This is a genomic window from Gilvimarinus gilvus (assembly GCF_030518155.1).
In the GTDB taxonomy this organism is placed as follows: Bacteria; Pseudomonadota; Gammaproteobacteria; order Pseudomonadales; family Cellvibrionaceae; genus Gilvimarinus; species Gilvimarinus gilvus.
In genome coordinates, this window is record NZ_JAULRU010000797.1 from 1 (window position 1) to 115,343 (window position 115,343).

Annotated in this window: 106 protein-coding genes and 1 pseudogene (1 of these 107 running past the window's edge); 29 read left to right on the forward strand and 78 right to left on the reverse strand. The window is 51.5% G+C overall.

Annotated features, from left to right (window positions below):
• A pseudogene (locus tag QWI17_RS20145) lies at nucleotides 1–188 on the forward strand (hypothetical protein); the annotation flags it as partial.
• Between the two features lie 350 nt (nucleotides 189–538).
• Here QWI17_RS20145 and QWI17_RS20150 read toward each other — a convergent pair.
• The 18 genes from QWI17_RS20150 to QWI17_RS20235 form a co-directional block, all read right to left on the reverse strand.
• Complete coding sequence (locus QWI17_RS20150; RefSeq protein WP_302724323.1) at nucleotides 539–3,220, reverse strand: nitrate reductase; 2,682 nt, start codon at nucleotides 3,218–3,220, stop codon at nucleotides 539–541.
• A complete protein-coding gene (locus QWI17_RS20155) occupies nucleotides 3,217–4,473 on the reverse strand; it encodes an NAD(P)/FAD-dependent oxidoreductase (protein WP_302724587.1) in 1,257 nt (418 codons plus the stop codon). Before QWI17_RS20155 ends, QWI17_RS20150 begins: the two co-directional genes overlap by 4 nt.
• Before the next feature lie 229 nt (nucleotides 4,474–4,702).
• Entirely contained in the window at nucleotides 4,703–8,764 is a 4,062-nt protein-coding gene (locus QWI17_RS20160) for a PA14 domain-containing protein (protein WP_302724324.1), read from the reverse strand.
• Nucleotides 8,754–9,239 (reverse strand): pilus assembly PilX N-terminal domain-containing protein, encoded by a 486-nt coding sequence (locus QWI17_RS20165; RefSeq protein WP_302724325.1) that lies wholly within the window; start codon nucleotides 9,237–9,239, stop codon nucleotides 8,754–8,756. The genes QWI17_RS20160 and QWI17_RS20165 overlap by 11 nt, the downstream gene beginning before the upstream one ends.
• Nucleotides 9,229–9,981, reverse strand: coding sequence for a prepilin-type N-terminal cleavage/methylation domain-containing protein (locus tag QWI17_RS20170; RefSeq protein ID WP_302724326.1), 753 nt, complete (start codon nucleotides 9,979–9,981; stop codon nucleotides 9,229–9,231). The genes QWI17_RS20165 and QWI17_RS20170 overlap by 11 nt, the downstream gene beginning before the upstream one ends.
• Nucleotides 9,981–10,448: a type IV pilus modification PilV family protein gene (locus QWI17_RS20175; protein ID WP_302724327.1), complete on the reverse strand. Its 468-nt coding sequence runs from the start codon at nucleotides 10,446–10,448 to the stop codon at nucleotides 9,981–9,983. The genes QWI17_RS20170 and QWI17_RS20175 overlap by 1 nt, the downstream gene beginning before the upstream one ends.
• Nucleotides 10,438–10,842, reverse strand: a complete 405-nt coding sequence (locus tag QWI17_RS20180; protein ID WP_302724328.1) for a pilus assembly FimT family protein — start codon at nucleotides 10,840–10,842, stop codon at nucleotides 10,438–10,440. Before QWI17_RS20180 ends, QWI17_RS20175 begins: the two co-directional genes overlap by 11 nt.
• Before the next feature lie 35 nt (nucleotides 10,843–10,877).
• On the reverse strand, nucleotides 10,878–11,267 hold the full coding sequence (locus tag QWI17_RS20185) for a type II secretion system protein (protein WP_302724329.1): 390 nt from the start codon (nucleotides 11,265–11,267) through the stop codon (nucleotides 10,878–10,880).
• Nucleotides 11,268–11,431: 164 nt separating this feature from the next.
• Nucleotides 11,432–12,022 (reverse strand): hypothetical protein, encoded by a 591-nt coding sequence (locus QWI17_RS20190; RefSeq protein WP_302724330.1) that lies wholly within the window; start codon nucleotides 12,020–12,022, stop codon nucleotides 11,432–11,434.
• Nucleotides 12,023–12,025: 3 nt separating this feature from the next.
• Entirely contained in the window at nucleotides 12,026–13,246 is a 1,221-nt protein-coding gene (locus QWI17_RS20195; RefSeq protein ID WP_302724331.1) for a type II secretion system F family protein, read from the reverse strand.
• 8 nt (nucleotides 13,247–13,254) lie between these two features.
• Nucleotides 13,255–14,988, reverse strand: coding sequence for a GspE/PulE family protein (locus QWI17_RS20200; protein WP_302724332.1), 1,734 nt, complete (start codon nucleotides 14,986–14,988; stop codon nucleotides 13,255–13,257).
• 2 nt (nucleotides 14,989–14,990) lie between these two features.
• On the reverse strand, nucleotides 14,991–16,235 hold the full coding sequence (locus QWI17_RS20205; RefSeq protein WP_302724333.1) for a tetratricopeptide repeat protein: 1,245 nt from the start codon (nucleotides 16,233–16,235) through the stop codon (nucleotides 14,991–14,993).
• On the reverse strand, nucleotides 16,232–17,146 hold the full coding sequence (locus tag QWI17_RS20210) for an ExeA family protein (protein WP_302724334.1): 915 nt from the start codon (nucleotides 17,144–17,146) through the stop codon (nucleotides 16,232–16,234). The genes QWI17_RS20205 and QWI17_RS20210 overlap by 4 nt, the downstream gene beginning before the upstream one ends.
• 2 nt (nucleotides 17,147–17,148) lie before the next feature.
• Nucleotides 17,149–18,897, reverse strand: a complete 1,749-nt coding sequence (gene mshL, locus QWI17_RS20215; RefSeq protein ID WP_302724335.1) for a pilus (MSHA type) biogenesis protein MshL — start codon at nucleotides 18,895–18,897, stop codon at nucleotides 17,149–17,151.
• A 25-nt stretch (nucleotides 18,898–18,922) separates the two neighbouring features.
• Nucleotides 18,923–19,249, reverse strand: a complete 327-nt coding sequence (locus QWI17_RS20220) for a hypothetical protein (protein ID WP_302724336.1) — start codon at nucleotides 19,247–19,249, stop codon at nucleotides 18,923–18,925.
• Nucleotides 19,242–19,895 carry a hypothetical protein gene (locus QWI17_RS20225; protein ID WP_302724337.1) on the reverse strand — a complete coding sequence of 218 codons (654 nt, stop codon included), beginning with the start codon at nucleotides 19,893–19,895 and terminating at the stop codon, nucleotides 19,242–19,244. Before QWI17_RS20225 ends, QWI17_RS20220 begins: the two co-directional genes overlap by 8 nt.
• Nucleotides 19,892–20,497 carry a hypothetical protein gene (locus QWI17_RS20230; RefSeq protein ID WP_302724338.1) on the reverse strand — a complete coding sequence of 202 codons (606 nt, stop codon included), beginning with the start codon at nucleotides 20,495–20,497 and terminating at the stop codon, nucleotides 19,892–19,894. Before QWI17_RS20230 ends, QWI17_RS20225 begins: the two co-directional genes overlap by 4 nt.
• Entirely contained in the window at nucleotides 20,497–21,417 is a 921-nt protein-coding gene (locus tag QWI17_RS20235) for a type IV pilus biogenesis protein PilM (protein ID WP_302724339.1), read from the reverse strand. Before QWI17_RS20235 ends, QWI17_RS20230 begins: the two co-directional genes overlap by 1 nt.
• A gap of 205 nt (nucleotides 21,418–21,622) precedes the next feature.
• Here QWI17_RS20235 and trmL point away from each other — a divergent pair, with 205 nt between their 5' ends.
• From trmL to QWI17_RS20260, 5 genes are all read left to right on the forward strand, one after another.
• On the forward strand, nucleotides 21,623–22,102 hold the full coding sequence (gene trmL, locus QWI17_RS20240) for a tRNA (uridine(34)/cytosine(34)/5-carboxymethylaminomethyluridine(34)-2'-O)-methyltransferase TrmL (protein ID WP_302724588.1): 480 nt from the start codon (nucleotides 21,623–21,625) through the stop codon (nucleotides 22,100–22,102).
• A 54-nt stretch (nucleotides 22,103–22,156) separates the two neighbouring features.
• Complete coding sequence (locus tag QWI17_RS20245; protein ID WP_302724340.1) at nucleotides 22,157–22,603, forward strand: flavodoxin domain-containing protein; 447 nt, start codon at nucleotides 22,157–22,159, stop codon at nucleotides 22,601–22,603.
• Nucleotides 22,600–23,121, forward strand: a complete 522-nt coding sequence (gene fldB, locus QWI17_RS20250; RefSeq protein WP_302724341.1) for a flavodoxin FldB — start codon at nucleotides 22,600–22,602, stop codon at nucleotides 23,119–23,121. The genes QWI17_RS20245 and fldB overlap by 4 nt, the downstream gene beginning before the upstream one ends.
• Complete coding sequence (gene mnmC / locus QWI17_RS20255) at nucleotides 23,118–25,151, forward strand: bifunctional tRNA (5-methylaminomethyl-2-thiouridine)(34)-methyltransferase MnmC2/FAD-dependent 5-carboxymethylaminomethyl-2-thiouridine(34) oxidoreductase MnmC1 (protein ID WP_302724342.1); 2,034 nt, start codon at nucleotides 23,118–23,120, stop codon at nucleotides 25,149–25,151. Before fldB ends, mnmC begins: the two co-directional genes overlap by 4 nt.
• Before the next feature lie 140 nt (nucleotides 25,152–25,291).
• Nucleotides 25,292–25,687: a late competence development ComFB family protein gene (locus QWI17_RS20260; protein WP_302724343.1), complete on the forward strand. Its 396-nt coding sequence runs from the start codon at nucleotides 25,292–25,294 to the stop codon at nucleotides 25,685–25,687.
• An 11-nt stretch (nucleotides 25,688–25,698) separates the two neighbouring features.
• Here QWI17_RS20260 and QWI17_RS20265 read toward each other — a convergent pair whose 3' ends face one another.
• A complete protein-coding gene (locus tag QWI17_RS20265; RefSeq protein WP_302724344.1) occupies nucleotides 25,699–26,343 on the reverse strand; it encodes a DUF502 domain-containing protein in 645 nt (214 codons plus the stop codon).
• Between the two features lie 138 nt (nucleotides 26,344–26,481).
• Here QWI17_RS20265 and QWI17_RS20270 point away from each other — a divergent pair, with 138 nt between their 5' ends.
• The 4 genes from QWI17_RS20270 to QWI17_RS20285 all read left to right on the forward strand — a co-directional run bounded on the left by QWI17_RS20270 (nucleotide 26,482) and on the right by QWI17_RS20285 (nucleotide 29,563).
• A complete protein-coding gene (locus tag QWI17_RS20270; protein WP_302724345.1) occupies nucleotides 26,482–27,273 on the forward strand; it encodes a glutaminyl-peptide cyclotransferase in 792 nt (263 codons plus the stop codon).
• Nucleotides 27,274–27,460: 187 nt separating this feature from the next.
• Nucleotides 27,461–28,219, forward strand: a complete 759-nt coding sequence (gene fnr / locus QWI17_RS20275) for a fumarate/nitrate reduction transcriptional regulator Fnr (protein ID WP_302724346.1) — start codon at nucleotides 27,461–27,463, stop codon at nucleotides 28,217–28,219.
• Nucleotides 28,210–28,791 (forward strand): DUF4202 domain-containing protein, encoded by a 582-nt coding sequence (locus tag QWI17_RS20280; RefSeq protein ID WP_302724347.1) that lies wholly within the window; start codon nucleotides 28,210–28,212, stop codon nucleotides 28,789–28,791. The genes fnr and QWI17_RS20280 overlap by 10 nt, the downstream gene beginning before the upstream one ends.
• Nucleotides 28,792–29,029: 238 nt before the next feature.
• A complete protein-coding gene (locus QWI17_RS20285) occupies nucleotides 29,030–29,563 on the forward strand; it encodes a hypothetical protein (RefSeq protein ID WP_302724348.1) in 534 nt (177 codons plus the stop codon).
• Here the strand turns inward: QWI17_RS20285 and QWI17_RS20290 are convergent.
• From QWI17_RS20290 to QWI17_RS20325, 8 genes are all read right to left on the reverse strand, one after another.
• A complete protein-coding gene (locus tag QWI17_RS20290; RefSeq protein WP_302724349.1) occupies nucleotides 29,553–29,921 on the reverse strand; it encodes a hypothetical protein in 369 nt (122 codons plus the stop codon). The genes QWI17_RS20285 and QWI17_RS20290 overlap by 11 nt on opposite strands.
• Before the next feature lie 111 nt (nucleotides 29,922–30,032).
• A complete protein-coding gene (trhO, locus tag QWI17_RS20295) occupies nucleotides 30,033–30,980 on the reverse strand; it encodes an oxygen-dependent tRNA uridine(34) hydroxylase TrhO (RefSeq protein WP_302724350.1) in 948 nt (315 codons plus the stop codon).
• 141 nt (nucleotides 30,981–31,121) lie between these two features.
• Nucleotides 31,122–31,433 carry a BolA family protein gene (locus QWI17_RS20300; RefSeq protein WP_302724351.1) on the reverse strand — a complete coding sequence of 104 codons (312 nt, stop codon included), beginning with the start codon at nucleotides 31,431–31,433 and terminating at the stop codon, nucleotides 31,122–31,124.
• Between the two features lie 54 nt (nucleotides 31,434–31,487).
• Nucleotides 31,488–34,616: an efflux RND transporter permease subunit gene (locus tag QWI17_RS20305; RefSeq protein WP_302724352.1), complete on the reverse strand. Its 3,129-nt coding sequence runs from the start codon at nucleotides 34,614–34,616 to the stop codon at nucleotides 31,488–31,490.
• Nucleotides 34,609–35,715, reverse strand: a complete 1,107-nt coding sequence (locus QWI17_RS20310) for an efflux RND transporter periplasmic adaptor subunit (RefSeq protein WP_302724353.1) — start codon at nucleotides 35,713–35,715, stop codon at nucleotides 34,609–34,611. The genes QWI17_RS20305 and QWI17_RS20310 overlap by 8 nt, the downstream gene beginning before the upstream one ends.
• Before the next feature lie 168 nt (nucleotides 35,716–35,883).
• The gene (locus QWI17_RS20315; protein ID WP_302724354.1) at nucleotides 35,884–39,015 is read right to left on the reverse strand and encodes an efflux RND transporter permease subunit; all 3,132 of its coding nucleotides are present in this window, start codon (nucleotides 39,013–39,015) and stop codon (nucleotides 35,884–35,886) included.
• Between the two features lie 12 nt (nucleotides 39,016–39,027).
• Nucleotides 39,028–40,152, reverse strand: coding sequence for an efflux RND transporter periplasmic adaptor subunit (locus QWI17_RS20320; protein WP_302724355.1), 1,125 nt, complete (start codon nucleotides 40,150–40,152; stop codon nucleotides 39,028–39,030).
• 143 nt (nucleotides 40,153–40,295) lie between these two features.
• Entirely contained in the window at nucleotides 40,296–40,667 is a 372-nt protein-coding gene (locus QWI17_RS20325; protein WP_302724356.1) for a diacylglycerol kinase, read from the reverse strand.
• Nucleotides 40,668–40,766: 99 nt separating this feature from the next.
• Here QWI17_RS20325 and QWI17_RS20330 point away from each other — a divergent pair, with 99 nt between their 5' ends.
• The gene (locus tag QWI17_RS20330; protein ID WP_302724357.1) at nucleotides 40,767–41,300 is read left to right on the forward strand and encodes a phosphatase PAP2 family protein; all 534 of its coding nucleotides are present in this window, start codon (nucleotides 40,767–40,769) and stop codon (nucleotides 41,298–41,300) included.
• On the forward strand, nucleotides 41,300–42,370 hold the full coding sequence (locus tag QWI17_RS20335) for an MJ1255/VC2487 family glycosyltransferase (protein ID WP_302724358.1): 1,071 nt from the start codon (nucleotides 41,300–41,302) through the stop codon (nucleotides 42,368–42,370). The genes QWI17_RS20330 and QWI17_RS20335 overlap by 1 nt, the downstream gene beginning before the upstream one ends.
• 37 nt (nucleotides 42,371–42,407) lie before the next feature.
• On the opposite strand, the gene QWI17_RS20340 is transcribed toward QWI17_RS20335, so the two are convergent.
• The 4 genes from QWI17_RS20340 to rpoE form a co-directional block, all read right to left on the reverse strand.
• Nucleotides 42,408–42,863: a SoxR reducing system RseC family protein gene (locus QWI17_RS20340; protein WP_302724359.1), complete on the reverse strand. Its 456-nt coding sequence runs from the start codon at nucleotides 42,861–42,863 to the stop codon at nucleotides 42,408–42,410.
• Between the two features lie 2 nt (nucleotides 42,864–42,865).
• Entirely contained in the window at nucleotides 42,866–43,873 is a 1,008-nt protein-coding gene (locus QWI17_RS20345; RefSeq protein WP_302724360.1) for a MucB/RseB C-terminal domain-containing protein, read from the reverse strand.
• A 2-nt stretch (nucleotides 43,874–43,875) separates the two neighbouring features.
• The gene (locus tag QWI17_RS20350) at nucleotides 43,876–44,532 is read right to left on the reverse strand and encodes a sigma-E factor negative regulatory protein (RefSeq protein ID WP_302724361.1); all 657 of its coding nucleotides are present in this window, start codon (nucleotides 44,530–44,532) and stop codon (nucleotides 43,876–43,878) included.
• A 185-nt stretch (nucleotides 44,533–44,717) separates the two neighbouring features.
• Nucleotides 44,718–45,311, reverse strand: a complete 594-nt coding sequence (gene rpoE, locus QWI17_RS20355) for an RNA polymerase sigma factor RpoE (RefSeq protein ID WP_302724362.1) — start codon at nucleotides 45,309–45,311, stop codon at nucleotides 44,718–44,720.
• Nucleotides 45,312–45,608: 297 nt separating this feature from the next.
• Here rpoE and nadB point away from each other — a divergent pair, with 297 nt between their 5' ends.
• Nucleotides 45,609–47,237, forward strand: a complete 1,629-nt coding sequence (gene nadB, locus QWI17_RS20360) for an L-aspartate oxidase (RefSeq protein WP_302724363.1) — start codon at nucleotides 45,609–45,611, stop codon at nucleotides 47,235–47,237.
• Here the strand turns inward: nadB and QWI17_RS20365 are convergent.
• From QWI17_RS20365 to QWI17_RS20380, 4 genes are all read right to left on the reverse strand, one after another.
• The gene (locus QWI17_RS20365) at nucleotides 47,218–47,715 is read right to left on the reverse strand and encodes a protein YgfX (protein WP_302724364.1); all 498 of its coding nucleotides are present in this window, start codon (nucleotides 47,713–47,715) and stop codon (nucleotides 47,218–47,220) included. The two genes, nadB and QWI17_RS20365, sit on opposite strands and share 20 nt — an antisense overlap.
• Nucleotides 47,678–47,929 carry an FAD assembly factor SdhE gene (locus tag QWI17_RS20370; protein WP_441294599.1) on the reverse strand — a complete coding sequence of 84 codons (252 nt, stop codon included), beginning with the start codon at nucleotides 47,927–47,929 and terminating at the stop codon, nucleotides 47,678–47,680. The genes QWI17_RS20365 and QWI17_RS20370 overlap by 38 nt, the downstream gene beginning before the upstream one ends.
• Before the next feature lie 105 nt (nucleotides 47,930–48,034).
• On the reverse strand, nucleotides 48,035–49,423 hold the full coding sequence (locus tag QWI17_RS20375) for a Do family serine endopeptidase (protein WP_302724365.1): 1,389 nt from the start codon (nucleotides 49,421–49,423) through the stop codon (nucleotides 48,035–48,037).
• Between the two features lie 222 nt (nucleotides 49,424–49,645).
• On the reverse strand, nucleotides 49,646–50,542 hold the full coding sequence (locus tag QWI17_RS20380) for a MotY family protein (protein WP_302724366.1): 897 nt from the start codon (nucleotides 50,540–50,542) through the stop codon (nucleotides 49,646–49,648).
• Between the two features lie 134 nt (nucleotides 50,543–50,676).
• Between QWI17_RS20380 and pyrC the strand changes: the two genes are divergently transcribed.
• Together pyrC and rnt are read left to right on the forward strand one after the other, a co-directional pair.
• Nucleotides 50,677–51,717, forward strand: coding sequence for a dihydroorotase (pyrC, locus tag QWI17_RS20385; protein ID WP_302724367.1), 1,041 nt, complete (start codon nucleotides 50,677–50,679; stop codon nucleotides 51,715–51,717).
• 54 nt (nucleotides 51,718–51,771) lie between these two features.
• On the forward strand, nucleotides 51,772–52,380 hold the full coding sequence (rnt, locus tag QWI17_RS20390) for a ribonuclease T (RefSeq protein WP_302724590.1): 609 nt from the start codon (nucleotides 51,772–51,774) through the stop codon (nucleotides 52,378–52,380).
• 15 nt (nucleotides 52,381–52,395) lie between these two features.
• Here the strand turns inward: rnt and QWI17_RS20395 are convergent, their stop codons facing one another.
• Both QWI17_RS20395 and QWI17_RS20400 read right to left on the reverse strand, forming a co-directional pair.
• Nucleotides 52,396–52,869: a MaoC family dehydratase gene (locus QWI17_RS20395; RefSeq protein WP_302724368.1), complete on the reverse strand. Its 474-nt coding sequence runs from the start codon at nucleotides 52,867–52,869 to the stop codon at nucleotides 52,396–52,398.
• 9 nt (nucleotides 52,870–52,878) lie between these two features.
• A complete protein-coding gene (locus tag QWI17_RS20400) occupies nucleotides 52,879–53,124 on the reverse strand; it encodes a hypothetical protein (protein WP_302724369.1) in 246 nt (81 codons plus the stop codon).
• A gap of 23 nt (nucleotides 53,125–53,147) precedes the next feature.
• On the opposite strand from QWI17_RS20400, the gene QWI17_RS20405 reads away from it, so the two are divergent.
• The gene (locus tag QWI17_RS20405) at nucleotides 53,148–53,966 is read left to right on the forward strand and encodes a universal stress protein (RefSeq protein ID WP_302724370.1); all 819 of its coding nucleotides are present in this window, start codon (nucleotides 53,148–53,150) and stop codon (nucleotides 53,964–53,966) included.
• Between the two features lie 78 nt (nucleotides 53,967–54,044).
• On the opposite strand, the gene QWI17_RS20410 is transcribed toward QWI17_RS20405, so the two are convergent.
• Nucleotides 54,045–54,677 carry an RpiB/LacA/LacB family sugar-phosphate isomerase gene (locus QWI17_RS20410; RefSeq protein WP_302724371.1) on the reverse strand — a complete coding sequence of 211 codons (633 nt, stop codon included), beginning with the start codon at nucleotides 54,675–54,677 and terminating at the stop codon, nucleotides 54,045–54,047.
• A 285-nt stretch (nucleotides 54,678–54,962) separates the two neighbouring features.
• Between QWI17_RS20410 and nagA the strand changes: the two genes are divergently transcribed.
• From nagA to QWI17_RS20430, 4 genes are all read left to right on the forward strand, one after another.
• Nucleotides 54,963–56,114 (forward strand): N-acetylglucosamine-6-phosphate deacetylase, encoded by a 1,152-nt coding sequence (gene nagA / locus QWI17_RS20415; RefSeq protein WP_302724372.1) that lies wholly within the window; start codon nucleotides 54,963–54,965, stop codon nucleotides 56,112–56,114.
• Nucleotides 56,115–56,129: 15 nt separating this feature from the next.
• Nucleotides 56,130–56,921, forward strand: a complete 792-nt coding sequence (gene nagB / locus QWI17_RS20420; RefSeq protein ID WP_302724373.1) for a glucosamine-6-phosphate deaminase — start codon at nucleotides 56,130–56,132, stop codon at nucleotides 56,919–56,921.
• 63 nt (nucleotides 56,922–56,984) lie between these two features.
• Complete coding sequence (locus QWI17_RS20425) at nucleotides 56,985–58,190, forward strand: DUF5009 domain-containing protein (protein ID WP_302724374.1); 1,206 nt, start codon at nucleotides 56,985–56,987, stop codon at nucleotides 58,188–58,190.
• Between the two features lie 35 nt (nucleotides 58,191–58,225).
• Nucleotides 58,226–59,149, forward strand: a complete 924-nt coding sequence (locus QWI17_RS20430; protein ID WP_302724375.1) for a histone deacetylase family protein — start codon at nucleotides 58,226–58,228, stop codon at nucleotides 59,147–59,149.
• 69 nt (nucleotides 59,150–59,218) lie between these two features.
• Here the strand turns inward: QWI17_RS20430 and QWI17_RS20435 are convergent, their stop codons facing one another.
• The 8 genes from QWI17_RS20435 to QWI17_RS20470 all read right to left on the reverse strand — a co-directional run bounded on the left by QWI17_RS20435 (nucleotide 59,219) and on the right by QWI17_RS20470 (nucleotide 68,263).
• A complete protein-coding gene (locus QWI17_RS20435; RefSeq protein ID WP_302724376.1) occupies nucleotides 59,219–60,235 on the reverse strand; it encodes a DUF4405 domain-containing protein in 1,017 nt (338 codons plus the stop codon).
• A gap of 78 nt (nucleotides 60,236–60,313) precedes the next feature.
• The gene (locus tag QWI17_RS20440; RefSeq protein WP_302724377.1) at nucleotides 60,314–60,676 is read right to left on the reverse strand and encodes a hypothetical protein; all 363 of its coding nucleotides are present in this window, start codon (nucleotides 60,674–60,676) and stop codon (nucleotides 60,314–60,316) included.
• A 609-nt stretch (nucleotides 60,677–61,285) separates the two neighbouring features.
• Nucleotides 61,286–61,972 (reverse strand): response regulator, encoded by a 687-nt coding sequence (locus tag QWI17_RS20445; RefSeq protein ID WP_302724378.1) that lies wholly within the window; start codon nucleotides 61,970–61,972, stop codon nucleotides 61,286–61,288.
• A gap of 7 nt (nucleotides 61,973–61,979) precedes the next feature.
• On the reverse strand, nucleotides 61,980–63,392 hold the full coding sequence (locus tag QWI17_RS20450) for an ATP-binding protein (protein WP_302724379.1): 1,413 nt from the start codon (nucleotides 63,390–63,392) through the stop codon (nucleotides 61,980–61,982).
• A gap of 385 nt (nucleotides 63,393–63,777) precedes the next feature.
• A complete protein-coding gene (locus QWI17_RS20455) occupies nucleotides 63,778–64,464 on the reverse strand; it encodes an alpha/beta fold hydrolase (protein WP_302724380.1) in 687 nt (228 codons plus the stop codon).
• 34 nt (nucleotides 64,465–64,498) lie between these two features.
• Nucleotides 64,499–64,930: a VOC family protein gene (locus tag QWI17_RS20460; protein WP_302724381.1), complete on the reverse strand. Its 432-nt coding sequence runs from the start codon at nucleotides 64,928–64,930 to the stop codon at nucleotides 64,499–64,501.
• A gap of 57 nt (nucleotides 64,931–64,987) precedes the next feature.
• Nucleotides 64,988–65,485, reverse strand: coding sequence for a GNAT family N-acetyltransferase (locus QWI17_RS20465; protein ID WP_302724382.1), 498 nt, complete (start codon nucleotides 65,483–65,485; stop codon nucleotides 64,988–64,990).
• 93 nt (nucleotides 65,486–65,578) lie between these two features.
• Entirely contained in the window at nucleotides 65,579–68,263 is a 2,685-nt protein-coding gene (locus QWI17_RS20470) for a bifunctional acetate--CoA ligase family protein/GNAT family N-acetyltransferase (RefSeq protein ID WP_302724383.1), read from the reverse strand.
• A 133-nt stretch (nucleotides 68,264–68,396) separates the two neighbouring features.
• Between QWI17_RS20470 and QWI17_RS20475 the strand changes: the two genes are divergently transcribed.
• Nucleotides 68,397–69,626 (forward strand): glucuronyl esterase domain-containing protein, encoded by a 1,230-nt coding sequence (locus QWI17_RS20475; RefSeq protein ID WP_302724384.1) that lies wholly within the window; start codon nucleotides 68,397–68,399, stop codon nucleotides 69,624–69,626.
• Between the two features lie 20 nt (nucleotides 69,627–69,646).
• Here QWI17_RS20475 and QWI17_RS20480 read toward each other — a convergent pair whose 3' ends face one another.
• From QWI17_RS20480 to QWI17_RS20550, 15 genes are all read right to left on the reverse strand, one after another.
• Nucleotides 69,647–70,483: a hypothetical protein gene (locus tag QWI17_RS20480; protein ID WP_302724385.1), complete on the reverse strand. Its 837-nt coding sequence runs from the start codon at nucleotides 70,481–70,483 to the stop codon at nucleotides 69,647–69,649.
• 156 nt (nucleotides 70,484–70,639) lie between these two features.
• Nucleotides 70,640–71,293: a hypothetical protein gene (locus QWI17_RS20485; RefSeq protein ID WP_302724386.1), complete on the reverse strand. Its 654-nt coding sequence runs from the start codon at nucleotides 71,291–71,293 to the stop codon at nucleotides 70,640–70,642.
• A gap of 59 nt (nucleotides 71,294–71,352) precedes the next feature.
• Nucleotides 71,353–72,603: an acyltransferase family protein gene (locus tag QWI17_RS20490; protein WP_302724387.1), complete on the reverse strand. Its 1,251-nt coding sequence runs from the start codon at nucleotides 72,601–72,603 to the stop codon at nucleotides 71,353–71,355.
• Nucleotides 72,604–72,626: 23 nt separating this feature from the next.
• Nucleotides 72,627–73,313: a hypothetical protein gene (locus tag QWI17_RS20495; RefSeq protein ID WP_302724388.1), complete on the reverse strand. Its 687-nt coding sequence runs from the start codon at nucleotides 73,311–73,313 to the stop codon at nucleotides 72,627–72,629.
• Nucleotides 73,310–74,218 (reverse strand): ABC transporter ATP-binding protein, encoded by a 909-nt coding sequence (locus QWI17_RS20500; RefSeq protein WP_302724389.1) that lies wholly within the window; start codon nucleotides 74,216–74,218, stop codon nucleotides 73,310–73,312. The genes QWI17_RS20495 and QWI17_RS20500 overlap by 4 nt, the downstream gene beginning before the upstream one ends.
• 4 nt (nucleotides 74,219–74,222) lie before the next feature.
• The gene (locus tag QWI17_RS20505; RefSeq protein WP_302724390.1) at nucleotides 74,223–74,618 is read right to left on the reverse strand and encodes a GntR family transcriptional regulator; all 396 of its coding nucleotides are present in this window, start codon (nucleotides 74,616–74,618) and stop codon (nucleotides 74,223–74,225) included.
• A gap of 625 nt (nucleotides 74,619–75,243) precedes the next feature.
• Nucleotides 75,244–75,435: a DUF3185 family protein gene (locus QWI17_RS20510; protein ID WP_302724391.1), complete on the reverse strand. Its 192-nt coding sequence runs from the start codon at nucleotides 75,433–75,435 to the stop codon at nucleotides 75,244–75,246.
• A 169-nt stretch (nucleotides 75,436–75,604) separates the two neighbouring features.
• Complete coding sequence (locus QWI17_RS20515; protein WP_302724392.1) at nucleotides 75,605–75,961, reverse strand: DCC1-like thiol-disulfide oxidoreductase family protein; 357 nt, start codon at nucleotides 75,959–75,961, stop codon at nucleotides 75,605–75,607.
• 118 nt (nucleotides 75,962–76,079) lie between these two features.
• Nucleotides 76,080–76,382, reverse strand: a complete 303-nt coding sequence (locus QWI17_RS20520; protein ID WP_302724393.1) for a hypothetical protein — start codon at nucleotides 76,380–76,382, stop codon at nucleotides 76,080–76,082.
• A gap of 222 nt (nucleotides 76,383–76,604) precedes the next feature.
• Nucleotides 76,605–78,575 carry an alpha/beta hydrolase family protein gene (locus QWI17_RS20525; RefSeq protein ID WP_302724394.1) on the reverse strand — a complete coding sequence of 657 codons (1,971 nt, stop codon included), beginning with the start codon at nucleotides 78,573–78,575 and terminating at the stop codon, nucleotides 76,605–76,607.
• Nucleotides 78,576–79,090: 515 nt separating this feature from the next.
• A complete protein-coding gene (locus tag QWI17_RS20530) occupies nucleotides 79,091–79,441 on the reverse strand; it encodes a GNAT family N-acetyltransferase (protein ID WP_302724395.1) in 351 nt (116 codons plus the stop codon).
• Between the two features lie 127 nt (nucleotides 79,442–79,568).
• Nucleotides 79,569–79,778, reverse strand: a complete 210-nt coding sequence (locus tag QWI17_RS20535; RefSeq protein WP_302724396.1) for a hypothetical protein — start codon at nucleotides 79,776–79,778, stop codon at nucleotides 79,569–79,571.
• Between the two features lie 100 nt (nucleotides 79,779–79,878).
• Entirely contained in the window at nucleotides 79,879–80,565 is a 687-nt protein-coding gene (locus tag QWI17_RS20540; RefSeq protein ID WP_302724397.1) for a GOLPH3/VPS74 family protein, read from the reverse strand.
• Nucleotides 80,566–80,629: 64 nt separating this feature from the next.
• Nucleotides 80,630–81,349, reverse strand: coding sequence for a hypothetical protein (locus tag QWI17_RS20545; protein WP_302724398.1), 720 nt, complete (start codon nucleotides 81,347–81,349; stop codon nucleotides 80,630–80,632).
• Nucleotides 81,350–81,478: 129 nt separating this feature from the next.
• Nucleotides 81,479–82,150 (reverse strand): TMEM175 family protein, encoded by a 672-nt coding sequence (locus QWI17_RS20550; protein WP_302724399.1) that lies wholly within the window; start codon nucleotides 82,148–82,150, stop codon nucleotides 81,479–81,481.
• Nucleotides 82,151–82,499: 349 nt separating this feature from the next.
• Between QWI17_RS20550 and QWI17_RS20555 the strand changes: the two genes are divergently transcribed.
• Nucleotides 82,500–83,897, forward strand: a complete 1,398-nt coding sequence (locus QWI17_RS20555; protein WP_302724400.1) for a methyl-accepting chemotaxis protein — start codon at nucleotides 82,500–82,502, stop codon at nucleotides 83,895–83,897.
• A gap of 614 nt (nucleotides 83,898–84,511) precedes the next feature.
• Here the strand turns inward: QWI17_RS20555 and QWI17_RS20560 are convergent.
• The 3 genes from QWI17_RS20560 to QWI17_RS20570 all read right to left on the reverse strand — a co-directional run bounded on the left by QWI17_RS20560 (nucleotide 84,512) and on the right by QWI17_RS20570 (nucleotide 86,374).
• Entirely contained in the window at nucleotides 84,512–85,003 is a 492-nt protein-coding gene (locus QWI17_RS20560; protein WP_302724401.1) for a hypothetical protein, read from the reverse strand.
• Between the two features lie 100 nt (nucleotides 85,004–85,103).
• Complete coding sequence (locus QWI17_RS20565) at nucleotides 85,104–85,586, reverse strand: GyrI-like domain-containing protein (RefSeq protein ID WP_302724402.1); 483 nt, start codon at nucleotides 85,584–85,586, stop codon at nucleotides 85,104–85,106.
• Nucleotides 85,587–85,750: 164 nt separating this feature from the next.
• Nucleotides 85,751–86,374, reverse strand: a complete 624-nt coding sequence (locus QWI17_RS20570; RefSeq protein ID WP_302724403.1) for a hypothetical protein — start codon at nucleotides 86,372–86,374, stop codon at nucleotides 85,751–85,753.
• Between the two features lie 736 nt (nucleotides 86,375–87,110).
• Here QWI17_RS20570 and QWI17_RS20575 point away from each other — a divergent pair.
• The 3 genes from QWI17_RS20575 to QWI17_RS20585 are packed head-to-tail and all read left to right on the forward strand — an operon-like array spanning nucleotide 87,111 to nucleotide 90,469.
• On the forward strand, nucleotides 87,111–87,989 hold the full coding sequence (locus QWI17_RS20575) for an ion transporter (protein WP_302724404.1): 879 nt from the start codon (nucleotides 87,111–87,113) through the stop codon (nucleotides 87,987–87,989).
• A complete protein-coding gene (locus tag QWI17_RS20580; RefSeq protein ID WP_302724405.1) occupies nucleotides 87,986–89,506 on the forward strand; it encodes a S41 family peptidase in 1,521 nt (506 codons plus the stop codon). Before QWI17_RS20575 ends, QWI17_RS20580 begins: the two co-directional genes overlap by 4 nt.
• Before the next feature lie 27 nt (nucleotides 89,507–89,533).
• The gene (locus QWI17_RS20585; protein ID WP_302724406.1) at nucleotides 89,534–90,469 is read left to right on the forward strand and encodes a glucosaminidase domain-containing protein; all 936 of its coding nucleotides are present in this window, start codon (nucleotides 89,534–89,536) and stop codon (nucleotides 90,467–90,469) included.
• A 93-nt stretch (nucleotides 90,470–90,562) separates the two neighbouring features.
• On the opposite strand, the gene katG is transcribed toward QWI17_RS20585, so the two are convergent.
• The 4 genes from katG to purL form a co-directional block, all read right to left on the reverse strand.
• On the reverse strand, nucleotides 90,563–92,776 hold the full coding sequence (gene katG, locus QWI17_RS20590; protein ID WP_302724407.1) for a catalase/peroxidase HPI: 2,214 nt from the start codon (nucleotides 92,774–92,776) through the stop codon (nucleotides 90,563–90,565).
• 348 nt (nucleotides 92,777–93,124) lie between these two features.
• Nucleotides 93,125–93,991 (reverse strand): transporter substrate-binding domain-containing protein, encoded by an 867-nt coding sequence (locus QWI17_RS20595; RefSeq protein WP_302724408.1) that lies wholly within the window; start codon nucleotides 93,989–93,991, stop codon nucleotides 93,125–93,127.
• Between the two features lie 104 nt (nucleotides 93,992–94,095).
• Nucleotides 94,096–94,353: a hypothetical protein gene (locus QWI17_RS20600; protein WP_302724409.1), complete on the reverse strand. Its 258-nt coding sequence runs from the start codon at nucleotides 94,351–94,353 to the stop codon at nucleotides 94,096–94,098.
• Between the two features lie 183 nt (nucleotides 94,354–94,536).
• Nucleotides 94,537–98,409, reverse strand: coding sequence for a phosphoribosylformylglycinamidine synthase (purL, locus tag QWI17_RS20605; protein ID WP_302724410.1), 3,873 nt, complete (start codon nucleotides 98,407–98,409; stop codon nucleotides 94,537–94,539).
• A 446-nt stretch (nucleotides 98,410–98,855) separates the two neighbouring features.
• Between purL and mltF the strand changes: the two genes are divergently transcribed.
• Nucleotides 98,856–100,355, forward strand: a complete 1,500-nt coding sequence (mltF, locus tag QWI17_RS20610) for a membrane-bound lytic murein transglycosylase MltF (RefSeq protein WP_302724411.1) — start codon at nucleotides 98,856–98,858, stop codon at nucleotides 100,353–100,355.
• A 92-nt stretch (nucleotides 100,356–100,447) separates the two neighbouring features.
• A complete protein-coding gene (locus QWI17_RS20615; protein ID WP_302724412.1) occupies nucleotides 100,448–100,882 on the forward strand; it encodes a hypothetical protein in 435 nt (144 codons plus the stop codon).
• A 12-nt stretch (nucleotides 100,883–100,894) separates the two neighbouring features.
• On the opposite strand, the gene tadA is transcribed toward QWI17_RS20615, so the two are convergent.
• The 10 genes from tadA to pdxH form a co-directional block, all read right to left on the reverse strand.
• Nucleotides 100,895–101,629 carry a tRNA adenosine(34) deaminase TadA gene (tadA, locus tag QWI17_RS20620; protein ID WP_370659575.1) on the reverse strand — a complete coding sequence of 245 codons (735 nt, stop codon included), beginning with the start codon at nucleotides 101,627–101,629 and terminating at the stop codon, nucleotides 100,895–100,897.
• Nucleotides 101,630–101,749: 120 nt separating this feature from the next.
• The gene (locus QWI17_RS20630; protein WP_302724413.1) at nucleotides 101,750–103,255 is read right to left on the reverse strand and encodes a tryptophan halogenase family protein; all 1,506 of its coding nucleotides are present in this window, start codon (nucleotides 103,253–103,255) and stop codon (nucleotides 101,750–101,752) included.
• Between the two features lie 8 nt (nucleotides 103,256–103,263).
• Nucleotides 103,264–104,811: a tryptophan halogenase family protein gene (locus QWI17_RS20635; RefSeq protein ID WP_302724414.1), complete on the reverse strand. Its 1,548-nt coding sequence runs from the start codon at nucleotides 104,809–104,811 to the stop codon at nucleotides 103,264–103,266.
• Between the two features lie 9 nt (nucleotides 104,812–104,820).
• Complete coding sequence (locus QWI17_RS20640) at nucleotides 104,821–105,837, reverse strand: cupin-like domain-containing protein (RefSeq protein WP_302724415.1); 1,017 nt, start codon at nucleotides 105,835–105,837, stop codon at nucleotides 104,821–104,823.
• A gap of 160 nt (nucleotides 105,838–105,997) precedes the next feature.
• Nucleotides 105,998–109,261, reverse strand: a complete 3,264-nt coding sequence (locus QWI17_RS20645) for a TonB-dependent receptor (RefSeq protein WP_302724416.1) — start codon at nucleotides 109,259–109,261, stop codon at nucleotides 105,998–106,000.
• Between the two features lie 505 nt (nucleotides 109,262–109,766).
• A complete protein-coding gene (locus tag QWI17_RS20650) occupies nucleotides 109,767–110,969 on the reverse strand; it encodes a CaiB/BaiF CoA transferase family protein (RefSeq protein ID WP_302724417.1) in 1,203 nt (400 codons plus the stop codon).
• Nucleotides 110,959–111,930, reverse strand: coding sequence for an NAD(P)H-quinone oxidoreductase (locus QWI17_RS20655; protein ID WP_302724418.1), 972 nt, complete (start codon nucleotides 111,928–111,930; stop codon nucleotides 110,959–110,961). Before QWI17_RS20655 ends, QWI17_RS20650 begins: the two co-directional genes overlap by 11 nt.
• A complete protein-coding gene (locus QWI17_RS20660) occupies nucleotides 111,930–112,772 on the reverse strand; it encodes a sterol desaturase family protein (protein WP_302724419.1) in 843 nt (280 codons plus the stop codon). The genes QWI17_RS20655 and QWI17_RS20660 overlap by 1 nt, the downstream gene beginning before the upstream one ends.
• 166 nt (nucleotides 112,773–112,938) lie before the next feature.
• On the reverse strand, nucleotides 112,939–113,121 hold the full coding sequence (locus QWI17_RS20665; RefSeq protein WP_302724420.1) for a hypothetical protein: 183 nt from the start codon (nucleotides 113,119–113,121) through the stop codon (nucleotides 112,939–112,941).
• A gap of 299 nt (nucleotides 113,122–113,420) precedes the next feature.
• A complete protein-coding gene (pdxH, locus tag QWI17_RS20670) occupies nucleotides 113,421–114,062 on the reverse strand; it encodes a pyridoxamine 5'-phosphate oxidase (RefSeq protein ID WP_302724421.1) in 642 nt (213 codons plus the stop codon).
• Nucleotides 114,063–114,418: 356 nt separating this feature from the next.
• On the opposite strand from pdxH, the gene mobA reads away from it, so the two are divergent.
• Together mobA and QWI17_RS20680 are read left to right on the forward strand one after the other, a co-directional pair.
• On the forward strand, nucleotides 114,419–115,045 hold the full coding sequence (mobA, locus tag QWI17_RS20675) for a molybdenum cofactor guanylyltransferase MobA (RefSeq protein ID WP_302724422.1): 627 nt from the start codon (nucleotides 114,419–114,421) through the stop codon (nucleotides 115,043–115,045).
• A gap of 134 nt (nucleotides 115,046–115,179) precedes the next feature.
• On the forward strand, nucleotides 115,180–115,343 hold the beginning of the coding sequence (locus QWI17_RS20680) for a SulP family inorganic anion transporter (RefSeq protein ID WP_302724423.1). It continues 1,321 nt past the right edge of the window; only the first 164 of its 1,485 coding nucleotides appear in the window; it begins with the start codon at nucleotides 115,180–115,182; the stop codon falls past the right edge of the window.

Here is a 115,343-nt window from a genome sequence, read left to right on the forward strand (position 1 = left end):
ACTCACTGCCCTCAATTTTAGAGAGACTCAACATTCCCTCAACCGACTGGCTGGAAAGCTGCTGCCATATTGAAAGCCAATTCAGTCAAGCGATTGGCTCTGTAACCAAAATCACGGAGCTTTGTGAATCTCTAAACCAAAGATGGATGCGCGGCATTCAAAGCTGCCGACGACTATTTCCCGCTTAAAACTAAACGTGCACCGAAAACCAAAGATTATACCGAAAGGTAGGGATTTTTATGTCTAGAAATCACCGAATTGATTGAAATTCTCTTTACATACATTGCACTTTAACCTTTCCCCAATTTAACGACCCTTTGAAAACAACGCATGGAGATAATCAAAGATTTCCTTTAGTTTGTGGCTGTCCTAGTATTATTTTTAGTTTGTGGCTGTCCTAGTATTATAGCTTCAGCCGAATTCGAGCTAATTTTGTGGGTCAATTGCGGATGGAGGTGCAATTAAGGAAAAGCGCTGGGACAAGGTGAATTCCTCACAGAGGCAGAGAGAGCAGCCCGGGCGAAACACAGGCAACAACCTATTTAAAAAGCGCTTTAAGCTCAGGAATACAAGACCCACAATTGGTCCCGCACTTAAGCTTCTCACCCAAACTTTCAGCGTCGGTGCAGCCACCGGCAATAGCTTTCTTAATGGTATTCTCACCCACCTGAAAACATGAGCAAATAATATTGCCGACATCTTCAACGCCGGCGCCGGGTACACCGGCCAAAATCGCAAAGCGGGTATTGGCATCAATTTTGGTGTTTAACTGACTGTCCAGCCAGCGCATTTCGCGGGCGGAAGTTTTATCTGTGGCTGCGCTAAACACAACTTTTAACACGCCGTCGATAAAACCTGCGGCGCGGAAGAACTGGTCGTTGGAGTCCTGCACCCGCACCCAATCGCTTACGTCTGGGAATTGCCCACTCACCCACGCCAACCAATCGTCGGGCTTGGTGCCATCGGCCAGGCGAAACTTGTAACCTTGGTCCAGCGTGATTTTGGCCCAGTATTCCGCTTTCGGTTGTATGTCTTCGGTGCTCAGTAAAAAGCCATTCCACGCTTGGCGAAACGGCTTTAAGCGCACGGGGGTGTGTTTAAATTCCGGCTGGCCACTAAGTGGGTCCACTTCCGGGTTAACGAGATCATCCGCACAACTGGAAACCGCGTACTTATTGTTCCAGTGCATGGGGACAAACACTTCACCGCGGCGCTGGCTTTCTGTCGCCTGCACTCGCCCAAAGTATTTTGCGCTGCCGTTAGCGAGTACGGCGAGATCGCCGGGTATTAAATGAAACTGCTCAATATCCTTGGGGTGAATATCGATATAGGGCTCATCCACATGAGCCAATAACTTAGACGCGGTGCCGGTGCGCGACATGGTATGCCATTGGTCGCGGACGCGGCCGGTATTAAGTACTACCTGATCAAGGCTCGCGGCGTGCACCGGCAGGCGCGCATCGATGGCGACAAAGTTCGCGCGCTGATCCGGCGTATAAAAGCGACCATCGCTAAACAAACGGTCTGTGCCCTCACCTGCAGTTGCGGTTACCGGCCAGCGAATCGGTTTTAGATTTTCGTAATCGTTGTTGGTAATATCTTGCATGGCGGAGATATTAAACGCCCGCGCATGATCGTTATCCAGCGCAGAGAGTGCGGCGTGTTCGCGGAAAATATCGGCCTGATGGGTGTAATCAAAGTCTTTGCCAAACCCTAACTTGGCAGCGAACTGACAAATAATCTGCCAGTCGTGACGCGCCTCACCCGGTGCCGGCAAGAAACCTTTTTGCAGGGAAATACAGCGCTCGGAGTTCGTCACGGTGCCGTGCTTTTCACTCCAGGTAGTGGCCGGTAACACCGCATGGGCCAGTTTGGCCGTGTCGGTATTGCCAATGCAATCACTCACCATAACCCAATCACACTGCTCAAGTGCGCGCCTTACGCGCCCGGCTTCGGGCAGGGTGACCGCAGGGTTGGTTGCCATAATCCAAACAGCTTTAATTTTTCCCTCTTCGATTGCGCGAAACATATCTACGGCCTTCAGGCCATTGCTCTGCGCCATATTGGGGGCATCCCAAAACGTTTTAACGCGTTCAATATCCTCGGGCTTATCAAACCCCATGTGCGCGGCCAATTGGTTGGCCAAGCCCCCTACTTCACGCCCACCCATGGCATTAGGCTGGCCGGTAATCGAAAACGGGGCCGAGCCTGGCTTGCCGATCTTACCGGTTGCCAAATGACAGTTGATTATGGCGTTGCCTTTGTCCACCCCAGAAGAAGACTGGTTAATCCCCTGTGAAAAAAAGGTAATCACCTTCTCTTGCTGGGCGAACAGTTTATAGGCTGACTCGACATCCGCCTCGGGAATGTCACAGGCCTTGGCGACGTCGGCAGTATCTGGGCACTGCTCACTTGCTTGCGCCAGCGCCGTATCAAATCCGTTGGTGTGTGCATCGATAAACGACTGGTCGAGTTTGTTATTGCGGGCGAGATACGCCAATAAGCCGTTAAAAAAGAACGCGTCACTGCCGGGGCGCAGGGGTAGGTGTATATCGGCAATATCACAGGTAGCCGTGCGCCGCGGGTCAATAACCACCACTTGCATCTCTGGCCGTTCTTCCCGCGCCTTGGCGATGCGCTGGAACAATACCGGGTGGGCGTAGGCCGCGTTGGAGCCGACGATAAACAGTAGGTCGGTTTGCTCTAAATCTTCGTAGCACGCCGGCACAGCATCGGAGCCAAAGGCCCGCTTATGGGCAACCACGGCCGATGCCATACAAAGACGCGAGTTGGTGTCGATATTTGACGTGCCAATAAAGCCTTTCATCAGCTTATTGGCGACATAGTAGTCTTCGGTAAGCAACTGGCCCGACAGATAAAACGCGACGGCATCGGGGCCATGCTCGGCAATAATTTGGCGGAACTTATCGGCGCTGGTATCCAGCGCGGTATCCCAATCGACGGGATTGCCATACAGCATTGGTTGCAATAGGCGGTCGGGAGAGCTTTGGGTTTCGTGCAACGAGGAACCTTTTACACACAGCCGCCCTAAGTTGGCAGGATGCGACTGGCTCCCCGCCACGGCAACCACCTTAGAGGGTTCGTTTGCCACTTGTTCTACTTCGGCATCCACCCCACAACCCACGCCGCAATAACAGCAGGTGGTGGCTACTTTTTCTCGCGCGATGATATTGTCGGCGGCCATTACTGGGTTACTCATGCGGCCTCACTTTCTTTGTTGTCGCTGGCGTAAAAGGCGCGCCCCATTAACAGTAGTGGGACAATGTCGGCTACGTTTTGTCGCTCACTTAACAGGGTGAAATAATCCTGCCCATCGCGAGTATCACCAAACAACACCACACCGACAATAACGTCGTCTTGCAGCAGTATTTTGCGATAGATACCCGCATCCAAATCGGCATACACCAGCTCACGGTGATGATCTTGAGTCATGAATTCGCCTGCGGAGAATAGGTTAACGCCGGACACTTTGAGCTTGGTGGGTGTTGGCGTGTTCACATACGGGCGGTTCTGGTTTTGGCACAGACGTGAAGCCAGCGTGACGCAGTGCTGCCAAATAGGGTCTACCAGACCAAAGGTTGCCCCTTCGAACTCGGTGCACTCACCTACGGCGCTGATGTGTGGGTCGGAGGTGGCCATTAGGGCATCCACCTCAACCCCGCGCTTGCCTGCCAAGTCTGCCTCAAGGCCCAGTTCGGCGTTTGGCGTAATGCCTGTGGCAATAACCACCAGTTTGCAGGTTATGGCATTGGAGTTTTTAAATTGGGCACCGGTGACTGTATCGTCACCGTCAAAGCGAGTCACTTCATCGCCTAAACGAAATTCAATATTGTGACTGGCCAACACTTTTTGCAGTAACTGCCCCGCCTGCTCGTCCAACTGGCGGTTTAACAACCAATGGGAGCGGTGCACAACCGTCACCCGCAGGCCTTTTACCGCTAAGCCATAGGCCGCCTCTAGCCCAAGCAAACCGGCTCCGATCACCAGAGCGTCAGTATCCGTCGCCTGTGCATTACTGAGCGCTGCGGCCGAAGACGCCAATATACGGTCGACATCGGCCAGGGTGCGAAAGCTAAAAACGGACGCTAATTCTTGGTTTTCGGCGGGTATACGAGCGGGCCGCGACCCCACCGCCAAAATGAGATGGTCGTACGGGATGTTTTGATGTTGATCGGTCAGAACGGTTTTTTCGCCGCGTTCAATTCGGGTCACCCTGACGCCGGGCAAAAAGTGAATATTATTGGCCCCGTACCAGTGGGCCGGCTTGCCGATAATATCATCAACCGCTGTTTGCCCCGCTAACACCGGCGACAGCATAATTCGGTTATAGCTGCCCTCTGGCTCGTCGCCAATCACGGTAACATCAAAGGCGGAAATATCGCGTTTGATCATTTCATCTAGCAGGCGCCCTGCCGCCATACCATTGCCGACAATCACCAGCTTTTGTTTCACTTCTGCCAAAACGCCACCTTTTGGTGCTCTGCGGAAGATTGAGGGTCACCATTGCGCACCAAAACAAGGAGCAAGAAAGCTTCACTCATCTCAATACCTGTGCACTTTTTCGCGACAATGCGCCAGATAGGTGCAATAAAGCCCAATCTTCCCGTTAATACGGGTTTTGCACAGAGAGGAGCAAAAGGTAGGCCAATCAAAGCGGCCGTGAAAAATTTAGCGTGAGGCGCTATTGAAGCACTTCACGCCAATACAAGATCCGGTCATGCCCGCGATACGAGCCAAACTGATAGCTCCCGGTGACTTCATCATTAGGTCCGGTGTCCCAGTTGAACTGCAACCAAGGAGTCGCGGTTAGATCAATGGTGACATCAAAGACTCCCGTGTTGCCATCGCCCGGAGCGCTAAAAAAGTGATCGACTTCCCCCATCAGCATGTCAACACTGTCGGCATCGATAAAACCCGGGTATTGGCCCGTACTGGAACCAGAGCCTACAGTAATTTGCCGGTTGGCATCGGTGTCTATGGTACCTGCGGGGTAGTTGATGGCGCTGCGGGCTATTTCTGTACAACTATCACTAAGATTAACCTGCCAACGCACACCATTATAGAACTCGGTGGTAAATGGCACGGGTAAATTCAGGCTTTCGGGGCCATAAGCGCTGGCCAAATTTAAACGTCCGTACCGCAACTCCAGTGTATTCCCCAGGGCTTTAGCCGAGCAGTTTCCGGCCCCTACGCAGTCGCCACTGGTCGCTGGGTTCATATCAAGAGCATCTAAAACTCGACTGTCAAGGTTGTCAGTGAGTCGAAGCCCCAACTGCAGGTCCGTCATTGGTGCCTCAATAGAAGCGTCGCGACTGAAGACAACATCCGCGAGTGACACATTCATCACGCCGCCAATCCAGTCGCCGCTGTCTGCGGTAACCCGAGCGCTCAGTTCGGTACCATCGTTGTTATCTTCAGCAACATAACTGACTGAAGCCGTATCGGCATAACCGATGGCCGAATCATAATTGCTGACAACACCAATGCCCTGTCCCTGAGCCTGAAGAGTGTAATCGAGCGCAATCGCAGGCTCATCCATGTAGCTGTAAACCGTGCAGCTGTTTTGAGCTTGAGATGTGGTCAACACAAACTGATTGGGGAAAAATCGGCCAATGGTGCCACTTTCAGTATAAGTAACTAAGTCGCCTGCCCCCAGATAATCATTACCCACCAGCCGAGGCTCCATGGTAACGCTGCCTACCTGATTCCAGGAAATACTGCTATGTACAAATTGTCCACTGTTGGCACCGACAAAACTTGTGGCTCCTGTATTACTCAATGCCCCGGGGTCGCCAGGTGCGGGATAAACCAAATTTGCCAGTGCTATATCAGATTCCTGGCGAGGCGATTCATTGCCAAAATTAGGGGTTGGATTGCCGCGAGCGTTGCGTGCCTCCACGACGACACGAAACGGTGACCCGGTAGGGACAAATCCACTGCCCGCGGACGTCGTAGCAGGGTTTGCACTCAAGTCCGGCCGCTGTACTTGATCCACTACTAACGTGTAAGGTTTAACCGTAAACAAATTACTGCTGCCTGTAGCAGTCACAGATGGATCGTTGCCGGATGCTGGCACCACTATAGATGCATGCAAATACAACTGACCAACGTCAGAGTATTCCAACGGAATCTCTGCAAACCCGCTCAAATCAAAGTATAAATTTGCCGTATTGTAAGCAATCACAGCGCCTGAATTATTAGGCTGGGCCGAATTTCCATTTAAAGTTAGAGTTTGCCCAGCAACACAAAGGCCGGGGTTTTCACACTCGTAGCCGATACCTACCTGTAAATTACTGTCGCTAACGCTCGCTACGCAAGCGCCTGTATCAGTATCTTTTTCTACCACCCTGAGGACCGTGTCTGGATCGGCTTCCCCCGCCACCTGACCGGGTATCGCTTCAAGTGTTGAGGCGTCCGAGTAAAAGCGAATACCCACGTCCTGAAAGGTAATATCCGGATCGGCACTACCGATTTCAGCGGCTGTCCCGTCATTGAGATTTATGTTGAGCGTATTCTCGGTTGTCTGTTGCAAATAAAGCACAATTTGTGATTCCACCCCACTGAAAACGTAGGGGCTGCCTCCCACCCAAACTCCAGTAGCAGGCACGGTAAATAAATCCAGTTGTGTACCGGCGGCTGGCGCTATCGGGGTATCGGTTGCATCGAAAGCCGTAATGGTTATGGGTTCAGCCTCACACGTTACCCCTGTACCACCGTGTGCAATGGTATAATAAGCAACCGCTTGGGACTGACAGTAATACAAACCTTGATCCAGCGTTGGCACTGTGCCCTGTGGTATCGGCACAAAGCCTCCACCACCGGGCGTCTCCCAACGTAAACGAATTTCTGCCAAGCCGCCATTCTCGTAAAATTGCAAACGCACCGGATAAATTTGACCAGCGGTTAAGTTAATACTGGCACTGGTATCTGTTGTTACGCTGTGATCATTCCAACGTTCAATCAATAAATTATTATCGACATACAATCTCACTCCATCGTCAGAAGCTGTCTGAAAACGATAGCTCCCCGACTGTGTTGCACGAATAAAGCCGTTCCATTCAACTGAAAACTGGTTCGCATTCACACCAGTAACGCCAGGAGCACCGCCAGCCCAATTAAAATCCACCTGACCATCGACACGTGTACCTACAACACCACCTGCGAAATTTGTACTGTTGAAATATTCACCTAACAAACCACCAACAGTGGTTTCTTCCTCGCCACCGCACAATGCCTGTAAGCATTCGTGGCGATCGCTGGCCAACGCACTGACTTGCGCTTGAGTAAGTGAGCCTTGGTGTACACGCACCTCATCGATTTCGCCTGAGAAAAAATATTGACTGGTTCCCACACGTTTACTGATGAGAAGTGGGTCATTGGTTTGTACTAATTGGGTATTACTGAAACTATCTACTGCAACCTGACTACCATTCACATACAAAACAAGACGGTTTCCTTCAAACACAGCGGCGATATGTACCCATGAATCAGTGGGGGGCAAACTCGCAACAACCTCGTATTGCCCCGCCAAGGTTTCCACCCGAGCTTTGAGCGAATTAGCCTCAGAGAATATGCCCATTTGTGCTCGACCGGCTCCACCACCATGCACCGACTTTGCCATAATCTGACGTGTACCGCTCCAGGTACTGGCATTCACCCAAGCGCTATAACTGAGCCCATCGCCACCATTCAATACGTTGTCGTGCCCGATGGTTACGTAATGGGAAGTGCCATTAAAGTTTCCATAGCCACAGGTACCCGGATTACCTGTTAGCGCAGGGTCTGTAGCATCCGTGGTCGCACCCGTGGCCGTTCCATGTAAACCATTACCCGATAAGTCCAACACTTCACCCGCCGTGCCCGACCATGTGTCTTCATCCATTTGCCAGTAACCCACCAGTACTGCAGGTGGTGGTCCACCACTGCAAAAAGGTGCAAAATCGGCTGTGGATAGTACGGACTGTACATAATCGACTTCAACTTCATTGGCCAGTGTGACATTAGCCCCTGACACGGCGCCGTCTATCTCTGCACGATAATTTGCTTGCACATTCCCTGCGGCATAAAGAAACCCGGTGTAATCGACTTCGTTAGCAAGCGTAATATTACCTGTGGCGTAAATTAATAATTGCTCTGGGCTAAAACCTGACGTCTCGGCCTGGAAACCAAAGCTGACATTGCCGTTCACAAAAATACGAACCGTTCCACTGCCAAGCAGCTCCATTACGGTTTCTTGCCCGATAGTAAGATTGCCATCAATCCAGTAATTACCCGCGCTAAAACGAATCCCCGACTGATAGTTCGTACTCAAGCTTTCCATCAAATAAAGGCCGTTTGCCGTGGTGAAACTCAGTTGACGTCGTTGTACTACGCTAACACTTCGATAATCACCCGCCGAAACATTGGTATTATTGCCAACCGAGCCAGCAGCATTAACATTGCCATCGGAACCATTACCCACTACAAACGTCGGCGTACTTGTAGCCGCTGGGCTACCACTGGCCTGACATGTGCCGCCACCGCAGGTGACCTCGTTTTCCGTTGATAGGTTTACCGTATCTATAGTCGTACCACCACCCGATACGACGCTTCGAAATTGCAGTGTCACATTGCCTGTGCCCGAATGACTTTGCACCGCATTGGTGAAAATATCTTCACACGCTTGAGCCCACCCCAGTGGCGCCCATAAAAACCAAACCGCCAATATCGATACGTTAACGACTAACCGAAACTTAATTAGCATAAGCTTCCACCTCTATGGTGCGATTAGCTGCTACATTGGCAATGGTACATTGCCCCGTACTTAGCAATTGATAAAAGCTACTGGCTACCGGGCCATCCGCTTCGTAGTTTGCCGCAGAAGTGGCATCACAATTGGCCGCCGTATCGTAACGACAGCTGCACACCACCGTTGCAGAGCACTGATTGAGCCCTGTGGTCGCAAAATTCAGGGTAATATTCATCGCCGCGCAGCGACCATCAATTGCCTGCCGGCTACTATCATCTGGGAAAAACAGTTGCGACATAGCCCGCTGCGCGCCACTTTCTGCCGCGTAAAAACTCTGCACACTAATAACCTCCTGCGCAACAGCCAAATTACTGCTTGCCGTCATACGCGATAAAGCCAACGCCATAACGCTCATTGCCACCAGTAAAAATATGGCAAGGGGCAATAGAAAGCCGCTCTGATGCTGAATACGACCAAGACTATGGAACATTGCGAAGCGATACCTCCTGAAAGAAATCAACTTGCTCAGCACCTTCAATAAAGGCCAAATTAATCGAAACCCGGAAATTATTTTCAGCCGTATTACCGCTAATTTCAAACGTGCTCGCAGCACTCGATGCGGCATTTCTGGCCATTAAGCTGTAGGAGGCCGCTAAATTAACCGAGCCCGCGGTTGGGTCGATATCGTCATAAAAACGCAGCTCGCCGGCATTCAAGCAAAACGCCTGGGCATTGCCCACCAGATAAAACCGTTGCGATTGGGAGTTGCGCTGCCACTGGTGGCTTGAAAAATTAACCTGAGTCGCAGAGGTACTGGTAACAGCGGCAAGAGAAACAGGGCCGGCGCCGTAAACTTCGAGCGGACTGAGCGCGCCAATCGAAATATAATCGGCCGAATCAAAATCAATCGTAAATGGGCTGGTGGCGACGGTAGCGATTACTGAGTCGTCCGGTACCGGATTCAGATAAAAACCGCCCGCGGCCAAAGGCATAAACTGTAAACAAGCGCCAGAGTTAACCACGCGAAGGCTGTAGGGCATTGCCCCTCTGATTTGGCGACTCATGCGCTCAATGGCTTGTCGGCCCGTAGCCGCCAAGCGAGCCCGCGACTGCGAAATTTGATAGGACTCCGCTGCATTAACGATAAATTGCGAACCCATCACGCCAATAACCGACAAAATGATGATAACGGTTACCAGCTCGATCAATGTAAATCCAGCGGCGCGCTTCATCAGAAATTCACCCGGTAGGAGGTTAGGGTGAGAGATTCACCATCCGTTGAGCTGACGACAACATTGATCTCTTTGGCTTGTGCGCCATCAAGTGTTGTGTTGGTGACGGTGACCTGACGCGAGTAACCCACCGCGGGTGTGTCGCTAAACCCATTGTAGTCGTCGACATCGTCAAGATCTGGCTCCGTTGTGTTATTACACACGGGGCCGGACACGCTGTTGCAGGCAGGAATGCCGCCGCTGGGCGTTGCTTCGTCATAACGCAAGGCAATTACCCGGTCCATCTGTGCCTGGGCCAACTCAAGCATGCGTATGCGTTTTATCGGGTCAACACTGTTAATAATCGATTGCTGGTATACCGCAAGCACCGCAACTAACGCGATGGATATCACGACGATAAACACAACTAACTCGATTAGGGTAACGCCGAGCTGCAAAGGTCGCGCAGCGCTGTGCTTAATACGCATAACCGCTACCACTGACATTGACAGTTGCTGACGTACCATCGGAAGTCAGGGTAATAGCAGTGGGGTTGGTTCGCCCGAGCTTGTCGTAATTGAAAGCGGCTGCCGAGGCAGTCACACCACTGGCAAAATTGAGGGGATAGCCACTGTCCGATAGGGCCGTTCCATTTTCGGTGACATTGACCGATGTGGCGGCCACAGTGACTTGAATATTATCTCGCGCCATGGCGAGTTGCTGCGCAAAAAACAAAGCCGCGACTAAATCGTCGCGGCTTGCTTGCACCGAGGCAATTTCACCATCGGTAAAACGAGAGGATGCCGTGGTTCCAATAACACCCAGAATCACAATAATGGCAATTAGCTCAATAAGCGTAAAGCCAGACTCTCGCCACTTCATAAAGCATATTTCTCAGGTTCCGAAAACTTGCGGTACTACTGAGTTACGGCATAACCGGTAAAGGTGGCAGTCTGCGCCCCCGGTCCGGTTACAGTGCACTGGGCACTTGCCCCCTCTGGGGTTATCGCCGCAGCCGTAATCGTATAGTCAGCGTCCAAACCGCCATCTAGCAAAGAGGCAACATCTGTACAGTTGCCAACGGTGGTCACTGTAGTTGTTGTCGTTAATCCCGCATCATCAGCAATATTATTGGCATGATTGAGCGCTGAGGCACTACCCAGCGCACCAGCAATACCTTGCACAGCCGCTTCTTCAGCCGCAGTAGACAAATCCACAAAACGTGGCACTGCCGTCGCCGCTAAAATACCCAAAATGACAATCACAGCAATCAGTTCAATCAGAGTAAAACCACTTTGTTGTTTCATATATTTCTCCCAACATTCAAAACAAAAACTGCAAAATAACAATCCTAACCAACTTCATGTTACCAAGAAGCCGTTATAACCTTCGCCCTGTCGCTAAACACTAAGGTTTAACGCACAAATTCGTCGTATTCTCACCCCTGTCAACCTTATTGCCCAGTCGCGGCTTAAAACTTTTTTGGCGCATTTATATCTCCACTATTAGCATCATAGTCGAAATAATGGCGCAAATCGTCGACAAACATCAAATAATAGCGGCATTTATTGCCGTTAAGCGCCACGGCTCGCACTTGCAGGGTACTTTTCTGCTCCACTTTCGGCCCATTACTCGTCAGACTGTCAGATTTTGGCGCATTTATCAACGCGTCATACAATCTCTGACAATGCTTTGCGTTAAAGGTTCGGGGCACTGCCCGCACTGTAGCACCGCCCATTTCAACATTCCGCTCTTTGTTATCGGCTGCGTCTGGGTTTTTGCCAGGCTGTAACTGCACATCGAGCAAGTGCCCAGCGGGGCTCATGTGGTAACCGACACCTCGATGATAAAACCAGCCGTCGGGCTGCCCCTGCATTTGCCAGTAGAGCCTGGCCGCCGCCACTGCCCGTTTAAAATAGTCGGCTTGCAATTGCGCTGCGGCCTGTTGCGAGCGAGCAATTAAACCCAGGTAATACTGTGCGGCCACGGCCAGAAAAATACTGAGGACTAGGGCCACCAGAGCGTACTCCAACAATCGACTTTGCCTGCGAAATACGCTCATAAGCTATTTTTGGATGTTGTACATCTCCCACATAGGCAAAAAGATACCAAGCGCTAACACCAGAACAAAACCCGCCATTACCACAATTAATATAGGTTCAATTTTGTCGGATAATTTTTTCACGTCGTAGTCAACTTCACGCTCGTAAAACTCGCCGACTTCTGCGAGTAAAACGTCCACCTGACCACTCTCTTCACCGACATTAATCATTTGCAATACCAAGGGTGTAAACATACCACTCATCACATGAGTTTGGTAAAGTCCCTCACCGCGCTCAATACCGCTGCGGATTGTGCGCACCTTATCGGCCAGGTAAGGATTGTCAATCGCCCGGGCACATAAATCCAGCGACGTGTGCAGCGGCATACCGGCATTAATCATTAAACTAAACGAGCGCGCGTAACGCGCCATAGTGGCCCGCTCAATAACGTCGCCCAGCACGGGCAACCGCAATTTAAGTTTACCCCAATGGCGCGCACCTTTGTCGGTTTTCACGTAGTGCCATAATCCCACCAAAGCCGCTACCACGGCCACCAACAGAAAAGGCCAGTAGTTGACAAAAAAATTCGATATGCCAATTAATATTTTGGTCGGCAGAGGCAAGTCGGCCCCAAAGCGGCTGAACATTCCACCAAAAGCGGGAATCACCCATATATTGATGACCACCAATGCAACCGAAAGAGCCACCAGCACAAACGTCGGGTAGCGCACCGCCTGTTTTATACTGCGAGCGGTTTGTAAATCGCGCTCTAAATAGTCGGCCAATTGTTCAAAGGTTAAATCTAACCGGCCACTGTTCTCACCCACCGACACAAGTGAAACAAACAGGTGATTGAATATTGTCGGATGCGCACGCAAGGCGACAGACAATTCCAGACCTGTTTCCAGTCTGTCCGCCACATCATTGAGCGTGCGCTGCAGCGTATAGTGCTTTAGCGATGCCGCCAGCGAACGAATACCCTTAATCAGTGGGATGCCCGCCTTAGTAATAGTGTACATTTGCCGGCAAAACATAATGAGATCGGGCGAGGTAACTTTTTGCTCTTGAGAAAGTATCGATAGGCTCAAGGCGCCACTTTTGCGCGCCTTATACTCGGTAATATTAATGGGCGTAATGCCCCGCCCCGCCAGAGTGCCTGCCGCAGAATCCGCACTTGAGGCCTCCAGTTGTCCCTTAACCTCATTGCTGCGGCTATCGCGCCCGGTGTATTCGAAAATAGCCATAGTTAATGCTATACCTCGGCGCCTACAGCCACTTCATCTTCTACCTGAGCACTCACTCGCATCACCTCATCAAGTGACGTCACGCCTTCTAAGGCGTAATCGAACGCGCAAAAACTTAGTGGGCGAAACTGTTGTGTATTTGCCGCGGCCTTGGTGAAACGGCCAATGTCGTGGTTGCGTAAAGCTTCTGCCATGGCCTCGTTGATCTCCAACATTTCGAACACACCGATGCGACCGCGGTAGCCGGTGTTGTGACAGTGTGGGCAACCTGAACCGTGTTTAAAGGTAGCCGATGAACAGTCGCGCCCCTCGCTCATTACCTTAATCAACTGGCGCTCGTTCGCATCGGGGGTATGCTCTTGCACACAACTGGCGCAAATTTTTCTTACCAAACGCTGTGCGACAATTGCCTTAAGCGCAGTTGCCACCAAGTAGCCGTCGGCGCCAATATCAATGAGTCGCATGGCTGAGGTTATGGCATCGTTGGTGTGCAATGTCGACAGCACCATATGACCTGTCATGGCCGCGCGCAACGCAATTTCTGCCGACTCGGCATCGCGAATCTCGCCTACTAGCAAAATATCAGGGTCTTGCCGCAATGAGGCGCGAAGCACACTGGCAAACGTTAACCCAATACGCTCGTGCAATTGCACCTGACTAATCCGTGGCAGGCGGTACTCCACCGGATCCTCCACCGTAATGATTTTGTTTTCTGGCTGATTCAACTCAGACAGCGCACCGTACAAGGTGGTGGTTTTACCGGAGCCAGTTGGCCCGGTAACCAACACCAAACCATGTGGACGTTGAATTACCCGGCGGAATCTGTCCACCATGGCTTGGGGCATACCGACTTGCGCCAGCGGCAATACGCCATCGGTATGGTCCAAAATCCGCATCACGACAGATTCGCCAAATTGCACCGGCATGGTCGACAAACGAACATCAATGTTGTGACCTGACACTTTGAGATTAAAACGCCCGTCCTGTGGAATGCGTTTTTCCGAAATATCGAGGCCAGACATTAACTTTAAGCGCACCACCAACGCTGACGCAATACGCTTTTCATTCATCACGTGTTCTAGCAATACGCCGTCAATGCGATTGCGTATGCGCAGTACGGTTTCATCGGGTTCGATATGAATGTCCGAGGCGCGGGCATTGATCGCCTCTTCAAATATTTTTTGCAATAACTTTACGACTGGTGCTTCGGTGTCGCCGGCATCATCGGCCACTTCAGCCAAATCCACAGCTTGCTCTTGCAGTTCTTCGTCGAGTTCACCGGCCAGCGATGTAATTTCACTGGCGCGGGTATAGGCGATATCGAGAATATCCAAAAGATCGGACTCGCGCACTACCGCGGGTTTGAGTGGTTTTTGCAGCTGAGCCTGAATATCGTCTAGGCAGAAAATGTCGGTAGGGTCTGACATGCCAAGCAAGTAGCCATCGGCGTCCTCACTTAACACCATCACCCGATAGCGTCGCGCGGTCGTTTCCGGCAGCAAGTGCACCAGCTCTGCACTAAAACGGAATTGGGTAAGATCAACAAACGGGATTTCAAGTTGATCCGAAACCAAATTGAGCAGTGCCATTTCATCGACAAACCCCAGTTCAACCAAGGTTTGCCCGAGCTTACGACCGCTTAGTTTCTGTTCTTGCAGTGCGTGTTGTAATTGCGCGTCGGTAATCATGGCCTTACTGACCAGCAAGTCACCGAGGCGAATTTTTTTTGATGTAAAAGCCATAGTTAGTACATCCCGTTTAACTGTTGCAAGCGCGTTTCAATAAACTGCTGCAACGCTGCGGTTATATCTCGCGATTGTAAAGCCTGGCGGTACGCCGTTGCTGCGGAACCAAATTCACCTTGACGATCTAATGCTACGGCCAATCCCAACCAGTAGCGAGTTCTGCTGCCAAAAGCTTCCAGCAACCGGCGGTAGTGCGCCTCCGCTTCGGCCGAGCGCGACAGCCGCTGATACAGCCCCGCCATTAACGCCCGGTAGGTCTCATCTTGCTCTAGCGCACTGGAATAGTTAACTTCCAGGATCTGTAAAGCCGTATCGTATTCGCCCCGCTCCTGCGCCAGCTGCGCGCCCAGGTAAGCCGCCTGCTGAGCAGGCAAAGCCGCCGGCATCAAACTTTCTACGCGGGCAAGCTCATCTGCCTCTATGTATATTTGGGCCAGTAACCGACGGCTTTGCGGCGGCCATTGATCCCGAGCCGCCTGCTCTGTTAAAAACTCCAACAAGAGTCGTCGCGCCAGCGACCTGTCACCATCTTGTAAAGCCGCTCGCGCAGATTGAGCCGCGCGTTGATCGAGCGATTCCAGTGTCGGTGTCACCGCAAGCTGTGACTCGCTCAAAGGCACATCGTTGTTGAGTTCCGCTGCAGTGCTTGTCGGCTCACCGCGCTCTGACTGTAACGCGAGCGTTGAGGCTTCTGGACTATTCTTCGTGTTTGCTAGCTCAGGGGGTTGGGCCGTTACGGAGGCTTCAACGGACGCTGGCTGATCGATCACAGCGCTATCGCCAACAACGCTCAATTCGGGCCGCGACGCCGTATCCGCAGAAGTTCCGCCCTCTGCTGCTGCGCCTGCAGCGGCAATTGCAACTTGCCGGGTATCTTCGGTAACGACCTCTGGCGTCGCCGCTTTGGGCGCAGCAACCGCAGGAGTAGTTTCCTGCAGCGCAGAGTGTTCACTGCCATGAGAATTAGTCGGTTCTTGCTGTACTGCAGCTTGCACGACTGCACTTTCGTGCACCGAGGCTTGTATTGCGTTCGCGTCCTGCTCCGGCTGCTCAGCCGACAGCATATTTTTATAAACAAACAATGCCAATAAGCCCAGCGGTAACACCGCCATAAATCCGATCATTGGGACCCGCCAAGGAGGGGTAGGACGGGTTCTTAGCCCGGAGGGTAACGGCGTCGTTTGGTGCTCAGTAACGGCATTGCGCCCATCAAGATCACGCAACATATCGTTAACCAAACTCACAGGCTGCCACCTAAAATAGCGTAACCACTAACCCCGATGAGCGCGGCGGCAACGCCCAGCGCTAACCACCACCAGTAGCCTTGTGCAGCGCGCTTGCCCGCCGGTCGTGACTCGGAAGTATCGAGTACAGCGCGGGCCATATGCTGGCGCTGTATTTGACGATCACCTTCACCGTAAGCTGCCATCATCGCTTTGTGGCAAAGTACGTTAATCAAACGCGGCGTACCGCCGGATGCTTTACGCAACAGTCGTATTGCGCCTCGGGTAAACAGTGGTGCACCTGTATAACCGGCCGCGCGCAGGCGCGAGTCCACATAGGCTTGAATATTATTTGGCGCTATGCCGTGCAAATACTCACTGAATACAATGCGCTGTTTTAATTGTCTCAAATCTGAGCGCTCAAGCATATCGTCAAGCTCGGGCTGTCCCATTAACACCACCTGCAGCAATTTGCGTTTGCGAGTTTCCAGGTTGGTCAACAGCCGCAAAGCTTCGAGGGTTTCACGCGGCATGGCTTGCGCTTCATCCACCACCAAGACGACCTGACGTTTTTCACCAGCCAGCTCAACCAGCTTCTGGTTAATATCATTGAGCAATTTATGGGCGGGCTTATTCTCAGTGGCGACACCAATTTCCTCGGCGAGAAACCACTTGAGTTCATCGGGCGTTAGATAGGGATTTGGAATATAGGCGGTCAGACATTTGCGATCGAGTTGATCCAGCAATTTACGCCCCAGCAAGGTTTTGCCGGTACCCACTTCACCCACCACTTTCACAAAGCCTTCACTGTGACGCAGGGCGAGCATAATAGTGCCCAGAGCTTCGCGGTGGCTCTGGTTATCGTAAAAAAATTGGGTGTCTGGTGTCAGGGAAAAAGGCTGTTCACCAAGACCAAAATGCTGTCCGTACAAGCTTAACGCTCCTCGAGCATTTGCCGATACTCATCGCCAGTGTTATTGATACGTTTTAGCGCCGAATCCACCTGATTTTCCCAGGCGGCATCATCGGCAACAATGGGGCGCAGCAAAATAACCAGTTCTGTTTTACGGCTGCTGCGTTTGGTGGTGCGAAACAGCGAACCCAAAAAAGGTACATCGCCTAAGCCTGGGTTTTTGCCGTCGGCGTTATTGCTAATTTCCTGCATTAAACCACCGAGCACAATCACTTGCCCCGAACGTGCCCGCACAATGCTGTCGGATTCGCGAACGCCACGCAACGCCAAAGGCAAGGTGAAATCTTCACTGCCGATGGTAAAATTCTTCAACTGGTCGGTCACATCACTAACCACCGGGTGAATATGCAATATCACGTTGTCTTCATCAGATATTTGCGGGGTTACGTCGAGCGAGATACCACTGAAAAAAGGCGACAGCTCAATATTGGGCGTACTGGTCACCGAAGAGGCATTGGCAGTGGTGTTACTGGAAATACCGGTGATGAAATATTCATCGGAACCGACCCGAATGACCGCTTTTTGATTATTGACCGTGGAAATGCGCGGGCTCGACAGGACCTGAACATTACCTTGAGTTTGCAGTAAAGACACCAGCTCGCTGATGTCAGGCACCTGCAGAACAGAAGTGAACAGGCCGGACGAGTTGGTTACCACACCATCGACCAATTCTTGAATACCTGACGCGGAGCCGTTGTCGTTGCGGGTTATACTGACCTGATCCGAATAAATTGAGTCGCGCTGACGGTTGTAACCGTAGGCCAATGCGCCACTTATTTCGCCCCAATCAATACCTGTGTCGTAGTTTTCATTCAGCTGCACTTCGAGAATTTTCGCTTCAAGGATAACCTGCCGCGCCACGGATAACTCAGAGCGTTCCAGGTAGTCGCGCACAGCATTGAGTTCGTGCGGCATGGCTTTGACGACCAGCATTCCTGCCTGCGGCGAGACCATAACCATACGGTCTTCACTTTCGCCGCCGATAATAGCCGCCACCGATGCTCGCACCGATGCCCAAAAATCGGTGCGGTTTAAAGTTTGAATACGCGATCCCGGCGTTAACGCTTTCGCGTTTGCGCCAGACTCGCCCTCAAGCATAGCCAGCAAATTTTGCGTGTCGCCGCTGCTTACCGATTGATTACCGGCTGAACCACCAACACCGCCAGAATTTGACTCTCCGCGGCCGATTAAAACACTGGTGTCCGACACCCCCACCCGCTGTACATCGAGATAGTCCAGATGGAACACCTCAGTGCGCAGGTGATTGGGGTACACCGTATAAATACCGGCACGCTTTTTAAAATCATAACCGTAAATATCGCGCGCAACTTCGAGTACTTCATCGACGCTGACATCGTTTAAATTAAGAGAGATGCTGCCACTGACTTCGGGGTGTACCACGACATTGGTATTACCGCCTTCAACCAGCGACAGAAAAAACGCTTGCGCTGGCACATTATTAACCGAGACATCAAAGCGCTCGGTGCGAGTGGCCTGCTCAGCACCAGCGGAATCCGGGCTTGCCAATAAGGCATCGTGCACTTCGTCAGGCACCTGCACGGGTTGCGGCTTTGACGCGGCCTCAGCCACTGCTGCCATTTCGATTTCTGCCTGCAACGTCTTGTCCTGCGGCTGTGCACAACCTCCAAGCACAAGCGCCGCGGCGATTGCCATCGCCCACCAACCTTTGCCGTTTTCACTTAGCATCATTCGCACGTCTTCCCCTTTAAACCCATCAACGTTTGCGCACGCCTTGAGTATCGATGAGTTTTAATGTTTGCGAACCCTCGGGGCCACTCAAAATGACCTTACCTGGCTCTATTTTATTAACTTGCCACTGGGGCATCGCAGTGAGTTTGTCGCCTTCGTGCAGGGTCTCACCATTTATAATAGCCACCTTGCGGGTATCCGACAGCAACACCGAGTGCAGTACCGGACCCACAGGTGCACTAGCATTGGCAACTGACAGCGGCTGAGTAGGGTCGCGCAGGGCCCGTTCATTGGCGTGCGCGCTGGCGACAACAAGTAACGCAAATGACATGTGGGTCAGTAGTCTAAACACCCATTCGCCCCTCTTGTGCACTTAAAGTAAACAGTCTTATGGTCACAGTCGCCTTAGGATAAGCCTCTACTTCATAGTCGAGCGATTCCCAATAAAATGCCCACTCGAGATTTTCCAAACGCGCCACTAAATCGAGTATTTCGAAATACCCCCCCGTCAACGTAATCTGCAAAGTGTGACGATAAACACCTGAGGTCACCTCGTCCTGCTCATTTGACGAGCTAATGGGAATAAGTCTGGCAGGCTCAGTGGTTAATTCCATCAGTTCAACGCGACTGGCCTCACGCAACAAATCACGGATTACCTTAGCCAATTGGCCAGGCTCTACCAAGCCCTGACTGAGCTGAGCCAACTCTGTATCGAGCTCGGCTAACCTGGCCTCGGCTCGCGCTATTTCATCGCGCTTATTTTGGTACACCTGGTTGGTTGCCAAAGCCTGAAAGGTTTGTATTTCTGTCTGCAAGCTTGCGGCCCGAGTCTCCAGACTGGCAGCATCAATGGCCAGAGCATCGCGTCTATTCTCAGCAGCGTAAAACCAGACAAAATACCAAACGCCATATACTAGCAACAAGGCGGCGAACAAAACGATGACTCGCTCACGCAAAGACAGCGCATTAAACTTCTCGTTGAGCTCGCTAATGTTCACGGCTGTCCCTCCTCGTCATCAGGCTGAGGCGGACGGCTAACCACAAAACCAAAAGCAGGAGGTTCTGGCACAATCGATAGCAAACCAAAGCGCGTGTCAGCAAAGGCTTCATCCGCCTGCAAGTCGTCAAGAAAACTCGCGGCATCGGCCGATTCAATAACCTGCCCTTGCATCGTCAAAGATAGTCCCGCACCGCCCACTTTGAAACCCTGTAGCGATAACCGCTCAGAACTGTAATTTGCCAGAGCAGTCATTTGTTGCGAAAAGCCCTGATCATTACCCAGGTCTTGATCGCCAATCAAGCGGGCTAAAGCCAGGCGCTCGGTAATGGTCTCACGCAATTCGACAATGGTTTGATCGAGATCCTCAGTCTGAATACTTTGGCTCGCGCGGGCAAACGCATCTCGCTCGGCTTCAAGCTGTGCAATATCGCGTTCCGCCTGCCGGAACGAATCGCGCAAGTTGGCAGTAACCATTTCGTACCAAACGCTAATAGCGACCAGCAGAACGACAAGCACTATCCCCACCAACCCTATTTGTTTTAGCTGCAGTGGCGAGCGGTCGGGCTGAAACTCAGAAGTGTATAAATTAATTGACTGCATCAGGAGACGGCCTCCTCACGCAAGGCGGCACCGAGCGCACGCATGCATAGCGATTGCACATGCTCTTCAATGTCTGGCGACTTACTCACTACAGCGATTAAGTCGAGCAGGCCGATTCGCCCGCCCATGCCGGCCTGCAAATCTTCACTGATTTTATCGGCCGAGACGTTTTCGCCGCACAACAATATTTGTGACGCCGGAGCCTGGCGCAGCTGCCGCTCAAAGTAATCCAGCGAACGCTGCAGTTCCAACATCAAGGGTTCGGTCGGAATATCATCGAGCAATCCGCCGTTGTAGTCGAGCTTGAAATTGCGAGCCAGGTACAACTCACCAGACTTGACCATCACCAAAGTGCCACCACCGGCCACCAAGTGCACCAGTGCCACCGGCCTAGTGGTATCCATACTGTTGTCGACCAAACGCGCCAATGCCAGCTCGGGTATGTCGATAGCTACCATCTCCAGGCCAGCATCTTTTACATCTGCAACCACCTGAGCGACATCCTTTCTCGGCGCTACTGTCACGTAAGCCATGGGGACACCGCCGCGACTGCAGGATTCGTTAAGTAAAAAAGAGTCGATAACCGCATCGGCAACCGGAAAACTGACCAAGTCCTTCACTTTCCAGCGCAGCGCTTCATTGCGCTGCTCGGCGGGAACTTTGGGCGCCTCGCCCAGCAATAGCTGGTACCCCTCGCGAGGCATAAGGACAGTGACTTGCCGAGCTTTTAAATTAAGAGAAGACAGTTTTTCACGCAGGCGAGCTACCGCCACCCCGGCTTCGCATGGTATAAATTCGGCGTGCACTAGCCTTGGCGGCTGGCCCGCTACACGTTCAATGTGCGCGAGAGCGACCCCCTCATCGGTAAACTCAACCCCGATCATTTCGTACTGGCGTGACTTGGCACGAAATAATTTCAAACGGCGCTCTCCCGCTCCATCAACAACATTTGCGCCATCACTATGCCACAGAAGGTATTGATTGCTCTAGTTTTTCTGTGGAAATGCAGCACCTCTATATAACCATAGATTATAATTGTAAGAATTGGGGCCTGTTAGCATGAATTGAAGCCGATAAACCTCAAAACCCTATGTGAAATTAGACCATAAGGCCAAACTAACGCAAATGTTTCATATCGTACTGTTTGAACCCGAGATACCGCCCAATACCGGCAATATCATACGCTTAGCCGCTAACACGGGCTGTCAGGTGCACCTGATTGAACCACTTGGCTTCGAGCTCGACGACAAGCGCCTGCGCCGCGCCGGCCTCGATTATGGCGAATGGCGGGACCTGAAAACCTACACCGACTGGCCGAGTTTTCTTGCCCAGGCCAAGCCCGACCGTATCTTTGCCCTGAGCACGAAAGGTCGACCACGCCCCAGTGATACCGCTTTTAAAGCCGGTGACTACCTATTATTTGGCCCTGAGACCCGCGGTCTACCGGTAGAGGTGCGTGAATCGCTACCGGCAGAGCAAGTACTGCGAATCCCGATGCTGCCCGGCAGTCGCAGCATGAATTTGTCCAACGCCGTTTCCGTCATTGTTTACGAGGCATGGCGCCAACTGGATTACGCGGGGTCGGTGGATCCCAGCCAACCTTAACGCCGGAAGCTAAAAGCTTTATCATGCGCCCTTTTACCGACGGAGAAACAGACGATGGCACGCATTCAAATCATGGTGGGATCGGAGATGGGAACCGCTGAGTCAGTCGCGGCTACGGCCAAAGACATTCTCGATGACGCCGGGTTTGACGCCGTGGTTAACCCACTGCCAGAGGTATCGGATCTGACCGACAGCCCCGATGATATTATTCTAATCTGCACCTCGAATACGGGTGCAGGCGATTTGCCAGGCAGTATACAGCCCCTGTATTTGGGTTTGACCCGCGAATTCCCCGCCATTGTAGGGCGCCACTATGGTGTGATTAATTTGGGCGACAGCAGTTACGCCACCTTTGGCGAAGCCGGGCGAGCTATTGACGCGGCGTTCGAGGACGTCGGTGCTGTGCGAGTCGGTGAGCCTTTAGTACTGGACGCCTGCAGTGGCGACGACCCCAACGAAATCGTCAAAGCCTGGTTGCCAACCTGGGTAGCGCAATTGTGAAACGAGCCCCCATCGCTTTGTTTTACGGCAGCTCTACCTGCTACACCGAAATGGCGGGCGAAAAAATTCGCCAAATCCTAGGTGAGGCTAAGGTCGACGTTTTTAATATTGCCGATACCCCCATTGTTGAAGCAGAGTTTTACGACTGCGTCATACTCGGCATTCCCACCTGGGACTACGGCGAGCTGCAAGAAGATTGGGACGAAATATGGGACGACCTTGATCACATTAACTGGCAGGGTAAGAAAGTCGCGCTCTATGGCTTAGGCGATCAGATTGGCTATCCCGAATGGTTTCTCGACGCCATGGGCTATTTGCACGCCAAGGTCGTTAAACTGGGCGCCATTGCCTGCGGCTACTGGCCCAACCAAGGCTATGACTTTGAAACCTCTAAGGCTTTGATCAACGACGATCAACAGTTTGTTGGTCTTGCTCTGGACGATGAGAACGAATTCGATCTATCCGAGCAGCGCATCACCACCTGGTGCGCGCAGATCACCCATGAATTTGGCTTGTGAGCGTACAAACTGCAGATTTAGCCGCCATTGAATGGGGCGCAGATGGCCAGCCGGTGTCCTCGCATTTTGGCGACGTATACTTCTCTCGCCACAATGGTCTGGCCGAAACACGCCACGTGTTTCTCGATAGCAATGATTTACCCCGTCGTTTCGGACAACTTTCGACCAATTCTTTGCCACCCACCTTTACCATTGCCGAAACCGGCTTTGGCACCGGACTCAATTTTCTCGCGACCTGGTCACTGTGGCTTAAAACGGCACCCAAGCAGGCTCGCCTGCACTTTATCAGCGTAGAAAAGCACCCCCTTAGCCGCCCAGACTTAGCCCGGGCACTGGCACTATGGCCCGAGCTGGCGCCATTAAGTGAGCAATTACTAACACAGTATCCCTGCTATCTAGGACGAAGCGTTCAACGCATTGTTTTCGGGCGAGTGAGTCTGACCTTGCTTATTGACGATGCAGCGCAGGGCTTTGAGCAGCTACTGCCCAGTATCGATCGCGATTTTTGTCAGCCGGGATTTCGTGTCCACGCTTGGTTTCTCGACGGCTTTGCCCCCAGTAAAAACCCCGAAATGTGGAGTGACGCTCTATTTAAGACCGTCGCTGATTTATCCGGCCCAGGCACGACGGCCGCAACCTTTAGCGCCGCCGGTATCGTCAAGCGCGGCCTGAGCAGTGCCGGCTTCGATATTGCTAAGGTGCCGGGTTTTGGCCGCAAACGAGAAATGCTGCGAGCAACTTACGCCTCTAAACCCGCTCAGTTCGAAACGACGCCGCTGGCCGAAGGGGCTGTCAGTGTCCTGCAGCAGGCAACCCACGCCCATGGGGCGAAGCAGGCGATGGTGATTGGTGCAGGGCTGGCAGGTTGCCATACCGCCCGTGCATTAGCTGAGCGGGGCTGGCGGGTAGAGGTGATTGAGCGCAACGCCTGCGCCGCTGGAGAGGGCTCCGGCAACCCGCAAGGTCTGCTTTACGCCAAACTCAGCCACCGGGCAGAAACTCTGCCACTCTGGAATCTAACCGCGTTGGGCTATGCCCAGAGATTTTACCAAGAGTACTGGAAGAACCCGGTAATTGGCGCGCGCACGGGATTGCTTCAGCTGGCCGAGAGCGACAAAAAAGCCGCCGCTTTCCACCGTACTGTCAGTGCTCTGGGAGAACCCGAACTTTGCCGCACGGTAACCAGTACCGAAGCCAGCGAGTTAGCTGGCGTTGCGGTGCAAAGCCCCGGGCTTTATTTTGCAGGTTGCGGCTGGATTGACCCCCAAGCGCTATGCCGCGCCCTGCTCTCGCACTCCAATATTAGCCTTAAAAGTCATACGGATATCGACCAAATCCAACACAACGGCGAACACTGGCAAGCCTTGAGCGATAAACAAACTGTTGCCCGGGCACCCGTGGTGATTCTGGCGTGCGCGCATACGGTCAAAAGGTTCGAGCAATGCAGCTACTTACCGCTCAAACCCATTCGCGGGCAAGTGACTTATCTAAACGCGACACCGGCAACTGAGGCCTTGCGCACAGCCCTGTGCGGGCGTGGCTACATTGCCCCCAGCCACAACGGCCAGCACTGCATGGGGGCTACCTTTAACCTCGGGGCAACATCGCTGCAACTGAACGATGCCGACCACAGCGAAAACTTGCAGCACTTGCAGGCACTGAGTCCGGCACTGCATCAAGAGCTGGCGCCTACCGACAATACACCGCTGCCCGGTCGCGCGGCGTTCCGCTGCACCACCCCGGACTATCTTCCACTGGTGGGCCCGGTTGCCAACGGCGATCACCTGCTGCGGGATTTTGCCGAGCTCGGTAAAAATGCTCGTCAGCGCATTGCCTGCGACGTCGATTACTGGCCAGGGTTATACGTCAACTGTGGTCACGGCTCTCGCGGTCTGGCGTATACACCGCTGGCCGCTGAGCAGCTTGCCAGCGTAATTGGCCGCGAACCCGGAGCTCTGGGGCGCCCATTGGCCAACGCGCTGCACCCGGCACGGTTTCTACTGCGGGATATTATTCGCGGTCAGACCTAGTAGGCTGAGAGTTTAAGTACGTAAGGGGTTTTTCATCAGCCAGCTAGTGCGATTGCGCTCTCGCCAGCGCACATTTGTGCGATACGTCGAGCGAGCGTCTATACTCAGGCAAATAACCTTGCGTATAAGGAGAGAAGACTATGCTCGCCTACCCCGGACACTCTTCGTTTATCAGTCAGGACGAGCTGGATACGATTCACAATTACTACGAGAAACGCGTAGTGGAAGCTATTTACGAGGCCAGCGAACGCGCCCGCGACGGTGATCGCGACTTTATTGCCGACGTCGCCTGCGTGGCCCTCAACCGACTGCCACCGCGGTACATTCGCTACGATGTGGATATGACCTTTTTTACCTCACCGCAAGAGCTGGAGGAAATGAAAGATAAGGTCACGATGGCCGTCAACGATGCCATTGTGTACGTCACTGAGCGCGAGAACAATCTCGAGAAGCCTGAACCCAGCGCGACCGAAACTAAAAAACCGGCCAAGAAAACCCGCGCTAAAGCCAAATCGAAAAACGTCAAAAAGGGCTAGCGCGTTTACTTCTACTTCACCGTTGCCGAACAGGCCTCGGGCGCAGCGGCGTCAGCCATAATAATTTGCGAGCCACTGCCGCACGCAATGACCGTACGCATTGCCGACTCCACACTGATATCGGGCAATAACTCCACACAATTTGCCGGCAAATGGTATACAAACCCCGAGGTAGGCACAGGAGCAGTGGGCACATAGACGGTGTACCCTCCGTGCTCGTGCTCGGCCGTTACAATTCCGGTAACACACACAGGGCTGGCGTGCCCCATAATATAGGCGCGACACACCTTGCCATTTAACAGCGAAGCGTTGTCTTCACCGCCCATTATTTGCGCTACCATTTCACGAATAGTGCTATAGCCAGGCGCGAGCCTGGAAAGCAAGGCGTCAACTTTGCGATGCAACCAACGGCCTATTCCGGTTTTTACCAACAATCCAATAAGAAAGCAGGTGGCGAGAATCAACCCCACGCCCAACATATCGGCCATATGCTCACTCACGGTCACATATTCCGCCAGCCAATCGCTGATGGGTGCAATGGAGCGGTCAATCACGCCCACTAACCACTGCAGCAACACCAAAAAAATGGTGATGGGCAAAACAACGGTCAGACCACCCAACAAGGTCAATGTAACAAACGAGCGTAAACGCGACATACTGTGATCCTGCCAGACTGTGGGTTTAACGATTTGAGTCAGGCGTAACCGCGCCACCACAATGCAACGGCACACAACACTGGCCTCAGCGAAATTAATCGGTATTATGAACTGCCAGATCACTCAGGGGAAAGGAAATTGTTACGAGGCGCTATTCAACTTACAGGCTTGGTCGCAGTACTGTTGGCGAGCATCAGCTGCAGTTACGCCGCCAAGGTAGCTCCCGAGTTCGAGTTCACACTCATTGAATCGGTAAAGCGTTCCCCTGCATTCACTCAGGGACTGGAATTTTACGGCACTGATTTGATTCACAGCAGTGGCTTGGTGGGACAATCATTTATTGAGCGCCGTCAACATCCCAAGGCATTTTTAGCCAAACAGCGCTGGCGTACCGACCTGCCCGCCCCGGTGTTTGCCGAAGGCAGCAGCGTTATAAACGACGAGATATATTTACTCAGCTGGCGCCAGTCTACCGGCTGGCGTCTCGCCCCGGAAACCGGAAAAACCATTGGTGAATTTAAATACACAGGGCAAGGCTGGGGCTTAACCAACAATGGCGAGCACCTGATTCGCTCCGACGGTAGCGCCCATTTATTTTTTCACCGCCCTGGCGACTTTGCCCTTAAGCACACGCTAGAGGTCACCTGGAACGATACGCCTGTGCGCAACCTCAACGAACTGGAATACGCGCAAGGTTTTATCTGGGCCAATATCTGGCAGAGTGACGCCATTGTTGCCATAAACCCCGACAGCGGTGAGGTCGAGGGGTCGATAAATCTAGCCAGTTTGGCTCAGCACGAGAAAGCCAGCTCGCGCGACAACGTCCTAAACGGTATTGCGTTCGATACCGCCACCGGTGATTACTGGGTAACCGGTAAGCGCTGGGACCACTTATACCGACTTTCTATCCAACTACCGGAAAAACATTAACCAAACTCGCCACTCCCCCTTGCGGCAACCAAGGCTTGCCGGCCTTTATATCGATCATCTACCCATAAATCGCACCCTGCGCGACTATCTGCTTTTATTCTGAGTATTTGACTTAAATCAAACAGTCGATTCGCGTAAACTGGACGTCAACCCGTGTGTCTCCGAGATTTTGAGGTCGATCTGCACAATGAATCAACATCAGCAGCGAATTTGTACAGCCCCTCACAGTAAGGTTTATACCCATTGCAATGATTGTCGGCTGAACAGTATCTGTTTGCCATTGAGCCTTGAGTTTTCTGACATCGATAAACTCGACTCTATCGTGCAGCGGGGAAAACCCCTGCAAAAAGGCGACAATCTTTATCGTAGTGGCGACCCATTCAAAGCCATATACGCGATTCGCTCAGGGGCCATTAAAACCTGGAGCAGCAGCCGTGACGGCGAAGAAAAGGTCACTGGATTTTATCTTCCGGGTGAAGTGGTCGGGCTCGATGGGCCGGCTGAAAATATTCACATCAACAGTGCCATTGCCCTGCAAACCACCTCCGTTTGTGCGATCCCATTTGATCGGCTGGAAGCCCTTAGCCGTCAGGTGCCAGGACTGCAACGCAACTTACTGCAACTGCTGAGTCGCGAAATAAACTCGGACCAAAAACAATTTAATCTACTGGGGCGCACCTCAGCCGAGGCGCGTGTGGCCTCACTATTACTGAGCGTGTCAGCGCGCTACGAACGCCACCAGCTATCCGCACAGGAATTTACCTTACCAATGTCCCGCAGTGATATGGCCAACTTTCTTGGTCTCACGTTGGAAACGGTCAGCCGCGTGTTTAGCAGCTTGCAAAAACGAAACATAGTCAGTGCCAACCGCAAAGATATAGTCATTACCGAGATGCTCGCTTTGCGCGCTTTGACTCATAAAAATGGAGACGAAACATGCCGCTGAGCCCCCAAGCGCAATCTGTATTCACCGCGAACGATGCAATCAACAGCGGCGACCCAAACCGCGAGGCCGACGGCAGTGTTAAAGAGCTGGTATACGGTGTGCGCATGACCGAAGAGCTAAACAACTTTATGCCCGAGGCCTCTGAACTGCTGCAAATAGCCGCCAGGGCCCAGCATATTGAGCGCTGGATATTGCCACGCTCTGACTACCCAATGGATCGGGCCGGCTACAAAAAGTGGCGTACAGAACTTGGCATGCATCACGCCAAACGGGCCTCCGAACTCATGCAGGCCAATGGCTACAGTGATCAGGACTGCCAAACCGTAGCGGACATGTTGCAGAAAAAACGCCTCAAGCGCGACCCTGATGTGCAGGCTTTAGAGGATGTGATTTGTCTGGTATTTATTCGCTATTACCTGGAAGACTTTGCCGCTAAACATGACGAGCCTAAGTTAATCAGCATTATTCAAAAAACCTGGAATAAAATGTCTGAGGCGGGCCACGAAGCGGCCCTTAAAATTGCGCTTCCGGAGCCTATGTTGGCGCTTATCACTAAAGCGCTTAGCCCCTAGTCGACACAATCGCTCGCAACTTACAGCACTTAAAATTTCTTTACGCTTGCCGAGCACAACATGCCTTTATGTTTCCCATAGAGGCATTTTTAAAACTATTTCTTATGAATCTGCTCGATTATTCGTATAAATCGTATAAAAATAGGCATTTTTTTGTAAACACTTGACCTAAGAAGAGGATTCCTTTATACCAAAAGTGTGAATTACATAACAAAAATGACAATAAGGGTATTTGCCTATGAAACATCTAGCAGTCAAAGCCGCAATATTGCTTCTTGCTGTTGTAGGTAGTTCAGCATTCGCCTGTGATGAAGCCTGTAAGAAAGCCAATGCCGAACAAGAGCATGGCGTGAGCTTTCCCGGTTATCTGGATGCCGAATTTTGCCGCACCACGCGAGCCGACTTTCTACTTCAAGACTACGGCAGTTTAGAGAAGTACCGTACATCTCAGCTACCTGGTGGCCACAAAGGCGGCATGAACAACATCCGCAAGCTTTTAGACCAGCGCAAAGAGTGGCTAGTAGAGTGTGATGATTATTTGCGTTTGACGGATCAAGGGCGAATCTTCCGTGACAAAGCAACCACCGATAAAATATTCGCTGCTATCGATAAGGTGTCAAAAGAGTTGAATGGACTCGTCTATAACGGCAGTAAAGAGGTGATTGTGACCAACGGGCTAGACATCGCCCAGCAAGATTTCGATCAAATGATGCAGCAGCTCGAACAGCACCGCACCGATTTGCAATTGCGTGGCCAGCTGGTTAATCGCTAGTTTCAGGCTCGCTCGTCTTTTTACGCTTTAAGGACAATACAGCGCGCTTAGGTTTGTCGGGATTTTCGGCAAACAGGCGCGCTTTTTCTTCCAGCGATTTAGCCGTGCGGCTTTTAACCGTTGCACCCGTATTCGCGGCAGATGACGGCTGATAACCGCCCTCGCGAGCAGCTGCAGCCAAAGCCTCGACACCGCACCGCAGCAACCTGGCCTGATCCAGAAAGTTCATTGATTTGGGGAAATTCGCCGGGTCAACCGAAGAGGGGTTGCTCGGGTCGCCTTCAACTCGAATAGTGCAGCCACTCGCATGGCTTGCAACACCCGCCGCAAGGTTCACATCCCAACAATCAAAATCCATCGATATTGCCCTTTGCTTGCTAATATACGTGAGGTTTGGCCACCCCATCCTACACACTATGCCAACCAAACCGCAAAGCATAGCGCCTTAAAATGACAGTATTGCGACAACCTAACCGGAGTGGGCGCGCTTAGTTTGGCGCGCCGGTGGTTCTGCCCCAATATGCTCTTCATTGCGCGCCTTGGCAAGTTCGATTTGCTTTTGCCGCTCGGCGAAACGCATCTTTTGTTCGTCACTCAATTTGTCATAACAGCGAGGGCAACTCACGCCTTTCATATAGTGCTCTGACTGCTTTTCTTCTTCGGTAATCGGGAAGCGACAACCGAAACACTGATCGTACTGACCACGCTTAAGCTCGTGATCCACCGCTACTCGATTATCAAAAACAAAACACTCACCCTGCCACAAACTCTGCTCCGCAGGCACTTCTTCAAGGTACTTTAAAATACCACCTTCAAGATGGTAGACCTCATCAAACCCCTGCTCCTTCATATAAGCTGTGGCCTTTTCACAGCGGATTCCGCCGGTGCAAAACATGGCAACTTTCTTATGGCTTTGTGGGTTCAGATTCTCTTTTACGTAAGCGGGGAACTCGCGAAAAGTCTCGGTATTTGGATCGACCGCATTGGCAAAAGTACCAATAGCGTACTCGTAGTGGTTGCGGGTATCGACAACAACCACATCCGGATCACTGATTAACTCATTCCATTCACTGGGCTTCACATAGGTGCCCACGATTTGCTGAGGGTCAATCCCCTCTACGCCCATCGTCACAATCTCTTTTTTGAGCTTCACCTTCATACGATAGAAGGGCTTATCGTGATATACCGACTCTTTATGCTCTATGTCAGCGAAACGCTGATCACCGCGCAGGTAAGCCAGCAACTGATCAATGCCATCACGAGTTCCGGATACGGTTCCGTTGATGCCCTCGGCTGCCAGCAATAGGGTTCCCTTGATACCTAAGCGATCGCACTCGGCCAACAAAGGCTCACGCAAGGCTTCGAAATCAGGTAACTCGACAAACTTGTACATTGCAGCAACAACAATTTGGCTCATGGTCGTCTATGGTCTTCTGGTTGATCATTTGTGCCGCTGTTAACGGCGGGGGCAGGATTATAACGGGTTGTTTTTTATACAGCCAGTTTTTTTGGCCGATACTTGATACAGCTCAAAGAGTGTTTCCTTTAGCTTGCGCCGCTACTTGCCACCGCCACCAAGGCAATTCGGTGATTCGGGCACTTGTGCGCTGCGCCATTCAGCGGGGGTGTAAGTATGCAGGGCTAGCGCGTGAACAGGCCCGGCCATTTGCTCGGCGAGTACCGCGTATACAGCCTGGTGCCTTTGCACTGACCGCTTGCCCTCGAACTGATCACTGACGAGCGTGACCTTAAAGTGCGTCTCTGAATTGGGCGGCACGCTGTGCATGTGACTTTCATTTTCTACGGTCAAAAGCACTGGCGAAAACTGCTGCTTAAGCTCATGTTCAATACTGGTCTGCACAGGTTTCATTTCCTTCCTCATCTGCGGCCGGGCGCCTAAAAAGGCCATTATAGCATTGCATCCTTAGCTCTCGTGGCGATCGGGAATACCCTGCGCCTGCTCCAGTTCTGTCACCAGCCTATCACCTTGCTCGGCACGAGGTTTGGTCCAGCGTGCGACCAGCGCGTAAACCACCGGGGTCAGGTACAGCGTGAAAACAGCGGCTAAACCCAAGCCGCCAAAAATAACCCAACCAATTGAATTGCGAGCCTCGGCTCCGGGCCCCGTGCTTAGGATCAGCGGTAGCGCACCAAAGACGGTAGACATCATGGTCATAAATATCGGACGCAGTCGTACTTTAGCCGCATGTTGAACAGCATCTAGCACCGAATATCCGCGATCGCGTAATTGATCGGCAAACTCCACCAACAAAATGCCATTTTTGGCCATAAGGCCGATTAACATCACCAACCCAATTTGCGAATAAACATTGATACTGATGCCGGTGAGCAGCAGTGCAAATATGGCCGAAGCAACCCCAAAAGGTACGGTTAGCATAACAATAGCCGCACTGGTAAAGCTTTCGAACTGCGCGCACAACACCAAAAACACCACGATTAAGGCAATAATGTAGGTCATGGCAACCTCCTTAGAGGTTTCATCGAGCGTTTCCGCCTCACCCAGAAAGATTAGCCCGATTCCCGCGGGTAACTCAGTTTCGGCCAATCGACGCAAATCTGCTACAGCCGAGGCCAACGGGTAGCCGTCCTCCAGGTTGATATCAATCTCAATGGCGCGACGCTGTTTGTGGCGATCCAGCTCAGCCGCGACGGCCTCTTCAGTGATAGTCACTACCGATGATAGAGGCAGTAAACGCCCATCGCGGGTACTGACAAACAAATTGACCAAATCACCCGGGTCGTCAATTTGATCACCGGAAGACTCGAGAATAATCGGAATCGCTTCGTCGGCAACAGAAAGGTCCACCAAATCATAACCATCGACCATGGCGCGCAAGGTTGTGGAAATATTTTCCAATGGAATGCCCAGCTCTGACGCCCGGCGCCGGTCAATGGTGACCGCCAATTGCGGCTGCGTGGGCTGAAAGTTAATATCGGGGTCCGATAACTGCGGCAGTTGATCCTCGATGGCGCGGGCGAAAACTTCAGCGGCGGCAAAAATCTCGTAGTAATCACTACCGACCAATGCAATGTCGACACCCCCGCCGCCATTCCAAAGGCCCAGACTGTTAGAACCGGAAACCCGTACGAAAGCACCTGGAATCTCACGCATCGGCCCCTCTATTTGCGCCATCATTTCTTGCTGAGAGCGCTCTCTTTTATCCCAGTCCGCCAAAGGTAGAATGACCCGACCCCGGTTGGGGTCCCATTGCCCGACCACGGAAAACAACTGAGTTGCCTCGCCAGAATCCAGCAGGGGCTGCACCCTTTGCTCCATGGCGTTGACTTGGCGCTCGGTGTATTCCAACCCGGTACCATCGGGACCGGTGGCATTGACGTAAATAACGCCGCGATCTTCTTGCGGCAGAAGCTCTTGGGGCACCTGATTATACGCCAATACCGCGCCGCCGATCGCCGCCAGTGCAAACGCCACCACGAGCCAGCGCAACTCCAACGCCCTCGTCAAAGAGCGCGAGTAAAACCCCGCTAAACGGTCACCCAAAGCTTGCAGTCGGTTGCGCACCGGATGCGATTTGCCATTTTTCTCCGGTACGATTCGCGCTGCCATCGCCGGTACCAGCGACAAAGCAACAAAAGACGAGATGGCCACAGCAAACGCCAGAACAAACCCAAACTCGCGAAACAAGCGCCCCGCCGTACTGGGTAACATTGCAACAGGTACGAACACCGAAATCAAAACGGCGGTAGTGGCGATAACCGCGAAAAATACTTGCCGGGTACCGAGTACCGCCGCGGCACGCGCCCCTAAGCCTTGATGTCGACGACGCTGGATATTTTCCAGCACGACAATGGCATCATCGACCACCAGGCCCGTCGCCAGTACCAAAGCTAACAACGTCAGAATGTTTAACGAAAACCCCATCGCCCAAATAGTGGCAATTGTGCCGATCAGTGCAACCGGAATAGCCACAGAGGGGATAAGCGTCACGCGTAAAGAGCCAATAAATAGCCAGATGGTCAAGATAACAATGGTGACGGTAAGCGACATGCTGATCAGCACCTCGCGCATGGAACCTTTAATAAACTTGGAGCTGTCTTCGGTAACCAATAACTCGAAGTCACTAAAGCGTGTATTGATCCGCTCCACGGCCGCGTGCACCTTGGCGGCAATATCCAACGTATTGGATTGCGACTGGCGCACCACACCAAGCCCTACCACGGGTAAGCCATTGAGCCTGACATAGGAAGACGCATCCTCCGGGGCGAAAAATACTTGCGCGACATCGGCCAAACGGGTGTTGTTACGCACAATAATATCGCTGATCGCCCGCTCGGTAACAGCCGAGGCATCGGCGCGCACCAACAATTCCAGATCGCCAGAACGGAAGCTGCCCGAGGGCACATCAAACGGTGCCTGGCGCAGTGAATTAGCGACGTCTGTCACCGACAAACCAAAACTGGCAAGGCGAATTGGGTCCATGACCACTCGCAGTACTTTTTGCCGTTGACCGTAGACAACCACATCGGCCACACCGTCAATAGAGACTAACTCCGGAATCAAATCCTTTTCCGCACGCCGGGTCATTTGTAACTCGTCGAGCGTTTCGCTCACCAGCGCCAGATTTATAATTGGGTTAGCGTTGGGGTCCGCTTTAACAACCGTAAGCGACTCAATATCTGGCGGAAGGTCGCGCTCTACTCTGCTCACGGCTTCGCGCACATCTGAGGCAGCGGTATTGAGGTCGACGGTCGGCGAGAACTCAACATGCAGACGCATGTTATTTTCTTCACTGGAGGATCGGATATTGCGAATACCCGACACCCGCGCCACGGCCCCCTCAACGATGCTGGTGACCTCAGCATCCATGGTTTCCGGCGAAGCGCCCGGGTAGAAGCCGCGAACCGACACAATCGGCCGGTCGACGTCGGGCAACTCGCGTACTTCTACCGCCATAATGGCAGCGATACCGGCAATGGCAATAAGTAAATTCAACACCAAAACCAGAATCGGGCGGCGAATACTGAGGCTGGCTATATCCTCTTTGTGCAGCTCTTGCGGTAAATCACTCACCACTCACCTCTACACCACCCATGGCAACGGGCACGCCTTCGACGTCGACGACTTTGGCAATGCTGACAGGAAGTCCCTCGCGAACCATCTGGATTCCTTCTAGCACCACTAGCGCTCCATCCGGCAACTGAGTATCGACCAACACTTTACCGGCTCTGCGCTGCACGATTGTCGCTACCCGGCGCTCGGCCACACCATCGACAATGACCCACACAAACGAACCGCGAGGCCCCCACTGCAAAGCCAACTCCGGCACCAAAGCGTACTCGTTACCGGTCAGGGTTAAAGAAATCCGAAAGCTCATGCCTGGGCGCAACCGATCATCCGGGTTGGGCACGTGGGCGCGCACCTTAAATGTGCGCTCGTCTGCATCGACGCGGCTGTCAATTTCCACAACTTTACCCGACGCGACAAGCGTTTGTTTGCGCCAGGTGGACATTTCAATTGACTGGCCAACGCTGATCTCGCCCAGCAATAATTCTGGCAATACAAATGTCACCAGTAAGCGGTTGCGGTCATCCAGCGTCGTCAATGTCGTATTTGTATCTACCCAAGCCCCGGAATCAGTATCAGTTAATCCGACAATACCGGCAAAAGGTGCAAGTACTGAGCGATATTCCAATTCAACTTCGGCGCGCTCAACCGCTATTTGCGCCCGAGCCACTGCACTTTCGGCATCTTCTATCGCTGATTGGGTAACGGCGCCACTGTCTTTAGTTTGTCGATATCGTCTCAGCAGTCGCTTAGCGTCGTCCAGCTCGACCTGAGCATTGCGCAGGGCAAACCCTTCATTGCGATTATCAAGTTCAAACAAAACATCACCCGCGGCGACGGTTTGCCCCGGAGCTACTTTCACCGCAACAACCTGGCCGGAAACCCGCGGACGAATGGCGACCGAGCTCACCGCACGGGATGTTCCCACCGCCTCGACGTTCACTTGCTCGGGGCTGTAAGTGATTTGGGCGGCAATCACAGGTTTGGGTTGAATACCGCCACGCTCGGTCTGTTCGGTAGTGTCTTTAGCGCAGGCCGTCAAGAGCAGTGCGCCAACACCCATTAACAGTGGCGTGAGGGGAAACGTAAAAGCGTAGGCTGGCATAGCGTTGGGTTATTCCTTGATCGCAATTCGATAGGATACGCCGTAGTGTGCCCGCGACGTTACGCAATTGTACGACTGAGTTGTCTAATAGTGCATAGCCAGACGGTAAGGAACTGTAAAAATACTATTGTAGTATAAAAATAAAATGGCAACGGGATAGCATCGGGCTCACTGTATGGCCATTTGACCCGACTTTGCAGCCCCCCCGATACGCTCGCGCCAATGTTGTACAAACCAGTAAAACAACGGCAGCAACAAGGTACCGAGAATAGACGCCGCCAGCATACCTCCAAATACCGTCATACCCAGCGATACTCGTGAAGCAGCTCCCGCACCGGTGGAAAATACCAGCGGCAACACACCAAGCACGAATGATAATGCTGTCATTAATACCGCCCTGAAGCGTAAATGGGCGGCAATAAAGGCTGCGTCGAATATTGATTTACCGGCGCGCCGTTGCTCCATTGCAAACTCAACAATTAAGATCGCGGTTTTTGACGATAAGCCAATTAACAAAACCATACCGATTTGTGCGTAAACATTATTTTCCAGCCCTGCCAGCAACAAAATGCCGAACGCCCCAAGCAGTGACAGTGGTACCGCAGACAAAACTGCCAGCGGTATTGTCCAGCTTTCATATTGAGCCACCAAAAATAGATACACAAACAACAAAGCCAGGCCAAATAATAGCGGGGCTAAATTGCCGGCATCAATCTCCTGCTTGGACTGCCCGGACCACTCGTAGGTAAAACCTTCGGGTAACTGCTCAGCCACTTGACTCATTGCCTTAATCGCCTGCCCGGAACTTAAACCTGTCGTCGCTTCACCACTGATTTTGGCGGAGCGGTACAGGTTGAAATGGTTAATGGTTGTTGGCCCCAATATCGGTTTAATACTCACCAATGTCAGAATCGGTACCATCTGCCCAGCACTGTTGCGAACGAAGTAGTACTGTAAATCTTCTGGTGCCAAACGGTATTGACTGTCAGCCTGCAGTATTACCCGATAGGTGCGAGAAAATTGCGAGAAGTCATTGACGTAAAGTGAACCCAGATGAGTCTGCAGGGTAGCGAAAATTTCACTTATGGCCACACCCTGTGCTTTTGCCTTAGCGCGATCCACATCTAAGAAGTACTGTGGCACATTAGCACGATACGTACTGTAAACACGGTCCAAGTCCGCGTCACTGTTAGCGCTGTACACTAGGCCATTCAGCGCCTGGGCAAGCTCAGCCGGCGTGCGTCCGCGGTTATCCTGTAATTGAAACTCAAAACCACTGGAGGTACCAAGACCGGGAATAGCCGGCAAATTGAATACCATTACCCGAGCCTCCGGCACCTGCCAAAGCTTTGCCTGTAACTGAGCAATAATGCTACGCAGACTCACTTCAGCTGTGGTGCGCGCATCCCAATCATCCAGCACAACGATACCGAAACCGTTGTTGGAACCAGAACCACTTTGCAAACTAAAACCCGACACGCTAATGACATCGGTCACACCTGGCTGCGCCAGAACAATTTCAGAAACTTTATCCATTAAGTTGTCGGTGCGCACACTGGAGGCCGCATCCGGCAACTGAACATCTAAAAATAGGTAGCCTTGATCTTCCTGGGGCACAAAGCCTGTTGGCAGTTTTATGGCCATAACCGCCAACCCTACAAACAATAAGGCGGCCGCAAGTCCCATTCGGCCTGCGCGCTTTAAAATACCGCCAACAGTCGCCTGATAGCCTCGCGTTAGCTTGCTGAGCATGCGTTCAAACGGTGCCATCCAGATCACAGGTTTGCTATCAGGCCTGAGTAGAACGGCGCACAGTGCCGGGCTCAACGTCAGTGCGTTAATTGATGAGATAATAACCGCGCAAGAAATGGTGACGGAGAACTGTTTGTAGAGCTCGCCGGTAATGCCTGGCATAAATCCAACCGGTACAAAAACCGCAAGAAGTACTAAAGTGGTTGCAATCACAGGTCCGGTTACCTGTTGCATCGTCTTCAGCGTGGCCTCACGTACACTGCACTTCTCCTCGTGCAAAATTCGCTCGGTATTTTCAATAACAATAATGGCGTCGTCAACGACCACACCGATGGCAAGCACCAACCCAAACAGAGTGATAGTGTTGATGGAGTAACCTAAAGCCAGCATACAGGCAAAGGTGCCAATCAAAGATACCGGTATAGCAATTGAAGGCACAATGGTAGCTCGCCAATTTTGCAAGAAAGCAAATACAACCAGAATGACTAAGACAACCGCTTGTACTAAAGTGATCACCACTTCTTTAATCGAGCGCTCTATAAACCGAGTGGAATCGTAAAGAATAAAATGCTTTAGAGAGTCCGGCATTGTCGCACTGATATCTGCCACCACAGCACGCACATTTTTGGCAACCGCGATCGCGTTGGCATCGGGCAGCTGATACACCACTAAAAATGCGGTTGGTGAGTTATTTAGCCTGGCTTTTCCACCGTAATTTTGCGAGCCCAACTCAACCCGCGCAATATCTCGCATTCGCACCTGTGCGCCGTCGGCATCAGCACGCAAAATAATATTGCCAAATTCTTTGGCTTCAATTAAACGCCCCTGTGCCTGAATGCTGTATTCAAATTGCTGGCTGTCGGGCACTGGCGCTTGCCCCAGTTTACCTGCGGCAACAATAACATTTTGCTCCCTAAGCGCTGCGCTTACATCCGCGACAGTAATATTCAGGACACTCATGCGTTCGGGGTTTAGCCACAATCGCATGGCGTAAGACATTCCCCCCATAACCTCTACTTTGGCCACCCCTGGCACCCGAGCCAATGGCTCAACAAAGTTGTTGGTAGCGTAGTTACTGAGGAAAATATTATCGATATGCTTGCTACCCTCGCGGGCAACGACATTAATGCCCATTAGCATATCGGTGGATTGCTTGCGCACCGTTATGCCTTGGCGCTTAGCTTCTTCAGGCAAAAAAGGCTCAGCAAGCGCAACACGGTTTTGCACATTAACCTGCGCCATATCGACATCGGTACCCGTGGCAAATGTCACGGTAATGGCGGCTGAACCGTTGTTAGATGCTGAAGATTCTATATAAAGCATATCCTCAACACCGTTGATTTGCTCCTCAAGCGGCCTTAACAAAGCCTCTTCTACCACTTGAGCACTAGCGCCAGGATAGACCGCCGACACATTTACCTTGGGCGGGGTCAATTGCGGGTACATATTGATAGGTAACGCACTAAGGGCCAGCAGGCCCACTAAAGTAATAACGATGGATATAACGAATGCAAATTTTGGACGGTAAATAAATGTTTTACTGATCATAACGCAACCCAGTTACTCGGCATCAAGGGGTGACATGGCTCCAGTCACCGGATCCACCTGCTGCAATATAGGGTTAATGGTGATACCAGCCCTCACTTTCTGAAGACCGTCAACCACAATTTGATCCCCCGCCTGTAAGCCGGACTCGACCACCCACAAGGGTCCGATTCGACGACCGAGTTTAACTAACCGCTGCTCCACACGTTGCTCCCCATTTACCACTAAAACCGCGTAACCATCCTGACCTGATTGCACCGCGCTTTGGGGAATAATGGCTTTGTTCTCTTTCTGATGGCCTTCAACGATCAGCGTAACGTAAAGCCCGGGTACGATGACGCCTAAAGTGTTGGGGAACTCGGCTCGTAAATTAACGGCCCCCATCGCAGCATCAATGCGAGTATCAGCAAAGTTTAGGGTGCCGCTTTCCGCGTATTTTTCATTGTTGGGCAAACGCAACCCGATATCAATCGGCGGCGCCTGATCCGCTTTACCTTCGCGCTGGCGCTGTTGCAGATAGGAGATATAGGCGCTCTCTTCCAGTTGGAAGTTGACATAGATAGGGTCGGAGTCACTCAGCTCCGCCAGTGGCTCGCTCGCCGGACCGACGATGGTGCCAACGTTATAGCGTGTTTTACCAATAACACCGCTAAAGGGTGCCGTAATACGGGTGTAATCCAAATTTATTTGTGCGGAGGTGAGCGCCGATTGAGCGGCCTTAAGCGCAGATTTCGCCTGACTAGCGGCGGCTTTGAGCTGGTCGAGATCTTGCTGGCTAAGGTAGCCGTCGGGTGCCAGCTGCTTGCCTCGTTCATATTCACCCTGGGTGCGCTCGACTTCACTTTCAGCGCGCTCAAGCTCCGCTTGCGCAGAGAGCAAAGCCGCTGCATAGGGGGCATCATCAATGGCAAACAACAGCTGGCCTTCGCGCACCAATGCTCCCTCGACAAAACCGCGCTCGATCAGTTCGCCTTCCACACGCGCCTTTAAGCTAACAGTGCGGTGCGCTTCACTGCGCCCGACGAACTCCCGGTAGGTGCCCACGGGCTGCTCTTGTACTTGGTACACACCAACCGCGGGCGGGGGTGCCGAGACCGGATCAGAAGGCGACTTTGAACAGCCCATCAAGATGACTGACATGAGCGCCCCGCACCATATGCCCGGACCTACTGCGAATTGCCCCACCACGCTACGCATAGTCAACCTTCCTGTCTTAAACAAATTTTAAGTAATGCATAGTTGCACGCCTTGCGCCCCCGACGGGCACTACCGATGCCTCACACTCAGCCGAAGAAACGCTCGAACGCCACAATTCCCCAAACCAAACCCAGCAATATCAACGATAGCATAACCACAGCCGAGCCGATGTCTTTGGCGCGCCCGGACAATTCGTGCACTTCAGAGCCGGTTCTGTCCACCACAGCCTCCACCGAAGAATTAATCAACTCAGCGATCAGCACCCAAAAAACACTGGCAATCAACAAAATGAGCTCTATGTGGCTGGAGGACAACCAGAACGCGGCCGGCAGTAAAATCAGCGCCATCCATACTTCTTGACGAAACGCCGCTTCATACTTCCAGGCGGCGTTTAAACCCTGCAACGAATATACGCAGGCGTGGGCGACCCGGGTCAACCCAGTTTTTCCCGGTTTCATTCTGTCATAACTCCATCAAAAATATGTCATATAAGCGTCATAGTGCAGTGGTATTCCTTAGCCAATCGAACAAGAAACCGCCGCTAGCGGGGGGAAACTATGAATGCTTTTTTGCAAAGAGTCCACCAGATCGACACATTAGCTTTTGTCTGGCTGCACGTAACCAAACGTTTCCGCTATCGTCGGACCGTGCGCTGGATTTCACGCTGCGGCGATGGTCCCTTGTATGTAGCCATTGCGCTGTCGCTCATTGCCCTGGACGCCCCCAATAGCGTGCTGTTCCTGAAGGTGGGGCTGGCCTGCTATGCATTGGACGTCAGTCTGTACCTGGTTATGAAAAACGTGTTCAAGCGCAATCGACCAGCGGTGAACATTGACACTTTCGAAAGCTGGATCACACCATCGGACAAGTTCAGCTTCCCCTCGGGGCACACGGCTGCCGCTTTTGTATTCGCGTTCCTGATAAGCTCTTTCTACCCTATGTTTAGCCTGCCGGCGTATATAGGGGCTTGTCTAATTGGCGCTTCCCGGGTTTTGCTCGGTGTGCATTACCCGACGGATATTCTGGCCGGTGCACTGCTCGGTACCAGCTGCGCGATTGCAGGTTCATACTATTTAATAGGCACGATGTAATGAAGATACTGTACGGCGTCCAAGGCACCGGCAATGGTCACCTAACCCGCGCCCGCTCTATGGCAAAGGCCTTTGCCACGCTCGACGTCCAGGTCGACTGGTTATTTTCCGGGCGCGCGCGTGAAGACTTTTTTGACATGCAACCGTTCGGTGACTTTCGCTGTTATCAAGGTATGACGCTGCAGGCCAAAAAGGGCAAGGTCAATATGCCCAAGACCATTATGAAGAGCAATGTTTTGCAGCTGCGCCGCGATGCGTTAGCGCTTAACGCCAAAGATTATGATTTAATCGTCAGTGACTTCGAACCGGTAACCGCGTGGGCGGCGCGCCTGCAAGGTGTGCGCTCGGTTGGCATTTCCCACCAATGTGCGTTTCTTCACCCCATTCCCAAAAAAGCCAATAATGTGTTTACCGATACGTTTATGCACTGGTTTGCCCCCATTGACACGGCGGTAGGTGTGCATTGGCATCATTTTGATCAGCCCTTACTGCCACCGATCGTGGAGCCTTCCAGCCACCCCAATACGGTCCAAAAAGGCAAGATACTTGTGTATCTTCCATTTGCCGATGTCGACGATTTTTTGCCAATGCTAGAGCCTTTGGTAGATCACGAATTTTACGTGTACCACAAATTTACGCAGGCAGAAGACCGGGGCCATGTACACCTTCGCCCGTTTTCGCGTGAAGGTTTCCAAAGCGATCTGCATTCGGCTGAGGGAGTTATGTGTAGCGCGGGGTTTGAATTACCCAGTGAAGCCATCACCCTGGGTAAAAAGTTACTGGTCGAGCCGGTACGCAAACAAATGGAGCAACAATCCAATGCTCTGGCGCTGCAGGCGCTGGGCTATGCCACCACCACCGATAAAATAACCGAAAAGGTTATTCGCCACTGGCTAACACTGCCCAAGCCTGCCCCGTTGCACTACCCCAATGTCGCACAGGCTATCGCCGAGTGGATGGTAGAGGATGGCGCGCAGAACTTGCCACAATTAAGCGAGACACTGTGGAGTCAAGTCGCAATAGACAAACTGGATTGCCCCGAATTGACCCCTGCCATGAGCCAAGTCTAGCAGGCTGTTGAATAACCCCAAGCCTGCCAGGTTAGGATTAACTCACGCTAACAACTTGTTGGTCATCTACCAGTACCGGCTGCAGGCGGCTGTCATGGCGTGTGACATGAGCCCGCCAGCGCACCAAAGCACCACCGGCGACAAGCCCAAACAGACCGGCTAAAGTCGTAGCACCTTCGCCCCAGCCTAACTCACTGGCAGCAAGGGTAAAACCGAGCAACGTAATCAGAGGTAACAGGTAAACCAGCAAAGAACCGTTGGCAACCACCGCCTCCGGCACTCCCAACTCAATATCGTCACCGACCTGATAATCAGCGCTATTGCGGCCACCTAATGACACCCATAGGTATGTGGTGTGACCGGCAAGTTTTGCCAATAAGCTTTGACCGCAGCCTTTTTGCGCCGCACAGCTGCCACAAGTGGAGCGCGAAATAGTCTCCACCCAGAGGCCGTCGGACTCAACAGCGACAACTTTTCCGGTTTCAATCAGCATAGTTAGCCTGTAGGTTGTGGCTCAGTAACAGCTTCTACAGATTGCCCCACGCGCTCGGCGACACTGGCCGGCACCTCACCCACCACCGTTAGCTGGTACAGCTGGCCAGCCCGGCGGACACCGCCGAGGTAAAAATTGGTGGCACCGCGCTGAGCGCGCGCTTCGATGGCGACTTCGCCGCCGACGGGGTCAAGAAAGATAGAAAACGTCGATAGGCCGTCAGTATACATCAGCATATCGACATCGTCGCGGATCTGGCGCTGACCCGAGAATGCAAAACCGTCCGGCAACCACTGTAAGTGCCAGGAAGCCGGTTTGTCGTCAACCGCAGGGTTGCACTTAGCAACGTCTTCAGCCGTAATACGGTGCGATATTTGCGCACCTTGGGCATCACTGAATGTTTCCGGCGACAGCCCGACCTCCAACTGAACATATTGAAACTGCTCTACCGGGCGCTGGTTGTCATCGAGCAAAATTGACTTCAGCACCAGCCCGGTTTCCCGGTCTACGCTAAAGAGATAACCAAAGCGGAAGGCATCACGCGGCACAATGTGCAGCACTGTAGCCGCGCGCCCCGCTATTCGATCGGCGCCAAGCACGCGAAAATTATAGAATTGTTCCAGGCGCGAGAACTCTGTGGCCAGCTGATCCGCGCGATTGGCGATCAGCTGCTCCCCCATCATGCGACAATCCAGGCCTTTACTGATTAACGCCTCGCGCTCAGGCCCCTGCAGGTAATACAAGCGTTGGTATTCGGTACCCTCGCTCACCCAGTGTTGCAGGCGAAAGCTTTCCGTCCCGATCATGTCCTGATGGGTAAAGGTGCCCTGATAATTCAATAGGCGGCGATGCTCAGACATTTTGACCAAAAGCTCGCTGACCGAGCGAATAGCAGCCTCATCGCTGGGTGCGCTTGGGTCAGACAGGGCATTGGAGGGGGGCGTGGATTGCGCCTGAACAGCGCTGATGGACAAAGCCATCAGCATCAAGGCGCCGGCTAGCCGAATCATGGTTACTCTTCTTCGATCAGGGGCACCCGGGCGTGTGGCACGGTACCGGAAGCGCTGTTAACCGCTGCTTGGTCAGTGTGTTCTTCCAGCAACTGATGCAAATAATGACGCACCTCGTCGGTCGAAACCTGAACACTGGCTCGGCGCGGCTCTACCACCACCGGGCGACGTGTCGCGGGCTGATAAACCGATTGCGCACTCACCTGCCGGGTGGGCAGAGCCGGTGCGTTAAAGCCAATAGGTAATGATGCATCTGCAGCGGTGATGGTTTTCTCGGTCGGAGCGCCTGCGACCATATCGGTCGTCGGGTCATCCGCTTGATAAAACTGGGCGCCCACTACCAGGGCACCCGCTACCGAAGCGGCGATCGCTGCCTGCCCCATACTGCGCCAAATTCGTGACATACGGCCGGTGACAACGGTCGCCTCGTTTTCTAGTGCCTCGCTAATGCCAGCGGCAAATCCTGCTGGAGCTAACTGCTCGGGTAAATCGGCTCGCATCGCTGAGCTGGCAGTTTGATATCGAGACCAGGTGGCCTTTACGTCAGGCTGCTCACCGCTGGCTTTTATTACCCGGGCAAACTCTAACTCGCTGGCTTCGCCGTCCACCATGGCGGAAACAGATTCAGCCAACTGGGACTTGTGAGAGGTGTCTGTCATGCTCGCAATTACCTTTATTCAACGCTTTAAGGTTGTTACCCCTTAAGCGCGGTGCTCAGTCAATCGATACCCGCCGTTGCAAACGAACGCTAACATAGCGCAGTACGGGCGTCATTACAAAGTTTTACATCCGCTATCCATGTCAGACACTGCCTTTCTGCAAAGGTTCAGGCTCCATTCAGTTTTTATTCAGAATTTTCCAGCAATGGTTGAATGCGCTTGTCGATAGCGTCACGTGCGCGGAAGATTCTCGAGCGCACGGTGCCCACCGGACAATCCATAATAGCCGCAATATCTTCATAGCTAAGCCCTTCCATCTCGCGCAGCGTCACCGCCGAGCGCAGATCTTCAGGCAGTTCGCGGATTGCGGCGTCCACCTCACGCTGAATTTCCTCGCACATAAGGCTGGTTTCTGGCGTGTCAGCATCCTTGAGAAGGTCTGAACCCGAGTAATATTCCGCATCCTCCATTTCGACGTCGGACGCCGGAGGACGACGCGATCGCGAAACCAAATGGTTTTTTGCAGTGTTAATCGCAATGCGATACAACCAGGTATAAAACGCACTCTCGCCACGAAACTTAGCCAGCGCACGATACGCCTTTATAAACGCTTCCTGAGCAACATCTTGCACTTCGGCTTGGTCGCGCACATAGCGACCAATAATAGAAAATATTTTGTGCTGATACTTAAGCACCAACAGGTCGAAAGCGCGTTTATCGCCTTTTTGTACTCGCTCGACCAGTTGCTGATCAGTATCCGGCGCAGATTGCGCTGCCATGCTCTAACCCCCAAACACCCGCCGCCCAGGGCGAGTGACATCCAAATTCTTCGCTGTGCGGACCCGCTGTAGCCCCGCACGATGGTTCGGGCAAACCCGAAAGGCGAACGATTGTCGTCTCTTTCCCCATCGACGCCAATAGACCCGAACTCACTATAAGAAGTTCCCCATCCATTATACGTATTTATAACGCAGACAGGGGTGACGCCGGCCAACTATCGTTAAGATGGGCGGTCACAACGCGGAACGTACAACAACTTGCTATAATTCGCTCCTGATCAGAATTGACGAGCGTGTATGAACCAACACCATAACCACGATGTACTTATCATCGGCTCCGGCGCCGCGGGATTAACCCTGGCGCTAAGTCTGGCCGACACGGCAAAAGTAGCGGTACTCAGCAAGAGCGCCATCAACACAGGGTCCACCTGGTACGCTCAGGGCGGCATTGCCGCCGTGCTTGACGATCAGGACTCGGTAGACGCCCACGTCGCCGACACCTTGAGTGCGGGCGCAGGGCTTTGTCACGAAGACGCCGTGCGGTTTACCGTGGAGCGATCCAAAAGCGCGATTAAATGGCTGATTGAAAAGGGGGTTGCCTTCACTCGCGAGTCCAACTCTGACGATTACCATTTGACCCAAGAAGGTGGTCACAGTCACAGACGCATTATTCACAGCGCCGACGCCACCGGTAAAGCGGTGCACAGCACTCTGATTGAGCAGGTTCAAGCTCACCCGGATATCGATATTTTTGAAAATCACGTCGCGCTAAACCTGATCACTCAGGCTGATGCAGGATCTCGCAAGCTACGCGCTTCGGGTGCCTACGCCCTGAACCGTGCCGACGAGCACGTCAATGTATTTCAAGCCAAGATGGTGGTTCTCGCCACCGGCGGCGCCAGCAAGGTCTATTTGTACACCAGTAATCCCGACAGTGCGTCGGGCGACGGTATTGCTATGGCCTGGCGCGCTGGCTGTCGGGTAGCCAACATGGAGTTTAATCAATTTCACCCCACCTGCTTGTATCACCCAAAAGCCAAAAGCTTTCTGATTACCGAGGCGCTACGCGGCGAAGGTGCTTACCTTAAGTTACCCAACGGCGAGCGTTTTATGCAGCACTTTGACGAGCGGGGCGAACTGGCGCCGCGCGACATTGTCGCGCGCGCCATTGACCATGAAATGAAGCGGCTCGGTTGCGATTGCCTATATCTGGATATCTCGCACAAGTCCGAAGCCTTTATCAGTGAACACTTTCCTACGGTGAAAGCACGCTGCCTGGAATTTGGCATAGACATCACCAAAGATGCCATACCCGTGGTGCCTGCCGCTCACTATACCTGCGGCGGTGTGGTGGTCGATCGCAACGGCCAAACGGATCTGGAAAACCTGTACGCTATTGGTGAAACCTCTTTCACCGGGCTCCACGGTGCCAACCGTATGGCGTCGAACTCGCTACTGGAATGCATTGTCTACGCGCAGTCGGCCGCCGAACATATCACAGCCAAAATAAGCTCGGTGGCGACGCCTGCCGTCAGCCCCAAATGGGATGAGTCGCGCGTGACCAACTCGGACGAAGACGTTGTGATTTCGCACAACTGGGACGAACTGCGACGTTTTATGTGGGATTATGTTGGCATTGTTCGCACCCATAAACGACTGGAGCGAGCCACCCACCGTATCAAACTGCTGCAAAAAGAAATTGCCGAGTATTACAGTAACTATAAAGTCAGTGGCGATTTAATTGAGCTGCGCAATTTGACCACAGTCGCCGAGCTAATCATCCGCTCAGCCATGGAGCGCAAAGAAAGTCGGGGCCTACACTACTCGCTGGACCACACGACACTCAGTCCTATCGCCCGCGACACTATTTTGGTTCCCACCAACTTTGCCGCTCAAGACGTTATTGTCAATGCAGTATCTGAGTAACCAGCCAGACCCGCAAACGTCGGTAATCTTCACGGGGCATAGAATCGGCAGCGAGCAACAGGTGCGTACAGCCTTTGCCTGCGCTTAAACTAAGGCTGACAAACAGACGCCAAACGGTCACCTTACCGATAAGCCGCACCGGCTGAAACTCACCGCCTTCGGGCGCCAGGTACCAGCCGGTTCGATCCACTCGCAGGTGCCAAACCCGCTGCAAACCCTGCATACTCCAGCGCCAAAAGCCACCGATAACCAGTATCGCCAGCGCGCCCATACACCCCCACCACCAGGATTCAGCCAACTTAAAATAGACGATCGAAAAACAGGTCATTAAGGCGCAGACATGCACGATAAGATGCCAGCGCATAACCTGGGATGAGGGTTGAATCAGGGTATCAATGGAAGCGTCGCCCGACACTTGCGTATCGACGAGCGGCGTTGAGTCAAGACTCTCGGGGCATTCCTGTATTATCTCTGACAATTTTCACAATCCTTTGCAGCTGGGGATCGTCAGGGTCCTCGCGGCGCATAAACCACGCAAACATATCCTGATCTTCACACTCCAGTAATTTCCAATAACATTCCTTGTCGGCTTGATCGAGACTGGGGTAAACATTATCCAGAAACGGCAGCAACACGAGATCTAGCTCTAGCATGCCACGACGGCTTCCCCAAAACAGGCGGTTGCGCTCCACATCTCACTCCGAACAGTAAATTTTCGGCAGTATACCGCAGTTATAATAGCCGCACACTAAAACCGCCCCGCTCAGCCACACGGCTTCGGGGGCGGGCGGTAACGGTTACTCTGCACCCTCGATTTTAATGGTGCGAATCAAGGGCTGACCTCGGCGGTAGAAACGAATCGGGTGTAGCTTATCCGACTCCAGAGAATTCATAATGTCCATATAACTGTCAACATCTGAGACATCGTCGTAACCGAGCTGAACAATCACATCACCCGGGCGCAATCCGGTCTGCGCCGCTGGCGAATTAGGCTCGACCTGACGCACCAGTGCACCACCTTCAATGCTCCAGCGCTCGCGGTAGCGGCTGTCAATTTCATCCACTTTAATACCCAGACGGTCTAAATCGCCACCGCTACGAGACTTGTTGGGAGCCGCACCAGACTCACCGGACTCACGCTCCCCAAGGGTCACTGCTAATGTTTCACGTTTGCCCTTGCGCATAATAGTTAGCTCGACGTCCGTACCAGGGGATACGCGCCCCACCAGTTGCGGCAGGGCACCGGGGTCGGTCACCTCCTTGCCGTCAAACGCAATCACAATGTCGCTCGGTAATAAACCGGCATCCTCTGCAGGACTGCCCTCCTCCACATCATTCACCAGCGCACCCATTGGCTTTTCCAAACCAAATGAAATGGCCAGATCACGACTGACATCGGAAATATACACACCGAGCCAACCGCGTTGCACGCGACCGTCCTCCATCAGTTGCGCCAATACTTCCTGGGCCACATCCGCAGGGATTGAGAAAGACAAACCATTGGAGCCGCCTGAGCGGGTATAGATTTGCGAATTGATGCCCACAACCTCGCCTTTGAGGTTAAACAATGGGCCACCCGAGTTGCCGGGGTTAATCGCCACGTCAGTTTGAATAAAAGGAACATACTGGCTTTCGTTAGAGCTAATTGAACGCCCCATCGCGCTGACGATGCCAGCACTGGCCGAGTAGTCGAGGCCAAACGGCGAACCTATGGCCACCACCCACTGGCCTACTTTTAGAGAGCCGGCGCTGGCAAATTCCAGCTTGGGTAAACCCTCAGCTTCGATTTTCAGCAGGGCCAGATCGGACAAAGGGTCGACACCCAACACCTTGGCGATGAACTCGCGCTGATCAAACAGCCGGACGGTGACCTCATCTGCGCCGTCAATGACGTGATTATTGGTCAGAATATGGCCATCCTCACCGATAATAAAGCCGGACCCCATCGATTGCGCATTGCGCTCCTGGGGGTTGGGTTGGCCAAAAAAACGGCGGTGAGATTCCGGTATTTGGTCGAGAAAGGAAGATCCGCCGGTCACGGTCTTGCTAGTGGTGATTTTCACCACGGCCGGCGCACTGTTTTCAATCAGCTCGGTAAATTCAGGTAATGCGGCACGCGCAACCGTCGCAGAAAAAACCAAAGCCAAGCTCAATATTACTCGTGTCATCAACACTTTGTGCTGCATGCAATCGCTACCTCTGTATCGTTGGATCCATACCCACACGCTTGCGCCATGGGATTGAATGTCGCGGTTTTTGACAGAAGTGCCTGGAGAAAATTCCAAGCCTTGATACTTTTTTACCTAAACCGACGCGCTGTGGACCATTGCACAACAAAAAAGTATCGCAATGCCCCATGCAAGTCAGGCCAAGACATAAAAAGGGATATAGGGGCAATTACGGCAGATTCAATCCGCTCGGGCGAGTGTTTCCGGGTCTGGCTCAAAGCGGTCGACACGAATGGTCACCCGACGATTTTGGGCCCGTCCAGTGGGAGTGCGGTTAGTGGCGATTGGGTAGCGCTCGCCGTGCCAACGAACTTCAATTAAATCTTCGGGAATCCCGCGCTCGGTAAGATATGCCACCACAAACTCGGCGCGTTTTTGCGAAAGCTCCAGGTTTTCCGAACGCAGGCCCAAACCGTCGGTATGTCCATCGATCACCAGAGCGGTAATGAAAGCATCGGCCAGTACGTAGCGAGCCAGGTTATCCAGCACTTCGCGGTCAATGTCATCGAACTCTTCAGTGCCACCGGGAAAATGCACCGAAGTGCGACGAACTTGATCGTAATTGACCGGTAACAGCCCTGCCAGGCAACTCTGATATTCACTCAGCGCCTGACGAAAACGGATCGGCTCTATCACAACGTTAACCGGCGTGTCTGATTCGTACCAGCTATCACCGCGTACCAATAATTGCCGACCATCGACCAGCTCTTGCAAAAGCTGCTGAGATTCACGCCAATCCAAGCTCACCACGTCCCCCTCACCAATAGGCAGCGGACGGACTGAGTAATGTTGACCAATGGCTCGCCAGCGCGGCGTCAACGACAACAACTCGGCATTGCCGGGTTTTAGCTGGCGGTTAAGTTCGGTCAGATAAAAGTGCTGAGATTCCCCGGCGCGACGAGCGAATGCCGCTTCACCCAATAACGGAATGTCTTGATGCATACGGCAGGCGAACACGCTGGCATCCACCTGCCAGCGGGTGGTTTCCATCGGACCTGAATAGGTCGCCGCAAAACTCTGTCCCAGCCCCAGCCAGCACAGCAGCCCGACACCTGTCATTATGGCGCGTTTAATCACCCAATATGCTCCCAAAACATAAAAAACAAACCCGGATTCCGGAGGAACCTATAAGCTTATCGGCCTAATGCTGCTGCGCTTTAGCGCCATTTTTGCTAGGATGCACGCCTCTAAGCTTCCCGACGTGTACTGGTATGACAAACGAAATCACATTGCTCCGGCCCGATGACTGGCACATTCATCTACGCGACGGCGACTCGCTTGCCCGCACAGTGCCCGATGCGGCCGCTCAGTTCGCCCGCAGTATTGTCATGCCCAACCTGGTGCCACCGGTAACCAATGCCGATCAAGCCCGCGCTTATCGCGAGCGCATTGTCACCGCCGTACCCGCCAATGCTCGCTTTGAGCCCCTGATGGTGCTGTACCTGACCGACAACACGCAACCCGAAGATATCGCTGCGGCCAAGGCCGCCGGGGTTGTTGCCTGCAAGCTCTACCCCGCCGGCGCGACCACCAACTCCGACTCGGGCGTCACCGATGTTAAGAATATCTACCCGGTCCTGGATGCCATGCAACGCGAAGGCCTGCTGTTTTTGGTGCACGGCGAGGTAACCGACTCAGCCATCGATATCTTCGATCGCGAAAAAATCTTTCTCGAGACGATTTTAAGTGGTGTTGTGAAAGACTTCCCCGAGCTAAAAATTGTTCTTGAACACATCACCACGCAAGATGCCGCGGAGTTTGTTAAGGCGGCGGGGCCCAAAGTCGCGGCCACTATTACGGCTCATCACTTGCTCTACAACCGCAATCATATGCTCGTCGGCGGCATAAAACCGCATTATTACTGCCTGCCAATTCTCAAGCGCATGACGCATCAGGACGCCTTAATTGCAGCAGCCACCAGCGGCAACCCGAAATTCTTTTTGGGGACAGATTCCGCCCCGCACGCCAAAAGTAAAAAAGAGGCGGCCTGTGGCTGCGCCGGTAGCTACACCGCCTACAGCGCTATAGAGCTATACGCCGAGGCATTTGAACGCGCCGGAGCCCTCGATAAACTCGAAGGTTTTGCCAGTCATTTTGGCCCCGATTTTTACGGCCTGACTCGCAACACGGACACCGTAACTCTCAAACGTGAGCCATGGCAGCTACCGCAAACATTGCCCTACCTCGACGAAACCATTGTTCCCCTGTGCGCAGGTGAAACCCTGAACTGGAAACTGGCGCGCAACGCTTAAGGACCTGCAGTGAAACCACAGCCCCCCGAGTTTGAAAAAGATAACGCATCGCCCATGGCGCAGCGTTTTCGTGGCTTTATGCCTGTCGTCGTCGACGTCGAAACAGGCGGCTTTAACAGCGCCCGTGACGCCTTACTTGAAGTGGCAGCGGTCACTCTTACCATGGACACCGAAGGGCTCTTAGTACCCGACCAAACGCTTGAATTTCATATTGATCCGTTTGAAGGCGCCAATATTGAGCAATCGGCACTGGATTTTACCGGTATTGATCTCGACAGCGACGAACGCTGCGCCATGCCTGAAGAAATGGCCATGACCGAGTTGCTTCAGGGCATTCGCCGGGCGGTACGCCAACACGGCTGTACGCGCGCGGTCATGGTTGGCCACAACGCACATTTCGACTTGGGGTTCGTCAATGCGGCCATTGAGCGCTGCGAGATTAAGCGCAACCCATTTCACCCATTCTCCTGCTTCGATACCGCCACGCTCTCAGGTTTGGCTTATGGGCACACAGTGTTAGCCAAAACCTGCCAACTGGCCGAGATTGAGTTTTCCAACAGCGCCGCGCACAGTGCCGCCTACGACGCGGAAAAAACCGCTGAACTATTCTGTAAAATTGTTAACCGCTGGCAGACAATGGGCGGCTGGCCGCCACCGCTGTAAGTCAGTCTAACGAGACTAATCGATCCGAACAGCAGGCAAGTCCGGCGCCGCTAAGGTGCCGCTTGCCGCGGGCGCAATCACATCCGCCTCGCCTTTCGCCAACAACACGCCATCTTGATTGTGTACCAGGCACTCCAGTGTCACGAGCTTCATCCGCGCTTTCAATCCAACGACTTTTAAGGTTACCGTCGCCGTATCCCCCACTTTAACGGGCTGCTTAAATTGCAAAGACTGCCCCCGATAGACCGAGCCCGGCCCCGGTAACTGTGTAGCGATTGCCGCCGACACCAGCGCACCCAACCACATGCCGTGACCGATACGCTCCCCAAAGACGGTGGCGGCAGCGTATTCAGCGTCCAAATGAACGGGGTTGACATCGCCACTGGTGGCGGCAAATAGCACCAGATCAGTCTCGGTTAGCGTTTTGCTGTAGCTCGCGCTTTGATCAATATGTAAGTCGTCAAAGCCGGTGATCTTGAGCTGTGTCATAAATGCCTCTTAATTTTCATACAAAAGCGCTATTGTACCGTCTGAGAGTGACTTATACGCTACCAAGGAGGCGGGCAAGTTGATATGCTTGAGACTTGGAACGGTAACAGACCACTTGGCAGTGACACCTGCATTGCGGGTAGCGCCGAGTTGGCAAGGACCACCGTTAAGCATCGCCACCGCTGGCGTAAAGTCTTGCATCAGCATCCGGCGAATACCAAAAATAGAAAGCGCCTTTACGCTTACGAACACCACCTAAGGATACGCTAGGAGAATCCATGCCCAAGCAGCAGAAGATGTTTGTAGTTGTGGACCCAAACGACGAACAACACGTCGCACTTGAACGGGTCAAACGCACTTCGCAATTGCAGGAAGTAAACCCTTTCGTTCACGTATTTGTCGCCGTTGATGGCGATGCGGTTGATACCCGCGCCTACAACGCCAATCTGGTACGCGATCAAAGCTGGTTCGAAGAACAAATCCGCAGTCAACTGAACGAAGCTGGGGTTGAGCACCTGATCGAAGTGTCCTGGTCCTCTGAGTGGCAAGAGTCCATCATGCAGGCTGCCAAACGTGCCAATGCGGATCTTATCTACCTGCCGGTGCACGCCAAAACCGCCAACCGCCGCTTCCTGTTCACCGAGTCCAAATGGGAGCTGCTGAAAGGGGCCTCTTGCCCGGTTGTACTGATTCGACCCGGTGCCCGTGAAGAGCGTAAAACGGTACTGGCAGCCGTTAATTTCCAGGCCACTCGCGATGTGCAGATTGAGCTAAACGAGAAAATCCTGGAAACGGCACGCACCATTTCCGGTATTTACGATGCAGATATGCACGTGGTGAACGGTTATATGGATTCCATGAGCTACCCTGACCGCGGCCGTCTGGCCAAAGAAACCGGTGTCGACTCTGCCCGCATTCACGTCGACAATGGCTACACCTCCGACGTAGTGTCAAAGGTGGCTGAAGACATCAATGCAGATTTGGTCGTTATGGGTACACTGGGTCAAAACGGCATGACCAAGACCCGCCGCGGCAATACTTCTGAGCGCCTAATTGACGCGCTCGACACCGACGTAATGGTTATCAACCACGGCTAATGCTGTGCATTTGAAGCCCCACAAAAAAGCCCGCAATTGAATGCGGGCTTTTTTGTGCTGATAAACAACGCTTAGCGTTTATACAAACGAGCGAACCAATGCCTCAATGTCAGCGTCCTGACAGTTGTCAAAGAAACACTGCTGGAAACGTTCACCACCCACGGCCTGTTTAATCAGCTCCGGATCCATAGCCTTTAAGCCCTCCAGATACGGCTTTGCTGTCGCGGCCTTCACGTCGTTGAGAATACCCGCGTTAGTCACCTGGGATTCACGACGCTCCGGTGGGTACCCCTGGCCGGTCACTCCGGTAAACGCTTTCTCAAATATGTAGCGTACATTCAGCTCAGCGCCCCAACCAAAGCCTTTGGCGAAGGGCAGCGCCAGAGCATTACCGTTATTAATTTGCGCAAACAGATAAGCATCAGCCGGGTCTATACAGTAGCCACAGCACACACCGGGATACGCATTAAGTGACATCAACGCACCCTGGCCGGTGCCGCAGCCCGATACAACAAAATCAATTGCCTTGCTGTTCAGCAACAAGCTGGCAGCCACACCTAAGTGAATGTAGGTCAGTCGATGGTCATTATCACCATCCATACCAACATTAAAAACACTGTGGCCTTGTTCGGCCGCTACCGCTTGTAGTTCCTTGAGAATGATCGGGTTCTTGCCTGCCTGGCTGAACTCATTCATCAACGCAATTTTCATATCACACTCTCGATTGGTTAGAGATAAAAGGATGGGATCAAATAGGGGGCCACTTTAGCGTTCCAACCGCTGCTGGTCAACCAAGGCGGCCTTACCAAAATTAACAATCTGTACTTAGTTCGATCAATTCTCGCCAAAACAGAAGGTGCCGAGAGCTAGCCGCAGCAGGGGGGTTGCACGATAATCGCGCGTTCGATTGCAAAATAGCCAATTCCGGTCGATAATGAGGCCTGTACAGGGCTGCTGTTTGATGCCCGACCGATACAAACAACAGGTTATAAACATATGAAACAAGCCTTAGTGGGCGCTCGTATTTTTACGGGTGATCAGTTTCTCGATAACAGGGCCGTGGTTATCGAAGGCGCAAACATTATTTCGCTGCCCGAAAATGACAACGTTGTCCAATCTTACCCTGACGCGGAAATCATTGAACTCGACGGCGGCATTATCGCGCCGGGCTTTATCGATTTGCAGGTGAACGGAGGCGGCGGCGCCTTCTTTACCAACGATACCAGTGTTAGCGCCTTACAAAGCATGCTCGATGGTCATCGCCCCACAGGCACAACCAGCATGCTACCGACCCTTATCAGCGATACCCGGACGACACATCAAGCCGGCGTTAAAGCCGTTGCCGACGCGGTTGATGCGCGAATGCAAGGCATACTGGGTATCCATATCGAGGGGCCATTCTTTGACATGGACAAACGTGGCGCCCACAACGCTAAATACATTCGTGAAATTGAAGATGAAGACATGCAATGGTTAACCGCCATTGAAGGCTTCAAAATTATGGTAACGCTGGCCCCGGAACACGCCGCCAGCGGCCAGATTAAGCGGCTGGTGGATTCTGGTATTTTCGTGGCGGCGGGCCATACCAACGCACACTACGAGGATGTGATGTTGGCCATCGACGAAGGTCTGTCTGGCTTTACTCATCTGTTCAACGCCATGCGCCCGCAAACCGGCCGTGAACCGGGTGTGGTGGGTGCGGCTCTCGACAGCGCCAACACCTGGTGCGGCATTATTTGTGACAACCACCATGTTCACCCTGGATCTGTGCGTGTAGCGATGAACGCCAAACCGCTCGGCAAGCTGTATCTGGTGACCGATGCCATGTCGACCGTCGGCGGTGAGCAGAAATCTTTTACGATTTATGGCGAAGAGATTTTCGAAAAAGACGGCGCTTTGGTCAATGCCGAGGGCAATTTGGCCGGTAGCGCCATCGGCATGATCGATGCGGTGCGAATCGCCCATCAGGCGATTGGCATTAGTCTTAGCGAATGTCTGCGCATGGCGTCACTTTACCCCGCTCAATATATGCGACTGAATCAATCTCTGGGCCGAATCGACGACAACTACCGGGCAGACCTTGTGCACTTTACCAACGACTTTAACGTTACGGCCACATGGGTGGCTGGCGACTATAAACAACACTGATTAGCCGGAGCAACAATGAAAGTTATTATTTTAAAAGACGCCGCTGCCGTTGCCGCCTATGGCGCTAATATTTTTAAGAAGCAATTGCAAAAGAAACCCGACTCGGTACTGGGCCTGGCAACCGGCTCCACCCCCGTCGCCCTGTACAAGGAACTGATTAAGCTAAGTGAAGCGAAAGAGTTCTCCTTTGCCGGGGTGACCACCTTTAATCTGGATGAATATCTGGGCCTGGATGGCGAACATCCGCAAAGCTACCGTTACTTTATGAACGAGCAATTGTTCAATCACGTTGATATCGACAAAAGTAAAACTCAGGTGCCACCGGGTAACGCGCAAGATCCAGTCGCCGCGTGCAACGACTATGAAGCCGACATTGACGCGGCCGGCGGCATTGACATTCAATTGCTGGGCATAGGTCGCAATGGCCATATTGGGTTTAACGAGCCCTCGAGCTCTTTGGCCTCACGTACCCGTGTCAAAACTCTTACCCTCGATACCATTAACGATAATTCGCGTTTCTTTGCCGATGGTGAATACCAACCTCACCTGTCTATCACCATGGGCATAGGCACTATTCTGGAGTCAAAAAAAGTTGTCTTGCTGGCCACAGGAGCGAGTAAAGCGGACGCCATTGCCGCCACTGTCGAAGGACCGCTAACCGCTGCCTGTCCGGCGTCGGCTTTGCAACTGCACCAAGATGCGGTGATTATTATCGACGAGGAGGCGGCCTCCAGGCTTGCCGACCAAGCATTTTACAAACACATTGAAGTTGAAAACCAAAAGCTCGAGGAGCGTCTGGGCCTGTAAAGCCCTGCTCTATCTGCCCGCGCCATGCGCGGGCCAGAGACTACAACAATAAAAGGAATCCCTATGGGACAGCTCAACATTGCAGCCAAGCGTGTATTGTCGATTGATGTCTTCCGTGGCATCACTATTCTTACCATGGTGTTCGTGAATGAATTGGCGGGTATCGCCAATGTACCCGGCTGGATGAAGCACCTCGCGGCGGATGTCGATGGCATGACCTTTGTCGATTTAGTCTTTCCCGCCTTTTTGTTTATTGTCGGTATGTCTATTCCTTTCGCCAGTGCTGCGCGGCTTAAAAAAGGCGACGACTTACGCCAACTACTTTTTCATGTTCTGATTCGAAGCCTCAGCCTTATCATCATTGGTGTATTTATGGTCAACACCATTGCCGGCTTCGATGAGCAGGCGATGCTGATTCCCATGGACCTGTGGACACTACTTATGTACGGCGCCGTACTCCTCGTGTGGTGCCAGTATCCGAGGGGGTGGTCCAAGGTGGCCAGCAACATACCCAAGATAATTGGCGGAGCCTTGCTGGTGCTGCTTTGGTTCTTGTATGAAGGCAATCAAAATCAAGGAATGACGACACAGTGGTGGGGTATTCTCGGACTGATCGGTTGGGCCTATTTACTGGCGAGTATTGTCTATCTATTTGCATTAACGATTACCAACGCGGTGAGTCACATACTCTTTCTCATTGTTGCCGCCCTAGGATTCCTTGGCTTATTTTTCTTGCTTGATGGTGTGCAAGAATTTCAAGGATCGGCACTGCAGCTACTGGTCAACAACAATAACAACCACACCCATGCCGCCATCGTACTGGCCGGTGTCACGCTTTCCACTTTGTTTTATAACGAGGTACTCGCCGCGTCACTCAAACGCAATGCGTTGCTGTTTATTGTTGCCTCAGGGGCACTCGCGTTCGCCTGTTGGCAAGTGAGTCCTATTTCAAAAATTTGGGCGACTCCCAGCTGGGGGCTATTTAGTATATTTTTCTGTGCACTGATTTTCACGGCCACCTATTACATAGTCGATATTAAACATTACACCCGCTGGTGCCAGTTCTTTGCGCCGGCAGCGGCCAACCCGCTGTTAGTGTATCTGATCCCCTACGTTTTAATTGCGGCCGTTGGCTTGGCCGGCGTGAGCTATCGCCCGGCATTTTTCGACAGTGGCTTGGCGGGAATTGTATGGGCCGCGGTATTTTCCATTGCGATTATGTGGATTGGTGCCTTTGTGAGTAAAATGGGCGTTAAACTGAAGCTATAATCCATTCACGCTACTCATTAACGACAATAATAACTATGACCGTCGTCATCATTAGCCATCCGAGCTGCCAACAACATCTCTCCCCTGAGGGGCACCCTGAGTGCCCCGAGCGGATTGATGCCATTCGCAACCAGCTGATTACCAGCGGTCTGGAATTCGTTATTAGCGAGCGGGACGCCGTTGAAGTCACCCAACAGCAGTTACTGGCGGTGCACGACTCCGACTACCTCGCCTCCCTCGACAACTTGCCACCGGCCACGGGCATTCGCGTTTTTGATGACGATATCTGGATGAGCCCACACACTATGGTTGCCGCCCGCCATGCCGCGGGCAGTGGTGTGCAAGCTGTGGAGCTGATTCTCGCCGGTACAGCCAGTACGGTGTTTTGCAATGTACGCCCGCCCGGACACCACGCCGAACGACACAGGGCGATGGGGTTTTGCATTTACAACAATATTGCTATCGCCGCCCGGTATGCACTCGACCACGGCTTGCAATGCGTTGCAATACTGGATTTTGACGTGCACCAGGGCAACGGCACTCAAGATATTTTCCGGCAAGAGTCCCGTGTGCTTTTTTGCTCCTCTTTCCAACACCCCTTTTACCCCAACACAAGGTTAGAAACCGAACGCGAAAACATTATTAACACACCACTTGATGCGACGGCCAAGGGCCCTGAGTTTCGCCAGGCGGTTACAGAATACTGGCTGCCAGCCCTTGAGAAATTCCAACCTGAGTTGTTACTGGTATCCGCCGGGTTTGATGCTCATGTATTAGACGATATGTCGTCTGTCAGTCTGACCGAAGCCGACTACAGCTGGGTCACTGAGCAGTTGCGCCAATATATGGATGATCATGAATTTTGCCGGGGCATTGTTTCTATGTTGGAAGGTGGATACGACTTGCCCGCACTGGGACGCAGCGCGGTTGCGCATATAAAAGCGCTGGGAAAGTTGTAGTGCGTAACCGCTAAACAACAACCTCCCCTTGCTCCAGTCGTGCACAAGCCCCGCCACTTGACCTGTTATCTACTCAACATCAGCCACAATAAAGCTGAGGATATCCTTTGCGGTACTGATGTTTTCCAAATCAGTATAGAGCTCACCGTCTGCGCCGGAGTGATGACCGCGGCCAATCAAATCGAGCAAGTATTTGCGTGATTCATTCGAGTCAATTGTTGTTGCGTAGACTAAGGATGGTTGACCTGAAGAGCCATCGCCACTGTAAATAGGATCTTCCGGGAAACGATCTTTACTGTAATACTCGTTGAAGTCATAACTACGGTTAACTTCTACTAATAACCGATACTCGCCCATACGTGGCGCGGTTAACGATATGAATGAATCGCTTTGTGGTGTGGCGCCACTGACACCGTCCAAATCCGCATTTTCATTGACCGGTGCGTAATAGCCATCCGCCTCTTGAATGCCTCGGCTATGGCTCCAGTAAGGCAGTGCTTCAGGCCGACGGGTGGGGCCCGCATCGGTTTCACCAAAACCCGAGTTGGAAACTTTACCGGTAACGTACAGCGTATCAATATACTGCCCATCCAATGTTTCCATCCAGACTGCCACCTGTGGAATACTGGTATAGGTAATCGTCCAAAACACTGGTTGCGGCTCGGACTCATACGCGCTACCCGCTTTCAGAAATAAATTCAACTTAGGTAAATCGGTATCGCCCGTTAAATCGGTCAACGTGTATTCGGATGTTTCTGGCAGTCCTCGCTTCCTTAAAGTTTCTGCCGTTTCCATAACTGTGGCAAAGGGTGGCAATGCAAGCATTAAACCAACGACTACTATTAAGAACCCTACTCCACAGCCAACCAAAGTCTTTTTGCCGGCTCGCTTACTCAGATGACTGAGGTAAACCTTAAGGTTATTTTTGAAATGCAAACCGGTGCCAATGATAAAGAATATGGAGGCCCAAATATGAATCGCTCCAACGAAGTAACTCCAGGGTAAAGCGTAAAGCAAAATACCCGTTGTCATCAGGGTAATAAAAACAATTGATATAGTAATGGTAGTTGCGGATCTGATATTCATAGTGCGGCCCTGCAAAAGTATTATTGTGATTCTTTGTCACTAACCGGCCCTTGTTGGGCCGGCCGTACTTCGGTTTAATCAATGCTTGTCAGAAAAAGCCATTTCGGCAAACTTTTTGTATTTAGAGAAATCTTTCCCCGCGGCCCATTCACCTATATTTTCCTTGAACTGAATCATTTCTTCGTCCGTCAGAACGGTCGCCAGCTCAGCATTTTTCTCGTCAATAAACACTGGAATCTGGTCAAACTCACCGCTCATGGCCAATTCCCCAACCTGCCTGTAGGAGTTTAATATTTGATCAACTTCGTACGCTCGTGCTTCGTCTAGATTAAGGTTCTCAACGAAACGGTTGGCACCTTTACAATCTTCTCCATAAGAGGAGGCGTAAGCCACACCGCTAATACCAATAACAGCCAGACCGATCAAAATTAATTTTTTCATCATTCTTTCCTCATTGTGAATCATCTGCTGCCCCGCTCGCTTACCTTGTAGGTTATCGCCGGGGACATCGGGAACCTCTGAGTGAATCCTTGTGGTCTCTGCGCAATCTGGCGAGGAGCAGTCTCTAGGCGGCAATCGCCGTTAATGGCCGTAGCCCTTAGCAAGGTGCCAACACCGAGAATGCCCGCGCCAGGCCGCGCCCTTCGGGGCTTTCAGGAGTTCTCGCTGACTGCGTTGCGCTCACTCGACGGGCAACCAGCCCGACTCGATCGCGCGCCTTGCCAGCAAGAACTCCTGAAAGCCAGAGGCCGCAAGGATTCACTCAGAGTTTCCCTAGATTGCGCTAACATTGGGGAAGGAAAGTGGCACAAATGTGAAAGGAATGTGCAAGCTTAGCAAGTGAGGCGAGAACTGAGCGCTGCTAGTTAGTGCTTGGCAGGCTGTTGAAAAACTCTTTTCACACAAAGCGTGGCCTAAAGCATGCGGTTGTTGTAACTTGCTTTGCTTTGTTGTTACTTGCTGTGACTTGTCGCGGCGGACAAGGTGGTTTCCGTTACCGGATTCCTTTGCCAGCGACATAGCGCGGCAAATGTGCGCTCAAACCACGCCCTAGGGGGTTTCAAATTTGTAACCACTGCCATAGACCGAGCGAATCAACTCAATATCCTGGGCGGAAGTGACCAATTTTTTGCGAAGCTTTTTGATATGGCTATCTACGGTTCGATCGCTGACAACGCGATAATCTTGATAGATATTGTCGAGAATGTACTGGCGGGAAAAGATTCGACCCGGCTGAGAATACAGCAGTGCGAACAGCTTAAATTCAATAGCCGTCAGCTCGACTGTCTTGCCAAATAAAATCAACTCCTGTCGGTGCTCATCCAAACTTATGGACGACTTCCCCTCTGGCGATGCAACCGCTTCACTGTGACTGCGACGCAATACAGCTTTTACCCGGGCGACAACTTCCCGAGGGCTATAGGGCTTACAGATATAATCGTCAGCGCCGAGTTCCAACCCCAGTAGGCGGTCAATTTCTTCGACTTTTGCCGTCATCATAATAATAGGCGTGGCATTGCGATTAAGCTGGTTTTTACAAATCTGTAGCCCATCAACTCCGGGCAACATCAAATCCAGCAGGATCAGATCCGCTTGATTCTCCATCAACCAGGCTTCGGCACCATCGCCCGTGTGAAACTGCAAGGTCCGATAGCCATTGGCACTCAGGTAATCATCCAGCAACTGAGCCAAGTCTTGTTCGTCCTCGATAACGCAAATAAGTGGAGCTTGTGTCATTAGATCGCTACTGTGATTGTTTGGGCAATTCTACCCGAATAGATAACCCGCCCAAAGGGGAATCTTCGGCATAAATCCGGCCCTGATGCGCCATGACGATATTGGTACAAATGGCCAGCCCCAAACCAGCCCCACCGGTACTCCGGTTACGTGAATTCTCCAGTCGGTGGAGCCGCTCGAAAATCTTCTCTCGCTGCTCTGGCGGCACTGTGGGCGCGCTGTCGCGAACCTGAAGCGTTACTGTATCGGCATTCTCAGACAGCTCTACCTCAATTGCACCACCCGTACTGGTATACCGCGTGGCGTTCTCCAGTAAATTGTTGAGCAGCTGCCCTAGCCGCTTAGCATCGCCGTGCATGCGTATCGGGCCACCCGGGGGTAAAAGGTGACTAAGCCTCAAACCGGCATAGCCGGCTTTGGCCTGGAATTGTTCGACACACGACGCAACCACGCGGTCGAACTCCAACGGTTGTTTTTGGTAACTCAGCGCGCCAATATCCGACAACGCCAGCTCAAACAAATCATCCACCAGGGCGTTCAAGCCCGAGACCTTTTGCTCTAACAGCGCTAAACCCTCTGTATCGAGCGGTCTCACACCATCCTGCATGGCTTCTATTTGCGCCTTAAGCACCGCAACCGGCGTACGCATTTCATGGGAAATATCGGCAATCCAGTTAGCTCGCGATTTTTCATTGGCTTCCAGTGCTTGCGCCAACCGGTTGAAGTTGTCGCACAGCTGGCCAATTTCATCGCGGCTTTTGACCTCCAGGCGCTGGCGATAATCACCCGAGGCCAACGCTTCGGTGTAGGTCGATAGCGCAACTATCGGGCGACTAATTCGGCGTGTTAAGAAGGTTGCAACACCAATTGAGACAATTAAGATCACGACACTGATCGTACCGAAGAAAGTGAGCTGGTGGGCCATAAATTTCTGGTCAACTTCTCGCACTACAACATCTGGCTTAACAAAGCCAATAAACCCCAGTGTCACGCCCTGATCAATCAGTGGCACCCAGCTTATGGTTTTTTCTGGCTTGATAACGCCCATCAAAAGATTTTTTTCACGGCCAAAAAGGCTGATGCTGCTGACAAATTCGCGGTAAAACTTCTGCGATATTTGTTGATGCTCGGCAGTAGAGCCAACGTCCGGGAACATGCCAGGGCTGTCGGAAAAAATGATAGATTTAACCTGTAGCCAGCGTTCCGGGTCGCGCTGCAAGCCTGCGAAAGTACCTTCGTTTCGATAAATAGTGACCAATGCACTTTGCAAGATTTCAAGCCGCTGTATCGACTGCGCAGAGGTGTAGTCCAAAAACCCACGTTTCAGGCTACTGTGCAGCATCACGTACATCGTGAGAACCGTTAACGTCAAGGTACAAAAAAAGGCGAGCCAGAGCTTACCACCGACATTGATGCGCATAGTGAACCGTCCCGAATATATCAGTTGCCGTGTATCTTAGGGATTTAGCCGTCAATTGAACAGCCAAAACACCTTTGGCGATAGCAGTTTCACAGTATTTGCATAATTGGGACGGAATGGGGAATGGGGAATGGGGAACGGGGAACGGGGAACGGGGAACGGGGAACGGGGAATAGCTTGCCAAACCAACACCCATGCAGCAATAGGCGCGTATATTGATAGTTATGCTTAGCGTCGCAAACTTAAGATCAACCCCAGCGCTACCCTCATAACCACACTCTAGGCGACTACGCACTGGTTTTCTGCGTTGACCCGTTAACGGCCCACAAAAAGAATGCAATAATCATGAAGAGACCATATGCAATCAACCTAGGAATTACATTCCTTAATCAATAATTTCCAGTAGAAACCGATCAATTTGCCCTGCGCATTCCTTCGCGGAATGCTGCCCAATGAAATGTCCTCTTTGTAGCTCCACTACCTCCGTACTTGAAAAGGTAGTGGCGACTTGCCTGACCGTGTCTAGACTAACAAAACGATCATTTTTCGGACGAATATACAAAGCGGGTACATTTACACTTACATTTAGGTTAGTTAATCGAGAGATATTACGTAAACGTTGGCGCATCTTCGGCATACCTGTTTTTTCAACGCTTTGGAAAACTCTCGACAGCTGATCCTGCGTCGCCTTTCGGTCAAAACCCAAGTAATTGAGGACGACCCGACTGACTGGGCCAGAAGACATCAAACCCAGCGGTATTTTATGAGAATGCTTAGAGTATGGCGAGGGAGGCCCTGTAAAGCTCGCAATAAAAATAACGGCAGTAACGCAGTTTGGTAATTGTTGGCACAGCTGTAACGCTAACGGCCCAGAATAGGATTCAGCTACTAGTACTTTAGGCTCATTATTCCATAATTTTTCAACTAGAAGTCGCACCTGACCATCATACGATTCAGCCGAAAGACTATTTAGCGACACCACCTCGGTGCAATATTTTTGGGGCAGCTCAGCAAGTAGTGGAGCGAACAAATCACCGGTTCCATCCATGCCCGGCAATAAAACTAATCGCACATTCTTGCTCCAATCTTAATGGCTAAAACCACGTTCACTCCCCCGGCACCGTTACCATCCAGGCAATACCGAACTGATCAGTCACCATGCCATATAGAGATGCCCAAAAGGTCGGGGCGAGCGGCATATCAATTTTTCCGCCCTCGGCTAGCGCGCTAAAGTAGCGTTTCGCATCGGTTTCAGAATCTGTGCGTAGCGCCAGCGAGTAGCCGCCCATAGTGGTTTTGTCGTCAATACCGTCCGAGGCAAATATGGCGGTGGCGCCTATCTGCAATTCGGCATGCATTATCTTTTGCTCAAATCCTTCTTGCAACACACCAGAGGGCATCGCTTCGGGGCTTTGATCAAAACGCATTGAAAAGTTGATTGTGGCATCAAGCTTGTCGCAATAAAAAGCCATGGCCTGCTCGCATTGCCCGTTAAAAAATAGATACGTCAAGACGCGTGTACTTGATGGCTGGTTCATGCTATTCCCTGCTGGACGGAGGTTGAGTCATTGTTGGGTTTAACGCTGATTTATGCTTTAGCTATTGTTCAATTGAAAATAGCGTTGCCTTGCCAGGCGATAGTGCTTAAAGACGCTTCCATCATAGTCTACATCCCCAAGCAACTCAAAACCAAACCGTTGCAGCGCGCCTACCCGAGTACGCGATGGCGGCAGCAGTACGCACACCGAGGACAACTTAAGCGCGGTAAATGCACGATCCAGCAGCTGTCTGGCCACTGCAAGACCGATGCCCCAATGTTTGGGCGTAAGCACTATGGCAAGCGCAGCCTCCCCCAACTCCGGTTGCAACCCGGCCCAGCCCGCGAATTCACCGTCAACAATAACAGCCTGAGGAGCATAGCCTGCGCTTACCCACAGTTGCTCTTTCGCGGCCAGCCACCTCTGACAGGCGAGTTCGTCGAATCCTCCAGGAGCCAAAGGCAGGTGCCGCAATACCTGTGGATTGCCATGCAGCTCTATATAAAACGACAAGGGAATACTTGACAGTGGCTGATACCGAATAGCTTTGGTCATAAAGAGCGTCATTTATTAAAAGGTTATACTCTCAGACGAAGGACAAGCTGAATTGTTACATTTAACTTCGCCAGGCGAATATAAATGCATGGCTCAATCGGGGAAATCGTACCGCATAAAGATAATCCCTTCTTCCATATCGCGTTTGACGCTGAAACCAAGAGCGCGCGCCAGCGCCGCCATACCATTATTCTGCAACATGGTTTCACCGGTTATACGATCAATGCCACAGTCTGCGCAGTATCGAATCATTTTCTGCAACAAAATTTTACCTAAGCCTTGCCCTTTTATATCAGAGCGCACAATGACGGCAAATTCGCCTTCGGTATTGTCAGGGTCCATTAGCACTCGCACCACACCCAAGGTTTCAAACTGACCCTTTTCATTCTGTGCGCTGGCGATAAACGCCATTTCCCGGTCGTAGTCGATTTGCGTTTGGCGTGCTAATTGTTCATGCCCCAGACTGGGCAATTCGGCAAAATAGCGGTTGTAGCGGTCACTGGCCGAAAGTTTGCTATCAAACTCTTTGTGAGTGGTTTCATCCTCGGGGCGAATCGGTCGCAACACAGCCCTGCGCCCCGATTTTAAAGTAATGATTTCTTCCAGCTCTTTCGGATACGGCCGAATGGCCAGCCGACGTTCATTGGGATCGCCCAAACGTACACTGATATCCACCACCGTAAGCTCGTTCCCCGAGGCCAATACCGGGTTGATATCCAACTCGTGAATTTCCGGGTGGTCAATAATAATTTGATTAACCTGAGTCAGTAAAACGCTCAGCGCATGTCGATCGAGCGGCTGTTGTAAGTTGGTGTCCCGCACTTTACCTTCCGCCAGCGCCTGAATCACCAAATAGCGTGACAATGCCATATTTAAAGGCGGCAGAGCCACCACACTGTGGCGCTCGGTATCCAGCTCGGCACCGCCTTCGCCCAGTAAAATAACCGGGCCAAAAACCGGGTCATTTTTTACCGCAATACGCAACTCATGAGCCCCGGCCCGACGCGCCATATGCTGCAACGTAAACCCCTCGACATGTGCATGGGGAATGGTTGCGAAAACACGCTCCAGCATGTTGCTGGCGGTAAGCTCGACCTCTTCACCCGAGTGCAGGTTGAGCACCACACCGCCCACATCAGACTTGTGCAAAATATCTGGCGAGATGATTTTAAGCGCAACGGGAAAGCCCAAGATTTCTGCCTGTGCGGCCAGGCCATCAACGTGATGCGCCGTTGAAGTGGGCACCGTTTGAATGCCGTAGGCGTCGAGTAAGGCAACGGACTGCTCCGCGCTTAACTGATTGAAACCCTCATGATAGGCACTTTGAATAAGCGTGCGCGCGGTATCAATATCGTGCTGCACATCGGCGGGGATAGATTCCGGAGCTTCCATCAACAGCTTTTGGTTGCGCCGGTACTGCACCATATGCATAAACGCCCCCACAGCCCCTTCCGGTGTTCTAAAGGACGCTATGCCCGCGCGCGAAAACCGCTCTCGCGCTACCACAGCGGCGCTTTCCCCCATCCAAGCCACCAACACATTGGGGACTTTACGGGTCTTTCGCTTGATGGTTTGAATCACTTTAGCTGCATAGGTTTCACCGCTCACCAACGCCGATGGGCAGTGCAATACCAAGATGTTTTCCACCTCCGGCGCCTCTAATAAAACATCCAACACGTCTTGGTAAAGTTCCGGCGGCGCATCACCCAGTAAATTAACAGGGTTACCGCAGTGTCCCCCCAATGGCACCACCTGGCGCAAGCGTTCAAGCGTGGATTCGTTTAAGGTTTCCAACCGCCCGCCGTCACTGAGCAACGTATCCACTGCCATGAGTGCCGGACCCACGCCGTTGGTTAATACGGTTAAGCGCTCACCGCGAATGGGTTTGCCATGAGCGAGAGTTTCCACGGCGGCGAAAAGCTCGCGCAACTCCCCCACCCGCAGCATACCGGCTCGTTTAAACGCCGCGTCGTATACGCCATCGGCGCCGATTTGATCGCGAGTTAAATCGGCGGTGGACTCTAAACTTTCCAGCGAATGACCGGTTTTAATGACGAGAATAGGTTTATTGGTTGAGGCCGCCCGAGCCGCGGACATAAACAAACGACCACGACGAATGTTTTCTACGTACAACAATATGGCCGACGTTTTTGCGTCGCGACCCAGATAATCAAGAAGTTCGGCGTAATCTACATCGCAGGCGTCCCCTAGTGCGACAAAGTGGGAAAAACCAATTTTTCTTCGCTGCGCCCAATCGAGAATCGTGGTACAAACGGCGGAAGATTGACTGACAAAGGCAATCTTGCCCGCCGCAGCTGCGGTGTGCGCGTAGCTGGCGTTTAGACCAATGCCGGGCACCATAACACCCAAACTGTTAGGGCCTAAAATACGCATTAGCCAGTGACGGGCGCGCTCCAGCATTAGCGCTTGTACACTTTGTTGGGTGCCATCTGCTCTGAGCACACTGAGCCCTGCGGCAATCACAATGGCGTTGCGGCATCCTAGCTGACCTAGCTCATCAATAATGTCCGGCACTCTGTCAGCGCGGGTACAAATAATCGCCAGATCCGGCACTACGGGTAATTGGCCAATGGTGGCGTAAGCCAGTACGCCGTTAATGGCTTTGTACTTTGGGTTTACCGGCATAATCGGCCCGGCAAACGAAGCCTGCAGTAAATTGCGCATGACCGCATTACCGGGTCGATTGGCGCGATTGGAAGCGCCTATCACAGCCACAGAGGCGGGTCGTAACAGTTTGTCGATAGCGTTTATACTCATGCTTGTATTATATGACGTTTTAACGCGTTCAACGAAAAGCCCGCCTTATTTTGGCCAAGGTTTGTTGGGCAAATACAATGTTTGATATAGTCACCCAGACAACCTGAACAACAATAAACGAAGGGACCTTACAATGCGTAGTAACCTAGTGTGGAATCAACGATTGCGCCGTTTATTAGTCTCAGCCGCAGGTCTTTGTGCCATCAGCTTACCCACCTTGACTCATGCCGCCCCCTCCTGCGATAACTTTCGAGCCAAAAGTTTCGATCAGCTGAGCACTACCGAAGCACTGCCTAACCCTTTCGTTTTCGCGGACGGCGGCGCAGTCATACGTTCATCTGATTGGTATTGCCGACGTCAAGAAACAGCCCAACAAATACAACGCTGGATTTACGGTGAAAAAGAGCCCGCTCCCAAGCAGATCACCGGTGAGGTGAATGCCCAGTCGGTCACCGTAAAAATTATCGATAACGGCAAGCGCATTGCATTTACCGCAGAAATTACATTACCCAATACGGGCGACCCCCCTTACCCCGCAATGATTGGCATTGGCCGCTCCTTTCTCGACAACCAAGCGCTGCTTGATCGCGGAATAGCCCTTATCAATTTCCCCAATAATGAGTTGGGCCAACAAGATGGTGGCCATAGCCGGGGCAAGGGCAAGTTCTACGCTCTGTACGGTGAAAATCACTCGGCTGCGTCGACGATGGCATGGGCTTGGGGCGTTAGCCGTTTAATCGATGCGCTGGAGCTTACACAGGGCCACAGAATAGATACCCAACACCTCGGCGTTACGGGCTGCTCGCGCAATGGTAAAGGCGCGTTAGTAACCGGGGCATTCGATGAGCGCATAGCACTGAGTATTATTCAGGAAAGCGGCTCGGGTGGATCAGCGGCCTGGCGGGTATCGGACGCTCAACTTGCGTCGGGGCAAAACGTACAAACAGCGCGACAAATTGTGACGGAAAACACCTGGCTGCGCGAAGACTTTACACAATTCTCAGAGAGCGTCAGCAAACTGCCGGTAGACAACCACCAATTGATGGGGCTGGTAGCACCGCGCGGGTTACTGCTATTGGAAAACACCGGTATGGAATGGCTGGGCAATGAAAGCGCCTACACCTCGGCACTGGCAGCCCGGGAAATCTACTTTGCACTGGGCGCAGAAGAAAATATGGGCATCACACAAGTCGGTGGCCACCAACACTGTCAGGTGCCGGACTCGCAAAAGCCGGCCATCAATGCCTTTGTTGATCGCTTTTTACTGGATAAAGACGTGGACACTAACCTGACGACAACAGATGGCGAATTTAGCGTTGACCGGGAACGCTGGATGCCCTGGCCAACCCCTAAACTGCGCTAAGTCGTGTTGAGAGCACACGGCTATTGAGGCGCAAGGAAGCGCCCGAAGAAATTATCAACCGTGTCAACGTTTTCAATGCCCAGTATCCATACCGCCTCGACAGTATCGGAAAAGTCAAAACCGCCATTGCCAACGGAGGTGTTGTCGTAGCCGGTTTTGCCGTTGTATTCATCAGCCAACCGTTTGGCTTCGCGCCACACGGCACCAACCTTCGGATTGCCCAATACAGTTTCCCACAGCTGGCCATCGTCTACACGGTAATTTGGTGTACCATTGCCCGCGCCATTACCGTCGGCAATTTTTACATAATCCGAGTAATTGCGAGCGTAAGTGAGCTTATCCGGGTGAGTGACCGACTCATTCCACACACTGTGCTGCACAATATGCACTCTGCGCTTGGTGTTGAGCTCTGGCATACGCGCACGAAGCGCACGAAGTAAATCGGCGCTAAAATCGGCTTGCCCTGCATCTTGCAGCCAAAGGTCGCCACCGCCAGCTAGCACCTTGTGTGCGAGCGTCGCGGCTTTATCCAAAGCCTTATCGCGCTCGTTATGAGCGTCAACCCAGTTCTTCCCGAACGCCAAATTAAACAGCTTGGGCGACTCGATATACACGCCGTCTTGCTGCCCATAGGCGCCGGCAACAGCCAGGTACGTCATGGAAGCATACGGTTCCTGGCTTAGAATTGTCGAGAGCGCTGCAATGGAGTGCAGGTCATCGACATCGGGCTTGCTATCAAAGTTTGAAATCAGGGCGTCGGTTTGCAGGTTCATAGTCGCCTTGATATCACCGGCGAGCACCGGCACTGACAACATGCTCACCGCCAATAGCAAACCGTACACAAATGTCTGTTTCATAGCACTACTCGCTTTATGGGTTATTTAGGTCACTATAGAACCCGCCAATCAAGACAGCAATATGACTTTACCCATGTCTAACACTTCTTAATTAAAAAAGCGGCTTACGGATAACACCATAAGCCGCAACCGACTTGCCTTACGCGCTAATAAGCACTAAGCAAGTCGCGCTATGACCCTTCTTTTGGCAATATAGCGGTAGACCAACCAAAGTGTAATCACCGTGCCGATTACGCTTGGCATAACCTGACTCCACGGCTGAAAATCTCGCAGAATATTCCCCGACGCGGCAGAGGCAGCGGCAAAATAGGCACCGACCATTTTTACGCCATGATCAATGGGCCAAACCGACTTCACCCATTTTTTGCGCCACAGCACGCGCGACACGTCATACAACGCATACGTAGAAACAATAGAAATCGTGCTGTAACCCATTGCCGGCGGCCAGGATGAGCTGCCCCCGCTGTGCAATACCGTCATAAAATACCCGCACAACGCCAAAGCAATGAGCGCAAACGATTGATCCAGTGCGCCGGGGCCATAATGTTTCATACGTAAACTACGGTACCCGCTCACAAAACCGTAGGTAGCCGCCAAAGTGACGGCGGCCAAAGCAGGCGGCGAGCGGAAAAACATAACGCCAATAATGGCTGAGAATAAAACAACAGAGTAACCCCACAAGAAGTAACGGCCAAACCACTTGTGTCTGCTGCTGCCCTTCTCGGTTAAAAGCGAACCCACACCTAACAGAAGAATTAGACTCCCCGCGAAAATATGCGTGGATACATTGAGTAGTTGCCAGATTCCCATAGTTATACCTGCGGTTTCAGTCGACGAATGACAACGGCAGTGCGATTACTGCGACGCTGCTACTGGACCGATTTTTTCTTGCGCCCGTTCAACAACCAACCGATGGGGGTATGACGCACCAAAATGGCGTAGCTCAAATAGCCGATCCCGAGCGTGGCTACCGACTCCAACACAAACTCCAGGAAAATAGGCATGTCATTGGTTTGCAGTAAGAACTGCAAGTGGAAAACAATCGGCAGATGGACGATATACACCCAATAGGAGCCGTCGGAAACATAACGCAGAACCCGGCTTTGCTTATTGAAAAACCGATAAGCCAATAGTAGAAAAAGAAAAGTGAAGTACCAGGCCATTAAAGAAGTAGTCACCACCTGTACAACCTGTGACACACTCAACGGCTGAGCACCTGTCATTTGCATTACGTCGGCCAAGCTGATGGGTTCAGGCAAATAAAGCGTAAAAACAATACTCGATATCGTTGCTACCGTTAACAGGTGAGGCCAGAACTTAGCAATGGTGTCTATGAGTATTCTGTTCGAGAAAAATACCCAGCCTACCCAAAAGAACAAACCGTAAAATGCAAGCGCCCAGGGTTGTGGCACGAAACTCTCTGGCGCCGGGTGAGGCATACCGATTCTAATCAGCACAATACCGGTTAATACTGGCAGCCCAATAAACAACATACGCCCGTCCATCAGCGCGGCGAATAGCCGCTCTCGCTTGCCGACCAACTTCACAATTGCGGCGCTACCCAAGCAAAACATAGCCAGATAATAAATAAACCAAAGATGGGTAGTGGACAGCGGTTGCTCCTGCCCCTGCGCCGCCTCTGGATTTTCAAAGGAAGCTTTAATCATCTGAATAATGGGTGACGGCGAGTCCAGCACTGTGGCTGCATAGTAAAAGCTGGCAATAATAGCCGCCATGGTCAGCGGCCAAAACACCGCAAAGGGCGCCGCTATACGCACCAGTCGGTTTTTCACGAAGCCACCAATACCGCGCTTGGCCACCAAATAGCAGGCAAAAAAACCGGCAATCAAAAAGAACAATGGCATGCGAAAGGTATGCATCCACCACGTCCAAACATCAAAGGCAAAAGACGTTTCCGAGTTGGCACTGGGCCAAAGCTCAGCCATGATATCCGAATATCCAACACCGACATGAAAAATAACCCCGGCCAGTAGCGCAATTGCGCGCAAGTTATCCAGATAATGGTAGCGAACGTCAGTGAGCGGCGCCGCATCTACACTTGAAAGCTCACTAGGGGCCGCCGCTCTACCATCCTCAATATTTACACTGCTTGTTGTCATCACTGTCTCCTTGCCAGCCACCGCTAGCGGGTAATATTTTTCTGCCGCACAGCAGCCACGAAGGCAATGGCAATTAGAATTGCAAATAAAATCAGTTCAACCGCGATCACCACATTCGCGGTTTCAGGCCACACTACGCCGATTTCTCCAACGATGCCGGCACTGAAAGCCTTTTGCATATAGTCAGAGCTAGGAACAATATTTAAGAACACCACAACGATCAGATTAGAAAGTACCCACGCCGAGATAGTCCACCCCTCGGAGCGGCTGACAATTGCAACCGATAGCGCCAGGGCAAAGGCCGTCAAATAGAGCGCAAAGCCCTGCACTTGAAAAACCAGCGTACCGCTCGACCAGTAGTCGCAAATAACATTCAGTACAAAAAGGGACGCAAAGGCTGGCAACCAGACAATGAGATAAGCCAGCAGCGAAGAAATGATTTTGACCAACGACAGCTGCGCAGCGGTAACCGGCAGTGTCATTAGAAACAAATGATTATTTTCCTTCGCCTCAAGCACCACATTTTTAAACACCAGATGGCAGTAAAACGCCACCATGGAAAATACACAAACAATGCCTCCCAACAATGCTATTTGCTCCTGCGGATAGCCCAGCAGTATCAAACCAAACAATGTGATACCGCCGTAGCAAAGCATCTGCAACTTGAGCTTGGCTATATCGCGCTTAATCAACAACCATTCAATGCTCATCGCTGCACTCCCCGCGCTTGACGACGCATCAGCACCTGCTGAATAAATATTTCTTCCAACGTCAGTGGTTGCGTTTGCACGACCTCAAACCCGGCCTCACTCAGTTGTGCTGTTCGCTTTGCGCTAAACGCATGGTCAATAGCCGTTACACGACCGCCAGCGCTGGCCGTCACATAAAGATCTCCGGGTAGCTGAGCACGATCTCCACCCGTTAATTGAATGCGGCGCCACTGATCCAGATAGGTTTCTTTGTCTAAACAACTGATCATTTCACCGTTATCGATAAACGCTATGTTGTCGGAGAGTCGCTCAACATCCTGTGTAAACTGAGACGAGAAAATCACACCGTTGTCTTCATTGAGCATTAATTCGAATAGCTCCGAGGTCAGCTCGTGGCGCGCCACGGGATCAAGTCCCGTGGAGGGCTCATCCAACACCAACAACTTAGGACGACGCGCCATGGCAAGCAGCAAGGTAGCCTTTACCCGCTGGCCTAGGGATAAGTGCCCTATTTTTTGTTCCGGGTTTAGCTCAAATTTGTGCAGAATGTGTTTGGCGTAACTGGCATCCCAGGTGGAGGTAAAACACTGCGCGACCAACTCCATATGCCAGCGAATGGAATAATCAGCAAACAAGCGCATATCCTCCGACACGTAAGCGGCATAATGCTTAAGTACCACCTCCTGCTCCGGTACCTTATAACCCAGTACAGCAATCTCACCGGCATCGGCACTGACCAGGCCCATCATCATCTTCAACAACGTCGATTTACCCGCGCCATTGGGCCCGACCATGCCCAGCACCTGCCCGCGCGGTAGGGTGAGATTAAAATTGTCCATGGTGAACAGTGGGTAGTGCTTACACACCCCACGCATACTCACCAACACATCGGAATCAGCCACCATACAATTAGCCTTCCCCTGTAGATTTGTTATTCAAAACCGCCGTCAGGCGCTCAATGAGCTCACTATCACTCAGCTTTAACAAACGCGCCGTTGCGGCCGCTTGTTGCAAGGTGTCATCCAGTTCGCGCAGTTTGAATTCACTGACCGCCCCTGTCTGCTCGGCAACAAACGAGCCCATACCCTGACGGGTATAGATAATGCCCGCGCCTTCTAACTCTTGATAAGCGCGCTTTACCGTGATTACGCTCACCTGTACTGACACCGCCAATTCACGGATAGACGGCAGGCCGTGCCCCGCAGGCCAGGTGCCTTCAATTACCAACTGCTTGATGTGATCCATAATCTGGACGTACATCGGACGACTGTCGGCCTGGGATAACTGGAATGTGTCTAGAGCCATAACACCTATGTATACTGTATATATTCTATATGCACAGTATATACACAGGTGTGAATTGGTGTAAAGGGGATTTTTGAAAGGGGTGGTGGACAGTGGACGCTGCACGGCGCCCCCAAATATGCAAGCTTTGTTTACTTTGTTGTTTCTTTCCCGTTTACCTCGCCGTAAACCGTTGCCCGCCTTTTTGTACTATCTTTTCGTTCTGCGTTCTGCGACATCTTCCCTCATAGGTAATTAGAGTCAGTCTGCCGAGAGCCAAATGCTCAACTGATCTTCCATGCGTTTGGAGAGCGAAACGATGTAGGCGACCATCAGGGCTGTTATCGATTAAACAGACAACCCAACGGCTGGCTGTTCAGAATAGCTCCGCTGTCGAGATAATCACGCAGGGCTAAAAGCATGATTTCTGCGTATAAAAACAATGTCTTATTGTTTATTATTACGCATTACGATTTTTTCACTACTGGCAGGCCACTTACAAAACCATAACACAGGCTATATTTTTCTCTTTATTCACCTCGCAACTGGGTGTTCCCAATTACACACAGTAGTAGCAGTAGTCTATATCTTCTTTTTCATTAGCCACTAGCCAAAAGAATCACAATTCAAGATTCGCATACCGAAACTATTTAATTTTGAACACACCCAATACAATACAAATAGCACCACCCACCATTCCTCCCCAAGCCTCAAGGGGAGTGTAACCACTGAATGCTCTACCGATTTGCGAGCCTGCGGAATCATAAATGTTATAACCCCAGACAGCCAAGGCAACGCCGATGATAACAAGCACAACGCCAATTATTTTCTTGTTCATGGCAATTCCTCAACAATAGATGATTTTAGTAATGTAGGTGATACTCTCAGAGTCAGGAGCACTTTGGATTCAACAGAGAACAGAGTGTCGCTCCGGCAGGCTAGATTAGCAAGCCAAAGCTAGAGTTTTTCACTGTTCTCGATACCTAGGTTGTTGATCTTAGAAGTGCCTAAAATTTTAAGCAGTAAGTTTCGGCAGAATCTAAGGCTGGATAAAGTATACTCGATACTGTTTTAGACCTGAACATCCAGTAGTTTATGCGATTGAAAACTCCGGATCGGCTACCAATCAAAGCCAATGCATGTATCGCATCGGAACCATAGTAAAGCTTCCCCCGCATTTTTAGCACCATCCCCTGATCTATATTCAGGCCTTGTGAAGTTATTTCGTTCAATACCTCACTGCTTTCCCGCGCGTCCACAATACGTAAATCACCGACAGTTTCGCGTATTCGAACTATCTGGCAATAGGCGTTACACGTCGGACACTCGCGACCATAAACAAGTAGCACTTCCTCATGACTCATTCAGCTGCTCCTTCGCGATGGGCCGTGTAAGGCTAAATAATTGAAATGTGGCCATGTGACACCCGCCGACTAGTCCGCCTGCCAAGTCAGGGGCAATTGACCAAAATCCGCCCTGAATTCACTCTCCATATTTTACTTCTATGTCAGAGTTTTGAAATACTCTGACTTCAAACCAACCACCTTTGACTGCCGGAATTCTTTCCCACCTTATACGCCAATATGTCAATTCATACTCATTGTACATATTGATAAATTCAACTTTCACGATTGTATAGTCTTCGTTCGCTTGAATTGACTCCCGCCTCACATAGTTTTTGGCCATTTCGATAGCCAACTCAATTCCAACCTGAGGGGGATCAACTTTTTTCGCGTCCGCCAGATGAAAAATGGATAACAATAAAAGTGTAAGTATGGTTTTCATAATACTTTTATATTGGACTTGCCGTAATGGTGAGTACGGTTTTATGCTTGATAACAATCTGCCCAAGTGAAAACGCTATGAGCAGGTAATTCGATAATGAATTTTGCGCCGAAACGGTTAAATTGGTCATCGATAGATGGTTATTCTGTTAATGATGTATCGATTCGTATTGGAGTATAGCCCACAGCATGTGGGCCAACTAGAGCGCCAGCAGCACCTTGATCAAATATGTTGGTTAATAAATTTAACGGTCTCTTTTAGGGCCTTTAATCGCATCTCCCCGTTTGAAAGCCAGTGATCATCACCTTCCAACTCCACAAAAGTGACATTTTTATCAGCCTTCGTCAAAGCTTTCCTCATGTCTTTGGATTGGCTAATATCTACTATCTCATCGTCCTCGGCATGAATCAGTAAAACGGGCGCCAGGAAATTTTTCGCATGGCGAGCAGGTGAACGAGCTTCTGCGATTTCATCCGTATATTCCTCTCCCCCAATCTGAGTTTCCCAATAAGCGACGGATGCACTAGATCTACCACCTCGCTTGCGAGTCCAATTTCTAAAATCCTTTAAATCACCAATACCATTAATGGACACTACACACTTGTATAGATCAGGAGAAAAGGCACCGCCCGCAAGGGCAGAATAACCCCCATAACTGGCACCCACAATGCAAACTCGTTCGGGATCCACCATACCCTTGTCCAACGCAAACTTCAGAGCATCAGTGACGTCGTCCTGCATTTTCCCGCCCCACTCCCCGTGCCCCGCCAGCTCGTGCTCTAACCCAAAACCTGAAGAGCCTCGGAATTGCGGCATAATGACCATATAACCTTGTGAGGCCAACGCCTGAGCCCAGTAATTGAAGCCAATGTTGTCGTAGGAGGCAGGACCACCATGGGGCATCACGACCGCTGGTAGATTGGTCATGTCCGATATGCGGTCCCGAGGAATGGTAATGAGGGTCGGTATCGGTAAGCCGTCGCGAGCCTTGAAGGTGACTTTCGCGATGGGATTAACACTCTCTGGCTCAATATTGGGGCGACGGGTAGTAATAAACTGAGCCTGCTCGCCCTCTGAGAATAAATAGTAATCACCCGGCGATTGCGACCCTTCGACCAGCACAAGAATATTCTTCCAATCGGGAGAGTGGCTAGCAATAGACACACTGTGCTCAGGAAAATTCCCCTGTATAACTTTAACTCGCTGATCCAGTTTCTCGTTGAAGAATTTATATGTCGGCGTGAAACCGGAATAAACCACTCCTTGAACGACGCGCTGGATATTACTTACCACGCCCATAATATTTGCACCCTCGCGCGAATGCATAGGGCCGATGATTTCCCCATTGGCCAAGGAAACCAAATAGTAGGAAGAGCGTCCTGTATCACTATCTTCGTTCACCATAACAATATGTCGCTCGTCAGCCGTCAAGCCAACGAAGCTATGGGTGATATATTGGGTGCTGTTCTGAAATATGATTTTATCTCCATCTTCGGAGAAGGCGGTTAGTGTATGCAAGTCCTTTTCATCATCGAACTCCTCAAGAACGAGCAGCTCCCCCGCCTGACTAACGAAAAAATCAATAGCGTTTTTTGATCCATTGCGATGAAGTCTGGCGCGCGGGAGACCATCCAAGGTAACACGCAGCAGACTAAATGATGGGTCCAAATCCCCACCATTAAATTTTTGAGCTTTGCCAAAGTAAGCCGGCATATAGACATGCTGGCTATCAGGGGAAACACCAACAACCCGGCCAAGCCCGGTTTGACCGGGATAGACAACGCCATCCCCCGGCTTCAGCAATTGATGGATTTTATCTTCCTTGATATTCAGAACATAGCCAGTGCTTATTTCGTGCTTCCCCCGAAAACCAGAAATACGCCTGTGATCAGAGGCGAGAATAAACAGGCTTTCATTATTAAGAAAATATATATCTCTGGGCTTCACCCGGGAAACGTCTATGCCCGATATGTACTTATTGTCTTCTATAGCAATAACATATACAGCATCCGTGCCATCAAGAGTCCTCCTGAACGCAATACGCTCGCCATCAGGCGAAACAGCAACGTGATCAATGGCCGGTAGATTGCCGTAGTCCTCAAGGGAAGGTGCGGCAAAGGACCTGGCAGATATGACCATCAAGAATACGTAGAATAATGCGCGCAAGTGTACAGGTGGGTTGAGCGTTGCCATTGGTATTATTAGTTCCTTTAATTGCCTGATTTCGTCCTGCTCGCTGAGGCCAGCAGATTTATCTGATAAAGCACTCGTGAGACTACTTGAAAAATTTCCCTAAGTCACCCCGCCTACTATCTGGCCACCTTCCGGTTTGTAGTGGTTCTTTTTATATTCTCGAAACATATATACATTGCTGTTATTGCCTGTTCAGACCTTAGAGAGGGAAATCCAGCAACTGCCTCCAGACAGATGAATATGACAACTATTGCGACCACCCCATAAATATATTCCATTACAAATTACTCCCTTGAGATGACTTTCCACATCGCGAATGCATTTTGGGCAGATAAAAGTCGGAAAAAATGCCATGCCCGCACTGAATATAGTTACAAGTATTTTGCGTAAATGTGCTCATCGTGAAACTTTCCCCGAAGATGGACATTCTCTTTGAACACTCCCTCACATACAAATCCAGTTTTTCGAAGGACGCTGATTGACCCGGTATTGCTCTGAACAACGGGAGCGAATATTCACTTTGTACTAAACTCGTCAAAAACATGTGAAACGAACTCGTTAACCGTTTTTGTCATTATGCCCTTTCCCCAATAGGGTTCGCCAAGCCAAAACCCGAGTTTAGCCGTGTGCTTATATACTCCTTCAAGGAAAGTGACACCAATTGACCCTGCGCACTCGCCGTCAATAATTATAGCTTGATTGAAGACATCACCAAGTTGATACCCCTCTGCAACCCACCATTGCGCGGCCTCGACAGGATATGGCGAAGGGAATACATCAGGGAGAAATTGCGCAACGCGCGAATTGTTCGCGTTCTTCGCCAGATCCCTCGCATCTTCTTTTCGAAAGCTTCGAAGCTCGACCATAGAATAACTCGTAATACGTTTGCAGGTGTAACAAAGTACCGGTTGAATTCGGGTAAGCAAGCGCTGCGGTTGAATAATTTACGCAGCGCACTACTTTTGAATAAAAATCAGCCGACACGCCACAAAGCTATTGGACCGATTTTTCACCATCGCCAGAGCCGACGATAGACCTTGTACTTAGCCAGGCGGCCAGCAGCACACAAACGGAAATAGTGGTCATAATTATAATGGAAAAGCCACCGGTCCAATTGAAGTCGAATATGCCGAATGCAAATATAATGGCGATTGAAATCCATACAGAGGAAATACTAATCGCCTTAGCAATATCATTTTTCATCATTTACTCCCTATTTTATTATTTATCCAAGATGATAACTAATTTTGGCACTTCACTTTAACCCTAACAACAACGCCGAAATGCGGAATACCATCCCGGTTTAGGAGACAACCGTCGTGGAAACAATGGCAGGCATAATGGCGGCCACCATCACTGCGGTTTGGCACGCGGTGATGACGTCTTTGGTTGCTTTACCGGTGAGTTCGCCGTTGGCAATTTGCTTGATGCGCTCCTGCCGCCCCTTCAACTCTTTACGCCCAAAGGTCTGATTGAGCAGATCCGAACCGTCGGCCAGGGAAATCAATACCACGGTACGCGGGTCAAGCTCTGCAGTATCAGAAAAGATAGCGGCTCGCAGTCGCTCGATAATAGCTTTCTCGGGCACTGAATTTATCTCAGGGTAAATGCGGCGCTTAAAGAGAAACAACACCTTATCCTGATCGGCTCGCAAAATGCCCCGCTCACACAGTTGCTGAGCAACCCGATGCCTAAGGTCTTTTAAGCCCGCCAACTGCGTTACCCACGCCTGCAAAGAAGCCGGCTTCTTGCTCGCTGATATCTTATCCAAGCACTCATCGACAATCGGATCCCCGGCATGCGTTGCATCATGGATATCCACCAACTGCTTTTTCGAACCCCCTACTGAAATACGCCCACCCAACAACAACTCCGCCAACACAGCCCCGGCAATCACCTGCTCAACAAAGCTCGCCGCAATAGTGCCTTCCTCGTCACGCAAGGCTAACAGCATGATTTCTTCGTATAAAAATAAGTTAATATCGTTCATGGCCATGTACCTAATTGTCTGTCCTTTTATTACGTATCCTTCCCCGTCATTCACAGTTCACGGGTCAAAAGGATTCTGTGAATGTACTCTTGTAAGCACAACCAAACGGAATTCGATAGTATTCTTCCGGTTCCAGAGCTATATGGTAACTAACGTTGTAATCACTAAACTGGCTGGCATGTTCACGATGAAATGTACTTTTTCTATATCGAAATTCTTCACCATCACTGACGATTATCACGGAGTTATCAGAGACTCTCCAGGTCGCGCGTGCAAGCGTTGATTTTCCCGCAGGGAGATTAAAGTCGCTGAGCAGTGCACGATCCCCCTCAAGCAACTCATATACATATTCGACATTACAGTTTGAACTGATAAATTCCGCATCGGTTTCGTCTATTGGAAACTCGCTGCGTACACGACTCGTCTTACCACTGGATCGTTTTACTTCTTCTGGCAACAAATACAGCCCTACATTCCCCGCCGTGTAAACATGTTTTCCAATCCTATCCTTGTATATCGTAAAACGGTGATTGGCGGCCAGACCATTTTCATTCAGCACCTCATCTATTGCATCGAGGTCTTCCTCTATGCCCTCATGGGGAAAGTACAATACGGCATTCTCGGTGAAAGGATACTCGTTATCACGTAATGCCACCTTGAAGCCTTTAGCTTCCAAATCGGTTTTCACCTTGTCACGAACATCCTTGGACAACTCAGCTGCGTGCATGTGAACTGTAGTACGCGCACAACCTAACAGCCCTAAAAGCAACAAAACAACACTCATCCTTAAGTAGCACTTCAAAATCATCAATTTAGTCCTTTTTATCAACTTATCTTTATAATCGATGCAATCAACGGTGTCAGAGTAATTAATCACACAATTTCAATGACTCTGAATCTATTTGTCTTATATTTACTCTTCTATATCTTCACACAAATTATTGCGTAATTCACTTCTCGTTCGCAGTGAGGCCAAAAGAAAAATCAAAGGCGTCAAGCTATAGACAATTCCGGCTAGGTAGCCTAGAGAGGACCTGAAGATCAATGCCATTAGCACCACCAAAAATGCCAGTATTGCCTGCCCACCCCACACAAATATTTCTTTATTAATTAATACCTGCTCCAGCTGGTTCAAGCACAGCTCGTCCGTTTTAGACGCTACCCTAAGGTGAAGCCCCAACTGGATTAACGCTATTAGGAAAAAACCGGCGCTAAATATTGCCACAAGCACCGCGACCTGCGCAGTATTGGACACCAGAAAATCGCTGGGAAACAAGCTCTGAGAAAATGCATAGAACATCAAATCCATTATCAACTTGAGCGGATACACATAAATAAGAACTACCAATACAAGTAGCAGCGTTAAAAATGTCGAGACACCATCATCTAACCCAAATCGCTGGCTCCAACGTCGATGAGTGACCCAAATTAACATCATGACAGCAAAACTCGCTGTAAAAGACGGAACCCTGCGGGTTGCAGCCAATAGCTCTTCGTAATTCTCCGGAATTGTACTCAGTGAAATGACAAGCATTGTCACTGCAAATGCAAATGCTGCATCTGAAAAAACCTCGATTCGGGTCATGCTTTCACCACGAAGTCGAAATCCGTTCTTGGTAGTCAATGAGAAAAGGGTATCTTCAGTCCATCGCATTTTTCGAACCTCTTCAGGAATCCATGAGTCAGAGCAGTTGATTATACAATTACAATGACTCCGACCCTACTGGTCATTCAGTGCGTGGGCATTCTCCAATTGCCGCTTGTGTTATCTCGTCGGTCTAAACTTGGGCCGGACGCACTAAGTTGGCGCATTTCTCTCCCTTAAATTTTCGCCTTTTTGTTATGGCGCCCCGGGCGTGGGGCTTTCGGCCAATGGCACTTTAATTGCTTTGCTTCACTGTCTGACAATCACTCGAATTCGGGAGAGCCGAGCTATGGGCAGCTTTGGAAGGTCTTGGGGGCGCGATCAGTCTGCGCGAGAGCTACAGAAAATTCTGCAAGGCAGCGATCTGACGCTGCGACTTGAGGCGTCCGATCCCACCAGCCGCTTTGCCGATGAGTTTATGGATCGGCTTCAGAAGCGGCTGGGGCATAGTGTTTCCGCAGCGGTCACCATCGCCGGCCAGGCGCCAGTGTTAGGCCATATGGCGGAAAGCACCGCCACCGCCGGGCGGGATTTGAGCCAGGCCGCTGACACCATCGCCAGTACCAGCGAAGAGGTTTCCACCACACTCGCTTCCGAGCTGGTTCCGGGGGCCAACGATATGGCCCGGCTATCGCGGGAAGTCGCCGGTTCGGTGCGACAGTGTGAGACCGGCGTCGACCAGGCACTGGGCCACTTCGGCGCAATCAATCGCAGCGAAAAAGACCTAGAAGGTGCAATCGGTACCCTACAGGCGCAGCTCGAAGAAGTAACCAACGTCATAGGCGTAATCGCCGAGATATCCAAACAGACAAACCTGCTGTCGCTAAACGCAGCCATTGAAGCCGCCCGCGCCGGGGTTCACGGCGCCGGCTTTGCCGTCGTGGCCGAGGAGGTTCGCCGCCTCGCGCAACACGCAACCGAATCCACCAACCAGGTATCCGACATCGTTCAGCAGTTTCGCGCTGATATGGCCCAACTGACGGATGCCGGTAGCCAAATGCAGCAAGCGGTGTCAGCCGGTGAGGCGGGCGTGGAGCAAATGCGCACAGAACTGGGAAAAGCGCGTTCGGCCATGGACGACCTGGATACCCGTGTCAGCTCCATTGCCTCCGGCACCGAACAAATTGGTGCAGCCGTATCAGCGATGAACAGCGACGTACACACCGTCGCCGACGCGGCCGGTGAACTGTTAAACAATGCCGAGCAAATGGGTGAAACCAGCGCCGCGATTCACGACCAAAGTAACCACCTTCTGGAGGGGCTTGGCGGCTTTCACCTGGTTTTGCACAAGCAGGCGCGCGAGGCCGTGGTTCGCCTAGCGCAGCAGCCGGCCTTACGTGCCGGCTCAGATGCGCAGGTGGAGCGCGAGCTAGAGCAAGCCCTGGCTAAGGACAAACGGTTTGAACTACTCTACCTGGTGGGGCGCGAAGGCAAACAACTAACCGCCAACTGCTTCGCTCAAGACCTAAACCACCTGGACGGCACTCAGGCGCGCGGCAAAGACTGGCGGCAACGCCACTGGTTTAAAGCCGTGCTGGAAAGCAAACAACCCCACATCACCGACGTCTACCGCTCGGCAGCGACCGAAGCCTTTTGTTTTACCGTGGCGGTACCCGTTCTCGATGATCGGGGCGAGTTAGTGCGTGTGCTGGGTGCTGATCTTAGGCTTTCGACGCTTACTTCCTGATTGGCTGGTCATTGGTGCTGTTGCGAATCAGAGACTTTTCTTGGGATTAACTCACAAGCGCAGGCGATGGCATAGTCGGTAGATGCTTGATACACCTATGAGTATTTGGTGTGTGAGAGCCCTTGATTTCCTATAATAGGTCCGTTTCGCCGGGCGGGCGAGCTACTTCTTTGGTGAGCAAAGAAGTAGCCAAGAAACTCACCCCGGAGATCCCGCCCTTCGGGTTCCCTCTCTCCAGCCTGTTTTTGCGGGCCGCATCGACAGGCCATCCTGGCCAGACGATGCTTGTGCGCACGTCCTGTGCGCGTACCCCCAAAAAGCAGGCCTCCGTTCAGCTGGCTCTACGGGGAAGCTTACGACGGAACTTCGCAGCAGCCTAAAGCCTTACACTTTGATGTGAAATGTAAGGCCTGCCCCGCATTCCTCAGGCAAACGGTGACGAAGAGCAAAGCATTATTGATAGTAGAACCGCCCAGGATTTTCCATGTAAGGTGTATTTATGCCGCATTCAAATACCTTCCACTGATTACACAGCCTTAGTCAAACAAGCGTTGTAATCGACGCCTGTATAAACACTCTAAATCGCCAGCATGCAGCGTCATTGCCAAATGACATTATTTATTTTTAGATTCGTAGATCGCAAGTATTTGACGGATATACTCCGCATAATACACGTCCTTTCGTTTTGACAAATCGACAAACTCTTCCCTGCTATCAACATCTGTGGTTTCAATGAACACACCACAATAGTCAACCTTGTTCGATCCGTACAAAAAGATGAGATAACTATAACCCAAAGCAACGGGGTCATATGGTGGAGTGCTGTAAGTGGTTAGCTTTACCGGAGTCTTCAAATTTCCTTTCAACACGAGTGTGGGCTCAACAATGAACTCCATATCGCTCTCATACTTCTTTGATTTGTTGACCCTACCTTCTAAAACCTTGCCAAAGAATATTTCAGTAGCGTATTCATAGTGAGTTTCCAATGAGAATTTATCTCGATCATACTTGCCGCACTCCCAAGCGCTTACGGAATGAGAGATAGCACACACAAGAAGAAACACCAAAACCTTCATATAACCTAATACTCCGATAAAGAGCATCACTCTTAATCCATCACAGGACCCAACCCCTGAACCTCATCATTAACACATCGGAGAATGACACAAGATAATAACTTAAACGACTCTGACTCGAATGATTTTGCTATATCCTAGGCTTTTTAACAGGTACGTATATGTCTAGTACGGATTCAGGATTGGCTGGCCCTTTAAAACGCGAATCATACCTTTCAAAATCATACTCTCCAGCAAGCTCGTACCCAGAGTTTGGAAGCCATTGCTTGTAAATGTTCTGAAATAGTTCACCTAGCTCTGGACCAACAACTCCCTTGTACTCGAATACGGCATATTGATTTGAAGGAACAGAAATCAACTCCATACCATCTGGTATATTGTCTGTTTTACTCACTTCTAAGCCTGCAGTATATTTCCACTGCCCTTGCTTCATAAGTTCTTTAGAGTAGGACTGAACTCCATAAGCCACATCCATTCCTACCTTGCTAGGTAATTCCGAGTTACGCTCAAATAGTACAGGCCATGTTTTTCCGAAGCTTCCATCCGCTGGCGACCCTGCCACTTGAACGCCAACTATATTTAGAGAGTCTAAATTTACAAATTTTGGTTTCATTGTGTCGCTCGCTTGTTCGTATTGAATAGGTAGAAATGCCAATCAAATTCGCACTTAAAAATAGTTTTTATAGTTCAAACCTCGGTGAAAGATAACGCCGGTAACACACGGCCGATTTTGTGGAGGCGAAGCCGGAACAAGATTGGCTCGGGTGCTTACCTTTGTTAGAGCACATATTCGTTCACCCCAAGGACGATCGCGAACAAAGCCAAAAAATAGGGAGCGATGTAACTGGAAAAACTCGGTTGCTCTATGATGCAAGCAACAACTAACCTCAATGCGACGGACCAACCCTTGAACCCACTAAGGCTAACTGTTTCTCTCAACCCTCCATCTACAGGACCTTGACCTTGAATACTCCCCAAATCTTGTCTATTCAAAGCCTTTTCCATCACGAATGCCTTCAAACAACCTTCATGCCATCGTAACCACTCAATGATCATGCCTGTTTCTTTGGGTTGTTTAACTGCTACTTGTGGAGCTAGAGGGTGGCCTATCGAGTCTTCGATGAAACTTCTAAAGAAACGTTTATCTCGCATACGATTGATCTCTTCCCTGAACTCCTTCGAAAAGACTGAGCGATTTACAACCCAGTATCTGTACAAAAACCAAAAAAATAACAGCCAGGCAATAACAATCAACACTTCAGGGCGACTAAAAGATACAGAAATCACCTGCAGGCGAACTTCATCTGTCGGAGTAGATGCTCCACCAAGAATGAAAACAATAAAACTCAGGGAAATCAGCAATAGATTCCTTCGTTCCGGACTTGAATCCTGTATCGCCATAGATTCGCTCTAACAGCTGATTAAAATGCATGGCCACATATAGACACTGTGCCTACATATAGGCATAAATATCCAAATATAACCACTCAGTGGGTACCCCTACAACTCATTATTCATGTGCCACTTAGATCTAAAACTTGAGTCAACCAAAGAAAGGGAAGTGCCTACACCACTCCCGATGCGCCTAGATACCTTCCAAATGGTCAAATTTACAGATATTACCGAACCCCAAGCGATTCAGCTTATCCTGCAAAACACTTTAGGAGAAGAGTGCCATGGGCTAACCCGTTTGGCAACGGGTTAGCGTCTGATGTCGGACGTCTGAAGCCTGATGCAAAAGATCAAACCACGCTACGGAGCACCAAACGCCCCATTACAGCTGAGCCGAGCGGAGGTTTATTTTAGCGGGTAAGCAAACAGGACGTTTGCGCAAGTATCGTCAGGCCAAGGACGGCCTGTCGATACGGCCCGCTAAAATAAACCAGAGCGAGGGAACCCGAAGGGCCAGTTGCGGGTGAGTTTCTTGGCTACTTCTTTGCTCATCCAAAGAAGTAGCTCGCCCGCCCGGCGATAGAGGGCAAAAGGAAATAAATTGTCTGAAGTCGGACGTCTGAAGCCTGATGCCAGACAGACAATCTAAAGACCGCACCGCGTAATCCATCCCCCCATGACGCAATCGCCAATCCATCGTACAATCCCCATATTCACTCGAATATGGGGAGGGCTTTGGCCATTTATGACCGAATCCAATCAGGACGATAACGCCGGCGAGCAGCTGAATCTCAGCGACGAAACTTTAAGGCAGCGACTCAACCGCATTATTTTCGGCTGGGAGAGCCCGGCCGGCAAACTGTTTGACGTTATTCTCATTTGGGCCATTTGCATCAGTGTGTTGGTACTGATGCTGGAATCTGTCGAGTGGATTGCCAATGCCTACCTGCCTTGGCTGCGCGGCGCTGAGTGGGTCTTTACCTTGTTTTTTACGGTGGAGTACGCCGCGCGACTGTACTGCGCCGAGCGCCGTATGGAATATGCCAAAAGCTTTTACGGCATTGTCGATTTGCTTTCCATACTGCCCTCCTACCTGGCCTTTTTTATTCCGGGGGCCAACAATCTGCTTATTTTCAGACTGCTGCGAGTTCTGCGCGTATTCCGAATTTTAAAGCTCGCCCGCTATTTAACCGAAGCCAACTTATTGCTGCGCACTATGATGTTGGCCCGGCGAAAGATTCTGGTGTTCTTTTCATCGGTATTGGTGCTTTCCGTTATATTCGGCTCGCTTATGTATATTGTCGAAGGCCCCGAAAACGGTTTTACCAGCATACCCATCAGTATTTATTGGACGATTGTTACCATTACCACCGTCGGTTACGGCGATATCGTGCCACAAACACCCATTGGCCAAATCATTTCCGCCATGGCCATGTTAACGGGTTACTCCATTATTGCCGTACCCACCGGTATTCTCACCGCCGAGTTAACGCAAGAGATGCACCGCGAGCGCTATAGCCGCACTTGCACCGGGTGCGAGCGCACAGGCCACGAAGCCGATGCGGTTCATTGTCGTTATTGCGGTAGCGCCTTACACAGCCAACAGAAAAAGAGCGACACATGAAAGTATCGACTTTGGCGGGCAGTATTTTAACGCTTATTCTGCTGGCTGCCATCGCTCTGATAATCTGCTATTTCCTGTATTTATCTCCTAAGGCACGCGCACTCAAACACTTGAACTTCGTTCATGAGTCCATCGCCGAGATGCACCCGGCGATGCTCCTGTCGGACAGCTTTGTTGAGCTTCGCCGCGACAGTTACCAGCGAGCCCGAAAAAAATTGGCCTTGATTAACAACAGCCGGGATATGAATGCGCTGCTTAGGTTTTACCTGGCGCAGTTTGAAGACAAGCACCTTGATGGAAACCTGTTCCAATCAATTTTCCTCAAGTGGTTTCCACAGCAGACGCGCTGGGCTGGGTGGGTACTCGCCGCCAGCCAGCACGGGTATGAAGTTATTCACCGCTTGGACGAACCGCATATACCGCCACTTGGTGCTACGCTGGTATCCTGCAACGGCGTTGAAGCCAATGAGTTTTTGCGCCGGCACTACGCCCCCTTCAGTGATCTACGCTGGTCGATATTGAATGCCAGAGACAGTGCCGCCAAGCGATTAACCCAATCCACGGACATGTTGCACGTACTTGACCGCCCCGCACTCAACCAGTGTGTTTTTCAAACCGCCAAGGGCGAGCAGTCCTTCCCTGTCGAATGGCGCCCCCGAACTGAACAAGATGCGCGGGCGATTCACCGGGCCAGTACACCTATATACACACGGCCTAAGCTAGAGCCACTAGGCGATAGCGCGTACTGGGTTTACACAACCGATTTTCAGCTCAATTCGCCGGAGTCCGCACGCGGCCACCAGCAACTGTTAGTCGACTTACGCAACTTAAATTCAGCTGGTTCGGTTGTTTTCGACTTACGTGGCAATGAGGGCGGTAGCTCTTCTTTCGGCAATGAAATTCTGCAGGCCCTCATCGGCACAGACAATATGCGCTTTATTCACAGCCGATATAATCACACGTCAGGGGGTATGGATGCACGCTTTAGAGCGAGTTGGAAACTGTATTGGTCCTACGACTGGTTGTTGCAACAGGCGCTTGCCAATCAGGGGGAGGATTCCAGTATGGTGGCTCACCTGCAAAAATTGCAGGTGCGTCTAAAACTGGCACTGGATAATGGCGAGGACTTTTTCTGGCAATCTGAATGGACAGACATTGACGTGCCTGCAGCAGAGGAAGCAACGCCCCCGCAGTGGCAATACCCGGGTAACATTTATGTCGTAACGGATCGCTACTGCATTAGCGCCTGCCTGGACTTTATGGATTTACTCAAACAAATACCCGGGGTCATCCACGTGGGCGAACCCTCCGATGCCGACACGGCTTACACCCAGGTCGCCCCCATGTGGCACGAGTACGCCAAAGAGGCCTACAGTTTTTCCGTGCCTATTAAGCAGTGGAATAAACGGTTGCGCGACGACAACGAGCCCTACAGCCCGGATAAAGAATACCCCGGCAATATTTTTGACACACAATCACTTCAAGCTTGGTTTTTAGACAATGAATTTTCGCATTGAGCCCCAAACAACTATCAAGGAAGCCCCATGACACGGTTAATGATTTTACTCACAGCAATATTTACACTTTTAGGTGCCTCTAACTTTGCATTGGCCGCTGGCGAGATTGCCAGCGGCGGTGAAAAACAATGGCAAGAAAAGGTGGTAAACAATTACCAGGAAGTACTCGCGCTGTTCGAACGCCTAGACTACACCGAAACGTTTTGGCGCGATGGCGAGCGAGCGGTTCCGCGTGTATATATTGCCACCATACCCAAAAGGTGGAGCAAAGAGACCAGCAAAGAAATCACGGTTCAGCTGAAGAAAAAAATATTTTTTCGCACCCTTGGCCCCCTGGTGTTGCGCAGCAACGAGTTGATTTTACAGGATCGCGCCAAGCTGGAGACACTGGCGGGAAAATCCGGCTCGCTGGACAGTGAGCAACTAAAGTGGCTCGAGGAACTTAGCGGCTATTACCGCGCTAGCTGGGATCCTGCGCAAATCGGTAACGTTATTGCCGAGCTACTGGTGAAAGTTGACGCATTGCCTACGTCGCTGATTATTGCCCAAGCGGTCGAGGAAAGCGGCTGGGGAACCTCCCGCTTCGCGTTTAGTGGTAACGCTTTGTTTGGTCAGTGGACGTGGGGCGATGACGGCATTACACCCGAGCAACAGCGCAGCGGCATGGGCGATTACAAAATTGCCGCTTTCGACAGTCCGCTGCAGTCAGTTCAGGCCCACGCGCGCAACCTCAATACGCATCCGGCGTATCAAGCTCTACGCGATATGCGTGCCGAAAAGCGCAAAGCCGGACAGGCCTTTACCGGAATGGATGCAGCGACAACGCTCACTAAGTATTCTGAGCGTGGTGAGGCTTATGTCAAAACCCTGCACAGTATTATCAGTTACAACAAACTGCAAACAACCGATGCGGCCTACTTAAAAGAGATGGAGGCCATTGTCTTGGTACCTGAAGCGCATTAGCCATAAAGCAGAACAAAGAAGGCGCCCGAGGGCGCCTTCTTTGTTTTATTTCTTACTGTGATACTGAATTGCTACGATTTTAAAGATGCTTTTTCAGTTAAGATCAAAACGGTCAGCATTCATCACTTTGCACCAAGCACTAACAAACTCAGCGACAAAGCGTTCACCTGCGTCATCCTGAGCGTAAACTTCAGCCAGTGCACGCAAAATCGAATTGGAACCAAATACCAAGTCAACCCGAGTGCCGGTCCACTTAACAGCGTCTGAACTTATATCGCGTCCTTCGTAAATCCCTTCTTCACCACTCGGCTTCCACTGAGTGTTCGCATCTGTCAGGTTAACGAAAAAGTCGTTGCTTAACACACCCGGTTTATCGGTAAACACGCCGTGCGTGACACCCTGATAGTTAGCGCCCAACACACGCAACCCACCTACCAGCACGGTCATTTGTGGAGCACTCAAACCCAGCAGCTGCGCCTTATCCACCAACATCTCTTCTGGCGATGTGGTGAAGCGGGTGCGGCTGTAGTTGCGGAAGCCGTCGGCTTCTGGCTCCAGCGGCTCAAATGATTCGGCATCGGTCAACTCGTCAGTGGTATCGGTTCGCCCCGGACTGAAAGGCACACAGATGTCAAAGCCGCCCTCTTGCGCCGCTTTTTCAATGGCCGCATTGCCGCCGAGCACAATCAAATCCGCCATCGAGACCTTTTTGCTGCCTGCGTTAAATTCTGCTTGAATTGCGTCGAGCACACTTAACACTTTGACCAACTGATCGGGCTGATTGACGGCCCAATCTTTTTGCGGCGCAAGTCGAATACGCGCACCGTTAGCGCCGCCGCGAAAATCTGAGCCGCGAAAAGTAGACGCTGATGACCACGCGGTGTACACAAGCTCCGCCACAGTCAAACCGGAGGTCAAAATCTTTTGTTTGAGCTGAGCCACGTCGGCGTCGGTCACTAAATCGTGATCCAGCGGCGGTACCGGGTCTTGCCAAATAAGATCTTCCGCCGGCACTTCGGGGCCAACATAGCGAACTTTGGGGCCCAAGTCGCGGTGCGTTAATTTAAACCACGCGCGGGCAAATGCATCGGCAAACTCATCCGGGTTGTTGTGAAAGTGCTCGGAAATTTTGCGATACTCAGGGTCTTCACGCATGGCCATGTCCGCGGTGGACATCATAATACCCACACGTTTGCTGGCATCTTCCGCATCTGGCGCGTGATCCTTCTCGGCTAAACCTTTCGCCACCCAAATATTTGCACCGGCGGGGCTTTTACCCAGCTCCCAGTCGTAGCCAAATAACACATCAAAGTAACCCATGTCCCACTGTGTGGGGTTAGGTGTCCATGCGCCTTCCAGGCCACTGGTAATGGTGTCACGGCCTTTGCCGCTACCGTGGGAGCTGATCCAACCGAAGCCCATTTGCTCGATTGGGGCTGCCTCCGGATCAGGCCCTACCAAGTCGGCATCTCCCGCACCGTGGGTTTTACCGAAGGTGTGGCCGCCAGCGGTCAAGGCGACGGTTTCGTAATCATTCATAGCCATGCGGCCAAAAGTTTCACGAATATCGCGGGCCGAGGCCAATGGATCAGGATTGCCGTCCGGGCCTTCGGGGTTGACGTATATCAGTCCCATTTGCACGGCGGCCAGCGGGTTTTCCAGGTCGCGGTCGCCACTGTAACGGCTACCGGGCTTGTCACTGGTCGCCAACCACTCTTTCTCTGCGCCCCAATAGATGTCTTCCTCGGGTTGATATACGTCTTCGCGCCCACCGGCAAAACCAAAGGTTTTAAAGCCCATGGATTCCAGCGCGACGTTACCGGTCAGAATCATCAAGTCCGCCCACGACAACTTGTTGCCGTACTTTTTCTTAACCGGCCACAAAAGGCGTCGAGCTTTATCGAGATTGCCATTATCCGGCCAGCTATTCAGTGGGGCAAAACGCTGGGTGCCGGTGCGAGCGCCGCCGCGGCCATCACCCAAACGATAGGTACCCGCGCTGTGCCAGGCCATACGAATCATAAACGGGCCGTAGTGGCCATAGTCGGCCGGCCACCACTCTTGCGAGTCTTTTAACAAAGCTTCGATGTCTTGCTTTACTGTGGCTAAATCGAGTTTGGCGAACTCCGCCGCATAGTCAAAATCCTCGCCCAGCGGGTTAGCGGCCGGATGATTCTGATGCAATATATTGAGATTTAGCTGATTGGGCCACCAGTGATCATTGCCCGTTCGTTCGTCGGACAACTTAGTTCTGGAGCCATGCATGACGGGGCATCCGCCTTGGCCTGATGGGGTATTCGCGCCCATGTGTATTCTCCTGTATCACTGTGACTGAAATTGTGGATAAATTCGGCTTTGAACTTATGCAGCTAACTTTAGCTTTGTGAAACTATAGTCTCATTTGATCCATTGGTTAAATTTCAATTCCTTACCGGCCTAATAGCCTAAACCTATACCACAGAAATATTACCGCCAATACATACACCATATGTGAAACAAAGGCACCAATATGGGTTTTGCAGGCCGCCTTTAGCCATGTGTTACGGATGATGAGTATCAGATGTATCTGCGGGATTTGAGGTTAACGTCTAACGCATATCGGCAAGCAAAACGAGACGGTTGAATAGACAAGCGTAGTTTGCCAATCATATACTGCTAGTCCTTCGGGTAAAAAGGCAAATGCGACATTTGCAGATCACCAGGTAACAATGGGTTACTTAGCGTAATAAAGTGTACATTTTCACTGTGCAGGTAGTTTAGCTCCTGTATGAAATGCCGCTGCAGCAACTGAGCGACCTCACCGCTATCCGTTAAGACCTGCAAACCAAATTGCAGGCGCTCTGCCAGCCTTGGTTTAGCTTTCGGAACGTAAAACACAACAGGAAAAGGGTAGACAACCACCAAATCAGGTATAGCAACGAGATCGCCTTGTTCGCTTGCCCGATCTAAAACTGTCTCAAGCCCGACGATGCTTGCCGGAAAAAAATCGAAACGCTTAAGCTCCAACATGTCAATCAAGGTGGCAACGTTCGCAGAGTCATCAACTTTAATATTATTCGCTCGAAATATATCAACATCCACCCAACCTCGCGCCAACCCGACCGAGAACTGTGTTAAGTCGTCGCGTTTTCGAATATGTGAGAGCGTGTCAACATTTTCTTTGTGTACTACCAAACGTCGGTAGCCAAGTAGGTTCTGCATTATGGGGACGGTGACAGGTAGGTTCACCTCCTCTGGGTTCTCAATGTTACTTAGCCGAAGATAAGGACCACTGCGCACATTAATAATGTTACCAGCATTGATTTCCCGACGAACGCGGTTGGTACTTAACTCTTTGCGGACTCTTGCAAGTGTATACGGGCCATAGGTTTCAGCACTCGCTTCCAGCGCCATCGTTAGAAGTGCGTACTCATAATTTTCTCGTGCGGGTGAATTTCCCCAGTCCCAATATTTATAAACATCTGCACCCCAAGCAATTTGGCTCGACAGAGATAACAACAACACTGGTATTATTTTTTGCATACGCAATCGCGCTCTTTGTCGACTCAAAGTTAGGGAGTCTCTGAGGTAAGTTTCTATGAATACGGGCAATCTACTCTTTCAGCTCAAAAGGCTTACCAATAGAATCACAGAACCCACCAATTTGGTAGCGCACTATATCTTCCGTCATGTCGCTCGGCTACAAGCAGCAAATAGACGACAAAAAAGGCCACCAGAGCACCGGTGGATTCTACGACAGTGTGCAGAGGTAGGTGCTGCCACTGACCAAAGACCGTCTGGCTTAGCACAAGTGTGGTTGCGTTAATGGTTAAGCTAACCAATAACACCAATAAAAGCACGTTACGCAGCGGCTGATGGTTAAAGTGAAATGGCTTTGAGCCCATAGGCCTTGCTACCTGCCGAGGAACTTTAGAAAGTCTCAATAAAGATTAGCAAAACTTTCGCAAATAGCTGCTAAATGCTTAAAAATCACCCAAATCACCAATACGATGCAGAAATTGGCGATCTAATGAGCAAAAAAAAACGGACCAAAGGCCCGTTTTTTTATCTGCGAGATTAAAACACTATCAACCAACAAACACCCGTGCATTGCGGAACAAACGCAACCATGCGCCATCTTCCTGCCAATTATCAGGGTGCCAGGAGTTGGTCACGGTACGGAACACCCGCTCCGGGTGCGGCATCATAATCGTTGCGCGCCCATCCTGACTGGTCACACTGGTAATGCCGCGCGGTGAGCCATTCGGGTTGGACGGGTACTGCTCGGTCGCCGCCAGGTTATTGTCGAGGTAGCGCATCGCCACCATACCGCTGCTGTCGCAGCTGTTAAGCGCCGCCTCATCAACAAACTCGGCGCGACCTTCGCCGTGAGCGACCGCTACCGGCATATGGGAGCCGGCCATTCCGCTGAACAACACAGAGGGCGATTCCTGAATTTGCACCAGGGAGTAGCGCGCCTCAAACTGCTCGGATAGGTTGCGCACAAAGCGCGGCCAATGGTCAGCGCCGGGTATCAAATCTTTAAGATTAGACATCATCTGACAACCGTTGCACACGCCCAGGCTGAAAGTATCAGCGCGGTTAAAAAATTGCTCAAACTGATCGCGCACCTGAGCGTTAAACAATACCGTCTTGGCCCAGCCCTCACCGGCACCGAGTACGTCACCGTAGGAAAAGCCGCCACAGGAAACCAGCCCTTTAAAGGTATCGAGGTTAACCCGACCGGTGAGCAAATCACTCATGTGCACATCCACGGCGTTAAAGCCGGCGCGGTCAAAGGCCGCAGCCATTTCGACATGACCGTTAACACCCTGCTCGCGCAGTACCGCCAAACGAGGACGTGTGCCTGCACTTATATACGGTGCCGCCACATCATGATTTTGATCGTAGGAAAGTTTAACCGACAGGCCGGGGTCGGCCGCCATTATGCCTTCAAACTCCTGACGAGCGCAGTCGGGATTGTCGCGCAGTGATTGCATCTGAAAGCTGGTTTCACTCCACAGGCTTTGTAAAATCACGCGCGACTGATCGAATACCAGCTCGCCGCTCAGCGATACACGCAACCAGTCGTCGTCGTTAACCACCCCCAAGCTGTGGGTACAGTCGGCGAGGCCGGCATCGGCAAACAGCGCTTTGATGGCGGCTACATGGTTCTTTTTAACTTGCAGTACCGCGCCCAACTCTTCGTTAAACAGGGCTGTCAGTGGGCAGTCGCCCAGTGCGTTGATGTCCACATCCAGGCCGCAGTGACCGGCAAAAGCCATCTCAGCTAATGTCGCAAACAAGCCACCGTCGGAGCGGTCGTGATAGGCCAGCACCAGGCCGTCCGCCAATGCTTTTTGCATGACGGTGAAGAAGCCTTTCAGCAAGACGGCGTCATCAACATCGGGCGGGGTTTCACCCAACTGGTTGTAGGTTTGCGCCAAGATTGAACCGCCCAAACGATTCTGGCCAGCCCCCAGGTCTACCAACAGCAACTCAGTTTCACCGAGGTCGGTGCGCAACTGCGGAGTAACCGCCTGACGTACATCGCTAACGGGCGAGAAGGCGGTAATAACCAGTGACAAAGGCGCAGTGACGGCCTTGTCGTTGCCGTCCTCTTGCCAGGCGGTGCGCATCGACATGGAGTCCTTGCCAACCGGAATGGTAATACCCAGCGCCGGGCACAGCTCCATACCCACCGCTTCGACGGTGCGGTAGAGCTTTTCGTCTTCGCCCTTATGACCGGCCGCACACATCCAGTTAGCCGACAGCTTTATGTCTTTGATGTCGGCAATGGGGGCGCAGGCGATATTGGTAATTGCCTCGCCGATCGCCATACGGCCTGAGGCCGGGGCATTGAGCAGCGCTGTAGGTGTGCGCTCACCAATGCTCATCGCCTCCCCCATATTGGAGTCGTAACTGACCGTGGTAATAGCGCAATCTGCGACAGGAATTTGCCAGGGACCGACCATTTGATCGCGCGCCACCTGACCGGTTACCGAGCGATCTCCGATGGTAATCAAAAAATTCTTACTGGCAACGGTTGGGTGTTTTAAAACACGCTCAGCCGCTTCGTTAATATGAATGTCGGTGGTAGTGAACTCTTCGGTCGCCGGCGTGTAACGCTTCGCTTCGCGGTGCATTTTAGGCGCTTTACCAAACAGCAAAGACATCGGCAGATCAACAGGTTTCGAATCAAAATGCTTGTCGTTGACCAACAGGTGTTGCTCGCTGGTGCTCTCGCCCACAACGGCGTATGGGGCGCGCTCACGGCTGCACATGGCTTCAAAGCGGGCTAAATTCTCTGGTGCAATGGCCAGTACGTAACGCTCTTGCGATTCGTTACACCAAATAGCCAGCGGGCTCATGCTGGGCTCATCGTTAGGTACATCACGCAATTCAAAGCTACCGCCACAGCCACCGTCTTTTACCAGCTCCGGGAATGCATTGGATAAACCACCGGCGCCCACATCGTGAATAAAGGCAATTGGGTTGTGCTCGCCCAGCTGCCAGCAGCGGTCGATAACTTCCTGACAGCGACGCTCAATTTCAGGGTTTTGGCGCTGCACCGAAGCAAAGTCCAGATCTTCCGATGAGCTGCCAGAGTCCATGGAAGATGCCGCTCCGCCCCCCAGGCCAATCAACATCGCCGGGCCACCGAGTACAACCAACTTACAGCCTGCCTCGAAAGGCGGCTTATCGACATGTTCGGTACGAATATTACCGTAACCACCGGCCAGCATGATCGGCTTGTGGTAGCCGCGGCGCTCGCCGTCGTAATCTTCTTCAAAGGTCCGGAAGTAACCGCAAATATTGGGGCGACCAAACTCATTATTAAAGGCCGCGCCACCGATAGGACCATCGAGCATAATATCCAGGGCGCTGACAATGCGCCCAGGCTTGCCGTAGTCCTGCTCCCATGGCTGTATAAAGGAAGGAATATTCAAGTTAGAGACGGTAAAGCCGGTCAGCCCAACTTTTGGCTTGGAGCCTCGCCCTACTGCGCCTTCGTCACGGATCTCGCCGCCGGCGCCGGTACCTGCCCCGGCAAAAGGAGAAATCGCCGTGGGGTGGTTATGAGTTTCCACCTTCATCAGCAAATTGATGTTCTCTGAGCTGTAGTGGTACTCGCCCGTTTCCGGATCGGGGTAGAAGCGGCCCGCTTCAGGCCCACTCACAACCGCCGCATTGTCAGCGTAGGCAGACAGGACGTTCTCGCCGTTGCATTCGAAGGTGTTCTTAATCATCTTAAACAAGCTGCGCGGCTGCTCTTCGCCGTCCAACGTCCAGCTGGCATTAAAGATTTTGTGACGACAGTGCTCCGAGTTGGCCTGGGCAAACATCATCAACTCAACATCAACCGGGTTGCGGCCGAGCTTTTGAAAGTTCTCGACCAGGTAATCAACTTCATCATCGGCCAGTGCCAAGCCCAGCTCGCGGTTGGCGCTTGCCAGAGCGTCGCGACCACCGCCTATCACATCGACGGTGGTTTGGGCGGCAGGTTCGGCGTGCTCAAACAGGCCCGCAGCCTGATCCAAATCGCTGAGTACCGTTTCCACCATGCGGTCGTGTAAAAGGGCAACAACGGCGGTGCGCTCTTCGGCCTTTATCTCGCCTTGCACGTGGTAGCTCACACCTCGTTCAATGCGTTTTACCGCGTTTAAGCCGCAGTTTTGTGCGATATCTGACGCCTTGGACGACCACGGCGATATGGTGCCAAAACGCGGCACCACCAAAAACAACTCGCCAGAGTGAGAAACCTCATCCATGCGAGGTCCATACGTCAGCAGCTTGGCCAAAACGTGTAACTCCGCCTCACTGAGAGGCGCAGACAGGTCGGCAAAGTGGGTAAACTCGGCGGCAACTCCGGAAACGCCAGGGGCCACAGCTTGTAGGCTGGCAAGCAGTTTTTGAGTTCGAAATGGTGAAAGTGCGGGTGCACCGGGCAATATCTGCATAGTGAGTAGCAACCTCAAGCTTGCGGGTGGTGTTGTGTACACGTTGTGCCGCCTCTGATCCATTGTCGGGTCTATTTTGAGGCGGTCTTGAGAGGGCCGGTATTGTACTTCAATTGGCCTATATTGGCAGCTGCATCCGAACAAATACTGCACTTTTTGCCCAATCTCGAGTCTAGATGGCGCGCCACCATAACCAAATTAGGTCAATTGTGAGGCTGCTTACGTCTATTAGGCTTTAGACTCCGTCGTTCAATTCGACTAAAATTCAGGCAGCCCTACTCGAAAAGTGATGCAGATTCAAGCTGGCGCATCACACTCAGAGTGTATAGAATCGCGCAAAATTTGCACACAAGTCGCCTTTTGGGCGACTTATTGAGGCGGCGCCCCGCATATCCGGTCGCCGACGCGTTTTAACTGGGCCGGTGCTAACCGGAAGGCTGTATTGCATGCTGTTAGATGCTGTCAGACGCTATCTTAGCGCCCTACCGGCGCGGTTTAGACCGCGTCGCCTGGTGTTTAGTACGCTTTTGATCGCAATGGCAGTCTCGCTTGCCGCCAGTCGCACGCCCACTGCGCTGGAGCAAGTGATCGAGTCTGGCACGCTAAAAGTCCTTTCCCGCAATGGCCCTACCACTTATTACGAGGGCCCGCACGGCAAAACCGGCTTCGAGTACACCCTGCTGAGAGGATTCGCTGACTACTTAGGCGTCGAGCTGGAGCTTATCGATGAAGCCAGTTTGGCCACCATTATTCAGCGAATTGACGATGAACAGGCCCACCTCGCCGCCGCAGGCCTGAGTATTACTGCGCAACGGGCACGTAAAGTGGCATTTACTCAACCCTATCTGGAAGTAACGCAGCAGTTAATTTACCGCCGTGGTCAGGACAAGCCCGCCGACATTACTGAGCTAAACGGCGACCTGCTGGTCATTGCCGACTCCTCCCATGTCGAGCGCCTGCAAGAATTGCAACGCGACTACCCTGCGCTATCGTGGCGCGAGCAAGACAGCCTGGAAATGATCGATTTGCTGGAGATGGTGCATCGCGGAGAAATTGACTACGCCATAGTCGACTCAAATGCGTACGCCATCAATGCACAGACCTTCCCTCGCGCTCAGGTTGCTTTTGAACTCGGCGATACCGACCAGCTGGGCTGGGCCTTTCCCAAGCGGGCCGACCGTTCACTTCTAGACAAGGCGCAGGCGTTTTTGCAGGAGGCGGAAGAAAATGGCGCGCTCGAGCAATTAGCGCACGAGTTCTTTGATACGTCTGATCGGGTTAGCACGGGCGGTGCTTTGCTGTTTACTCAGCGCCTCGAGGATCGCTTGCCGCAGTGGCAGGAAACGATGCAAAAAGTCGCCGAGGAGACTGACCTCAGCTGGCAACTGTTAGCAGCTATGAGTTATCAGGAGTCGCACTGGAATCCGCGGGCACGTTCGCATACCGGTGTTCGAGGGTTGATGATGCTAACCCGAACCACCGCGCGAGAATTGGGCATTAAAAATCGGCTGGACCCAGAGCAAAGTATTCGCGGCGGCGCCCGGTATTTTAAATCCTTGTACAACCGCATTCCTGACCGAATTGCCGAGCCCGACCGGACTTTGCTGGCACTGGCCGCTTACAATGTGGGCATGGGTCATTTAGAAGACGCGCGGCGCCTTACCGAGCACCTGGGAGATAATCCAGACCTATGGGAAGACGTACAGCAGCACCTACCAAAACTGGCCAAACGCAAGTACTACAGTGGGCTTAAATACGGCTACGCACGCGGCTGGGAGCCGGTACAGTACGCCAATAATATATTTAAGTACCGCGACATCATCGCCTGGCACGCGCAGCAAGAGCAGCGGCGTTTGGCCATGGCCAACGGTGGCGAAAATCTAGAGGCCGCTGAGCTGCCTGACGAAACCGAGGACTCCCCCTTAATGCCCATGTCTATTTTGTAACTCGGGATCTGCACGACACCTAAGCCCTGTCATTTCATTTGACACCGGTAAGCGCAAGCGCAACACTGGAGTTTTAACCAAAGGGACTCACAATGATTACGTATCTATATTGGGGCGCGGTGGTGTTTCTTGCCATGATGGTGCTTATTCTGCTCGGTAAGAACAACTTCTGGCGCAGCGCCATAGTTGGCGCTTTAGTTGTATTCATTGGCGGTGGGGCCGCGTATTACTTTCACTTTGAACAAGTCTTTGTAAAGCGCTATGGCGGCGTTATGACAATCAAAGTGCCCGAGGGCCAACAGCACCTCGCCACCACCTGGAAAGACGACAACCTATGGGTGGAAAACTATGACCCGGAAACTAACATTTGCCACTTTGCAGAATACTCGAAAGGTAATGTATTGCAGGGGCGGGTAACGCTCAAAAACTGCAATCCAGTGGGTATTCACTCCGACATTAAAAAAAGTAAGCCGGCAGCAACTGCACTAAAAGATGTTTCCGACATAGAAAATAGCCCTGCGCATTAAGTAGGCCAACGGCTAACCGCGCTTTTTTTCCGCCCGGCGACGTTTAAAAAAGGCCTGCAATTGAGTTTGGCAGGCCTCGCTCTCTACTCCCGGCGTAACCCCCACCTGATGATTAAAAAACGGCGACTCCAACAACTGCGCCTGGCTGTGAACTACCCCTGACTTGGGCTCGCTCGCACCGAATACCAAGCGTTCAATACGCGAATGAACCATAGCCCCTACACACATGGTACATGGCTCCAGGGTCACATATAACGTACACCCGCTCAGGCGATAATTCTCAAGATTGCGCGCTGCCTCTCGTACCGCCATTACCTCAGCGTGAGCGGTGGGATCGCATCCGCCAATAGGTCGATTGTACCCGCGCCCTACGATCTGGCCATCTTTAACGACAACAGCCCCCACCGGCACTTCATCGTTGTCAGCGGCCCGTTCCGCAAGCTGCATGGCCTCGCGCATCCACTGCACATCTTCCTCACTGGTTTGCGGTGCGCTGCCTTCACCTAAAGCGCGGCGATCGGCCTCAGCGATACTCATAGGCGCTACGAAATCAAAACGAGGGATTTCTTCCGAGTCGATCAGCACGGTTTCGATGAACATAGACAGGGGGCGAACCCACCAGGAAAAATCACCGTAAAGGCAGCGATAAACCACCAGCGCCTCGCGGGTTTCACTGTGGGTAGCAATGCGATAGACAAAGTACTCGCTACCTTTGTAATGGCGATATAAACCAGGGGAGATTTGCATAAGAAACTCGAACTAGACAAAAACACATTTTAAGGCGATAGGGCACAAATTGCATCCTCTCCCACGACCTCAGGCACAACTACTATCAGAGGCACCCCAACTCACCAGCCTGCCTAATAGCTAATGAGCCAATTGCCCCAAAAGCTCATTGTGGGGGGTAAAATTCAACCCGCACCGACGAATAAAGTCGGCAACCTGATCAAGCTCAGCCTGAGAGCTGGCTGAACAACTGGAGGCAATACCAGCCGGGAAGTAACCGTATCCTGCTAACATGCACGCCCAGGATTTAGCAGGAAACACGCCACTTAATTGCTGCCCACTCAAAGTCTGTTCAAAATTATCGCCCTCCGACCAGAGCTGCAGTATCGTTTTGACACGCTCGGACACCCGGCCGTTTGATGCATTGTCTCGCCAATATTGCGTATCAAGCCTTTGGCTTGCCTTATAGTGGCACACAATATAATCCCGAACCCCTGCAAACTTGGCATTCATGGTGTCGTTGAATTCCGCCTCATATTTATTCGAAAAAACCCCACGCTCAAAACAATGCATAAAGTGCACGACCGTTTCATAAGTGAGGGCGAGCGCTGTAGCCTCTAAGGGTTCAATAAACCCCTGAGAAAGACCAACGCCGAGACAATTTCGAGTCCAGTGCTTTTTCACACAACCAATTTTCATAGAAAGATGCTTGGCAGTGACATTGCTTTCCAGCAATCCGAGATGGGACCTTAATTCAAGCTCGGCCTGATCAGAATCGATATACCGGGAGCTGTATACATAACCGTTACCAATACGGTTTGACAGCGGAATCTGCCAGGCCCACCCATTCAATAGTGCAGTTGATTGAGTCGCCGGCGGCAACACTTCAGGTCTTTCACCAGCTATTACAACCGCAGAGTCGTTGAATAGAGTATCTTTATAGCTGTTAAACGGAACTCTTAGCGCTGATTGCAACAACAATGAACGAAAACCTGTACAGTCGATAAAGAAGTCGCCCCTAAGTGTACTGTTATCATCTAACCGTAAGGCATTTATCTCACCAGAATCGCTGCACATAACCTCGATAACAGCGGCATCGAGCACTCTGATATTTTTCTTACTCGCGCGTTCAGCAAGGAAATTTCCCAACAACGCGGAATCAAAATGATAGCCATAAGCGACAGTAAAAGGAAAACATTCAGCGGCAATTGGCCCTAAATTTTCACGAGTCAGGTACGACCCTAAAAAAAAATGGTCTGGATGCGCATTTACATTACGACCAAGCAGACGATTTTTCGCCATACGAAACAACAAAGGGGTTGTGAGGTCATCCACTTGCGCTGGGAACGGATGAAAATACGTGCTAAAACCCGGCCTCGCTGACCATCCTGAAAAATTGATCCCATTTTTGTATGTAGCATTGCAGCGAGGCATCCACTCACTTTCCGATATCCCGATAGTATCGAAGAAGACCTTAAGGTGCGGCGTAGACCCCTCTCCTACGCCAACAGTTCCAATATCTTTAGGTTCGAGTAAAACAATCTCTGCATTTTTCCAACGAGCGTGAATTAAATGCGCCGCCATCCAGCCGGAGGTTCCGCCTCCGACAACTACAATCTTTTCTGGACAAGCTCCTGATTCTTTCATATACGCACCTATTTTTGATTGCCGGGGGTGCGCGAGGTAGAATTCTTTGCGAACACTGTAAACTCTGCCAGCCACTGCTTTTGCGACATCAAGGTCTGCGTCAAGGTCGTTGCCCTGGTTAAGTGATTATCTATCGCGGCTTGCGATAATTTCCTCACTTTGTCGGACAGCTGCAGAGGACGGGTGGAATAGTCCATACCATAGAGCACCATCAAATAGCTTTCGACGAGAAAAATTTCATGCGTGCTGGGAAAATCCGTGCGCTGAGGTATGGCATAGCGCCACAAATTCAACCTTTCATTCAGCAGGTCGGAAACTGGCGCTTGCTCGGTGACATCGTGCCAAAAATCACTGTCCCGACGATTAGAAATGGCGTAATGCAAGCGAATAAAATCGATGACTCGCCCCCAGACTACTTCAGCCAACTCATTGCAAGACTTGGAATACAAGGTAATATCGTCTTTCACGACGGGAAACCGTTTGGCCAACATAGCACAGAGTGTGTCTGTCACATAGAGTGACGTTGCTTCCAGGGGTTCGACAAAACCGCCGGCCAAACCCAATGCCACACAATTCTTCTGCCAAAGTTTCTCGCGGTAACCCGCCTTCATGGCCACCTTTTTTACATCCTGGTTATCCAGATCGACGCCATGATAAGAAGAGAAGCTTCGCAGGGCCTCATCTTCTGTCATGTGTGCCGAGGAATACACAAACCCAGTGCCACGTCGCGTACTCAATGGAATATCCCAAATCCAACCTGCGGTATGCGCCGTTGCTTTTGTGTAAGGGAATATTTCATCATCAACTCTGGTTTTAACCGGCATCGCGAGCGCAGTATCGGTTGGAATTTGGTGAGCCAAATCAATAAATTTAACTCCCAACGCTCTATCAAAGATAAGCGAGGAAAAACCACTGCAATCAATATAGAAATCAAACTCTTCCGTATCACCTGACTGGTACTGCAGGCCTTTAATGAAACCATCATCATGCAAAAGAACATTATCTACCGTCTCAAACTTGTGCTGAACGCCAAAGCGGGTTTTGGCGTTTCGGGCCAAGAGAGCCGTAAATTTTGATGCGTCGAAATGATAGGCATAATTTACAACGCCTTGATAAGAGGGAGAATCTTTCCTTTTCGGGCAGAAGTTACCTTCAGATATACTGTAGGCTTTGGAAAGCTCTGAGTACTTAACGCCCTTATTAGACATCCAATATGGAGTTACGTCAAAACCACCCGGAAACGGCAGATCAAACGAATGGTAGTAAAAATTGGCTTCAGGTGCAAAGCTAGAGCTCATCCAGCCATAAAACTTGACACCCGTTTTAAACGTAGCGTCAGTCTCCAATAGAAGCTCAGCTTCACTAATGCCAAACCTTTGTAAACTATTCCGTATCGCCGGCACCGTGCCTTCACCAACGCCGATTACGGGAATGTCTTTTGACTCCACAACAGTTATCTGAATTTCGGGGTCACGCATTAGCTCAAGACCCAAATGGTTTGCACTTAACCAGCCCGCTGCCCCGCCCCCGACAATCGCAATTTTCTTAATTTTCATAGGTTATGCCTAGGCTTGTAATCGCTGGATAATGTCGTCTTTGAGCTTTCTCTCTGCCTCAGGTGTAATCTTTCCAATCGCATACTGACACTGCTCGGGAATATAGCTATTCGGATCGACGTTCTTTTTGAACAGGTAATGATCAAATACCTCCCGCCAAGCGCTGCGCTGAATGGGCGACAAATCTTGCATAGAAAGTAACGCCATGTTCAAAGCATCGATAGGTTTCGGGCTTACTGGATTTTTGGCAAAAGCCCCGTTCCACCAGTAGTTCATCAAAGCATTCACTTTTTCCAGCGCGTCAACGTGATGCCACCACAGCATAGGAATGAAAACAGCATCTCCCGGCTCTAGCTCCACAGCGAAAGCGCTATCCAAGGCGCTCTGAAAGCGTGGATACCGATCGAAGTCCGGATTATGTAAATCAACCATGCTAACTGGCACGCCCGCCGGAGTGAAATTTAGCGACCCAGGGTATAAATTTCCAGTTTGATCAGGGGGAAACAAAACAAACCTTCGCCTGCCCGCGATGGCGCAAGCCACGTTGTCCGAGGAATCGAAGTGTGCACTCACAACCGTTTGATTGCCTATCCACAAACGCGGCAAGGTTTCCGTAAAAAAATCAGTGACATTCTCCTCAGCTAAACCCGGAAGAATGTTTTCGGGGGATATGCTTTGCACAGATACTGCAGGATAAACATCTTTTTGCGCCAATTCGAGAAGACGACCAAGGTACAAATCCAGCCTTTCATCACCTTGTATATAGTTTAAATCTGTACAGTCATTATTATAAAAAAAGTTCCCATTAATATTGGGATGCCCCAACAATACCGTCGCCTTACTACCATTATAAAAACGGTTGAGGTACTTAACGAAATCTCGCGAGGATTTTCTTGCCGCTTCCACAACAGGCCAGGACGCAGCAAATCCTCTCATAACAATAGGCTTTTGCTGCGGCACAATTTCTTCGTGAAACTGTTTTGGTGATAAATCGCTGTACTCCGGTATCAGCTTAAATTCACTCATACTCTCACCTAAACCATTTAACCACTATGCTATGCACCAATTAATACTATTGCTTATCAAAATAATACTAATAAAAAGTAGCATTAAACTAGTTAAAAAAAGGGGGGGCAGCATTCCTGCCACACGCCCCCATTCCTAGTGCTTTTGGCTAAGTTTACGGTTAGAACGTCGCACGAATACTGAGTGCGTATCGACGGTCAGTGGTAAAGCTAAGCGCATCAGTTCTATCGCCTTCCTGGTTAAATTGATACTGGGTCTTTGTTTCAGTATCAAGCAAGTTACTGCCTTCAATACCAATTTTCAGGTTGTCATTTATGGTGTAGTACAAGCTAGCATCCATCATACCCATTGCTTCTGCGTAGGCTGGAGAGAAGTCTTCAGACTCACGTAAAGTCAACAAGTACTCTGAGCGCCAGGTATAAGCCAAGCGGAACGACACATCCTCGTACTCATACATACCGATAATATTGAGGTTTTCATCCGAATACCCCTGTAACGGCAAACCACTAAAAACACGGAATGTATTGCGCTCATCCTGAATTTGCTCACCCGCGGCATTGAAGCGTGTGCTCGGCGCTACCGCACCATTAGGATCTTCCAACCCATTCTGATCAATGTAGGTGTAGTTAAACTGCAAGCCTAACCCACTCAAGACACCAGGTAAGAAATCGTAGAACTGAGAGTAAGAAAACTCAACACCCTGAATATCACCCGAGCCGGTATTAGCGGGCCCGTAGGCAGATACCGTTTGGGTTGAGCCATTATTTTCTACACTCAGATCAAACTGTCGGTTGCGGATAATATTGTCCAGTTCTTTGCGGAACAAACCCACAGTCAAAGAGCCGGCGGGTGCAAAATACCACTCTGCCGTCAGGTCTAAATTAACCGACTCCTCTGGCTCAAGGTATGGGTTACTGGCGGCAGCGGTCAGCTGAACACTATCAATACCAATTACCGGGTTGGTGTCATTGTCTTGCGGAAGTGATTCGTCCTCGAGCATTGAATCCACATCCATGCTAACGATTACCCGGTTGCGAGTATCGACAAGGCTTGGGTAATACAACCCCTTCGATGCACCGAAGCGCACCACCACGTCATCGGTCAAACCAAATGTAACATTAAAGCTCGGCAAAATAGTGTCGTAATCTGTACCCTGTACGGTACTTTGCATTGAGCCACCGTCGGCAAATGCGTAGACACTGGGGTACTGTTCCTGCAGGAATGCGGCGGTTTGCTCTCCACCACGACTGGTTTCGGGCGGTGCTACAACGTAGCCTGTGGACTCCAGCTCGTAATTCACATACCGCACACCGATATTACCTTTGATCGGCACCGGCAAGTCGGCAAAATCGAAATCACCGCGCAGGTAAAACTCTGTGCGCTCCTCTCCGGCCTTGCTGATGTCATGCGCGGCAAAAGGGCCTTCTACACGATTTGTCATATCTGAGTAAGGTACAGCACAACCACCACTGCCATCGGCGGCATTACCAAGTGCATCACCCTCAGTGGACCAGCCCTCTTCACAACCTCGACGCAACGAGTTGGCGTAGTCTTTTACCAAATCCAGGCTTGGAAATAGGAACGTATTGACATCACCTCGAATCACATCGCCATTGTAATAGTCGGACATATCAATCTGGTCAAACAAACCAGGACGGTTTACGGCGGCCCCCTGAACACGCTGGTCGGCAAGATAGCCTGTAGCAATGGGAGAAAATGCAGCATATTCCGTATCGCGAACAATCAACTCTTTGTCAGAATAATAGGCACCGGCGCTGACTCCGGTAATGATGCCATCAAACGCATAAGATGCATCAATTTTAAAGCTGTCAGATTCTGCCGTATTGTGGGCTTCTTGCTGCAAGCCAGCCCCTAAGAATGCCGCGGGTTGAGAATTCTCCTCATCGATCCAACCATAGAAATCGACATCATCATTGAGAAATTCAAAGGTAGGTCGATCGCCGCGCAAATCCAGGAAGTAGGGCAACAAATCCTGCACAACGTTACCGCGTGTTCGAGCTTGCATATTGTAGCTGTGAACGAACTGCTCAGATTCTACGCGCTGATAATCCAACTCAATCGTCAAACGATCGGTCGGCATCAACTCTAAATTAAACGACGCGTCTTCAACGGTATTTTCATCGCGGTACCAACGCGTCATGTAAATCAGAGGTACTTCGGCGTTATTGTTCAAACCAATACCGGAGGTCAAGAAACCGTTGTCATCAAACGTACGAGGGTAACCATTTTCGTCATCGCCAATCCAGTCGTGAGATTCAGCCATAAACGACTTGAATCCCTGTGCGGCTTGCCCGATACGACGTTCGTCCCACTCGAGAGAGGCGTCAGAGTAGATGTACTCGGCGGTTGCTACTATTGTTTCATCGACATTGGCGTATTGTAAGGACGTCGTAAGGCCTGCGCGCTCGCGGTCATTCTCGGCGGTGCTCATGTGGAACTGAGCAGGCGTATACAAGAAAGTATCTTCTGCCTGACCTGTTAAGCCAACGCCTTCATAAGGCGAGTAATAAGCGTCTTCCGCGGTAATAATATTAGCAGGGCCATCGCAATCTGCCGGAGCCCAACCTCCAGCCAACGCATTCGGTACACAAGGGCTGTCGTAGTCGCCCTCTACCGCGCCCGGGCCTGTTGGAGTGCCCCATAGGTCCCAACTTGCTGAAGGCGTGGTATCAACCCCGCGCGAGTGGAAATTACCTAAACCGACGCCGTCACCACGAGTCTTGTATTCGGAGGACGAGCCCGCAAGCAGGAAGCCAAAGCTACCCGCTTCCGTGTCCCAGCTATCGGAGAAAAGCGCTGAGAACGACGGGGTTACCTCCTCGCGGTAATCACCATAGTTGGCCTTTGCATTAAATGAAATTAATCGCTCTTCAGAATCAAATGGTTTGCGTGAAATCAGATTAACCGTGCCGGCAATACCACCTGAGATGAGATCAGCTGTCTGGTTTTTAACCACTTCGACAGCTCCCAACAATTCTGCCGGGAAATCCTCGTAATTTAATCCACCGTAAGGGTTAGCACTGAAGGCATCGCGCCCGTTCACCTCGGAGCGAACTCGATCCAAACCACGTACCAACACGCCAGTCCCCTCGTCAGCGTAGTGCTTAGGATCATCAGAAGATGCAAAGCGCTCAATGGTTACACCCGGAACGCGTTGGAGCGCTTCGGTAACCGATTTGTCAGGTAGCGCGCCGATATCAGACGCTGTGATAACGTCTTTAACCGTGTCTGCGTAACGCTTCATGTCCTGCGCGGTTTCAATGCTTACGCGCATGCCTCGTACCACAACTTCCTCAACCAACTCATCAGAATCGGCCAAATCTTCCTGCGCATAGGCAGGCAGCACTACACCAGAGGCCGCCGCACAAACGGCCAAACTGAGTAATTTCTTGTGAAATTGCATAACCCATATCCTTTATTGAATTCTTCGACTAGTTACTCGCCCAAAATTCGGACAAATCCTCGCTTGACTGCTTTTCCTCACGCCTGCAGAAAAAAACCGGCTCAGAAATCTCCGAGCCGAAACCGTGAAGAGACACATGGTTGAAACATTGTTATTTTCTAACATTTTTAAGATTCAAACATGATACTTTATATAACTACCAACCCGACAACGTTGTCAAGCCTTGTGCCAAACTTTACACTTGCGCGTGAAAGACGCAGAGGTTCGCGCACTAAAGTAGAATTTTTACGGAAGATGCCGCTCAAACCGCACTAAATCGAGGCACTTGGCGTGACAAACGTTGCTCTGAACTAAGGCTATTTAACGAGAAAGTGAATATAGAAGAGCCAAATATATTAGGAATCGGCATTAAAAACAGGAAGGGGGACCGTGCGGAGGTAGCGACACGGTTAGATAACCAGAAAGCTCGAACCTTGAGGTAACCGGTTGCAGAGTCAATACGAACTCAGTCTATGACTTTAGCTTGGCGCAATTTGTCGATTTCAAGATCCGTTAAGGCCAGTACATCACGGAGCACCGACTGAGTATGCTCCCCGACACAAGGGCCAGACCACTCAGTTTTACCCGGCGTGTCCTCAAGCTTGGGCACCATGGCGGGAATGTCCAGCGGCTTGCCATCAATTTCTACACGCTCAAACATACCGCGTGCTTGATAGTGCTCATCGGTAAACATATCGGCCACACTGTAGATCGGCCCCGCCGGTACGCGAGCTTGCTCTAGCTGCTGCACAGCGTCAATACTTGGCAAACCTTGGCACCAGGCTTCCAGCACCGCATCAATGCGCCCTTCGTTGGCAACGCGACCAGCATTATCAGCCAGCGTTGCGTCTTGGGCTAAATCGGGCCGCCCCACCGCAATCATCAGGCGCTTAAAGATTGAATCGCCATTGCCGCCAATCACAATGTATTTGCCGTCCTGGCACAGGTAGGTGTTGGTGGGCACAATACCGGTGACGGTGCTACCCGAAGGCTCGCGCACAATACCTGCACCTGAGTACTCAGGCACCACGGCTTCCATTAAATTGAAAATGGATTCGTACAGGGCGACATCCACAACCTGACCGTCGCTCACGTTGCGTTCGCGCCCCAGTAACGCCATTACAATCCCAAATGCCGCGTGCAAGCCGGCAATAGAGTCACCGATACTTAAATTGGGGCGTACCGGCGCCTCACCCGGATGACCGTTGACATAACGCAGGCCACTGATACCCTCACACACAGACGCAAAGCCAGGCTTGTTGGCGTAGGGACCGGTCTGGCCATAACCCGATATGCGGGCGTATACGAGACCAGGGTTCGAACTTTTTAATTCATTGGGCCCCAGCCCCCAAGACTCCATAACGCCCGGGCGAAAATTTTCAATCACCACGTCGGCACCGAGCGCTAACCGTTTGCCAATGTCAGCGCCCTGCTCGGTACGTAAGTCCAAGGTTACGCTCTTTTTATTGCGACCAATAGAATGCCACCAATAAGAGGTACCATTTTCTACCGCTCGCCAGCCGCGAATAGGATCGCCCTTGCCGGGCGGTTCGATTTTTATAACCTCCGCGCCAAAATAAGCCAGCAGCGACCCTGCAAACGGGCCAGCGATTAGTTGCCCAAACTCAATGACGCGAATACCGGTTAACGGCTTTTTATTAGACTTCATTGATCAATACCAACTTGCCCATATGCTCGCCTGACTCCATGAGTGCATGGGCCTGACTTGCATCTTGCATTAAAAATTCCTGTGTCACCACGGGGCGCACCGCGCCAGTTTCCAACAGCGGCCATATCGCTTGTTTTAACTCTTGCGCTATTTTGGCCTTAATAGCATCACTTTGCGAGCGCAGTGTTGAGCCGGTGAACTCTAGTCGTTTGAGCATCACCGGTAATAAATCAATATTAACTTTACTGCCCTGTAAAAACGCGATGTTAACAATACGAGCTTCGGACGCAGCGGCTTTAAAATTTCGGGCAATGTAATCACCGCCTATAATGTCGAGGATGACATTTGCACCGCCCATTCCCCGAACCACACTGACAAAATCTTCCGAGCGATAATTGATAGCACGAGTGGCGCCCAGAGTTTCCAGGAAATTACATTTGCGGGCGGACCCTGCTGTTGTTACTACTTCAGCCCCCATGTACGCAGCAAGCTGCACAGCGGTAGTCCCTATGCCACCACTACCTCCGTGAATAAGAACGCGCTCGCCTGCCATAAGGTTGGCGCGCTGAAAAAGATTGTGCCACACCGTAAAATAAGTCTCCGGTAAGCTCGCCGCCTGAACGGCTGTCAGCCCCGCGGGAATTGGCAGAACTTGCCCTGCCTCGGCCACACAATACTGAGCGTAACCGCCGCCATTAACCAAGGCACAGACACGATCACCCAATTGCCACTGGCTTACTCCCTTCCCTACAGCCGCTACCGTTCCGGCAACTTCCAGGCCCAATCGAGAATCGGCATTAGCAGGAGGCGGGTAAAACCCCTGGCGCTGGAGAATATCAGGGCGATTCACACCCGCGGCCATAACCTTGATTAAAAGCTGATTTGCAGCGACGATAGGTTTAGTTGTCTCGACTAGTTTTAAATCTTCAGCACGGTGGCCGCTGCACTCAATTGCTTGCATCATCGTTCGGGAGTTATTTTTGATGTATCTTCGGGTGATAACACTGACCGGTTAATACTTGCACCAGGCCAGCGAAAAGGTAACAGCAACAAGCGGTCGGTGCGTGAATCCTCAGGCGATCGAAGATACTCAAGACCCAACTCAAAATCCGCTTGCTCTGCAAAATCTCGCAACCTTATTGTTCTAAAAATATAATCTGGCCAGGATACCGACGACGAATAATTACTATTGGTATAGGTTCGCTCACTGCTGTGATGAGTACGGTGGAAATCAGGGGTTACTACAAAACACCTCAGCACACGATCAACCGACAGGGGAAGGTATATATTGCTATGGCTAAATACCGCCATGAAATTTCTAAACAATTGATAAACTAGTATTGCGGCCGGTGGCAAACCCAACACCAGCACAATGGGTAGGTGCAGGAATATCGTCAGAAGCACTTCAAAGGGGTGATGTCTGTAGGCGGACGAAAAATCCAAGTCGGTATCGCTATGGTGTACCGCGTGAAACCGCCACAGGTAAGAGGATGCGTGAAAAGCTCGATGGAGCCAATAATCCAAAAGCTCAAAAACCACGAAGGCCAAGAGCAGCCCCCCCCAGAACCCAATTGACCAAGCGCCAACTAATCCAATTTTATGGTCGAAGCTCAGTGACGCCACGCCAGCCAACAACAGGGCATAAAACCAGCGCCCCAAAAAAATATTTAACAGCGTTAGCAGACCATTATTGAGCCACCGATAGCTTGTCTGCTTACCAGCTTGACGCCTGGGCGCAAGCATTTCCCAGGTTATGCACAGTACAATGCCGCACCACAGTGCATACCAGAGGTATGTTTCCATACGATTTCACCTTGGGGCCCCAGCAAAACATTGCTAAATCGGTATAAATCTCAGCACCAACTCTAAACAAGAAGTACAGCTCTGCTCTGTCTTCCAACATCCTAACCGAGTAACCACAACTGAAAGTGCACAGCGTGACCCGGATAAAAATAGGCTGAACCGACCTTTATTTTTTGCGTAACAAACGGTAGCCGATTACAAGAACTGCTGCGGCGAGCGCACCGATAGCAAAAGGGGAGTCGACCGGCAAAGTCGTGGACGACGTTGGCACCGCCGTACCTGCGATGGCTATTACACTGGCAAACAGTAACGCAACACCAAGTCCGATTTTATAAGCAGCTTTAATCATCTTAACCCCGAGTCAGTTTTAATTGTTTTACGGGCGCACTGCCCAATGTGAGGAAAAAGTGTACGCGGGCTTTACATATCCATCAAGCTTTCTCGAAAACAGGCCCGGCAGGCGGTTGAAAAACCCTTGCATGCTCGGCGTGGCCTCAAGCGTGCAGATACTGTGTTTTGTCTCGCCGCACAGGGTGGCTCCCTTTGCTAGAGACGAGGCGCGGCAGATGTGCACTTCACGCACGCCCCTCGGGGCTTCCGGGCTCCCCCGTACGTCGTTGCCACTTTTCGATGTGTGGTCACACACCGCTAGGGAGCAAGCCTGTCCACAACCCAAGCTCTGCCCTGTAAACGATAACGGAAACAATCATGCAACCTGAACTCCCCCCCCTGCCAAAACTCGATGGCTTCGGGACGGACACGATACCCCCCCCAATTCTCAGGCATAGGGACTTCGGTACCGGCAAACTGCTCTTCCATTCTGTCATAGGCATCCAGCAAAACTTGACGTGAAGAAATGACATCGCTTTGAGCTGAAGACCAAGCCGCCAACTGACTTTGACGCGGACGGGAAGCGAAATAATCAGTGGCCATCTGCAGATCCACCAACTCAACCGTACCTGTGACTTTTACTTGCCTGTCCAATGAGTGCCAGGGAAAGAGCAAACTGGCCTTGGGGTTTTCTCGCAGCTCTCGCCCCTTACGACTTGCAAGGTGGGTATAAAACACAAAGCCCGATTGATCCAGGTGCTTTAGCAATACAATTCGCTGCGAAGGCAGCCCCATAGCATCGGCCGTCGCAAGCACCATCGCCGTGGGGTCTGTAACTCCAGCGGCCTCAACCTGATCGTACCAGTTCGCGAATTGGTCAAAAGGATTCTTGGCAAGATCTGCTCGCCGCAACCCGCCCTGCGTGTATTCGCGGCGCTTGGCTTCAAACATATGACTCATAACTACCTCAAATCTCTTGTCGATAGCTCCATTATACGCGACAGAATGCGGACCAGATCCCCGGTTTGTATCAAGCTTTTCACGCAAAGCTGCACTGACTGCTCATCTGAGATGCAAAATAGCGCGTAAAATTATTTGCGAAGATCGTGGTCTAAGGGTCAACGGGTGTGCTTAAATCGTCCCCTCTTAATTCAATTGGCGAGCGAATAGCCGCAGCCGGTTAGTCATTGGTCTTGTAAAGACTGCGAATCGCAACAGATATTATTGCGAAGTCAGGCACAAGTTGGCGCAAAAGACTACAATCATGGATAAGAGAGCCGTATAATTGGCACATATATCAACAATAGTGAGGTTTTATGAGCCTACAACAGCTCCCGACAGGGGTATTGCTGGCCGGTGGTCGCGCACGGCGTATGGGCGGTGGCGACAAGTGCTTGCTACCACTGAAGGACAAAACTTTACTCACTCGCAGCATTGATAGAGCCCAGCCTCAAGTCAATGACCTGGTGCTAAGTGCCAATGGCAACGCCTTGCGGTTTGCCCGAACCAAGCTCACCGTAGTAGCCGACCAATACCAAGACTTCCCCGGCCCTATGGCTGGCATTCATGCCGCACTCAATTGGGCGCAGCAAAACCGCCCGGAAAACCCATGGGTAGCCAGCTTTGCCTGCGATACGCCGTTTTTTCCCCGGGCAATGGTGGAGCAACTCAGCGCGGCGTTGCAAGATGATGCTCAGATTGCCGTTGCCGTCTCCAACGGGCGCATGCAGCCAGTTTTTGCGCTCTGGCACAATTCTTTGCTGCCGGCGATCAGTGCAACTTTGGACGGGACGGACATTCCCTGGCTTCAGCACTGGATTGCCGAGCATCCTCACGTTACTGTAGAGTTCGATAACACCCCATTTGACTGTTTTACCAACATCAACACCCCCCAAGACCTTTACGCCGCCGAGGAGCTCGTCGCCCAGCACGGCGATCTCTGAAATTCACTGCAAACCCGTGTATAATTCAGCGCCTTTTCGGCGAGCTGAAGCGAACGCTTTGAGTACCGTTTGACCTAACACGGATCCGCCACATTTTCTAACCCATAACTCCCCGCCCAAGGCGGCAGATGACTATGCAAAAATCTTTGAAAGAAACCTGGTTCAGCAATGTTCGCGGCGATGTCCTCTCGGGCACTGTAGTGGCATTAGCTCTGATTCCTGAGGCCATTGCGTTTTCCATCATCGCCGGTGTTGACCCGAAGGTAGGCCTTTACGCCTCTTTTTGTATCGCCTTTAT

Excerpts from the sequence above, each read along its gene's own strand:
- QWI17_RS20150 (WP_302724323.1), bottom strand. The coding sequence starts at position 3,220 with ATGAGTAACCCAGTAATGGCCGCCGACAATATCATCGCGCGAGAAAAA.
- QWI17_RS20160 (WP_302724324.1), bottom strand. The coding sequence starts at position 8,764 with ATGCTAATTAAGTTTCGGTTAGTCGTTAACGTATCGATATTGGCGGTT.
- QWI17_RS20165 (WP_302724325.1), bottom strand. The coding sequence starts at position 9,239 with ATGTTCCATAGTCTTGGTCGTATTCAGCATCAGAGCGGCTTTCTATTG.
- QWI17_RS20170 (WP_302724326.1), bottom strand. The coding sequence starts at position 9,981 with ATGAAGCGCGCCGCTGGATTTACATTGATCGAGCTGGTAACCGTTATC.
- QWI17_RS20175 (WP_302724327.1), bottom strand. The coding sequence starts at position 10,448 with ATGCGTATTAAGCACAGCGCTGCGCGACCTTTGCAGCTCGGCGTTACC.
- QWI17_RS20180 (WP_302724328.1), bottom strand. The coding sequence starts at position 10,842 with ATGAAGTGGCGAGAGTCTGGCTTTACGCTTATTGAGCTAATTGCCATT.
- QWI17_RS20185 (WP_302724329.1), bottom strand. The coding sequence starts at position 11,267 with ATGAAACAACAAAGTGGTTTTACTCTGATTGAACTGATTGCTGTGATT.
- QWI17_RS20190 (WP_302724330.1), bottom strand. The coding sequence starts at position 12,022 with ATGAGCGTATTTCGCAGGCAAAGTCGATTGTTGGAGTACGCTCTGGTG.
- QWI17_RS20195 (WP_302724331.1), bottom strand. The coding sequence starts at position 13,246 with ATGGCTATTTTCGAATACACCGGGCGCGATAGCCGCAGCAATGAGGTT.
- QWI17_RS20200 (WP_302724332.1), bottom strand. The coding sequence starts at position 14,988 with ATGGCTTTTACATCAAAAAAAATTCGCCTCGGTGACTTGCTGGTCAGT.
- mshL (WP_302724335.1), bottom strand. The coding sequence starts at position 18,897 with ATGATGCTAAGTGAAAACGGCAAAGGTTGGTGGGCGATGGCAATCGCC.
- QWI17_RS20230 (WP_302724338.1), bottom strand. The coding sequence starts at position 20,497 with ATGCAGTCAATTAATTTATACACTTCTGAGTTTCAGCCCGACCGCTCG.
- trmL (WP_302724588.1), top strand. The coding sequence starts at position 21,623 with ATGTTTCATATCGTACTGTTTGAACCCGAGATACCGCCCAATACCGGC.
- QWI17_RS20245 (WP_302724340.1), top strand. The coding sequence starts at position 22,157 with ATGGCACGCATTCAAATCATGGTGGGATCGGAGATGGGAACCGCTGAG.
- QWI17_RS20260 (WP_302724343.1), top strand. The coding sequence starts at position 25,292 with ATGCTCGCCTACCCCGGACACTCTTCGTTTATCAGTCAGGACGAGCTG.
- QWI17_RS20265 (WP_302724344.1), bottom strand. The coding sequence starts at position 26,343 with ATGTCGCGTTTACGCTCGTTTGTTACATTGACCTTGTTGGGTGGTCTG.
- fnr (WP_302724346.1), top strand. The coding sequence starts at position 27,461 with ATGAATCAACATCAGCAGCGAATTTGTACAGCCCCTCACAGTAAGGTT.
- QWI17_RS20280 (WP_302724347.1), top strand. The coding sequence starts at position 28,210 with ATGCCGCTGAGCCCCCAAGCGCAATCTGTATTCACCGCGAACGATGCA.
- QWI17_RS20285 (WP_302724348.1), top strand. The coding sequence starts at position 29,030 with ATGAAACATCTAGCAGTCAAAGCCGCAATATTGCTTCTTGCTGTTGTA.
- QWI17_RS20290 (WP_302724349.1), bottom strand. The coding sequence starts at position 29,921 with ATGGATTTTGATTGTTGGGATGTGAACCTTGCGGCGGGTGTTGCAAGC.
- trhO (WP_302724350.1), bottom strand. The coding sequence starts at position 30,980 with ATGAGCCAAATTGTTGTTGCTGCAATGTACAAGTTTGTCGAGTTACCT.
- QWI17_RS20300 (WP_302724351.1), bottom strand. The coding sequence starts at position 31,433 with ATGAAACCTGTGCAGACCAGTATTGAACATGAGCTTAAGCAGCAGTTT.
- QWI17_RS20310 (WP_302724353.1), bottom strand. The coding sequence starts at position 35,715 with ATGCCAGCCTACGCTTTTACGTTTCCCCTCACGCCACTGTTAATGGGT.
- QWI17_RS20315 (WP_302724354.1), bottom strand. The coding sequence starts at position 39,015 with ATGATCAGTAAAACATTTATTTACCGTCCAAAATTTGCATTCGTTATA.
- QWI17_RS20320 (WP_302724355.1), bottom strand. The coding sequence starts at position 40,152 with ATGTCAGTCATCTTGATGGGCTGTTCAAAGTCGCCTTCTGATCCGGTC.
- QWI17_RS20325 (WP_302724356.1), bottom strand. The coding sequence starts at position 40,667 with ATGAAACCGGGAAAAACTGGGTTGACCCGGGTCGCCCACGCCTGCGTA.
- QWI17_RS20330 (WP_302724357.1), top strand. The coding sequence starts at position 40,767 with ATGAATGCTTTTTTGCAAAGAGTCCACCAGATCGACACATTAGCTTTT.
- QWI17_RS20335 (WP_302724358.1), top strand. The coding sequence starts at position 41,300 with ATGAAGATACTGTACGGCGTCCAAGGCACCGGCAATGGTCACCTAACC.
- QWI17_RS20340 (WP_302724359.1), bottom strand. The coding sequence starts at position 42,863 with ATGCTGATTGAAACCGGAAAAGTTGTCGCTGTTGAGTCCGACGGCCTC.
- QWI17_RS20345 (WP_302724360.1), bottom strand. The coding sequence starts at position 43,873 with ATGATTCGGCTAGCCGGCGCCTTGATGCTGATGGCTTTGTCCATCAGC.
- QWI17_RS20350 (WP_302724361.1), bottom strand. The coding sequence starts at position 44,532 with ATGACAGACACCTCTCACAAGTCCCAGTTGGCTGAATCTGTTTCCGCC.
- rpoE (WP_302724362.1), bottom strand. The coding sequence starts at position 45,311 with ATGGCAGCGCAATCTGCGCCGGATACTGATCAGCAACTGGTCGAGCGA.
- nadB (WP_302724363.1), top strand. The coding sequence starts at position 45,609 with ATGAACCAACACCATAACCACGATGTACTTATCATCGGCTCCGGCGCC.
- QWI17_RS20375 (WP_302724365.1), bottom strand. The coding sequence starts at position 49,423 with ATGCAGCACAAAGTGTTGATGACACGAGTAATATTGAGCTTGGCTTTG.
- pyrC (WP_302724367.1), top strand. The coding sequence starts at position 50,677 with ATGACAAACGAAATCACATTGCTCCGGCCCGATGACTGGCACATTCAT.
- rnt (WP_302724590.1), top strand. The coding sequence starts at position 51,772 with ATGGCGCAGCGTTTTCGTGGCTTTATGCCTGTCGTCGTCGACGTCGAA.
- QWI17_RS20395 (WP_302724368.1), bottom strand. The coding sequence starts at position 52,869 with ATGACACAGCTCAAGATCACCGGCTTTGACGACTTACATATTGATCAA.
- QWI17_RS20405 (WP_302724370.1), top strand. The coding sequence starts at position 53,148 with ATGCCCAAGCAGCAGAAGATGTTTGTAGTTGTGGACCCAAACGACGAA.
- QWI17_RS20410 (WP_302724371.1), bottom strand. The coding sequence starts at position 54,677 with ATGAAAATTGCGTTGATGAATGAGTTCAGCCAGGCAGGCAAGAACCCG.
- nagA (WP_302724372.1), top strand. The coding sequence starts at position 54,963 with ATGAAACAAGCCTTAGTGGGCGCTCGTATTTTTACGGGTGATCAGTTT.
- nagB (WP_302724373.1), top strand. The coding sequence starts at position 56,130 with ATGAAAGTTATTATTTTAAAAGACGCCGCTGCCGTTGCCGCCTATGGC.
- QWI17_RS20425 (WP_302724374.1), top strand. The coding sequence starts at position 56,985 with ATGGGACAGCTCAACATTGCAGCCAAGCGTGTATTGTCGATTGATGTC.
- QWI17_RS20430 (WP_302724375.1), top strand. The coding sequence starts at position 58,226 with ATGACCGTCGTCATCATTAGCCATCCGAGCTGCCAACAACATCTCTCC.
- QWI17_RS20435 (WP_302724376.1), bottom strand. The coding sequence starts at position 60,235 with ATGAATATCAGATCCGCAACTACCATTACTATATCAATTGTTTTTATT.
- QWI17_RS20440 (WP_302724377.1), bottom strand. The coding sequence starts at position 60,676 with ATGAAAAAATTAATTTTGATCGGTCTGGCTGTTATTGGTATTAGCGGT.
- QWI17_RS20445 (WP_302724378.1), bottom strand. The coding sequence starts at position 61,972 with ATGACACAAGCTCCACTTATTTGCGTTATCGAGGACGAACAAGACTTG.
- QWI17_RS20450 (WP_302724379.1), bottom strand. The coding sequence starts at position 63,392 with ATGCGCATCAATGTCGGTGGTAAGCTCTGGCTCGCCTTTTTTTGTACC.
- QWI17_RS20460 (WP_302724381.1), bottom strand. The coding sequence starts at position 64,930 with ATGAACCAGCCATCAAGTACACGCGTCTTGACGTATCTATTTTTTAAC.
- QWI17_RS20465 (WP_302724382.1), bottom strand. The coding sequence starts at position 65,485 with ATGACCAAAGCTATTCGGTATCAGCCACTGTCAAGTATTCCCTTGTCG.
- QWI17_RS20470 (WP_302724383.1), bottom strand. The coding sequence starts at position 68,263 with ATGAGTATAAACGCTATCGACAAACTGTTACGACCCGCCTCTGTGGCT.
- QWI17_RS20475 (WP_302724384.1), top strand. The coding sequence starts at position 68,397 with ATGCGTAGTAACCTAGTGTGGAATCAACGATTGCGCCGTTTATTAGTC.
- QWI17_RS20480 (WP_302724385.1), bottom strand. The coding sequence starts at position 70,483 with ATGAAACAGACATTTGTGTACGGTTTGCTATTGGCGGTGAGCATGTTG.
- QWI17_RS20485 (WP_302724386.1), bottom strand. The coding sequence starts at position 71,293 with ATGGGAATCTGGCAACTACTCAATGTATCCACGCATATTTTCGCGGGG.
- QWI17_RS20490 (WP_302724387.1), bottom strand. The coding sequence starts at position 72,603 with ATGACAACAAGCAGTGTAAATATTGAGGATGGTAGAGCGGCGGCCCCT.
- QWI17_RS20495 (WP_302724388.1), bottom strand. The coding sequence starts at position 73,313 with ATGAGCATTGAATGGTTGTTGATTAAGCGCGATATAGCCAAGCTCAAG.
- QWI17_RS20500 (WP_302724389.1), bottom strand. The coding sequence starts at position 74,218 with ATGGTGGCTGATTCCGATGTGTTGGTGAGTATGCGTGGGGTGTGTAAG.
- QWI17_RS20505 (WP_302724390.1), bottom strand. The coding sequence starts at position 74,618 with ATGGCTCTAGACACATTCCAGTTATCCCAGGCCGACAGTCGTCCGATG.
- QWI17_RS20510 (WP_302724391.1), bottom strand. The coding sequence starts at position 75,435 with ATGAACAAGAAAATAATTGGCGTTGTGCTTGTTATCATCGGCGTTGCC.
- QWI17_RS20515 (WP_302724392.1), bottom strand. The coding sequence starts at position 75,961 with ATGAGTCATGAGGAAGTGCTACTTGTTTATGGTCGCGAGTGTCCGACG.
- QWI17_RS20520 (WP_302724393.1), bottom strand. The coding sequence starts at position 76,382 with ATGAAAACCATACTTACACTTTTATTGTTATCCATTTTTCATCTGGCG.
- QWI17_RS20525 (WP_302724394.1), bottom strand. The coding sequence starts at position 78,575 with ATGGCAACGCTCAACCCACCTGTACACTTGCGCGCATTATTCTACGTA.
- QWI17_RS20530 (WP_302724395.1), bottom strand. The coding sequence starts at position 79,441 with ATGGTCGAGCTTCGAAGCTTTCGAAAAGAAGATGCGAGGGATCTGGCG.
- QWI17_RS20535 (WP_302724396.1), bottom strand. The coding sequence starts at position 79,778 with ATGAAAAATGATATTGCTAAGGCGATTAGTATTTCCTCTGTATGGATT.
- QWI17_RS20540 (WP_302724397.1), bottom strand. The coding sequence starts at position 80,565 with ATGAACGATATTAACTTATTTTTATACGAAGAAATCATGCTGTTAGCC.
- QWI17_RS20545 (WP_302724398.1), bottom strand. The coding sequence starts at position 81,349 with ATGAGTGTTGTTTTGTTGCTTTTAGGGCTGTTAGGTTGTGCGCGTACT.
- QWI17_RS20550 (WP_302724399.1), bottom strand. The coding sequence starts at position 82,150 with ATGACCCGAATCGAGGTTTTTTCAGATGCAGCATTTGCATTTGCAGTG.
- QWI17_RS20555 (WP_302724400.1), top strand. The coding sequence starts at position 82,500 with ATGGGCAGCTTTGGAAGGTCTTGGGGGCGCGATCAGTCTGCGCGAGAG.
- QWI17_RS20565 (WP_302724402.1), bottom strand. The coding sequence starts at position 85,586 with ATGAAACCAAAATTTGTAAATTTAGACTCTCTAAATATAGTTGGCGTT.
- QWI17_RS20570 (WP_302724403.1), bottom strand. The coding sequence starts at position 86,374 with ATGGCGATACAGGATTCAAGTCCGGAACGAAGGAATCTATTGCTGATT.
- QWI17_RS20575 (WP_302724404.1), top strand. The coding sequence starts at position 87,111 with ATGACCGAATCCAATCAGGACGATAACGCCGGCGAGCAGCTGAATCTC.
- QWI17_RS20580 (WP_302724405.1), top strand. The coding sequence starts at position 87,986 with ATGAAAGTATCGACTTTGGCGGGCAGTATTTTAACGCTTATTCTGCTG.
- QWI17_RS20585 (WP_302724406.1), top strand. The coding sequence starts at position 89,534 with ATGACACGGTTAATGATTTTACTCACAGCAATATTTACACTTTTAGGT.
- katG (WP_302724407.1), bottom strand. The coding sequence starts at position 92,776 with ATGGGCGCGAATACCCCATCAGGCCAAGGCGGATGCCCCGTCATGCAT.
- QWI17_RS20595 (WP_302724408.1), bottom strand. The coding sequence starts at position 93,991 with ATGCAAAAAATAATACCAGTGTTGTTGTTATCTCTGTCGAGCCAAATT.
- QWI17_RS20600 (WP_302724409.1), bottom strand. The coding sequence starts at position 94,353 with ATGGGCTCAAAGCCATTTCACTTTAACCATCAGCCGCTGCGTAACGTG.
- purL (WP_302724410.1), bottom strand. The coding sequence starts at position 98,409 with ATGCAGATATTGCCCGGTGCACCCGCACTTTCACCATTTCGAACTCAA.
- mltF (WP_302724411.1), top strand. The coding sequence starts at position 98,856 with ATGCTGTTAGATGCTGTCAGACGCTATCTTAGCGCCCTACCGGCGCGG.
- QWI17_RS20615 (WP_302724412.1), top strand. The coding sequence starts at position 100,448 with ATGATTACGTATCTATATTGGGGCGCGGTGGTGTTTCTTGCCATGATG.
- tadA (WP_370659575.1), bottom strand. The coding sequence starts at position 101,629 with ATGCAAATCTCCCCTGGTTTATATCGCCATTACAAAGGTAGCGAGTAC.
- QWI17_RS20630 (WP_302724413.1), bottom strand. The coding sequence starts at position 103,255 with ATGAAAGAATCAGGAGCTTGTCCAGAAAAGATTGTAGTTGTCGGAGGC.
- QWI17_RS20635 (WP_302724414.1), bottom strand. The coding sequence starts at position 104,811 with ATGAAAATTAAGAAAATTGCGATTGTCGGGGGCGGGGCAGCGGGCTGG.
- QWI17_RS20640 (WP_302724415.1), bottom strand. The coding sequence starts at position 105,837 with ATGAGTGAATTTAAGCTGATACCGGAGTACAGCGATTTATCACCAAAA.
- QWI17_RS20645 (WP_302724416.1), bottom strand. The coding sequence starts at position 109,261 with ATGCAATTTCACAAGAAATTACTCAGTTTGGCCGTTTGTGCGGCGGCC.
- QWI17_RS20650 (WP_302724417.1), bottom strand. The coding sequence starts at position 110,969 with ATGAAGTCTAATAAAAAGCCGTTAACCGGTATTCGCGTCATTGAGTTT.
- QWI17_RS20655 (WP_302724418.1), bottom strand. The coding sequence starts at position 111,930 with ATGCAAGCAATTGAGTGCAGCGGCCACCGTGCTGAAGATTTAAAACTA.
- QWI17_RS20660 (WP_302724419.1), bottom strand. The coding sequence starts at position 112,772 with ATGGAAACATACCTCTGGTATGCACTGTGGTGCGGCATTGTACTGTGC.
- QWI17_RS20665 (WP_302724420.1), bottom strand. The coding sequence starts at position 113,121 with ATGATTAAAGCTGCTTATAAAATCGGACTTGGTGTTGCGTTACTGTTT.
- pdxH (WP_302724421.1), bottom strand. The coding sequence starts at position 114,062 with ATGAGTCATATGTTTGAAGCCAAGCGCCGCGAATACACGCAGGGCGGG.
- mobA (WP_302724422.1), top strand. The coding sequence starts at position 114,419 with ATGAGCCTACAACAGCTCCCGACAGGGGTATTGCTGGCCGGTGGTCGC.